The sequence below is a fragment of the Methylobacterium pseudosasicola genome (assembly GCF_900114535.1).
GTDB classification, from domain to species: Bacteria; Pseudomonadota; Alphaproteobacteria; order Rhizobiales; family Beijerinckiaceae; genus Methylobacterium; species Methylobacterium pseudosasicola.
In genome coordinates, this window is sequence record NZ_FOTK01000026.1 from 1 (window position 1) to 93477 (window position 93477).

General features: G+C 65.9%; 88 protein-coding genes and 2 pseudogenes. 47 read left to right on the top strand and 43 right to left on the bottom strand.

The genetic code is table 11. The features are described 5' to 3' along the window. Window positions 1–503: YciE/YciF ferroxidase family protein (locus BM228_RS21970; protein WP_092043963.1), on the top strand; the 503-nt coding region annotated here is incomplete at its 5' end. A gap of 710 nt (window positions 504–1213) precedes the next feature. Here BM228_RS21970 and BM228_RS35480 read toward each other — a convergent pair. From BM228_RS35480 to BM228_RS21995, 5 genes and pseudogenes are all read right to left on the bottom strand, one after another. After that, window positions 1214–2173: pseudogene (locus BM228_RS35480) on the bottom strand (amidohydrolase family protein). 44 nt (window positions 2174–2217) lie between these two features. Further along, window positions 2218–3117, bottom strand: a complete 900-nt coding sequence (locus BM228_RS21980; RefSeq protein ID WP_092043964.1) for an NAD(P)-dependent oxidoreductase — start codon at window positions 3115–3117, stop codon at window positions 2218–2220. Between the two features lie 59 nt (window positions 3118–3176). After that, complete coding sequence (locus tag BM228_RS21985) at window positions 3177–6365, bottom strand: FAD-binding and (Fe-S)-binding domain-containing protein (protein ID WP_092044077.1); 3189 nt, start codon at window positions 6363–6365, stop codon at window positions 3177–3179. A gap of 92 nt (window positions 6366–6457) precedes the next feature. Then, window positions 6458–7834, bottom strand: a complete 1377-nt coding sequence (locus BM228_RS21990; protein ID WP_092043966.1) for an MFS transporter — start codon at window positions 7832–7834, stop codon at window positions 6458–6460. A gap of 222 nt (window positions 7835–8056) precedes the next feature. After that, window positions 8057–8677 (bottom strand): RraA family protein, encoded by a 621-nt coding sequence (locus BM228_RS21995; protein ID WP_092043967.1) that lies wholly within the window; start codon window positions 8675–8677, stop codon window positions 8057–8059. A 179-nt stretch (window positions 8678–8856) separates the two neighbouring features. Here BM228_RS21995 and BM228_RS22000 point away from each other — a divergent pair, with 179 nt between their 5' ends. Continuing rightward, entirely contained in the window at window positions 8857–9597 is a 741-nt protein-coding gene (locus BM228_RS22000) for a GntR family transcriptional regulator (protein WP_092043969.1), read from the top strand. A gap of 45 nt (window positions 9598–9642) precedes the next feature. Here BM228_RS22000 and BM228_RS22005 read toward each other — a convergent pair whose 3' ends face one another. Together BM228_RS22005 and BM228_RS22010 are read right to left on the bottom strand one after the other, a co-directional pair. Continuing rightward, entirely contained in the window at window positions 9643–10548 is a 906-nt protein-coding gene (locus tag BM228_RS22005) for an amino acid ABC transporter substrate-binding protein (RefSeq protein WP_092043970.1), read from the bottom strand. A gap of 47 nt (window positions 10549–10595) precedes the next feature. Next, complete coding sequence (locus tag BM228_RS22010; protein WP_092043972.1) at window positions 10596–11804, bottom strand: aminotransferase class I/II-fold pyridoxal phosphate-dependent enzyme; 1209 nt, start codon at window positions 11802–11804, stop codon at window positions 10596–10598. Window positions 11805–12037: 233 nt separating this feature from the next. Here BM228_RS22010 and BM228_RS22015 point away from each other — a divergent pair, with 233 nt between their 5' ends. Further along, entirely contained in the window at window positions 12038–12940 is a 903-nt protein-coding gene (locus tag BM228_RS22015; RefSeq protein ID WP_092043973.1) for a LysR family transcriptional regulator, read from the top strand. A gap of 68 nt (window positions 12941–13008) precedes the next feature. Here BM228_RS22015 and BM228_RS22020 read toward each other — a convergent pair whose 3' ends face one another. From BM228_RS22020 to BM228_RS22035, 4 genes are all read right to left on the bottom strand, one after another. Beyond that, window positions 13009–13551 carry a four-carbon acid sugar kinase family protein gene (locus BM228_RS22020; RefSeq protein ID WP_244537254.1) on the bottom strand — a complete coding sequence of 181 codons (543 nt, stop codon included), beginning with the start codon at window positions 13549–13551 and terminating at the stop codon, window positions 13009–13011. 107 nt (window positions 13552–13658) lie between these two features. Next, window positions 13659–13964 (bottom strand): putative quinol monooxygenase, encoded by a 306-nt coding sequence (locus tag BM228_RS22025; RefSeq protein WP_092043975.1) that lies wholly within the window; start codon window positions 13962–13964, stop codon window positions 13659–13661. After that, entirely contained in the window at window positions 13961–15079 is a 1119-nt protein-coding gene (locus BM228_RS22030) for an isocitrate/isopropylmalate dehydrogenase family protein (RefSeq protein ID WP_092043976.1), read from the bottom strand. The genes BM228_RS22025 and BM228_RS22030 overlap by 4 nt, the downstream gene beginning before the upstream one ends. A 106-nt stretch (window positions 15080–15185) precedes the next feature. After that, complete coding sequence (locus BM228_RS22035; RefSeq protein ID WP_092044079.1) at window positions 15186–16481, bottom strand: MFS transporter; 1296 nt, start codon at window positions 16479–16481, stop codon at window positions 15186–15188. 448 nt (window positions 16482–16929) lie between these two features. On the opposite strand from BM228_RS22035, the gene BM228_RS22040 reads away from it, so the two are divergent. After that, window positions 16930–17739, top strand: a complete 810-nt coding sequence (locus tag BM228_RS22040; RefSeq protein WP_092044081.1) for an FCD domain-containing protein — start codon at window positions 16930–16932, stop codon at window positions 17737–17739. Window positions 17740–18046: 307 nt separating this feature from the next. Continuing rightward, window positions 18047–18994 (top strand): LysR family transcriptional regulator, encoded by a 948-nt coding sequence (locus BM228_RS22045; RefSeq protein WP_092043978.1) that lies wholly within the window; start codon window positions 18047–18049, stop codon window positions 18992–18994. Window positions 18995–19000: 6 nt separating this feature from the next. Here the strand turns inward: BM228_RS22045 and BM228_RS22050 are convergent, their stop codons facing one another. Next, a complete protein-coding gene (locus tag BM228_RS22050) occupies window positions 19001–20287 on the bottom strand; it encodes an MFS transporter (protein ID WP_092043979.1) in 1287 nt (428 codons plus the stop codon). 696 nt (window positions 20288–20983) lie between these two features. On the opposite strand from BM228_RS22050, the gene BM228_RS22055 reads away from it, so the two are divergent. The 10 genes from BM228_RS22055 (at window position 20984) to BM228_RS22100 (ending at window position 31278) form a co-directional block, all read left to right on the top strand. Continuing rightward, complete coding sequence (locus tag BM228_RS22055) at window positions 20984–22351, top strand: MFS family transporter (RefSeq protein WP_244537255.1); 1368 nt, start codon at window positions 20984–20986, stop codon at window positions 22349–22351. Window positions 22352–22483: 132 nt separating this feature from the next. Continuing rightward, window positions 22484–23011: a thiamine pyrophosphate-binding protein gene (locus BM228_RS22060; protein WP_092043981.1), complete on the top strand. Its 528-nt coding sequence runs from the start codon at window positions 22484–22486 to the stop codon at window positions 23009–23011. Continuing rightward, a complete protein-coding gene (locus tag BM228_RS22065; protein ID WP_092043982.1) occupies window positions 22999–23595 on the top strand; it encodes a thiamine pyrophosphate-dependent enzyme in 597 nt (198 codons plus the stop codon). The genes BM228_RS22060 and BM228_RS22065 overlap by 13 nt, the downstream gene beginning before the upstream one ends. A gap of 18 nt (window positions 23596–23613) precedes the next feature. Next, a complete protein-coding gene (locus tag BM228_RS22070; RefSeq protein WP_092043984.1) occupies window positions 23614–25098 on the top strand; it encodes an aldehyde dehydrogenase in 1485 nt (494 codons plus the stop codon). Between the two features lie 40 nt (window positions 25099–25138). Continuing rightward, window positions 25139–26305: an acyl-CoA dehydrogenase family protein gene (locus tag BM228_RS22075; protein WP_208612081.1), complete on the top strand. Its 1167-nt coding sequence runs from the start codon at window positions 25139–25141 to the stop codon at window positions 26303–26305. A 14-nt stretch (window positions 26306–26319) separates the two neighbouring features. After that, window positions 26320–27435: a CaiB/BaiF CoA transferase family protein gene (locus BM228_RS22080; RefSeq protein ID WP_092043987.1), complete on the top strand. Its 1116-nt coding sequence runs from the start codon at window positions 26320–26322 to the stop codon at window positions 27433–27435. Further along, the gene (locus BM228_RS22085; protein ID WP_092043988.1) at window positions 27432–28310 is read left to right on the top strand and encodes an HTD2 family dehydratase; all 879 of its coding nucleotides are present in this window, start codon (window positions 27432–27434) and stop codon (window positions 28308–28310) included. Before BM228_RS22080 ends, BM228_RS22085 begins: the two co-directional genes overlap by 4 nt. Next, the gene (locus BM228_RS22090) at window positions 28307–29026 is read left to right on the top strand and encodes an alpha/beta fold hydrolase (protein WP_092043989.1); all 720 of its coding nucleotides are present in this window, start codon (window positions 28307–28309) and stop codon (window positions 29024–29026) included. Before BM228_RS22085 ends, BM228_RS22090 begins: the two co-directional genes overlap by 4 nt. 540 nt (window positions 29027–29566) lie before the next feature. After that, entirely contained in the window at window positions 29567–29995 is a 429-nt protein-coding gene (locus BM228_RS22095) for a LexA family protein (RefSeq protein WP_092043990.1), read from the top strand. Continuing rightward, complete coding sequence (locus BM228_RS22100; protein ID WP_092043992.1) at window positions 29992–31278, top strand: Y-family DNA polymerase; 1287 nt, start codon at window positions 29992–29994, stop codon at window positions 31276–31278. The genes BM228_RS22095 and BM228_RS22100 overlap by 4 nt, the downstream gene beginning before the upstream one ends. Before the next feature lie 327 nt (window positions 31279–31605). On the opposite strand, the gene BM228_RS22105 is transcribed toward BM228_RS22100, so the two are convergent. Next, entirely contained in the window at window positions 31606–31851 is a 246-nt protein-coding gene (locus tag BM228_RS22105; protein ID WP_092043993.1) for a hypothetical protein, read from the bottom strand. 157 nt (window positions 31852–32008) lie between these two features. Next, a complete protein-coding gene (add, locus tag BM228_RS22110) occupies window positions 32009–33007 on the bottom strand; it encodes an adenosine deaminase (protein WP_092043995.1) in 999 nt (332 codons plus the stop codon). An 85-nt stretch (window positions 33008–33092) separates the two neighbouring features. Between add and BM228_RS22115 the strand changes: the two genes are divergently transcribed. The 3 genes from BM228_RS22115 to BM228_RS22125 all read left to right on the top strand — a co-directional run bounded on the left by BM228_RS22115 (window position 33093) and on the right by BM228_RS22125 (window position 35313). Further along, a complete protein-coding gene (locus BM228_RS22115; protein ID WP_092043996.1) occupies window positions 33093–33641 on the top strand; it encodes a non-canonical purine NTP pyrophosphatase in 549 nt (182 codons plus the stop codon). Further along, entirely contained in the window at window positions 33642–34457 is an 816-nt protein-coding gene (locus tag BM228_RS22120) for an SIR2 family NAD-dependent protein deacylase (RefSeq protein ID WP_092043998.1), read from the top strand. It abuts the gene before it with no gap. Window positions 34458–34794: 337 nt separating this feature from the next. Then, window positions 34795–35313, top strand: a complete 519-nt coding sequence (locus tag BM228_RS22125) for a recombinase family protein (protein WP_092043999.1) — start codon at window positions 34795–34797, stop codon at window positions 35311–35313. A gap of 546 nt (window positions 35314–35859) precedes the next feature. On the opposite strand, the gene BM228_RS22130 is transcribed toward BM228_RS22125, so the two are convergent. The 3 genes from BM228_RS22130 to BM228_RS22140 form a co-directional block, all read right to left on the bottom strand. Then, window positions 35860–39009 (bottom strand): SIR2 family NAD-dependent protein deacylase, encoded by a 3150-nt coding sequence (locus BM228_RS22130; RefSeq protein WP_092044001.1) that lies wholly within the window; start codon window positions 39007–39009, stop codon window positions 35860–35862. Window positions 39010–39233: 224 nt separating this feature from the next. After that, a complete protein-coding gene (locus BM228_RS22135; RefSeq protein ID WP_092044002.1) occupies window positions 39234–40034 on the bottom strand; it encodes a metallophosphoesterase in 801 nt (266 codons plus the stop codon). Beyond that, window positions 40031–40585 carry a metallophosphoesterase family protein gene (locus BM228_RS22140; RefSeq protein ID WP_092044004.1) on the bottom strand — a complete coding sequence of 185 codons (555 nt, stop codon included), beginning with the start codon at window positions 40583–40585 and terminating at the stop codon, window positions 40031–40033. Before BM228_RS22140 ends, BM228_RS22135 begins: the two co-directional genes overlap by 4 nt. A gap of 267 nt (window positions 40586–40852) precedes the next feature. Here BM228_RS22140 and BM228_RS22145 point away from each other — a divergent pair, with 267 nt between their 5' ends. The 3 genes from BM228_RS22145 to BM228_RS22155 all read left to right on the top strand — a co-directional run bounded on the left by BM228_RS22145 (window position 40853) and on the right by BM228_RS22155 (window position 43255). After that, on the top strand, window positions 40853–41257 hold the full coding sequence (locus BM228_RS22145) for a DNA-binding protein (protein WP_092044005.1): 405 nt from the start codon (window positions 40853–40855) through the stop codon (window positions 41255–41257). A 147-nt stretch (window positions 41258–41404) separates the two neighbouring features. Further along, window positions 41405–42154 carry a DUF5131 family protein gene (locus BM228_RS22150; protein WP_092044006.1) on the top strand — a complete coding sequence of 250 codons (750 nt, stop codon included), beginning with the start codon at window positions 41405–41407 and terminating at the stop codon, window positions 42152–42154. Window positions 42155–42163: 9 nt separating this feature from the next. Continuing rightward, entirely contained in the window at window positions 42164–43255 is a 1092-nt protein-coding gene (locus tag BM228_RS22155) for a three-Cys-motif partner protein TcmP (RefSeq protein WP_092044008.1), read from the top strand. A gap of 193 nt (window positions 43256–43448) precedes the next feature. On the opposite strand, the gene BM228_RS22160 is transcribed toward BM228_RS22155, so the two are convergent. After that, the gene (locus BM228_RS22160; RefSeq protein WP_092044009.1) at window positions 43449–43685 is read right to left on the bottom strand and encodes a hypothetical protein; all 237 of its coding nucleotides are present in this window, start codon (window positions 43683–43685) and stop codon (window positions 43449–43451) included. A gap of 322 nt (window positions 43686–44007) precedes the next feature. Here BM228_RS22160 and BM228_RS33955 point away from each other — a divergent pair, with 322 nt between their 5' ends. Next, window positions 44008–44856 carry a hypothetical protein gene (locus tag BM228_RS33955; RefSeq protein ID WP_139234151.1) on the top strand — a complete coding sequence of 283 codons (849 nt, stop codon included), beginning with the start codon at window positions 44008–44010 and terminating at the stop codon, window positions 44854–44856. 742 nt (window positions 44857–45598) lie between these two features. On the opposite strand, the gene BM228_RS22165 is transcribed toward BM228_RS33955, so the two are convergent. Genes BM228_RS22165 through BM228_RS22180 form a run of 4 tightly spaced genes read right to left on the bottom strand, consistent with a single transcriptional unit; the run spans window position 45599 to window position 48594 of the window. Beyond that, the gene (locus BM228_RS22165; RefSeq protein ID WP_244537256.1) at window positions 45599–45937 is read right to left on the bottom strand and encodes a hypothetical protein; all 339 of its coding nucleotides are present in this window, start codon (window positions 45935–45937) and stop codon (window positions 45599–45601) included. Continuing rightward, entirely contained in the window at window positions 45937–46302 is a 366-nt protein-coding gene (locus BM228_RS22170) for a hypothetical protein (protein WP_092044011.1), read from the bottom strand. The genes BM228_RS22165 and BM228_RS22170 overlap by 1 nt, the downstream gene beginning before the upstream one ends. Continuing rightward, complete coding sequence (locus tag BM228_RS22175) at window positions 46277–46867, bottom strand: hypothetical protein (RefSeq protein WP_139234152.1); 591 nt, start codon at window positions 46865–46867, stop codon at window positions 46277–46279. Before BM228_RS22175 ends, BM228_RS22170 begins: the two co-directional genes overlap by 26 nt. 23 nt (window positions 46868–46890) lie before the next feature. Continuing rightward, the gene (locus BM228_RS22180) at window positions 46891–48594 is read right to left on the bottom strand and encodes an AAA family ATPase (protein ID WP_092044014.1); all 1704 of its coding nucleotides are present in this window, start codon (window positions 48592–48594) and stop codon (window positions 46891–46893) included. Between the two features lie 415 nt (window positions 48595–49009). On the opposite strand from BM228_RS22180, the gene BM228_RS22185 reads away from it, so the two are divergent. From BM228_RS22185 to BM228_RS22215, 7 genes are read left to right on the top strand one after another with little or no spacing between them, the layout of a single operon-like run. Further along, the gene (locus tag BM228_RS22185; protein WP_092044015.1) at window positions 49010–49423 is read left to right on the top strand and encodes an FtsB/FtsL family cell division protein; all 414 of its coding nucleotides are present in this window, start codon (window positions 49010–49012) and stop codon (window positions 49421–49423) included. 3 nt (window positions 49424–49426) lie between these two features. Next, complete coding sequence (locus tag BM228_RS22190; RefSeq protein ID WP_092044017.1) at window positions 49427–49873, top strand: hypothetical protein; 447 nt, start codon at window positions 49427–49429, stop codon at window positions 49871–49873. A 2-nt stretch (window positions 49874–49875) separates the two neighbouring features. Next, the gene (locus BM228_RS22195) at window positions 49876–50463 is read left to right on the top strand and encodes a hypothetical protein (protein ID WP_092044018.1); all 588 of its coding nucleotides are present in this window, start codon (window positions 49876–49878) and stop codon (window positions 50461–50463) included. Continuing rightward, window positions 50460–50900 (top strand): hypothetical protein, encoded by a 441-nt coding sequence (locus BM228_RS22200; RefSeq protein ID WP_092044020.1) that lies wholly within the window; start codon window positions 50460–50462, stop codon window positions 50898–50900. Before BM228_RS22195 ends, BM228_RS22200 begins: the two co-directional genes overlap by 4 nt. After that, the gene (locus tag BM228_RS22205; RefSeq protein WP_092044022.1) at window positions 50897–51139 is read left to right on the top strand and encodes a hypothetical protein; all 243 of its coding nucleotides are present in this window, start codon (window positions 50897–50899) and stop codon (window positions 51137–51139) included. The genes BM228_RS22200 and BM228_RS22205 overlap by 4 nt, the downstream gene beginning before the upstream one ends. Then, the gene (locus tag BM228_RS22210; RefSeq protein WP_139234153.1) at window positions 51136–51366 is read left to right on the top strand and encodes a hypothetical protein; all 231 of its coding nucleotides are present in this window, start codon (window positions 51136–51138) and stop codon (window positions 51364–51366) included. Before BM228_RS22205 ends, BM228_RS22210 begins: the two co-directional genes overlap by 4 nt. A 2-nt stretch (window positions 51367–51368) precedes the next feature. Beyond that, complete coding sequence (locus tag BM228_RS22215) at window positions 51369–51848, top strand: Thoeris anti-defense Tad2 family protein (RefSeq protein WP_092044026.1); 480 nt, start codon at window positions 51369–51371, stop codon at window positions 51846–51848. A gap of 23 nt (window positions 51849–51871) precedes the next feature. Here BM228_RS22215 and BM228_RS22220 read toward each other — a convergent pair whose 3' ends face one another. Both BM228_RS22220 and BM228_RS22225 read right to left on the bottom strand, forming a co-directional pair. Next, entirely contained in the window at window positions 51872–52102 is a 231-nt protein-coding gene (locus BM228_RS22220; RefSeq protein ID WP_092044027.1) for a hypothetical protein, read from the bottom strand. Further along, the gene (locus BM228_RS22225) at window positions 52103–52447 is read right to left on the bottom strand and encodes a DUF433 domain-containing protein (RefSeq protein WP_092044029.1); all 345 of its coding nucleotides are present in this window, start codon (window positions 52445–52447) and stop codon (window positions 52103–52105) included. 92 nt (window positions 52448–52539) lie between these two features. Here BM228_RS22225 and BM228_RS22230 point away from each other — a divergent pair, with 92 nt between their 5' ends. After that, complete coding sequence (locus tag BM228_RS22230) at window positions 52540–53133, top strand: hypothetical protein (RefSeq protein WP_139234154.1); 594 nt, start codon at window positions 52540–52542, stop codon at window positions 53131–53133. A 215-nt stretch (window positions 53134–53348) separates the two neighbouring features. Beyond that, window positions 53349–53732 carry a hypothetical protein gene (locus tag BM228_RS22235; RefSeq protein WP_139234155.1) on the top strand — a complete coding sequence of 128 codons (384 nt, stop codon included), beginning with the start codon at window positions 53349–53351 and terminating at the stop codon, window positions 53730–53732. 52 nt (window positions 53733–53784) lie between these two features. On the opposite strand, the gene BM228_RS22240 is transcribed toward BM228_RS22235, so the two are convergent. From BM228_RS22240 to BM228_RS22270, 7 genes are all read right to left on the bottom strand, one after another. Beyond that, complete coding sequence (locus BM228_RS22240) at window positions 53785–55569, bottom strand: TniQ family protein (RefSeq protein ID WP_167367789.1); 1785 nt, start codon at window positions 55567–55569, stop codon at window positions 53785–53787. 179 nt (window positions 55570–55748) lie between these two features. Continuing rightward, complete coding sequence (locus BM228_RS22245; protein ID WP_092044035.1) at window positions 55749–56807, bottom strand: ATP-binding protein; 1059 nt, start codon at window positions 56805–56807, stop codon at window positions 55749–55751. Continuing rightward, on the bottom strand, window positions 56804–59059 hold the full coding sequence (locus BM228_RS22250) for a hypothetical protein (RefSeq protein WP_092044036.1): 2256 nt from the start codon (window positions 59057–59059) through the stop codon (window positions 56804–56806). The genes BM228_RS22245 and BM228_RS22250 overlap by 4 nt, the downstream gene beginning before the upstream one ends. A 95-nt stretch (window positions 59060–59154) precedes the next feature. Next, a complete protein-coding gene (locus BM228_RS22255) occupies window positions 59155–59871 on the bottom strand; it encodes a hypothetical protein (protein WP_092044038.1) in 717 nt (238 codons plus the stop codon). Between the two features lie 423 nt (window positions 59872–60294). Next, window positions 60295–60525 carry a hypothetical protein gene (locus BM228_RS22260; RefSeq protein WP_092044039.1) on the bottom strand — a complete coding sequence of 77 codons (231 nt, stop codon included), beginning with the start codon at window positions 60523–60525 and terminating at the stop codon, window positions 60295–60297. Continuing rightward, on the bottom strand, window positions 60518–62518 hold the full coding sequence (locus BM228_RS22265) for an AAA family ATPase (RefSeq protein ID WP_092044040.1): 2001 nt from the start codon (window positions 62516–62518) through the stop codon (window positions 60518–60520). Before BM228_RS22265 ends, BM228_RS22260 begins: the two co-directional genes overlap by 8 nt. A 139-nt stretch (window positions 62519–62657) precedes the next feature. Beyond that, on the bottom strand, window positions 62658–62945 hold the full coding sequence (locus tag BM228_RS22270; RefSeq protein WP_092044042.1) for a hypothetical protein: 288 nt from the start codon (window positions 62943–62945) through the stop codon (window positions 62658–62660). A 453-nt stretch (window positions 62946–63398) separates the two neighbouring features. Between BM228_RS22270 and BM228_RS22275 the strand changes: the two genes are divergently transcribed. After that, a complete protein-coding gene (locus BM228_RS22275) occupies window positions 63399–64559 on the top strand; it encodes a DNA-binding protein (RefSeq protein ID WP_167367790.1) in 1161 nt (386 codons plus the stop codon). A 292-nt stretch (window positions 64560–64851) separates the two neighbouring features. Here the strand turns inward: BM228_RS22275 and BM228_RS22280 are convergent, their stop codons facing one another. The 3 genes from BM228_RS22280 to BM228_RS22290 are packed head-to-tail and all read right to left on the bottom strand — an operon-like array spanning window position 64852 to window position 66685. Continuing rightward, entirely contained in the window at window positions 64852–65649 is a 798-nt protein-coding gene (locus BM228_RS22280; protein ID WP_244537257.1) for an ImmA/IrrE family metallo-endopeptidase, read from the bottom strand. After that, window positions 65646–66044 (bottom strand): hypothetical protein, encoded by a 399-nt coding sequence (locus tag BM228_RS22285; RefSeq protein WP_139234156.1) that lies wholly within the window; start codon window positions 66042–66044, stop codon window positions 65646–65648. Before BM228_RS22285 ends, BM228_RS22280 begins: the two co-directional genes overlap by 4 nt. 14 nt (window positions 66045–66058) lie before the next feature. Then, window positions 66059–66685 (bottom strand): RNA polymerase sigma factor, encoded by a 627-nt coding sequence (locus BM228_RS22290; RefSeq protein ID WP_208612079.1) that lies wholly within the window; start codon window positions 66683–66685, stop codon window positions 66059–66061. A 174-nt stretch (window positions 66686–66859) separates the two neighbouring features. Here BM228_RS22290 and BM228_RS22295 point away from each other — a divergent pair, with 174 nt between their 5' ends. The 3 genes from BM228_RS22295 (at window position 66860) to BM228_RS22305 (ending at window position 69847) form a co-directional block, all read left to right on the top strand. Then, on the top strand, window positions 66860–67828 hold the full coding sequence (locus tag BM228_RS22295) for a nucleotidyltransferase-like protein (protein WP_092044048.1): 969 nt from the start codon (window positions 66860–66862) through the stop codon (window positions 67826–67828). 1 nt (window position 67829) lies between these two features. Beyond that, entirely contained in the window at window positions 67830–68441 is a 612-nt protein-coding gene (locus BM228_RS22300; RefSeq protein WP_092044050.1) for a Cap15 family cyclic dinucleotide receptor domain-containing protein, read from the top strand. Between the two features lie 161 nt (window positions 68442–68602). Next, on the top strand, window positions 68603–69847 hold the full coding sequence (locus BM228_RS22305; protein ID WP_244537258.1) for a DUF2235 domain-containing protein: 1245 nt from the start codon (window positions 68603–68605) through the stop codon (window positions 69845–69847). A 237-nt stretch (window positions 69848–70084) separates the two neighbouring features. On the opposite strand, the gene BM228_RS22310 is transcribed toward BM228_RS22305, so the two are convergent. Continuing rightward, window positions 70085–71371 carry a Y-family DNA polymerase gene (locus BM228_RS22310; RefSeq protein WP_092044053.1) on the bottom strand — a complete coding sequence of 429 codons (1287 nt, stop codon included), beginning with the start codon at window positions 71369–71371 and terminating at the stop codon, window positions 70085–70087. After that, complete coding sequence (locus BM228_RS22315) at window positions 71368–71796, bottom strand: LexA family protein (RefSeq protein WP_092044055.1); 429 nt, start codon at window positions 71794–71796, stop codon at window positions 71368–71370. The genes BM228_RS22310 and BM228_RS22315 overlap by 4 nt, the downstream gene beginning before the upstream one ends. Window positions 71797–72208: 412 nt before the next feature. Here BM228_RS22315 and BM228_RS22320 point away from each other — a divergent pair, with 412 nt between their 5' ends. From BM228_RS22320 to BM228_RS22340, 5 genes are all read left to right on the top strand, one after another. Next, window positions 72209–74452: an ATP-binding protein gene (locus tag BM228_RS22320; RefSeq protein ID WP_092044057.1), complete on the top strand. Its 2244-nt coding sequence runs from the start codon at window positions 72209–72211 to the stop codon at window positions 74450–74452. A gap of 1 nt (window position 74453) precedes the next feature. After that, on the top strand, window positions 74454–74915 hold the full coding sequence (locus tag BM228_RS22325; protein ID WP_092044059.1) for a response regulator: 462 nt from the start codon (window positions 74454–74456) through the stop codon (window positions 74913–74915). Beyond that, window positions 74912–76639: a hybrid sensor histidine kinase/response regulator gene (locus BM228_RS22330; protein WP_092044061.1), complete on the top strand. Its 1728-nt coding sequence runs from the start codon at window positions 74912–74914 to the stop codon at window positions 76637–76639. Before BM228_RS22325 ends, BM228_RS22330 begins: the two co-directional genes overlap by 4 nt. 561 nt (window positions 76640–77200) lie before the next feature. Further along, complete coding sequence (locus tag BM228_RS22335; protein WP_092044063.1) at window positions 77201–77716, top strand: hypothetical protein; 516 nt, start codon at window positions 77201–77203, stop codon at window positions 77714–77716. A gap of 196 nt (window positions 77717–77912) precedes the next feature. Beyond that, window positions 77913–80738 (top strand): PAS domain S-box protein, encoded by a 2826-nt coding sequence (locus BM228_RS22340; protein ID WP_208612080.1) that lies wholly within the window; start codon window positions 77913–77915, stop codon window positions 80736–80738. A 92-nt stretch (window positions 80739–80830) separates the two neighbouring features. Here the strand turns inward: BM228_RS22340 and BM228_RS22345 are convergent, their stop codons facing one another. Continuing rightward, complete coding sequence (locus BM228_RS22345; RefSeq protein ID WP_092044088.1) at window positions 80831–81877, bottom strand: sensor histidine kinase; 1047 nt, start codon at window positions 81875–81877, stop codon at window positions 80831–80833. 35 nt (window positions 81878–81912) lie between these two features. Between BM228_RS22345 and BM228_RS22350 the strand changes: the two are divergent. Then, window positions 81913–82748, top strand: a pseudogene (locus BM228_RS22350) (ABC transporter substrate-binding protein). 420 nt (window positions 82749–83168) lie between these two features. Here BM228_RS22350 and BM228_RS22355 read toward each other — a convergent pair. The 4 genes from BM228_RS22355 to BM228_RS22370 all read right to left on the bottom strand — a co-directional run bounded on the left by BM228_RS22355 (window position 83169) and on the right by BM228_RS22370 (window position 88841). Continuing rightward, a complete protein-coding gene (locus BM228_RS22355) occupies window positions 83169–84995 on the bottom strand; it encodes a cation:proton antiporter (RefSeq protein ID WP_092044067.1) in 1827 nt (608 codons plus the stop codon). A 109-nt stretch (window positions 84996–85104) separates the two neighbouring features. After that, window positions 85105–87096, bottom strand: a complete 1992-nt coding sequence (locus BM228_RS22360; RefSeq protein ID WP_244537259.1) for a hybrid sensor histidine kinase/response regulator — start codon at window positions 87094–87096, stop codon at window positions 85105–85107. Window positions 87097–87212: 116 nt separating this feature from the next. After that, complete coding sequence (locus tag BM228_RS22365) at window positions 87213–87782, bottom strand: CsbD family protein (RefSeq protein WP_092044068.1); 570 nt, start codon at window positions 87780–87782, stop codon at window positions 87213–87215. A gap of 108 nt (window positions 87783–87890) precedes the next feature. Next, a complete protein-coding gene (locus tag BM228_RS22370) occupies window positions 87891–88841 on the bottom strand; it encodes a PhnA-like protein (RefSeq protein ID WP_244537260.1) in 951 nt (316 codons plus the stop codon). 290 nt (window positions 88842–89131) lie between these two features. Between BM228_RS22370 and BM228_RS22375 the strand changes: the two genes are divergently transcribed. The 5 genes from BM228_RS22375 to BM228_RS22395 all read left to right on the top strand — a co-directional run bounded on the left by BM228_RS22375 (window position 89132) and on the right by BM228_RS22395 (window position 91761). Next, a complete protein-coding gene (locus tag BM228_RS22375) occupies window positions 89132–89341 on the top strand; it encodes a hypothetical protein (RefSeq protein WP_139234159.1) in 210 nt (69 codons plus the stop codon). A gap of 185 nt (window positions 89342–89526) precedes the next feature. Then, window positions 89527–90783, top strand: coding sequence for an alpha/beta hydrolase (locus BM228_RS22380; protein WP_244537261.1), 1257 nt, complete (start codon window positions 89527–89529; stop codon window positions 90781–90783). A 60-nt stretch (window positions 90784–90843) separates the two neighbouring features. Further along, window positions 90844–91257, top strand: coding sequence for a DUF1236 domain-containing protein (locus tag BM228_RS22385; protein WP_092044073.1), 414 nt, complete (start codon window positions 90844–90846; stop codon window positions 91255–91257). A 13-nt stretch (window positions 91258–91270) separates the two neighbouring features. Continuing rightward, window positions 91271–91525, top strand: a complete 255-nt coding sequence (locus BM228_RS22390) for a 3',5'-cyclic-nucleotide phosphodiesterase (RefSeq protein WP_244537262.1) — start codon at window positions 91271–91273, stop codon at window positions 91523–91525. Next, window positions 91525–91761 carry a hypothetical protein gene (locus tag BM228_RS22395; protein ID WP_244537263.1) on the top strand — a complete coding sequence of 79 codons (237 nt, stop codon included), beginning with the start codon at window positions 91525–91527 and terminating at the stop codon, window positions 91759–91761. The genes BM228_RS22390 and BM228_RS22395 overlap by 1 nt, the downstream gene beginning before the upstream one ends. A 232-nt stretch (window positions 91762–91993) precedes the next feature. Here BM228_RS22395 and BM228_RS22400 read toward each other — a convergent pair whose 3' ends face one another. Both BM228_RS22400 and BM228_RS22405 read right to left on the bottom strand, forming a co-directional pair. After that, on the bottom strand, window positions 91994–92224 hold the full coding sequence (locus tag BM228_RS22400) for a hypothetical protein (RefSeq protein WP_092044074.1): 231 nt from the start codon (window positions 92222–92224) through the stop codon (window positions 91994–91996). Between the two features lie 34 nt (window positions 92225–92258). Further along, window positions 92259–92555: a hypothetical protein gene (locus BM228_RS22405; protein ID WP_092044076.1), complete on the bottom strand. Its 297-nt coding sequence runs from the start codon at window positions 92553–92555 to the stop codon at window positions 92259–92261. 637 nt (window positions 92556–93192) lie between these two features. On the opposite strand from BM228_RS22405, the gene BM228_RS22410 reads away from it, so the two are divergent. Then, window positions 93193–93477 (top strand): transposase (locus BM228_RS22410; RefSeq protein ID WP_139234160.1); only part of this gene is annotated, 285 nt, incomplete at its 3' end.

Below are 93477 nucleotides of genomic sequence, written 5' to 3' on the forward strand. Positions count from 1 at the left end.
AGCTCAAACAGATGCTGGAGGCGGGATCCAAGCAGAACATCGTTCAGCAGAAGCGGTTGGACGAAGTATTTGATCTAATCGGCATCAGGCCCGATCCCAAAAAAGATCCAGCCATGCAGGGCATCTGCGATCTCAACGAAGCAGAAATAGCCAAGCACAGGAACGCCGTCGACCGCGATCTCATCAACATTGAGTACGGTCAAGTTGCGGCGCATTTCTACATCGCCCGGTATGGGACGCTACGTAGTGCTGCGCACGCGCTCGGGCACGCCAAAGCCGCCAAGCTTTTAGATCGTACGCTTGTCGAGACCCGCGCGATCGATCGGGCCTTCACACAGCTCTACGATCATCTACTGACACGCCGCACCTCGACCCGCTATCCGGACGAGACCGCGCTCGCCACCACGGCGTACATGCACCCCCGCCTTACGGTTGGGCTAGCGCTGGGCGGTATGTTGGTCGCGGTCGCGCTCTCGGAAGCCGGGCGATCCAAGCGACGCTGACGGGTGGACGCAGCATGGCTCTTATGTGGGGCCTGCTGCCGTCTGCTTCAGGGGACGGGCGAATATATTTCGAATGGCCGGGTTGGGTCGGTAGGAGGCCGTCCGCTTTTGCAGCGGGTGTGCTCCGAAGCGGTCATTCTGCTTTCGGCCAGCTCCGGTCGCGTTGGCGGGCGCCTCTGAACGGCTGGGTTGGGTGGAAAGCTGTATGTCCGCTTTCTGCTGCCGAAATCATGAAGCGGACGTCTTGCGCTCGGCGTGTCATTATTGCTATCAGCATAATATTTGATAATTATGGCCTCATAAGAAAAGACATTTCTAAATTAAACAGCAATTGTCCTGGAATATTGTGCTCAGACAAAAGCCATAGCGTGCAAATCTCAGCTATCTGATCGAGGCGATTGGCTGACGATTTTTATAAGACAAGCTTGCTTTGGCTGAGATTGGGCGCGTCGCCAACGGTTCTTCGAGCGTCGCCCCGAACCTGAATGCTCGGCCAATCCTCGGCGCGCAAGCTCACTGCAGACGGCGCAAATGTCGTTGATGGGGTCCGAACTGGGGCGGCCGGACCGGATCTTTATTACCGACGCGCTCATGAACTCGTCATCCAGGACGGCCAACACCGTGCGTTCGTCCACCGTGAGTGGACGCTCGACGCCCTCTCCATCGACAAGTTGATCCATGGTAACGCGTGGCATCGCTGGCATGCCCAGCTACGTCACCGACGGGAAGTCGTACAACTCGGCTGGGTTCTGAATGAGGATGCGCCTTCGCACGCCCTCATCCGGCGCCCAGACTCTAAGAAGATCGAACAGTTGCGCGTCGTCGGGTTTGGTCGTCTCGGTCGCATGGGGCCAGTCGCTGCCCCAGACCATCCGCTCCGGCGCAATCCGCACCAATTCCCGCGCGACGGCGGATGCATCGGGGTAGTCCGGTCCGCCCTGTCGGGTGTTCAGGTAGGGGCCGGACAGCTTGATCCACGTTTTGCCGCGACCAAGGAGGCAGGACAGCGTGGCGAAGCTCGGATCCTCGACGCCGCCGGGTTGGGCCACGCGGCCCATGTGATCGAATGCGATCCGTACGGGAAGCCGCGCAAGGAGAGACTCGGCCTCCACCATCGCGCGGCCCGGCATATGGAACTAGATATGCCAGCCGAACGGCTTGATGCGCGCGGCGAGCGGCTCCGCCATATCGAGGGATGTGGCCCCAGCCTGGACGAGATTGAAGCGGATGCCTCGGATCCCGAGGCCGTGCAGGCGCTGTAGTTCCGCATCGGTGACAGCGGTGTCGACGACGGCGACGCCACGCGCACCGGCGCCCATCTCGGCCATGCCTGCCAGCGTGACCTGGTTGTTCGTACCGTAAGCCGAGGGCGTGACGACGACGTTCCGCTGAAGTCCCAACCGGCGTTGAATTTTCCGGTAGTCGTCGGGGAATGCATCCGGGTGGAGTACGGGAGCCCCTGGAACCGTGGCTACCCGCTTGTCGAAGTAGTGCATGTGACAGTCGGTGACACCGGCAATCACCGGGGTACGCGGGGGCTCGGAGCCAGCCGAGTACGGGTAGCTGTCGGCGGCCGAGGCTTCTTGTGGGAGTGCCGCGCTGAGCGCGAGACCGGTCCCGAACATAAGCAGGTTACGGCGGCCTGCATCGACCCTGAAGGATTGGGACATAATCGGGTACCTTGACTTCGATTAATTGCGGATGGGCTGAGCGGCTACCGGGCGGCGACGCTTGCCTGGATCGCATCAATCGCTGCCCGGAAGTCCGGCGGCTCGATGCCGTTGAGCTTCTCCTTCAGCCCCAGGCTGTCCTTCCAGCGCAGGCGGGCCACGACGGCGCGCGCCATCACCGGATCGACGCCGGCATCCGCCACGGCTTCGGCGGACATCTCCAGCTCCTCGGCACGGCGTTTGGCGTGGATCACGCCGGACGGAATCAGTGCCTCGACGGTGTCCATCCAGGGTCGCGCCAGCGTTTTGCAGGCCGATGCCAGCACGATCTCGTCGACCCCATAGTGCCGCGCGGCGAGCAGCATCTCGTCGGTCAGCGCCTCAATGCCCTTGATCAGGACCGAGCGCAGGATCTTGATACCCGACGCCGTGCCTAGCTTCTCGCCGACGAAGCTCAGGTTCATGCCGAAGGGGTTGAGGAGATCACGAACGCGCTCACCGGCCGCGCCGCTGACGAGGATGGGCATGGCGTAGCCGTTCTTCGGCGTACCCTCGATGGAGCCATCGCCCAAGACAGCGCCGCTGCCGGCTAGCTGCTCTGCGACGCCGGCCTTGATCTTGGGCGTCGCCGAAGCGAAGTCGATGAAGGTGTGCCGGTCACTGAGGCAGCCGACGAAGGCCGTGGCGCTGTCGAGGGAGGCCGAGCCCGGCGTGACGCTGACGATCAGGTCGGCCGCATCCGCCAGTTCCTGGTTCGAGCGCACAAGGGCAACACCGGCGGTCTGCGCCCGCTGCTGGATCAGGTCGGCATAGGGGCCGTCGTAGGCATATTTGTCGTAGGCCGTAACATACTGCAGGCCGGCGTCACGGAGACCGCGTCCCAGGGTGCTTCCGATCTCGCCGTAGCCAACGAGCCCGAGCCGAAACTGGTGTTGCGTCGTCATAACTCTCTCCTCCCGTTCCACAATGCTTTGTTGCTTCGGGTCTGCTTTTGCGCGGTTCTTCAGGCAGCCGCGCGTTCAGAGACGCCGACCTTTGTCACGACGTCGAGCAGTGCCTCTACCGGATGAGCCAACCTGACGCCGTCGATCAGCTTGACCTGCGACCGGCAGGAATACCCGTCGGCCAGCAAGCTGCCGGAGGTGCCGGCGCGGCCGACATGGCTGGCCCAGCTGAGCCCGTAGATGTGCTCCGACATCGCCCGGTGCTCGCTCTCGTGGCCGTAGGTCCCGGCCATGCCGCAACAGCCCGACGGCAGGATGGTGAGACGGTGGCCCAGACGAGCGAACACCGCTTGCCAGTCGCGCAGGCCGGCGGTCGCGGTGGTCCGCTCGGTGCAATGGGGCAGCAGCTGGAACTCGGTCGGCATGCCCGTTGACGGCCGTCGCTCAAGGTGCCGGGCCAGCCATTCCTGAACGAGCTGGACCCGCGGCGCCCGGTCGACGCCGAGCGTACCGACATACTCGGCCCGGTAGGTCAGGGTCATCGACGGATCGAGGCCGACGAGGTCGACCCCGGTCTCGGCCAGGGACCGCAGCATCGCGGCGTTGCGACGGGCCTGGCGCTCGAAGGCACCCAGGAAGCCGTGGACGTGCAAGGGTTTGCCGTTGGGCAGGAAGGGGGCCAGCCACGGCCGGAAGCCGAGCCGGCCCAGCAGGTCGAGCAGCGCGAGGACCAACGGCGCCTCGTAGTGGGTTGTGAACGCGTCCTGGACCACCACCACGCTGCGCGCGCGCTCCTCGGGTGGCAGCCCACGGAGGGCTTCCGGGCCCGCCACCTCGACTCCCCTGCGCCGGGTCTCCGCGACCAAGTCGAGACCGGACAAGGCCGGCATGGCGGTCAGGCCGAACGCGTGCGCCAGTCGCGCCCCGGCGCGCGAGCCGGTGAGAGCGTTGGCGAGACGGGGGGAGCGGGCGGCGAGCGGGAGGAGCCGTTCGATCAGTCCGACGACGTGGTCGCGCGGGCGACGCAGGTAGCGGCCGTGATAGAGTTCGAGGAACTTCGCCCGGAAGGTCGGCACGTCGACCTTGATCGGGCATTGGCCGACGCAGGACTTGCACGCCAGGCAGCCGTCCATTGCCTCCTTGACGGCGTGCGAGAAGTCCGGCTCTCGCGACAGGCTGGCCCGTAGCCTGGGCGTGAACGCGAGCCAGCCGCGGCTGCGCCGCTGACGCAGGCTCTCGTCGAGAGGGTCGACCCCCTCGGCGGCCAGCCGCCGCAGCCACTCGCGCATCAGCTGCGCCCGGCCCTTCGGGGAGTGTCGCCGCTCGCGCGTGCCCTTCCAGGACGGACACATCGCGTCGTCCGGGTCGTAGTTGTAGCAAGCTCCGTTGCCGTTGCAGTGCAGCGCCTCGTCGAACCCCGCCCGCACCGCGGCCGGGATGGTCCGGTCGAACCCGCCCTTGGTCGGCACTCCGTCGACGGTGAGAAGTTTTGCGCCTTCCGGGGCTGCGATCTTGCCGGGATTGAACTGGTTGCGCGGGTCGAAGGCGAGCTTGATCCGTTGCAGGGCGGGGTAGAGCGGCCCGAACACCTGCGGCGAGAACTCGGAGCGCACGCCCTTGCCATGCTCGCCCCAGAGCACCCCTCCGTATTTCCGGGTCAGGGCGACGACCTCCTCGGTGATCTCCCGGACCAGCGCCTCGGCCCCCTCCGCCTTCATGTCGATGGCGGGCCGCACGTGCAGCACACCGGCATCGACGTGACCGAACATGCCGTAGACGAGACCGCGCCGGTCGAGGGCGGCGCGGAACTCGGCGATGTAATCGGCGAGGTTCTCGGGCGGGACGGCGGTGTCCTCGACAAATGGGATCGGCCGCGCGTCGCCCTGCATGTTGCCGAGCAGGCCGACCGCCTTCTTGCGCATGCCCCAGATCCGGGTGACCGCGTCGGTCGCCTCCGGCGGAGCTACCCGCACGCCGTCTCCCTCGGCCTCGTCGCCGTCCTCGGCGAGACGCTGGCTGCCCTGGGCGCCGGCTCCGAAGGCGCGAGCCGCATCCTCCCGAACTGACACCGGATCGGCCGCGGCCTCGCGCGCCACGGTGAAGCCGCGGCGGCCCCCGGTCCGGCCGTCACGGGCCAGCCTGTCGGTGACGGCGGCGAGCCGCGCGTCGAGGTCCGCCCCGGTATCGGCCAACAGCTCAACCAGGTTGACGCCCTCGGCCGGGCCCTCGGGATCGTCGGGGAAGTAGGCGCTGACCTCGGGCCAGACGATGTCGCCGCGGGCGAGCGCAAAGACCCACGAGTCCACGGTCTCGATGGAGGCCGCGCCAAGGTCGACAAGCGCGCGGGCATCCCGGAGAGCCGCGTCGAAGCTGTCGTAGCGGACGTTGATGAGGGCGGCGTGGCGCGGGATCGGCAGCACGGACAGCTCGGCCTCGGCGATCAGGCCGAGGGTGCCTTCCGAGCCGCACAGCACCGCGTTGAGGTCGAACAGACCCCCATCGTCGCGCACGTGGGCGAGGTCGTAGCCGGTAAGGCAGCGATTGAGCTTGGGGAACCGTTCCGCGATCAGGGCCGCCTCGGTCGTAACGACTTCGTCGACGACCCGATGGATCTCGCCGACGCGGTCCGTCCGGGCTGCCGCAGCGGCGAGGTCGTTCGCCGCGAGGGGCGCCGAGGTCCAAACGGTCCCGTCGCTCAGAACCATCGTCAGGGCGCGCACGTGGTCCCGGGTCTTGCCGTAGATGCAGGAGCCCTGGCCACAGGCGTCGGTGGAAATCATTCCGCCGATGGTGGCGCGGTTGGAGGTCGAGAGTTCCGGCGCGAAGAATAACCCGTACGGCTTCAGTGCCGCGTTGAGCTGGTCCTTCACCACGCCCGGCTCGACGCGCACGGTGCGCCGCCCCGGGTCGATCTCCAGGATGCGGTTCATGTGCCGGGAGACGTCGACCAGGAGGCCGCCCGAGAGCGACTGGCCGTTGGTGCCCGTGCCGCCGCCGCGCGGCGAGATCTGGATTGTGGCAAAGCGCGGCTCGTCGAGGAGCTTGCCGATGCGTACCAGGTCGTCGCGGTTCCGGGGGAAGGCGATGGCAATCGGTTGAATCTGATAGATCGAGTTGTCGGTGGACAGCACGGTCCGGTCGGCGGCGCCGGCAGATAGGTCGCCCGCGAAGCCGCGGACCCGCAGCTCGGCGAGGAAGGCAGCGTAGAGGGGCGCTGGGGCCGGCAGGTCGGTCAGGGCGGGGATCATGGCGTGCTCGTGAAGGCGCATGCCGGGAGAGGCGGGCCGGGGGCGGCTCCGCCGCAAGGACGGCGGCGGTGCCTGTCTGCGCAGGCCGGCGCCTAGGGGTTCGTGGCCTGGGCGTCGCGTTCGACCGGCTCGATGACCAGCAGCATCACCGCCAGCGCCAGGAGCGACGACGCGCCGAGGAACAGGAAGACGGCATCCCAGCTGTAGGCATCGAGGAGCAGCCCAGTCACGAAGGGAAACAGCGCGCCTCCGGCCTGGCCGCCGGTGTTCACCACCGACACGGCCAGCGGATAGGCGTCCTTCGTCGTCAGACCGGCCGGGTAGACCGTGAAGGAGGAGTAGCCCACGTTCAGCAGGAAACCGGTGAGGAACAGCAGAAATGCGAGCGTCACCGGCTCGTTCGGCGCGTGGACGAGCGCGTACATCATGAAGACGGTCGAGACCGTGCTGATCAGGATGGTTGGCTTGCGCCGCTTGCCGACGATCCGATCGGAGAACAGGCCACCCATGATGTTGCCGAGCACACCGCCGATGAACGGGGCGGAGGCGACGAACCCAACGCTCATCAGCGAGAAATGCTTGACGTTAGTCAGGTAGGTCGGCAGCCAGGCGAGGATGACGTTGATGATGCCGGTCATCATCAGGTAGCCGATGGCCAGTCCCCAGATATTGCCGGACGCGAACGTCTCCTTCGCGGTGGCGATGGGCCGAACCGACCGACCCCGGATGATGCGGTCGAGGCGGGCGAAGCTCCGCGCTCCGGTCGAAGCCGGCGCCGTCGATGGCGTGCGGTTGGCGGGTGCGGACGGGAGGCCACTGCCGATATGGGCCGCCTCCGCCGGGGACACGAAGCGGCTGCGGGCCGGCTCGTCGACCACCAGGAAATACCAGAGCACGGCGAAGACCAACCCCGGCAGCGCGCAGATGAAGAAGACGTACTCCCAGCCGAGGGTGGCGATGATCAGCGCGCCGAGCGGCGGAACGATGACGGGACCGAACTTGGCGGCCGCGAGGAACAAGCCGACCGCGGTGCCCTTCTCCTGGGCGGGGAACCACCGGTTCATGGTCGAGAGCATGGTGACCGGCAGGGGCGCCTCGGCAAAGCCAAGGGCGAGCCGGTTGAGCTTCATCGCCAGCGCCGAGCCGGTCGTCCCCAGAAGTCCCGTGAACAGCGAGGTCAGGACCATGAAGATCGGGAAGACGATCCGCGTGCCGAGGCGCTTCACCAATAGGCCCGCAGGAATCTGCATGACCGAGTAGCCCACGAAGAACAGGCTGACGACTGCGCCCGCCTCCGTGTTGGTCATCGCGAACTCCTTCTTCACGAAGGGGAGCACAATGCCGATGTTGGCCCGGTCGGCCGCCGCCAAGGTGTAGACGATGAAGATGAGCCCCATGACGACCCAGCGATATCGGGTCATCCGCTCCGTCACGGGAATCGCTCCCGCAATGGCTGCGCCTCTGGCCATGTCCGCTTCCTCCGATAGGTCGCCTCGCATCGTTCGAGCACTTTGAATGTGCTTCAGATACTTCGGACAGGAACGTTTAGTCGCTGCGAGGCGATAGAAAAATCGAGTTTTATCTTGTTGAATTGTCGACCAAGCCAGTTTGCGGCAATCGGTCCGGAATATCGCCGAACACTACCAATGTCGGCACGCGATAGGCCTGAGCCCTGCCGCTTGTAAGCAGCTTCACTTGGCGTAGGCGCCTTTGTAGGTGCCGTCGCGAACGCTCTGCAGGATTGCCTCTTCCTTGGCCTCCTGCTGCCTCACGGCGCGGATAAGTTCCTCTGCGAGGGCGGGCGGGAATGCCACGACGCCATCCTCGTCGCCCACCACGATATCCCCCGGCTGGACGATCATCCCGCCGATCGAGACGGGCACGCCCATCTGACCGGGGCCGTTCTTGTAGGGGCCGCGGTGGATCGCTGCGCGGGCAAAGACCGGGAAATTCGAGCGTGACAGGGTGCCCGCGTCACGGATCGCACCATCGATAACCAGACCCGCCGCGCCCCGCCTTTCCGCGATTTCGGCCATGATCTCGCCGACCAGGGCTCGGCTCGTGTCGCCGCCCCCGTCGATCACCAAGACATCACCGGGTCGGAACGCATCGAGGGCCAGGTGGATCGCACGGTTGTCGCCCGCCGCGGTTCTGACGGTGAAGGCCGGACCAACCATGGTGCCGCCCTTGTGAAACGAGCGCAGGCCTATGGCACCAGGCAACCGCTCCAAGTTGTCGCTGATGACGGCCGTCGCCACGCCCGCAAACATCTGCGCCGGGTTACCCCCGGCTGCACGCTCTCCGCCTTGCATTAGCGCCTCCCGCTGATTCCAGATGCGTACAATAAAAGTACATTTCTGGCAAGCTATCAAGCCGTGTCGGCTCAAAGTTCGCAATCAATGTACATTTTTAGTACATTTTGCGGGCTTGGCTTGCCGACGGCTTCGGTCGTTCGCTAAGCTCGCGCTGCGGAGTAGAGGATCGATCAGCCATGGCTGAGGGACAGGACCGCGCATACGACGCGCTACGTCTTAGGGTTGTCAGCGGTCACTACGCGCCGGGCTTCCATCTCCGCGAAGAGCCTCTCGCGAAGGAATTCATGCTCAGTCGGACGCCGATCCGGGCGGCCCTGCGCAGGCTCGTCGAGGATGGCCTGGCGACGACGGATGCCGGGCAAGGCATCCGCGTGGCCGAGTGGGGCGACGCCGATGTCGAGGAGACTTTCCGACTACGGATCCTCCTCGAAGCCCACGCGACCGAGCTGGCCGTGGCACGCGGCGGAAATCCGCTGGTGGAGCAACTGGAGGACAGCAATCGAAGGATGGCGGCTGCGATCGCCGCCGGTGGAGATTCGGCCGTCACCACGATCCAGGCCATCAACCGTGACTTCCATCGCACGCTCTTGGCTTTCGCCGGTTCTCCTCGGCTCCGCCTGATCCTGGAGCCGATGATCGACATGCCCGTAGTGATCCGGTCCTTCTACCTCTACACGCCGGCAGAACTCCTTCAGAGCCTTCATCACCATGAGGACATCGTCATTGCGGCACGCCTGCAGGATGCGGATTTGGGGCGACGGGCGATGCAGCTTCACCTCACCATGTCGCAGGTCCGCGTCCAGATGCATCGCGCGGCGTGGCGACAGCGTGCGAGGGAGGAAGGGGTGCTCGGACACACCGAAGTGCGTTCCGGACCGATGGGCCGGCGAACGGTGACGGCGATCGACGCGACATGACCGTCGTCGCGTCGATGCCGATGCGTTAGCGTCGGCTTGCCCCCCTCATTTGACGTAGGAGGCTGGGTCCGGGTTGTCGGTCGGGTGAGCGTAGGCGTGCTTCAGTTCCGGCGACATCGGAACGTTGTAGTTGATTCCGCGCGGCGGTGTCGGCGACAGGAACCACTTGTCGTAGAGGGCGGTGATCTCGGGGCTTCGGTAGAGGTCGGCGGTAGCCCGGTCGACCAGCGCCTTGAAGGCTGGGTCGCCCTTGCGCAGCATGATCCCGTAGGGCTCCGGCTCGGAGAACGCCTCCTGGCTGATCCGATACGCCCCAGGCTCCTTCGCCTGGGCGATGGCGATGCTCAATTGCACATCGTCCAGCACGAAAGCCGCTGCGCGGCCGTTTTCCAGAAGTAGAAACCCCTCGGCCACGTCCTTGGCCGACAAGATGTTGAGGCCGAGCTTGCGCTCGGTGTTGGCCTTGTTGAGCATGAGGAGGTTGGTCGAACCCGCGACCGCCGAGACCGTCCTGCCCTTCAGATCGTCGATGTTGACGAGGCCCTGCGCGGTCTTGGAGGCGAAACGGGCAGCGGACAGGAAATGTGTGTTGGTGAACGCCACCTGCCTCTGGCGATCCACGTTGTTGGTAGTCGCGCTGCATTCCAGGTCGATCGTCCCGTTGGTCATCAGCGGGATCCGGGTCGCCGAGATCACTGGGGCCATCTCGACCTTGAGGTCCGGCAGCGTCAACTCGCGTTTCACCGCGTCCGCGATCTTTAGGCAGATGTCGACCGCGAAGCCCACATAGTTCTGCTTGTCGTCGATGTAGCTGAACGGCGTCGCCGCATCTCGAACGCCGAGGACGATCCGATTGCTGTCCTTGATCTTCTTCAGGGTGCCGTCGATTGGGTCTGCCGTCGCTGGCGCGATCAGTATGGCGAGTACGAGCGTGGTCGTGAGCAGGCGCAAGGTAACCTCCCTCTCATGAAGCGTAACGGTGGGCGGGCTCGGATCCGTCAATCGAGCGTAGCGACGACACGAGCGATCGCCGCGCAGCCGGTCTCGATGGTTTCCAGCGAGGTGGCGAAGGACACGCGAAGATAGGGACTGAGGCCGTAGGATGTGCCGTCCATGACCGAGACGCCGCCCTCGCGCAGCAGAAGCTGCGACAGGTCGAGATCGCTTTCGATCCAAGTTCCATCCGGGGTACGGCGACCGATTAGGCCGGCGACGTTCGGATAAGCGTAGAAGGCCCCCTCTGGGCGCCGGCAGGCGATGCCCGGAATGGCGTCGAGCAGCGAGACGGCGCGGTCACGACGGGTCTGGTAGGCCCTCCGCGCCTCGACCACGAAAGTCTGATCCCCTGAAAGGGCAGACAGCGCCGCCGCCTGGCTGATCGAGGACGGACAGGTCGTGCTCTGCGAGAGGAGGCTGGTCATCGCCTGGGCGAGCACGCGCGGGCCGGCGGCGTAGCCGATCCGCCAGCCGGTCATCGCATAGGCTTTGGACACCCCGTTGATTGTCAGCGTCCGCTCAAGCAGCGCCGGAACGGCTCGCCCAAACGAGATCGCGCGCTCGCCGTCGTAGATGAAATGCTCGTAGATCTCATCGGTCATCACCAGCACTTGCGGGTGGCGCGCAAGGACCTCGCCCAGGGCCGTCAGCTCCGCGATGCTGTAGACTGCACCTGACGGGTTGTTGGGCGAGTTGAGGACGAGCCATTTGGTCCGGGACGTAATCGCGGCCTCAATCTGTGAGGGCAGCAGCTTGAACCCGGCCTCTTCGGTGCAAGCTACCACTACCGGTACGCCATCACTAAGAGTCGCAAGATCTGGATAGGAGACCCAGTACGGCGCCGGGACGATCACTTCATCGCCGGGGTTTAGCGTCGCCGCGAGGGCGGTCTGAATCAGCTGCTTGGCACCGCTGCCGATCACTATGTCATCCGGAGTATAACTCAAGCCGTTCTCGCGCATGAGTTTGTTCGCCGCCGCCTGCCGTAGGGATTTGGTCCCATTCGAAGCTGTGTAATGCGTATCACCGGCGCGCATGGCCGCCTGTGCCGCGTCCATAATTGATCGCGGGGTGACGAAGTCCGGCTCTCCGACCGTCAAGTCGATGATCCTGCGTCCCTCGGCACGCAGCTTCGTGACGAGGGCCTTGGCCGCGATGCTGGGCGAGGGTCGAACGCTCGCGGGTCGATGCGCGATGGAGATGGAAGTCATGAGCGATCTTCTGTTTGCGTCCGATGGTGACCGACGCGTCCCGGATCGACTCCGGCGTAAGTTCATCCCATCCCGGAGTCTTGGAGCAAAGCGACTTAATCTACGTGATCAGCATCGCTAAAAGGACTGAGTGTGCCGCTTCCCGCCGTTGTGTCGCGACGTGCGAATGACGTCGTCGTGTCCCGAAGCTCTCCCGACGCCGTGGTGGCGAAAAACGTTTGGTTTGGAACGCGATGACGACCCTCAAGCAGCTCGAAGCCTTCCGTTGGATTGCCATCCTCGGCAGCTTCGAGAAGGCGGCGGAACGATTGAACGCGACACAATCGGCTATCTCGAAGCGGATCCAGGAGCTTGAAGCGTCGCTCGGGACGCAGGTTTTCGACCGAAGCCGTCGTGGCACTCAGTTGACGGTGAAGGGAGAAGCGATCCTTGCACTCGCCGACGAAATGTTGGCGCTGCGGGATCGAGTCGTCGCTATCGGCGCGAGCCAAGCCGCCGCCATCCGGCAACTCCGCTTCGGTGTGACGGAATTGACGGCGCTGACATGGTTACCGGCTTTCGTGGCTGAAGTCCGCGCGACCTACCCGAGCATCGTCCTAGAACCCGTTGTGGAGCAGAGCGTGGACCTCCTCGTTCGCCTTCAGAACGGGTCGCTCGATTTCATTGTGGTGCCCAACAGCGTGTGGCAGCCAGGCTTTCAGAGCACTCCGCTGGCGACCGTTCAGAACGCCTGGATGTGCAGTCCCAGCCTTATCCACGACCGCGGGGTGGTGCCGCTCGCAAACCTAGCCGAGTTCAACATCCTGACGCAGGGCAAGCGGTCCGGATCGGGTCTAGTGATGACCAAGTGGCTCGAAGAGCGGGGCGTCCGGCTGCCTCCCTTCGTGATGAGCGACAGCCTCATCGCCCAGGTCGGCCTGACGATCTCCGAACTCGGCATCAGCTACCTGCCGATCCACTGCTTCGACGGTCTGATCGAGAGGGGGACTCTCCGGATCGTCGAGACCGATCCGCCGCTGCCCCCCGTCACTTACGTGGCGCTGTTCCGTGCCAACGAGACAGCCAATGTCGTCAGTGCCATATCGAGCATTGCGCGCTCGACCTGCGATTTCACCCGCCCTATCCGATGGGCGTGATCAGCGGCGTGACCGCTCTGGATGGCCAGCAAAAAGGCGGCATGGGTGAGTGTCCCGGCGTCGGTCGGTCACCGTTTGTCCGGTTTGCCGAAGCCCTCGCGGCGCAATCGATCGAAGCTCTCGCGGATCGCCGGGGCCCCTCTCCCCACGATCGAACGGTCTGTCAGACCGACCTTTCGCCGCGTCTGCGAGGCCATGACGCGGACGAGGTTGGAGTCCGTCATGGGGGTGAGAGGATGGTGATGCATCCCGGACTCCGCGAGCGGCACGTCACCCACGAAGAGGTTGCCCTTGTAGATGGTCCTGCCATTGGTCGGGAAAGCGGGGCATACGATGCTGAAGTCGCTCCCGACCGCATCGAGGAGAGCGTCGGCGACGGGACCGATGTTCCCGGCTGGCGTGGAATCGAACGTCGAGCAGTATTTGAAGTAGACTTGGCGGACGCCCTGGGACCGCAGCCATTCGAGCGCACCGAGCGACATCGAGACCGCCTCTTCGGCTGGGTTCGTCCTCGACTTCAGGGCAATCACGACGGCATCGACGTCCGGGGCGATGGGCCTCTGCGGGACTCCGATCGTCTGGATCGTCCGCATGCCGGCCTTCACCAGCATGCTCGCGACGTCGGTCCCCCGGTGAAATCGTCCGCGATGACGCCAAGAAGTATGGCCACGGTCATCTCCAGATATGGGCCCCCCGGCGGAATGGCCCTCTCGCTGCGTCAGGCGCCCTCGGACAGCCGGCCGTAGGTGACCACGCTCTTGCTTGCGATCCACGGACCGACGGTCTCGTCGAAGGTCCGAAAGTGGTCGGAGGCTAGGTGGTCCTGAAAATCCGACGCACTGCAGTAGACCTCGTACAGGAAGATCTCGTGGTCGCTGGACGCACACACGTCGAAGACCTTGCAGCCCGGCTCTCGCGCACGGGATAGGCGCGCGTTCTCAATGACGGCATCCCGAAAGGAGGTTTGATGCCCGTCCTTGATGACGAACGTCACCACGACGACGTGGTCTGCCGGCCGGGTCATCGGCCGACCTTCCGCATCGCCGACGGTAGGGCGGCGATGGTCGCCCGGGTCATCTCGGCGCAGTTTGCCCCGCCGCCGAACTCCATCGGCGTCGCCACCCCCGACGACAGCGTTTCCTCGATGGCGCCTTCGATCAGGCGAGCCCGGGTCTCCAGCTCGGGTGCCCCGTGCTTCTCGGCCAGCCAATCCAGCATCATGGCGGCCGACAGGAACATCGCGCAGGGATTGGCCTTGCCCTGGCCGGCGATGTCCGGTGCGGTCCCGTGCGCCGGCTGGAACAGCGCGTGCGTGTCGCCCACATCGGCCGAGGGGGCCATGCCCATGCCGCCGACAAGTCCGGCCGCTAGGTCGGACAGGATGTCCCCGAACATGTTCTCGGTGACCATCACGTCCAGCGTCCAGGGCTTCTTGACCATGTTGAGCGCCATGGCGTCGACATAGGCGTGATCGGCCTCGACGTCCTTGTGCTTCGCCGCGACGTCGTCGAAGACCTTCCGGAAGAAGGCCATGGACGTGAAGACGTTCGCTTTGTCGACGCAAGTGACTCGCCCGGTCCCCCGACGCGCGCGGCGCCGCTCCGCCAGTCCGAAGGCGTACTCGCTGGCTCGCGCGGTCCCCTTTCGGGTGATTTGCATCGTGTCGTAGGCCTCGCTGTCGTCGACGATCTTGCCCCGACCGCGCGCGTAGAAAAGACCCTCCGTCTGCTCACGCACCAGCACGAAATCGATGCCTTGGGCGCGCTCGTCGGCGAGAATCCTGGGCAGGCCGGGGAACCAGCGGATCGGCCTGACGCCCGCATAGAGGTCGAACTCCATGCGCAGGTCGAGCTGGGGAATGATCTCCGTCCCGTCCGGGAAGCGCACGTCAGGCCAGCCCATGGATCCGAAAAGGATCGCGTCCGCGCTCCGACATGCCTCGACCGTGGTCGCCGGCAGCGCGTCGCCGCTTTCGAGGTAGTACTGCGCACCGGCGTTGTGCGTCGCCGTGCGAAGGGGCGGACCGCCCGATACGGATTCGGTGGCCGTCATAAGTTCGAGGCAGGCCGCCATGACTTCGCGGCCGATGCCGTCCCCGGGCAGCACGGCGATCGTCAGGTCGTTCGTATTGCGGGTCATGTCAGCCTCTTCGGTTCGGTCTAGATGCTGGATAGGGGATGGAGCCTGTCAGGGGACCGCGGTCGCTGACCGACCCCGCGCGGGTCCGAGTTCAGGGTCATTGCCGTCAGCCTACGGCCACGGCCGCTCGCGTGGACCTGGCCCTCAGAATGGAGACGAGGACGATGCAGCCGATTGCTTCGAGGACGATTAGGGGGAGTAGGGCCAGTGTGTAGCTGCCGCTGGCCTGAAGGATGAGGCCGATCAACGAGGAGCCAAGGAAGCCGGCTAGGTTGCCGATGGCGTTGATCTGCGCGAGGCCGGCCGGCGCCGCAGCTGGCCCCATCATCTCGGTCGATAGCGCCCAGAAAGGCGCCTTGAAGGCGTAGGTGCCGATTAGGGTGAAGCTAAGGAGGACGACGGTCGGCGCCAGCGTCGTGACGAACAGGCAGGAACCGAGCGCCACCGCCGACAGACCGAGGGGGAGGGCGGTGGACCAGACCCGTTCCTTGACCTGATCGGAGCGGCGGCCCCAGTACAACATGGCGATCGAGGCGAAGAAGAAGGGCACGGAATTGATGAGCCCCGTCTGCATCGTCGTCAGCCCGAACGATTTCAGTATCTGCGGCTGCCAAAGCGACAGGCCGTTGCTGGCCGCCGAACTCCCGGCGTAGATCAAGGCGAGCAAAAGGACCTGCGGGTGGAGCATGATGCGCCACGTCCGTTGCGAAGCGACCGGCTTGGCCTGCCGTTGCTCAGAGGCGATGGTCGACTCAAGCCATTCCCGCTCGTTCTGGCTCAGCCACCGGGCATCCTTGGGACGGTCGGGCAGCAGGAAATATGTAGCCAGGCCCAAAAGGATGGAGGGGGTCCCCTCAATCAGGAAAAGCCACTGCCATCCATGCAGGCCCAGCCAGCCATCGATTTGCAGAATCGCCGCCGAGACTGGCGATCCAACGAAACTTGAGAGCGGGACCGCGACATAGAACATGCTGACCACGCGGCCCCTCCAAGCGGCCGGGAACCACCACGTGAGATAAAGCAGTACGCCAGGAAAGAATCCTGCTTCGGCCGCGCCCAGCAGGAGGCGGTTGGCGTAGAACGACCAGGGCCCAACTATGAACGCCGTGGCGGCCGATACGAGACCCCATGAGATCATGATCCGCGCGAGCCAGCGCCGAGCGCCGAAACGGTTCATGGCGAGGTTACTAGGAACCTCGAAAAGGAAGTAACCGAGAAAGAACAACCCTCCGCCAAAGCCTATGATGGCGGGCCCTAGATGTATGTCTCTATCGATCTGGAGGGCCGCAAATCCAAGGTTCACACGATCGATAAAAGAAAAAAGATAGCAAATCATGAGGAAAGGTATTAGGCGATAGCCAACCTTCCTCAACGTCGAGGCGCCATCATCTTTCTCAGCCACGGCCATCTCCCAGATATTCTAGATCATTTTGAGGCCGCGCTTTCCGCAGTTCTTCTTAGATTGTTCTAAATGCTAAGTTATGTGCAGATTTACTATCAAAATCCACAAGTATTATGCAGATTAATAATACTAATATTGTTGCCAATGAGACTTAGAGAGGCATTTTTACATTTAAAATTGGCTTTCTCGGCCTACTGCAGCCTCGGTCGCCGATCGCGTCGGTAAGCCATTTGCACCAGGTATCATGTCACTATAATGCTGTCTACCTATCATACCAAAGTGTGGGTGACGGTGGTTGGGCTGGCTGGTGGGATGCGGTCGCGGCGGCCGTGATGTGGAGGTAAGTGGAGAGCTCGACTGGGCGCTGATGCGTGGGCACTCGCCTCGCGTGACGCACTCGTCGGGCACGACGTGGTATGACGGCTCAATAGGTGTCATCGAGCAGGTCATGAGCATCCAGGCGTCCGTTAAGCCCGTGAAGCGGAAAAAGCTTTACGAGGATGTGGTCGACCAGCTTGAGGGGATGATGAAGTCCGGCGCGCTGGCGCCGGGCGACCAGCTTCCGCCAGAGCGGGAGCTGATGGAGGCGTTCGGGGTCGGGCGCACCTCGATCCGCGAGGCGCTCTTCGCGCTGGAGAGGAACGGCCTCGTCAGTATCCGCAACGGCGAGCGGGCCTACGTGACAGTCCCGTCGGCAAGCGCCTTGATCGACGAGATCTCGGTGGGGGCCCGGTACTTGTTGTCTCGCGAAGAGGGGATGAGGGAGTTCCAGAGGGCCCGCATCATTCTGGAGTGTAGCTTGGTCCGCTACGCGGCGAGCCATTCCACGCCGGTCGACATCAAGCGGATGGAAGCTGCGCTAGCCCGGAATGAGGCGGCCACCGATGCCCAGACGTTTTCCGAGACTGACCTCGCGTTCCATCTGGAGATCACGAGGGTCGCACGCAACGAGATCTTCAATGCACTCCACCAGGCATCTGCGCTTTGGCTCGAAGAGCAGCGATCTGTTTCATTGAAGACTTCAGGCGCGTCCGCGTCCGCGTTGGCCTTTCACAGGCGGATATTGGATGCGATCAAGCAGAGGGATCCTGACACGGCGGAGGCCGCCATGCTGGAGCATCTGACCGCCGTGGCAGGATTCTACTGGACCGAAGTCGGCGCCGAGGGAGATAGCGTCAGGAACGAAACTCCCGACCCCGGCCGAACGGCAAGAGCTCAGAGCAAGGTTCGTCGACCCGGACGACTCTCTCCTGCCTAATCGGGGCCGTCGCCGCGCGACGGGGCGCCAGAACGGATGATCGGCGCGCCGCGAGCTGTTTGAGGCGAGGTGCCTAGGATCGCGCTCGACGTCCGTTAAATGGCCATCGAGGGATCTGCTGAACCGCCACGGGTCCTTCCTCTGCAGCGTCCGGACCCTGGTCCCCGGGGCGGGCCCTGGCCCTCGCCGTGTCCCGTCTCAAAGTCGCAGCGGTGCGTCCCCTCGCTTCCCCTGCGCTACCGTGCGAGCATGACACACAGGAACTTAGCGGTGGGCTGGCACGGTTCGGCCACCGATCGGGCGCGACATGGACATCTCGCAACTTCGCACGCTGGTACACGTCGCGGAACTCGGAAGCGTCAGCAAGGCCGCCGATCGCCTCAACATCGCGCAGCCCGCCCTGAGCCGACACATCCGGCTGCTCGAAGAGGAACTTGGGACCGCCCTTTTCGACCGGCATGGGCGCGGCATGGTCATTACGGACACTGGCCGCGAAGTCTTAGCCCATGCGGTCCGGATCATCGCCCAGATGGACGCCATCCGCGACACGGTCGCCACGGGTCGCACCTCCTTCCGCGGCTCCCTCTCGATCGGTACGACGCCGACCGTAGCGGAGATCGTCACGGGGCCCCTCGTCACGCGACTGCGCGAGATGCACCCCCATTTGGCCCTCCGGCTGGGCAGCGCCTACAGCGGTCACCTGCTCGATTGGCTACAGCGCGGCCAGGTCGACGTCGCGGTATCTTACAATCCGACGCACAAACACGCGCTTCGCATCATCCCGATCATGCTGGAAACCTTGCTGCTGGTCTCTAATGGAAGAGGTGAAGGAACGGAAGAAGTCCCGTTTTCCCGATTGGCGGACCTGGAACTCGTCCTGCCGAGTCCCGGGCACATGCTTCGCGACATCGTCGAGGAATGCGCCAGGCGCGTCGGGGTCCGCATCCGGGTCGTCGTCGAGGCCGATTCATTCCAAACCCTCATCAACCTCGTACGCGACGGGGTCGGCGCGACGGTGCTGCCGCTGGCGCCCATCTACTCGCTGGTCGAGGCCGGCCATCTGTCAGCGACCCGTCTTGCTGATCCGACGCCGACGCGAGAGCTCGTCGTGGCGTTCGCCGCGGACAGGCCCGTCAGCCCAGCCGCTCGGTTCGCCGGCAGGACCATCGTGGAGATCGCGCTCGATCTCGCGCGGCGGGGGATCTGGGTGGGCCAAGTCCTCGATTCGGCCGGTGAACTCGAACCGGAGAAGTAGACGGCGTCACCCATGGTCGTCGAGTGCCATGCCCCTCGTCTCGGGGAACGCGAAGGACAGCGAGAAGAAGAGGACATATGCCGCCCCGGCAAAGACGGTGATCGCGTTCCCGAGGGACGTGACCGCCGCGAGGGCGCCGACCATCGTGGGAAAGAGCGCGCCGACGCCCCGCCCGAAATTATAGCAAAAGCCCTGGCCGGAACCTCGCAGGCGGGTGGGATAGAGTTCGGACAGGAACGGTCCGATGCCCGAGAAGAATCCGGTCGAGAAGAAGCCGAGCGGGAAACCGAGCGCCCAGATAGCGCCCGCCGGCAGAGGAGCCTGGAGGTAGGCGAGAAGGGTGATGACGGCGCCGGCGGAGAACGTGACGAAGAGCTTCCGCCGCCCCAGGACGTCGGCGAGCCACGCCCCCGTAAGGTACCCGGCGAAGCTGCCCAGGATGAGTGTCGCCAGGTAGCCGGTAGAGCCGACGAGGGTGAGATGGCGTTCGGTGGTGAGGTAGCGCGGCACCCACGTGCTCATCGCGTAGTAGCTGCCCTGGGCCCCTGCCATCATCACTGACGCGAGGAGGGTGGTGCGCAGGTAGGATCCGCGGAAGATCTCCGTGATGGCCGGGCGGTCACCCGCAGCCGCCTGCCTCCGCCGAGACGCTCTCGATAGCGCGGGCTCCTCAACGTGACGGCGCAGGAAGAAGACAAGGATGGCCGGCAGAGCGCCGGCCGCGAACATCCAGCGCCATGCTTCCTCCGGCGGGAGCAGCGAGAACAGCACGGCCTGCAGCAGAACGGCTATGCCCCAGCCGATCGCCCAGCCCGATTGCACCGTACCGACCGCACGGCCCCGGTGCTCCGGCCGGACCATCTCGGCCATCAGGATCGAGCCCGCGGCCCATTCGCCGCCGAAGCCGATCCCCAGCAGTGTCCGCGCCACGAGCAGCTGATCGAAGTCTTGCGCAAAGGCGCAGAGCAGACTGAAAGCGGAGAACCAGGCGATGGTGATCTGGAGCGTCGGCACCCGGCCGATACGGTCGCACATGTACCCCGCAGCCCAACCACCGACCGCGGAGGCGAGGAGCGTGCTGGTCGCCGCAAGGCCCGCCTTCGAGGGATCAACGTGCCAAAGGTTGACGAGCGTGCCGAGGACGAGAGGATAGATCATGAAATCCATCCCGTCCAAGGTCCATCCGGCGGCGCATCCCCAGAAGGTCCGCCGCTCCGAAAGGCTCATCGCGCCGTAGAATCCGAGCGGCGAGCTATCCGGGACGCCCGACGCTCGGATGGCATTGTCGGTCATGTCGTTTTCCTCCCGACGAGTAACATCGTCTAGAGCCCGGGATTCTTGAGTTCCTTCGGGCGACATAGTCTTCGGTCGGCGACGACGCTGCCTATCGAACGCTTGAGCCTTTAGACATCTCGATGCCGTGTCAATTCGAGGTTTCCGATACCAGATAGAGCCTTTTGTATGGCTGGACACGAGGGCATGCCGGCTTCTCTATGGGGGGCCCTGATCCCGGCCCCATCTCAGATGGTGCGGGAACGCCCGCTTGAGGTCAGCTGCCGCGGCCTTGCGGTCGGCGAGCGCCTCGTGGCCATTGGACCCGCTGAACAACATTCCCTCGAAGGGCGGCCGAACAGAGAGCACCGGCCTGTTCAGGCTTATCGGCCACCCTTCCAAGTTCGACCGCCCACCTCAACCATATAAAGAGGTTGTATAACTGGTAGGCCGAGCTATGCCTCGATCTTTTAAATGCGGCTGTGTAAGTTCCCGCGGTGGAAAGCGTAAAGACTGTAAGTATCAGGACTCATATTTAGATACAATTGTTGTAGTTCGGCTGTATTGTTGCGGCATATGTTTTTTTGACGAATCGCCAAGTCTTTTTAAGTAATATACTTGAATTTTAACCCCGCGAATTCACTCGATGCAAGCGCGCAATAAGACGCGGCGAGCGACTTCTAGAGACAAAACAACATAATCATCAGGGAGGGAACGTTGGCGAACGCTTTAAAGCCAGGCATCGATGCCGATGTGCGCGACACCGCACCGGCAGCGCGACGCAAGGTCGTCGCCTCGATCGCCGGTGCGTGTGCGGGCAACTTGGTCGAGTGGTACGACTTCTTCGTCTATGCCTACACGTCGATCTATTTCGCTGCCGCGTTCTTCCCAGCGGGTGACCAGACGACACAGCTCTTGGCGACGGCCGGCGTGTTCGCCGTCGGCTTCTTCATGAGGCCGCTCGGCGGCTGGTTGTTCGGCTACATCGCCGACACCCGCGGCCGGAAGATCTCAATGATCATCTCGGTCGCGATGATGTGCGCCGGATCGCTGCTGATCGCCTGCCTGCCGACTTACGGCACGATCGGCTTCCTCGCGCCAGCCCTGCTCGTGCTCGCCCGCCTGGTCCAGGGCCTTTCCGTCGGGGCAGAGTACGGCACCGGAGCCACGTACCTCGCGGAGGTCGCGGGACCTGGCCGGCGCGCGTTCTACGGATCCTTCCAGTACTTCACCATCATCGCAGGCCAGTTGCTCGCGCTGTTGACGGTGACCCTCCTCCAGCACGCGATGCCGGTCGAGGACCTTAAGGCCTGGGGCTGGCGCGTCCCGTTCGTGATCGGGGCGTTCGGCGCCATCGTGGTCTCGGTCCTGCGCCGGTCGATGCACGAGACGGCCACGCCCAAGACCATGCGAGACAAGGAAGCCGGCTCGATCAAGGGGCTGATGCGGCACAAACGGGCGGTCGTGCTCGTCCTGGCCATCACCATGGGCGGTTCGCTCTATTTCTATACCTTCACGACATACATGCAGAAATTCTTAGTCCTGTCGGCTGGCTTCAGCGCGACGACCGTCAGCTTCATCATGACCTCGGCGCTGGTTTGCTACATGGTCGCCCAGCCGGTCTTCGGCCTGCTGTCCGACCGAATCGGGATCAAGCGCAGCATGCTACTGTACTCGGCGTGCGCGGTGTCGCTCGTCGTGCCGATCCTGTTCGCCATCCAAGCGACCAAGTCCCCGTTGACCGCCTTCGGCCTCGTCCTGTCCGGCCTGCTCATCGGGTCGTTCTACACGCCGATCGCCGGGCTGGTGAAAGCCGAGCTCTTCCCGGCAGAGGTAAGAGCGCTCGGCGTCGGCCTACCCTACGCGATCGCCAACGCCATCTTCGGCGGCACTGCCGAGTACGTCGCGCTCTTTCTGCGCAGCGAGAACGTCGAGACGTACTTCTTCTTCTACGTCGCCCTCATCAACGGCGCGGTGCTTCTCGCCTCGATCGCGCTGCCACACCTGGACCGGCACGGTTACCTTGAGGGCGACGGGGCAATCGAGAGCAACGCGGGATTCCGAGCTTCCCGCGCCCTCGCCTGACACGGCCGCCGAGCTAGATCAAAATGGCATCACTCATTTAGAAAATGAGTATTGGGCCGTCCCCCGGCAATCACGTAAAACAAATCTCAATTCTCTCACTCGCATCGGAGGCCAAAAGTGGCAGCTGAAGAAATGGACAACGACGAGTCGCAAGGGTGGAAGAGTGACGTCTTCCGCGTGCTTAAGCAGCACGGCATCAAGCATATCGCCTACGTACCCGACGCAGGCCACTCGGTGGCGCTTCGCCTTGCCGAGGCGGACGATGAGATCCAGTCCGTCGTGCTGACCACCGAGGAGGAGGGCATCGGCTATCTCGCCGGTGCGTGGCTCGGTGGAGAAAAGGGTGCGCTGCTCCTGCAGTCGAGCGGCGTCGGCAATTGCATCAACACCCTGGCGCTTCAGGTTATGGCTCGCTTCCCGCTCCTGATGCTCGTGACCATGCGGGGCGACTGGGCGGAGTTCAACGCCTGGCAGAACCCGATGGGACAGGCGACCGAAGCCTCGCTCAAGCTGATGGGCGTGATGACGTGGCGGGCCGACAAGCCTGAGGACGTCGCGCCTCTCGTCCATGGGGCCGCCACCATGGCCTTCAACGGCGACGCTGCCTGCGCGGTGCTGCTCGGACAACGCCTGATCGGAGAGAAGCAATGGGTGAAGTGAACGCGGGCGGCGCCCTCGATCGCCGCGAGGTCGTCAAGCGGCTGCTGGATGGCCGTAAGGACCTGCTGGTCGTCACTGGCCTGGGCTCGCCCTCTTACGACGTGATGGCGGCGGGCGACCACGACAACAACTACTACCTCTGGGCGGCGATGGGCTCGGCGGCGATGGTCGGCCTCGGCTTGGCCAAGTCTCAGCCCGGGAAGTCGGTGCTGGTCGTCACCGGGGACGGCGAGATGCTGATGGGGCTCGGGGCCCTGGCCACGATCGCCGTCCAGGCCCCGTCAAACCTGACCGTCGCGGTGCTCGACAACGGGCATTTCGGCGAGACCGGCATGCAGCTCAGCCACGCCGGGCGCGGGCTCAGCCTCGACCAGGTCGCCAGGAGCTGCGGCTTTCCCTGGACGGCCGAGATCCGCGAGATGGCGCAGGTAGAAGACCTCCGCGCGCGGATCGGTTCGCGGGAGGGCCCGAAGCTGGCGACCATCAAGATCCGGGCCGAGAACGCCCCTCGGGTGCTGCCCCCGCGGGACGGCGTCCACGTCAAGAACCGCTTCCGCATGGCGCTGGGTCACGCGCCGATCTGACCCGACGGGAGAGGGACGATGGACCTTCAGCGGTTCGAGAACGTGGTGGCGGGCCGGACGTGCGTGAGCACGACCGGACGTTGGCTGCCCACGGCCAACCCGTTCGACGGACAGGCCTGGGCGGAGGTCCCGCGCTGCGGCGAGGACGACGCCGTCAGCGCCATAGTGGCCGCGCACGCGGCCTTCGAATCCGGTCCGTGGCCGAAGATGTCCGCCACGGACCGCGGCAAGCTCCTGCACCGGCTCGGCGACCTGGTCGCCCGCGACGCGGAACGGCTCGCCGCCCTGGAGGTGCGAGATAACGGCAAGCTCTATGCGGAGATGCTCGGACAGCTCCGCTACATCCCGGAGTGGTTCCGATACTACGGCGGCCTCGCGGACAAGGTCGAGGGGCGCGTCCTGCCGCTCGATAAGCCGCATCTCCTCACCTACACCAAGCGCGAGCCGCTGGGCGTGATCGTCTGCATCACCCCGTGGAACTCGCCGTTGATGCTGCTGACGTGGAAACTGGCCCCAGCGCTGGCCGCGGGAAACACGGTGGTCGTCAAGCCGTCCGAGTTCACGTCGTGCTCGACCCTGGCCTTGATGGAACTGGTTAAGGAGGCGGGCTTCCCCGATGGGGTCGTCAACACGGTGACAGGCTACGGCGCCGAGGTCGGCCCGGCGCTGTGCGGTCACCCGCTCGTGGCCAAGGTCGCCTTCACTGGGGGCGATGCGACCGGCTCGGCCGTCTACGCAGCGGCCGCGAAGGGCATCAAGCACGTCACGCTGGAGCTGGGCGGCAAGTCCGCGAACATCGTCTTCGCCGACGCCAACCTCGACCACGCTGTGAAGGGCGCGATTTCCGGCATCTTCGCGGCTTCCGGCCAGACCTGCATCGCGGGCTCGCGGCTCCTAGTCCAGCGCCCGATCTATGAGCAGGTCTCGCGCCGCCTCGTCGAGTTCGCCGGACGGGCCAAGCTCGGCAACCCGATGGAAAGCACGACCCAGGTCGGTCCAATCACCACCGAGGCTCAGCGCGAGAAGGTGCTGTCGTACATCGACATCGCCCGCGGCGAGGGGGCCCGCTGCCTCCTCGGCGGCGGTCGACCCTCGGCCCCCGGACTGGCCGGCGGCTGGTTCGTCGAGCCAACGATCTTCGGCGACGTGTCGAATGATATGCGCATCGCGCAGGAGGAGGTCTTCGGCCCGGTCCTCTCGATTATCCCGTTCGAGGACGAGGACGAAGCCGTCGCGATCGCCAACGACAGCCTTTATGGGCTGGCCGCCGGCGTCTGGACCACCGACATCCGCCGGGCCGTGACGATGGCCGACAGGGTCCGGTCCGGGACGGTCTGGGTGAACACCTACCGGGCGGTCAGCTTCATGGCCCCCTTCGGCGGCTACAAGATGAGCGGCATCGGCCGCGAGAACGGCCTAGCGGCGATCGAGGAGTACCTCCAGACGAAGAGCGTTTGGATCAACCTCGCCGAGGATGTGCCGGACCCCTTCGTGATGCGCTGAGCCGCCCCCGGCGCACGGTATTGAAAGATCCAGGGAGAGAATCGTGCAGACGATCGATCACGGCAGCCACGCCGACATTCGCGACGCGGTGCGGGCGCTCTGCGCCGAGTTCCCGGCCGAGTACCACCGCAAGGTCGACGAGGAGCGCGCCTATCCGGAGAAGTTCGTCGACGCCCTGACAAAGGCCGGCTGGATGGCGGCGTTGATTCCCGAGGAGTACGGCGGCTCCGGCCTCGGGCTCACCGAGGCCTCCGTCATCATGGAGGAGATCAACCGCGCGGGCGGCAACTCGGGTGCCTGCCACGGCCAGATGTACAACATGGGCACGCTGCTTCGCCACGGCTCTGAGGAGCAACGGAAGAGGTACCTGCCCAAGATCGCGGAGGGGAAGCTGCGCCTCCAGTCGATGGGCGTGACCGAGCCCACCGCTGGCACTGACACCACCAGCATCAAGACCGTGGCCGTCAGGAAGGGCGACCGCTACGTCATCAACGGCCAAAAGGTCTGGATCTCGCGGGTCCAGCACTCCGACCTGATGATCCTCTTGGCCCGCACGACGCCGATCGACCAGGTCGCCAAGAAGTCCGAGGGCCTATCGATCTTCCTCGTTGACCTGCACGAGGCCCAGAAGAAGGGCATGAGCGTCAAGCCCATCGTCAACATGGTCAATCACGAGACCAACGAGCTGTTCTTCGACGACTTGGAGATCCCGGTTGAGAACCTGATCGGCGAGGAAGGCAAGGGCTTCAAGTACATCCTTACCGGGCTCAACGCCGAGCGAACGCTGATCGCGGCCGAATGCATCGGCGACGGCTACTGGTTCATCGATAAGGTCACCGCCTACACGAAGGACCGCAAGGTTTTCGGCCGGCCGATCGGCCAGAACCAAGGCGTGCAGTTCCCGATCGCCGAGAGCTTCATCGAGGTCGAGGCGGCCAACCTGATGCGCTACGAGGCCTGTCGGCTCTACGACGCGCACCAGCCCTGCGGGGCCCAGGCGAACATGGCCAAGTACCTCGCCGCTAAGGCGAGCTGGGAGGCGGCCAACGCCTGCATCCAGTTCCACGGGGGCTTCGGCTTCGCGGCGGAATACGACGTGGAGCGCAAGTTCCGCGAGACACGCCTTTACCAGGTCGCGCCAATCTCGACGAACCTGATCCTCAGCTACGTCGCCGAGCACATGCTCGGCCTGCCGAAGTCCTACTGAGGGAGGCGAGGCGGATGAGCGCGCGTCTTCCCCTCGATGGGCTCGTGGTCGTCGCGATCGAGCAGGCGGTCGCCGCGCCGTTCTGTACCGCGCGGCTGGCCGACGCCGGCGCCCGCGTCGTCAAGGTCGAGCGGCCGGAGGGCGACTTCGCCCGCGGCTACGACGACGTCGTGGCCGGGGGGCAGTCGAGCTACTTCGTCTGGCTCAATCGCGGCAAGGAATCGGAGGTCCTCGACCTTGCGACCGCGGAGGGGAGGAGCGCGCTGCGTGGGCTAATCGCCGGCGCCGACGTGCTGGTGCAGAACCTCAAGCCCGGAGCGCTTGACCGGATGGGGCTTGGCGTCGAGACCCTGTGCCGCGAGTACCCGCGGCTGATCGCGTGCTCCATCAGCGGGTACGGCGAGGTCGGGCCGCTCGCGAGCCGCAAAGCCTACGACCTGTTGATCCAGGCCGAATCCGGCCTCTCGTCGATCACCGGCGGACCCGAAGCGCCGGCCCGGGTCGGCATCTCGATCGTCGACATCGCCACGGGGGCGACGGCACAAGCGGCAATCCTGGAGGCTCTTATCGGGCGCGGCATCACGGGGCGGGGGGCCGACATCCGGGTTTCGATGTTCGACGTCATGGCCGACTGGCTCGCGGTGCCGCTGCTGCACCAGGAGGGAGGCCGGGCGCCAAAGCGGGTGGGGCTGGCCCATCCCTCGATCGCCCCCTACGGCGTGTTCGCCACGCGGGACGGCAAGCCGATGCTGATCTCGATCCAGAGCGACCGTGAGTGGCTGAAGTTCTGCGCCGTCTTCCTCCGCGACGCGGCCGCCGGGAAGGACGCGCGCTTCGCGACCAACGTGGCCCGCACCCGCAACCGTGCCGAGACCGACGAACTTGTCGCTCGCGTTTTCGCCGATCTCGACGAGGTCGAGGCGACGGCGCGTCTGACGGAGGCCGACACGGCCTTCGCGTCGGTCAACGACATGGCGGCCCTGGCAGGCCATCCACATCTGCGCCGGATCACGGTGGAAACGCCCGCCGGCCCGGTCGCCATTCCGGCGCCTGCGCCGATCGTGCGGGGCGAGGAGAGGCGCTACGGGCCGGTTCCGGGCTTGGGTTCGTCCGGAAGGAGCACGCCGTGACCGCCGACCTCGACGGAACCGTAGACCTCCGTGCCTGGATCGGCCGCGAGGAAATCCGGTCCGACGTCGTCAGTCCCGACCTCGCGGCACGCTATCACGCCACGCTCGACCTTCCCGGCGCACCTCCGCAGGAGGGGGCCCCGGCACCGCGGCTCATCTACCATTGCATGACCCCGCAGACCGTCCCGACGGGGATGCTTGCGAGTGACGGACATCCGCAGCGCGGCGGCTTCCTGCCGCCGGTACCGCTGCCTCGCCGGATGTGGGCGGGGAGTTCAATCCGCTTCCATCGCGACATCCGCGTCGGGGACACGGTGGATCGTGTGTCCCGCATTGCGGATGTTACGACCAAGGAGGGGCGCACCGGTCCGCTCTGCTTCGTGACCGTCGATCACCTCCTGTCGGTCGCCGGCGCGGCTGTCGTCAGCGAACGGCAAAACATCGTATTTCGCGGGCCGGAGAGTGGCACGCTCGGCAAACCTCCGGTCCCCGCGGCGGGCGGGGATAGACGCAGGATAATCGTCCCGAGCACCCCGTTGCTGTTCCGGTATTCCGCAATCCTGTTCTTCGCGCACCGCATCCACTACGATAGAACCTATGCCACCGAGGTCGAGGGCTACCCCGGCCTGGTGGTGCACGGTCCCCTCCAGGCGGCCCTTCTGATCCATTTCGCCACGGAGGCGCGGGGTGTGGCCCCGGATCGGTTCACGTTCCGAAGCGGATCGCCGTTATTCGACGACAGCGCCTTCGTCCTCAACGCGACCGACGAGGGGGAAAGCATGCGTCTCTGGACCGCCCGCGAGCGCGGTCCGGCCGCGATGACGGCCGAGGCCAGCTGGGACAAGACGGGCACAGTGGAACGGGGAAGCGCGTGACGCCGCTCGTCCTGCTGCCGGGGCTCCTGAACGATGGCGACCTATGGCGCGACCAGGTCGCGGCGCTCTCCGACGTGGCCGCGTGCCAGATCGCCGACATCACGCAGGGCGAAACCCTAGCCGACCTAGCCGACGCGATTCTCGAATCGGCGCCGTCGCGATTCGCGCTCGCGGGATTCTCGCTGGGCGGCTACGTCGCTCAGGAAGTCCTGCGGCAGGCGCCGGAACGCATCACGCGTCTCGCGCTCCTCGACACGTCCATCCGGCCCGATGACCCCGCCCGGGCGAGCGCTCGTCGGGCGCTCGACAAGGCTGCCCGGGCCCCCGGCCGGTTCCACGGCTTCGGCGACAAGCTCCTGGCGACCTACCTGGACCCGTCACATCTCGACGACGCTGCGATTGTCTCTCGGATCCGCGGCATGACGGAGCGGCTCGGTCCGGAGGTGTTCGTGCGCCAGAACAACGTAGAGCGCCGAGACGGCAGGGAGGTGTTGCGGAGGTTGTCCTGCCCGCTCCTCATCGTGTGCGGCGAGAACGATTTCCTGACCCCGCCTGAGATCCATCGGGAGATGGCGGACCTTGTCCCGGGGGCCAGGCTCGTGATCATCCCGCGTTGCGGGCACATGACCCCGATCGAGGATCCCCATGCCGTATCGATGGCCCTGAGGCGCTGGCTACTCGACGAGACATCACATTCCATTCTGCCCCAAGGCTGAGATGGGAGCACGGGTCACGTACCGCGCCCAAAGCCGATTTTCTTCACCGAAAATCTAGCAAAGCCTAGTCTAGCTGAAACTAGCCCGTTCTCTTCCGGCTTTGAGACCAAGGAAGTAGACCTTGGTGCGGCTGAGGCGTTCACCTCATGACCCTTTGCCGACCTAACGCATTTCCACTCCGTGCGTCAGCTCTGTGGCCTCAAGCAGACGCTCCGCGGGTGGCCACAACGTCAGGAGGTTGTGACACATCAGTGGGCCGATCCCGCGGCCGGAGCAACCCGGCCCCCGCTTGCGTGGGCGTGTCACCGTAACAGCGCGGTTCGCGGCCAGGTAGGCGGGTTCGACGTCCGCACGAGGCCGAGGCGGTCGAGCGAACGGTGTTCGAAACCGGCCGATCAGCTCGCACAGTGAAAGTTGTCCACAGCTATCCACATCCGAGGCTCGTCGGCGCAGACAATTTTTTGACGGCAACGCTCGGACGCTTGGCGGAAACCCGGGCCGCATGTTCCACTTTCGTTCCGCAGGATTCGGAGCGAGCGCATGCAGGTCCTCAACGTCACAATCGGACTGCCCACGCCCGTCCCCATCCTTGCCAAGGCGGTCCGGGCCGGTTTCCCAAGCCCGGCCGACGACTTCATCGAGGACGAAATCGACCTGCAGCGGCTGCTTATCGCCAACCGCCCGGCGACTTTCCTGGTGCGGGTGGCCGGCGACAGCATGGTGCTGGCGAAGCTGTTCGACGGTGACATCGCCGTGGTCGACCGCTCGCTCAAGCCGCGTAACGGCGACGTGGTGGTGGTCGACGTTGACGGCGAGCGCAGCTTCAAGGTCTGGCGCCGCCAGGGGCCGCGCGTCAGCCTACACTTCGCCAACCCGCGCTTTCCCGAATTCCAGCTCGCCCCCGACGCGGTGATCGAGGTTTGGGGCGTAGTCTCCGGCTCGGTGAACCCGAGGCGCCGGAGCGAATGAGTGCCCGGGCCTACGCGCTTTCGGACGGCAACAGCTTCTACTGCAGCTGCGAGCGGGTCTTCGACGCCCGGCTGGCGAGGGTGCCTGTGATCGTCCTGTCGAACAACGACGGCTGCGCGATCGCGCGGACCGCCGAGGCCAAGGCGCTCGGGATCGGCATGGGCGCCCCCTGGTTCAAAATCCGGGCCCTGTGCAAGGCCCAAGGCGTGCGGGTCTACTCCTCGAACTATGCCCTCTATGGCGACATGTCGGCCCGGGTGAACGCGATGTATCGGGACTTCTCCCCCCGCATCGAGGTCTACTCGATCGACGAGAGCTTTCTGGACATCTCGGATGTGCGCGAGCGGGACCGCGCGACGCTCGCCCGCGACATGCGCGAGACGGTGCGGGCCTGGACGGGGATCCCGACCTGCGTCGGGATTGGCCCAACCAAGACGCTGGCCAAGCTCGCCAATCACGTCGCGAAGAAGAACCCGGATCTCGGCGGGGTCTGCGACCTGACCGACCCGGTCGCCTACGACCACTGGATGGCTCGGATCCCGCCCGAGGACATCTGGGGCGTCGGCCCGGCGAGCGCTCGCAAGCTGGGGGCATTCGGGTGCGAGAGCGCCGCCGACGTGCGCGACCTCGATACCCGCCTCGTGCGCAAGGCGATGACGGTGGTCGGCGAGCGTCTGGTGCAGGAGCTGCGCGGGGTGGCCTGCCTCGACCTGGAGGAGGTTGCCGCGACCCGAAAGGGTTGCGCCGTCACCCGCAGCTTCTCCGACCGAGTCGAGGATCTCACGACGATGAAGCAGGCGGTCGCCGCCCACGCGACCCGGCTTGGGGAGAAGCTCCGCCGGGAAGGGCTAGGGACCGACCACGTGACGGTCTTCTTCCATACCTCCGAGCACGACCGGGCCCAGCCGCAGCGGTCGGTCTCGACGGTGGTGATCCTGCCCGAGGCGTCGAACGACAGCCTGGTGCTGGTGAAGGCCGCCCTGCACGGCGTCCAGAAGACCTGGCGGGGCGGTTTCCGCTACTCCAAGGCCGGCGTGGTCACGACCGACCTCCTGCCGCTGCATGCCTCGCAAAGGGCGATGCCCGGCCTCGGCCAGATCGATCGCGAGCAGGGGGCTGCGCTCATGGCGGCATTGGATGCCTGCAACCGGCGCTTCGGGCGCGGGGCGGTCGTCCCAGCCGCCGCAGGGTTTGCGTCGTCGCGGGGATGGTCGACCAAATTCGAGATGCGCTCGCCGCGCTACACGACCAGGCTTGAGGAGATCCCGGTCGTGGCGGCCTGACGGACCAGCCGTGCATCCGTGGTTCGGGCCTCAGGTATCTAGGACCGCCCGCACCTTCTCGGCGAGTTGGTCGATCCGGAAGGGTTTGGGCGGCAGGCTCGGGCCGGGCTCGATCACGTAGTTAGAAACACCGCGTTGCGGGTGTCGCCGGGGGGTAGAGCACCTTCATGCCGGGATAGATCACCCGAGCCAAGTCTGCGAGCTGCCCCCCGTCATTTCGGGCGTGACGATGTCGGTAGACATGAGGTCGAAGGTTCGCCCCGCCTACATCATGCGCAGGGCGTCGTCGCCCCCCTGATGCGTGGAAGACGTCGCACCCCATCCGACCTAGCAGTCGTAGACGGCCGAGCAGGGGCGAACGTCCAACGTGTGCAGGGTCCCGATCGAGCGTCCGACCTCCGGCGCGGAGACGTAAACGGCGTTGGTTCCCAGGGCGCTCTTGTTGAGGTCGCTCCGGCGCGCCTGGGCGATAGCCTCGACCACCGTCGCCGCCCGAATAATTTGCGCCTCCAGGGTGGGGCCGACGGTCCCGCCCGGCCGCCGATGCACGGCGCGATAGAGATAATCCGGCATGCTTGCCCCGTTCGCCCGTCGACGGTCCAAGTCTGGTAAACCGGGCACTTGGTAATCATGCATGTACAACCGGTTTTCAACAAGTCGTTCGCAATATCGAATTAGGTACGCGATCGCCTGCCCGAACGGCTTGTTCATAATTTGGTACAATTTCACATCAATGGCAAGCCGGCTCAATTCCGCCGCCCTCGGCAATGGCAATCTTCTCATGAAGCCGCTTTTTTGTCTCTTGATCGCAGAAAGACATATCTGCAGCCTCGGAAGAAATACGCTTCAAACCCTCCATGTCTAGAGAACACGCGGCAGCTGCTAGTGCATATTCATTCGTCGGTGAAGATGAAAAGAATGCCGGGTCATCTGACCCCAAGGCGGTCAAACATCCGCCATCCCTGAGGCGACGAATAGGATGCTCTTCCAAATTGCGATACAGGTTCAAGGCCAGATTGCTTGAAATACAGATTTCTAAACCGATGCGGTTTCGCGCGAGATATGAGACGACAGATTTATCTTCTACTGCGCGAACCCCATGACCAACACGATGAAGTCCGAGAACTTCGACGGCTTCGACAATAGTAGATGCTGGCATGTGCTCACCTGCGTGCGCTGTGAGCCGCAGACCGGCGTCTTTTGCCACCCTAAAGGCCGGCGCAAAAACATTGATGTCATATTGTCGCTCGTCGCCGGTGAGACCAAATCCCGCGATATACGGATGCTGATTTTCCGCAACAAGTCTGGCTGCTTCCATCGCAGCATCAGGCCCGGAATGCCTCACGCAGGTGACGATCAACCGACTTTCAATACCAAAGTCGGATCGGCTTCTCTCCCATGCAGAATTCAGGGCGGAGATTTGATCATGAAAGGGAACCCCCTGTCTCATTAGATCGGGCGGAGAAAGCATGAGCTCCACATAGATTGCACCGAGCTCAGCCGATTCCTTCAAATATCCATAGGCTACTTCTTCCAGCGTGGCCGCGTCTTGCACCAAGCTTGCGACACGGTCGTAAGTTTTTAAGAAGCTCGAAAAGTCATGCCATTTGAAAGCTCCACCTTCATCTAACAACCCTTCATCAAACTCCCGACCAGCTTGCCGAGCTAACTGCCGCGCCCTGGCAGGGCGGACAGTGCCTCTAAGGTGGACGTGCAGGTCGATGTACATCTTGCTACATCTGTGCTTCGAGTGTCTTGGGACCCGCCATACCTAGAATTCTGATTGACGCAACGCTAGCGATCGGAAGCCAATCATGCGAGTGAGGTTTCTTTCCGGAAACGATCATAAGATCAAAGAGGCTACGAAAATACTAGGATCTGTTGGAGTTACAGTTGTTCCGATTTCAATAAAGCTCAATGAGCTTCAAACAAATGATATTGACACAATTGTCTCCGATAAAGCAGCAAAAGCATTTCACAAGATCGGTCACCCGCTTTTTGTCGAGCAAACCGGCCTATTTATAGAGCGGCTAAATGGTTTTCCAGGCGGACTTACCCAAGTATTTTGGGACACTATCGGTCCAGATCGCGTCACGGAAATATTCGGACAGGGAACCGACACAGGGGTCATGGCCCGTACATTCATCGGATACTGTGATGGACGATCAATATACAAATTTCAAGGAGAAATACGAGGAAATATTGCATCAAGCCCCAGGGGAAACAGAGATTTCCAGTGGGATTGTATTTTTGTACCGGAAGGCAGCTCGGAAACTTTCGCCGAAATGGGAGATCGTAAAAACGATATCTCGATGCGGCGGTTAGCTCTCACTAAGCTTTCCGTCCACCTGGGAGGGAAATAGATGCTCGACGGTCTCGCGCGCGCCATCCATACAAAACGAGCGGTGCTCTTTGTGGGCGCCGGGGTTTCGATGAGCCTTGGTCTTCCATCGTGGGGACAGCTCATGAACAAGATTGCAGAGGAGTTGGACTACGATCCCAACATCATGATGGGTCCAGGCGTTAATTATCTAACGATTGCTGAATTTTACAAACTCGAAAAAGGTAAGATTGGCGGGCTAAGAAGTTGGATGGATCGAGAATGGAGCGTGGACGACGCAAAGCTGCAGGCCTCTAAAGTCCACAACCAAATTGTTGAACTAGATTTCCCATTCATTTATACAACAAATTACGACAGGAATATTGAGAATATATTCAAGCTTAAGGGTATGAAACACCATAAAATTGCAAACGCGAAAGATATTACACTAGCTAACCCCGATATTGCGCACATAGTAAAGTTTCATGGCGACTTCGATGATGATCTCTCTATGGTTTTGACCGAGTCTGATTATTTTGAGCGACTTAATTTTGAAACACCATTAGATATTAAATTCCGGTCAGATATTCTCGGGAGGTCGGTCTTATTTGTCGGCTATAGCCTCACAGACCTCAACATGCGCCTCCTCTTATACAAGATGCAGAAGATGTGGAAATTATCTGGATATGAAGGAGACCGGCCTCCTTCGTATATGTTTATGACGAGGCCTGATCCAGTACAGCAACGTGTGCTTCGTAGTTGGGGCGTCGAAACGATCACCATGGATGTCGATAACGTTGAAGATGCGCTCCCGAATTTTTTCGAGACTTTGATCGCCTCTGTCGCTGCACTGAAATGAGACGTTATCTAAACAATTCCGGGTAGCCAATTTCCCCATCGGGTCGACCTCCGCAGCAGCGAGAGGCCGTCCCGGGGGGCAGGTAGCGGTGGATGATCGGTCACTCTCGCTTGCCGGGTTGGCAGCGCCTGATTACTCGTTTGACATGGTTCTCCCAATGACACGAAAATTCTGGATCCTGACGGCTTCCCGATAAGCCTCGTACCGCCGTAGCCCAGCCCGGCCTGCAATTGAAGATTGATCCGTACGGCCTCGGTCGATCAATGACGGATCACGGATCGCGGCGCTGCTCACGACCATGCACGAAAACTCAACCGACACGGATCACCGTGACCGGATGCCGGTCGCCTATAGCTACATCCGCATGTCACGCCCCGAGCAGCTCCGCGGCGATAGCCTGCGGCGGCAGTTGGAGGCCGCGCGGAAGTGGGCGGTCGGTCGTGGGATCGAGCTCGACGAGGGCCTGCGCGACATCGGCGTATCTGCATACCGGGGCAAGAACCGCACGGAAGGCGCGCTCGGTGCCTTCCTCTCCATGGTCGAGGACGGCCGGGTGGCGCGCGGCTCCTACCTCGTCATGGAGAGCCTGGACCGGCTCTCCCGCGAGGCGGTCGTCGAAGCGCTGCCCCGCTTCATGGACATCGTGAACGCCGGCGTCACGATCGTCACGCTGATCGACGGGCAGGAGTACAGCAAGGCGCGGTTGATCGATCAGGGTCAGCCCGGCGAGGGCACGGTCGATCGGCTCGGCCCAATCGGCGGAGGGGACCTCGACGACCAGTGCGATGCCCCGGGACGCCCGCAGCCGACGGAGGCCGGCCTTGCCGAGGCCCTCCAGCAGGGCGGCGAGCGGTAGCGTCTCGCAAGCGGGCCTCAGGCCTGCCCTGCGATGCGCGAGAAGAGGATTATTGGCGTCGTCGGCGGGGAAGCGATCGGCGTCGAGGTCGTCGACTGGGGACGCGGTGCACTCGACGCGGATGCGCTTGGTCTTATCGCGCCTAGAGTGGTCGCGTGAGATCTGGTCTGTATTGGCCATGGCCGTCTGCCTCCATCGCGAGGCAGCCGGGCACGCTCGCGGCGCCGGTCAGGCCTCGGTGGTTTTCGGATCGAAGCGAGAGGTGCGACGGTCGCCGGCCGTGCCGGACGCCATCGCGGATCGGCGCGAACGCCGAAGGTCAGCCCATTTTCGCGGGGCGAGGAGGAAGGTCATCGCGGGTGCCTCGATTGGGACCGCCCGAGCGTCAGCTACGAGGGCGATGAACCCCGATGCATAACCGGGGCGGGAGCGTCATTTCGACGTCGACGAACAGATAAGGAACCGGGTGATTCGGCGTCAATGGCCTCCGTACGGTTCCACGGCCTTATCCCCAGATCCGTCGCGATCGGGAGGCCCGACGCCGGATCAAGCGGCGGTATCGAGCTTGACCCGGCCCGGGCGCATGTCGACCGCGACAGGCCCCGAGCGGGTGAAGCGCAGGCAGAAGTTCATCTCCGCACCGACCTCCAGGGCTTGCCAGTCGTCGGGGCCGGCGTGATCCTGCCGGCCGTAGATGTCGCGGGGATAAGCCGATGACTTGATGAACAAATAAGCTAGGTCGCGCTTCACGACGATGCCGCTGTAGCGCCCGAGCCGCTTCGAAACGAGGGACTCGTTCCTGGGGGTCGAGACTTTCCAATCGTCCGGCGCGCGCCTGTCGACTTCCGCGAAGAGATCGACGGCCTCGGCCACCGCGCCGGTCATGAACAGGAACTGGGCGTGGAGATGCCGCGCGTCGAAATTCTGGTCGCCGGTGCTGTAGCTGCGGGAGAGGTGCCCCTTGACGACGTTCCCGTCGGCGGCCGTTCCCAGGAGGAGCTTCGCCATCTCCAAGTGCAGGAGCTTGTCGTCGGGCGCGCGTTCGAGCGCCTTGGTGAAGGTGGCTACCGCCTTGTCCTCCTGCCCGCGCGCGCCGTAGGCCCTCGCGAGCCGGATCGCCACGCCCGCGCCCTTGGCACCGAGGGAGAAGGCGCGCTCCAGGGCGCGCAACGCCTTGTCCGGGCGCTCAAGGACGTCGTGGAGCCGCGCCTCAACCTGCTCCACGGCGGCATCGTCCACTGACACCTGCCGGGCGCGGGCGAGAAGGTCCTCCGCCGACTTGACCTTGGTCGCGAAGAAGGCGAGCTCGCGCTCGGTGCCGCGCTCGGTGCCGCGCTCGTCGAGCGCCTCGCCGAGGGTCGCGATCTCGTCGATGACCAGCTTGCACCGGCTCGTCAGCGCGATCGGGTCCTTCGAGGAACGCACCTCGTCCAGACGTTCATGGGCCTGCTTGCGGAACTGCTCCACAAGAACCGGCGAGCGCTCGGCGTTGGCGCGCCGGCGTGCGATCTCGGCCTGGGTATGGATGATCGAGTTGGACCTCGGCGCGAGGTCGCGCGCCTTGCGCGCCAGGTCCTCGGCCTCGGGCAGGGAGCCGTGGCGATGGTGGGCCTCAAAGATCGCCCAGTGCTGCAGGATGTGGGCGTGGGCCGGCACGGCGGCCACCGCCGCGCGGTAGACGGCCCGCCCGGCCTCGACGTCCGAGAGGTCCTCGCTGAGCTTCCGCCCGCGCACGATGTCCTGCAGGACTTGGTCGTCCGTCGAGTATCCGGGATCGAGCCCGTTGATGATCCGGATGAGCTGGGCCGACTTTTCGTCGTCCGTGGCGCAGGCGCGACGGAACACGAATTGGGCCACGCGTGAGTGGCGTGCGCGGTACTGGTAGTCGCCGGTGTATGGATCGCGCATCGTCAGCACGACGTTCTCCAGCGGTCCGAAGAAATCGCGCTCGTAATCCTCGAAGCGGATGCCCGAGATGCGCGAGATCGTGCCGGCCCGGACGGGGACAACGAACTGGTTCATCGTGGCGATGTCGAGGTAGAGGCGCTGGGCCTGCTCGGGCACGATGCGCTGATACTCCTCGAATACGATGTCCTCGAAGTGCTTGCCCTGGGTGGCCTCGTGGAGCGCAACGAGAAGCTGTCGCTCGGCGCGCTGCTGGAAGGCCTCCACCTGTTCCGCGCGGCTGTGTCCGGAGAGAAGGCCGAGGGAGCCGTGGCGCTGCAGGAGGTCGAGGAGGCTCTCGATCTCGCCGGTCGACAGGTTGGCGACGCGCAGCTCGTGCGGGGAGAACCGCTTGAGCACGTCGCAATAGACGTTCCAGTCGGTGTCCCGCTCGGCTCCCACGACTGTCAGCGGAACCCGCTGCCCCTTGGCGAGCTTCAGCGCCGCGGCGACCCGCTCCGCGTGCAGCGCGATGCGGTCGACGAAGAGGAAGATGCGGCGGCCCGTGAGTTCGTGGAGCTCGATCAGGCGTTCCCCCGACAGGGCGCCCGCGGGTTCGAACCAGAGCGCCAACGCGTCCAGCTGGGTGGCTGCGTCCCACGCGGCGCGCTTCAGCGCGATCGACTTGCCCGCCCCGCCGGGGCCGCGCAGCACGAACAGGCGCACCTCGCGGGACGCGGGGGGCTCCTCCATGACCGCCTTGAACACGAGGTCGTCGGTCAGCCGGCGCTTGGCGTCGAGACGCTGGACGATGGCGCCCCAACCGGTGTCGAAGCCCTCGTAGAAGCGCCGGGGATCCTGGTGGGGATGGGGCAGGTCCTGGTAGAGGTAGGTGAAGTCCCGCTCCAGCGCCGCCTTGAGCCTGGGGGACTCCATGTGGGTGACCTTGTAGAGGCGCCGGACTGGCAACTCCTTCACGTCCGCGGCCACAGATAGCGTCCTGAAAAGTGGCTCCACCGCCCGGTCCAATCCGCGGACGAATTCGCCGAACTTCGCGTCGATGACGCCGACGTTCATGCTCTCCCAGTAGGCCACTTCCTGTTCGGAGAGCTTCGGGACGACGATGTAATACCGGGGACGGCCGCCAAGTTCGGCGAAGCGGTAGATCAGCTTGCGGATGTGCGCGTCGGCGATGCGGTAGCCGCAGAAAACGATGGGGCTCTCGCGGGCCCGATCCTCCAGGCGGGCGAAGAGGCGGGTCCGGTTCCTGGAGTACCGGTCGTAATGCTCGTGGGACAGGATCGGCGGCAGGTCCGGGTCGTGCAGCTGCTCAAGGCATCCGTGCAGCTTCAGGAACTCGACCGGGTTGAGGACGGATTGCATCCGCTCCTCGACGGGCTCGGTGTCGCGCACAAAGGTCACCGGGACCTGCAGCTTCGCGGGCGTCGCGGCGTAGGCCCGCTCGACGAGGAGGTCGTAGTTCGTCGTCGCAATAGTACGCCACCGGAAGGTCGGGAGCAGCTTGTGGGCCTCGGACGGCTCGTATCCGGCCAGCAGGCCGCGGACGTGCTCGAAAACCACTCCGTTGCCGTGCGCCTTGATGGCCATCTCGGCGACGGACATGAGATCGTAGCCGTCCATCTCCGAGCCGAGGAATTTCTTAGCCAGGTCGGCGCGGAGGGCCTCGCCCGACGGGGCGCCGGCCTCCATCGAGGCGCCGGCGCCCAGGAAGAGGATGACGCGCTGCTGCTTCATCGACTCGACCAGGGTCGCCGGGATGGCGACGGTCTTGCGGGAGGTCCTACCGGCCATCGTGCGTCGCCCGGCGCGCCTGCTGGGTATCGCCGGTTGCGCGCCTCCAAGCTTCGCCGGCTCACCCGTGAGGATGGGCGAACAGCGGCACGGAATGCAAGGGATCGGCGCGAGCCGGGTTCCACGGCCGCACGGGACGACCGTCGCGCGGCCTTTGGGCCGCGGCCTCGTCGAGGGATGCGCGCCGATTGCGGATGCAGGGCGATCGCGCGCCCCGATCGCACCTACACGAAGATGACCCGGGTGGGATCGAAGCCACTCTCCTCCTCGACGTGGCCGCGTGGGTTGCAGACGACCCGGGTCGGCCCGACGCGGTAATCGGCGGGGCTGTGGACGTGGCCGTGGACCCAGATGTCCGGCCCCCTCGCGTGGACCAGGTCGCGCAGGTCGGAGGCGTAACACCAGCGCAGGTCGCCGTTCGGGTCGGGCAGGCTCTCGGGGAGCGGCGCGTGGTGGGTCACGACGACCGTCGGGCCCGGATGCGGCTCCGCGAGGACGCGATCGATGAACGCGCGGGTGCGCCGGTGCATCGCCAGTACCTCGCCGGGCTCGATCCTGTGCCGCGAGCTCGGGCCGGTGCGGATCCGGCGGTAATCGACCATGCCGAAGTGCCCTTGGGCGGAGCGCATCGCCTGCGTCAGGGTCGTGGAGCCGAGGCGGAAATCGGTCCACAGCGTGCCGCCGGCGAAGCGGGTCCCGCCGATCATGACGACGTCGTCCATCAGCAGGTGGATGCCGTGGCGGGCGGCAAGGTCGCGCCCCCGGGCGATCTGGTCGTGGATCGGGTAGCGGTCCTCGCCCCGGTCCCACCAGAAGTCGTGGTTGCCGGGGACGTAGACGACCGGCGCGCCGGGCAGCCGCTCGGCGAGCCAATCGAGGGCGCGGGTCAGGGGCGTATGGACGTCGCCGGCGATCACGGCCACGTCGAACCCGCCCGGCGGCGCATGCGCGGCCGGGTCCCAGGCGTTCTCGGGCCACTCCTGGTGCAGGTCGCTGAAGATCCAGAGGCGGGGTCCATCGGTCATGGCCGCCCTCCGTCGCGGGCCGCGTTCTCGGCGAGGCGGACGCGGATCTCGTCGAGGGTGATCGGGCGGAAGCCGAAGCAGTCGACGCCGACGTCGGTGCTCGCGGCCGTGCCCGGCAGGGTGCCGTGCGAGTGGCCATACAGGTGGATGTCGCCGCGGTGCTGCCGCGGCCACACCCGGTGTGCGTAGTGCGAGCACCACACGCCCTGGCCCGTCCCGTCAATGAGCGGAACGACGACGCGGGCGACGTCGACGATCCCGTCCCAGGGCAGGCGCACGGCGCTCTTGTCGTGGTTGCCCCTGACGAGGAAGCGGCGCCGGCCGTTCAGCCGCGAGAAGACCCCGCGGGCGAGGTCCTCGGGGCATCGGTAACTGAAGTCGCCGAGGTGCCAGACCGTGTCGTCTGGGCCGACGGCGGCGTTCCAATTCGCGATCAGGGCCACGTCGTGCTCCTCGATCGAGGCGAAGGGCCGGTTCAGGCCGAGCCGCGGTGAGAGCACAGATCGGTGGTGCCAGTGCGTGTCGGCGACGAAGTGGATCTTGGGGGGCATGCTGGCCTCGCGCGGGTGCGGAGGCACGGGCCGGGAAAGCCTGGACGCTCCGGGGGATCAGGGGGATTGGAGGGGGCCGTGGCGTTTCATATGGGCCTCGTTCGGAGGGGCGGACCGCGTGGGCGGGCGCGCCCGGGCGTTATGGAGCGCGACTCGTAAGGAAACGGGAAACGGGATGCGCCACCCGCCTCCGGATACCCGCCCGTAATTGGGCCGTTAGCCTTGCTCGCGCGAGACCGCGGCGGTTGTCCACGGGGTTTTTGGGCGATGCCGGATCGTTGGGAGGTGGTGCGGACGGCAGACAGGCTGCACGAGGCGGGGGTGCGGGTCTCAGTTCGCAACGTGATCCCGGAGCTGAGGAACGGCGGGTCGCACCGGGCGGTGGGGGCGCTGCTGCGGGAGTGGAAGGCTCAGCGGAACTATAGGCCGAGGCTGGAGCCGAAGGGTCTGCCGGAGCGGGTGCAGGCCTCGTTGGCGAACGCGGTGAGCGAAATGTGGCTGGCGGCGCGGGCGGAGGCTGCGGCGGAGTTGGTGGCGGAGCGAGATCGGCTGGAGGTCGACCGGCGGGCGGCCCTGGAGATCATGGACGAGGCGCTGGCGCGGCTCGACGTGGCCGAGGCGGAGACGGCGCGGCTGCGGGAGCGGCTGGCGCGCCACGAGGAGCATGATTGACCCGCTTGGCCCCGGACGCCGACAGGCAGGCTCGGTCGACGATTGCCACACTCAGGGGGAAATACGCCTGGTCCGGCTGATGTAAAGCCTAGGCTTCGGACAAGCTGGCCGTTGCGACGGCCGTCGTTGTGTTCTAAATTTGTTCCAATGGCTCAAAGCTCGGCGATAGAGTGGACTGAGGCGACTTGGAACCCCGTGACGGGTTGTACCAAGATCAGCTCCGGCTGCGACAACTGCTATGCGGCCCGGTTCTCGGAGCGTTTCCGCGGGGTTCCGGACCATCCGTTCGAGAGCGGTTTCGATCTGACGCTACGTCCCCGGCGCCTGGAGCAACCACTTCAGTGGCGGCGTCCGCGGATGATCTTCGTCAATTCGATGAGCGACCTCTTTCACAAGGATGTCCCGACGTCGTTCGTCGATCGCGTCTTCGATACGATGGAGCGCGCGGACTGGCACGAGTTCCAGATACTGACGAAGCGCAGTTCGCTCATGCGGGATTACGTCAACGCCCGCTACGTCTCTCGTCCGGTGCCGCCGCACATCTGGCTCGGGGTGTCGGTCGAGGACGGGACCAAGAAGTCCAGAGTCGCCCACCTACGGAATACCAATGCCTCCGTGAGGTTCCTGTCCGTCGAGCCCTTGATTGGGCCGATCGGGACTTTAGATCTCAGCGGCTTGCATTGGGTCATTGTCGGGGGCGAGAGCGGTCCCGGCGCACGACCGATGGAGAAGGTGTGGGTCGTCGACCTGCAAGTGCAGTGCGCGAAGGCAGACGTGCCCTTCTTCTTCAAGCAATGGGGCGGCCGATCGCCGAAAACGGGCGGGCGGCTGCTCGACGGACGCGAGCACAACGGGTGGCCGAGGAACGCGCGCGCGGCGATGTCCGCCGCCGTGTAGGGGCGACGGATGAAGCCGCAGCGGGTGACGTGGGCGCTTGAGGACCACACCAGGGCCAAGCACGAGATCCTGCGCCGATACCTCCAGGCCTGGTTCCCGATCCTGGCGCTCGGGGGGTTCCCCCGGATGGTGTTCATCGACGGCTTCGCAGGCCCGGGCATCTACGACGACGGCAGCGACGGTTCGCCCCTGATCGCGCTGAAGGCGTTCCTCGACCAGCAAACGCCCATCCGCGCCGAGTGCCATTTCCACTTCATCGAGAAGGACGAGGCCCGGGCGGACCGGCTGCGCGAATGCGTGGCGGCGTTGTTCGCGGCGCGGGCGCGCCCGCACAACCTCCATGTCCGCATCCATTCCGGCGAGGCTTTTGAGCAAGTCTACGCGACGGCGCTGCGCGACCATCCCCGGAACGCGCCGGTCTTCGCCCTGGTGGACCCGTTCGGCTGGAACGGCATCCCGATGACGGCCATGCGCGACCTGATGAACCGGGCCAGCGGGGAGGTCCTGGTCAACTTCATGTTCGAGGAGATCAACCGCTTCCTCACGCACCGCGACCAGCCGGACAACTTCGACGCGCTGTTCGGCTGCGCGGACTGGCGCAGGGTCGCCTCTCTGCCGCCCGCGCAGCGCAAGGCCGGCATCCGCGACCTCTATGCCGCCCAGCTGGTATCGGTGGCCGGGGCGCGCTTCGTCAGGCACTTCGAGATGCGCAACGGACGGGAGCGCACCGACTATTACCTGTTCTTCGCGACGAAGAACCAGAAGGGCCTTAAGAAGATGAAGGAGGCCATGTGGTCGGTCGACCAGCGGGGCGGGGTGGCCTTCTCTGACGCGACCGACCCGGGCCAACAGGTGCTGTTCGACGGCAGCGATCTCTCCCAGCTCGAAGGTATCCTCGCCCGCCGCTTCGCGGGGGCGGCGGCCGACGTGGACGAGATCGAGCGCTTCGTGGTCGAGGAGACCGCTTTCCGGGAGACCCACTACAAGGGGATCTTGAAGGGGATGGAGGCACGGGTCCCGGCGGCTATTCAGGTCGAGGCCTGTCGCGAGGGCCGCAGGCGGGGGACCTATCCGGCGGGGACGCGCGTCCGGTTCGCCTGAACGAGGGGCTGCGCTCCAGGTGGCGGCCCTCTCCGTGCCTTTGATGCCGAGTTATCGCTGGCACTCTTTGTACCCATCTATGCGCGAGCGATTATACCGGCAAAATCGAGCAATTATGACTTATGCGCGACAAACGCAATCAGCGTCACTGGCCCCAGGCCAACGACGCTGATTATAGCACTGATATCACAGATTAATAGTTTATATTAGAAGTTTCCAAGATTTTAGCGCCTGGCTCGCTTGTATTAACCGCCGGAGGATCACGCGGCACCACGATCCAAACGATGATCACAGCGGCGGAGACCGCAATCATCGACCGAGCGCTGATACGCACCGTCCCGTCACGCAAATTGAGGAAGATGTCGATCGTCGGGCGCACCAGCAACTCCTCGGCGAGCTGATACGTTTCACGGACAATGGTCTTGAACATTGGTGCCTCGCTTCGAAGAAATTCGACACCCAAGAGATGCATTAATCCGCACTTCGTAACACGAGGAGATATATGGTTTAATAGGGCCGCCTTGCTCTCGTGGGCATAGAGATGGATGCCGCTCCCAACGTGGCGACCTTTCACAGGAGTGCGACTTGGGTCGCGCCGGGAGTTGTGTGGTTTTATAAGGCTTACTGACAAACATGCGGGCAGCCAAACTAATCATGGCGCTCCGGGTCGGCTTCAACGGGAGAGGAATTTGAGCAAGGGTCCAAAGCGCGAGCGCGGAATTCTCGTCAAACCCGAAATAGTAAGAGATGTGATGACCAAGCTTGGCCTGCACCAAACAGCCCTCGCGAATGCATGCGGATTTGATCCAAGTATTATACGGAAAATGCTCTGGAAACATAAAGATAACAATAGGATCGATATAGGAACTTTAAATACATTCATTAGAAAAGTCAAAGAAATATCGATAGAGTCAACCATACTGGAAGAAGGATTTAAGCCCTTGATATTAATTCGAGAAGACTTAAGATATATCGAGGCAACTCACAATAATCAGGCAACATCTACGCAATCTTCGGTTGCTCGTGTAAGCACGTCTAATTCGTCCGAATTGGCATTCTTGATTACTCCTAAGGAAGGTCCGGGTCTCAACGATCGCCCAAATCCTATGAATATTCGAAAGATTTATGATGGGGATGCATATCAGTTTTGCGGACATTTTAAGATCAAGGTTTTGACGGACTGCGAAGTAACTAAAGTATGGATGAGAGTCTCTAAAGAAGGTCTTGATGCCCCCTCTACTTCTTCTGGAAGGAGTTCTGGTCAGCTGTGGCTAGAAGAATTGGGAAGAGGCGGCACTATTAGACTTGGGCTTCGGCATCTGAATTTTGATAAGAAAAGCAATTTAATTGCAACCGAGAAGCTTGCAAAAGGCGATATTAAAGATTTTTATATTTCTGATAAATGCGTTGGATATACAGACTCAAAGGATCCAGAGGCCAACCATATATCGTACTGGATGACGAACGTCGAACAAACTATAGAAATATCATACAAAACTGATGGCGCAAGATATACGGAGTGCCACGTATTCTATTTCCAAGACGGGTATTTCCCGTATGGAAGTATAAGGCTTTTGAGATCTTACCGCGAGATCGATTAAGTTAGGCTGCCAAACTTAGTCAGTTTCACTTTGGGGATCTAGTAGTGATCTGATCCGTATTTATGCTGTCTACGCCAAACCCCCAAGCTGGACATTTTTGTCTCGGTGAAGAAGGTTCGGATAAGGGATGCGTCGATCGCAAGCCGCGTTACCGGTGCCCCCGCCGATCTCTGGGCAACCTCGAACGCGTTTCGCTGATGTATCACAACGCTAGGATGCTGTGGCCGCCGGGCGAACCATCCTGTCTTAACGGCAGCTGTCGGGCTTCAAGCGGCCATTCAAGTGGTTTCGCCCCAAGGTCCGATGTTGGCGCAAATCAGAAGGGTCGCCTTGTTTGAACCTGCTAACTGATGGGCTTGTCTTGCAGTCCACGCCTACGTCGCGTCTCTGGAGCGCTGCCTTCTGCGCTCGCGTGCTCGCTAGAAACTCTACGACCAAACGTGTGTCTACCACTTCGTTTCGGCCAGCGTGTCGCTTGCAATCCTGCGTAACGCTCCGGAACTCGGGACGCTGATTGGCAATCGGCATAGACGCTTCACGTCCTGGCCGTCATGGACAGGTACGATGTATTCTCTATTCCCGCCGTGAAGCCTGCCTGACACCTGGTAACGCGCGTCCAGCAATATGCAGGTTGCTATAACCAGCAGATAGACCGCGTCACAACATTACCAACCCGGGAAGTATAGCACTCGGTATACGGGGGGGCGCACAGGTGGCTCACACCGTACGCGCATGGGGCACGTCAGTCCGCGGGGCAAGGTAGCCGGCCCTTCCAGCGCCGGAACAGCACGTTGTCATGCAGCATGGCGCCGCTCGGGAACACGAGCAAGTCGGTATCGTATGGGACAACGTTGCCTCCGTTCGCGTAGCACCTCGCCGACGTCACGCGGCCGTGGCTGAGCCGGACCGCCCGGCAACCGAGCCCGTCGATGCCGAGACCGCCGTTCTCCATGACGACGATCGGCAGGACCTGCTCCCCGTTCGTGGGGCAGAACACCCCGGCCTGCGGCAGGAGCCACGTCGTGTCGGCGGCCGCCGGGACGGCGAGGGCGGCCAGGGCGATGGAGAGGACGGTACGCATCACGGGAATCCCGAACGAGGGGCGAGGCACCAGGCGGTGCCGTCGGCTTCGAGCCAGACGGCGGCCGCGCTGCTGATGGGGGTGCCGTCAGCGAGCCGGAATCCCGGCGCGCTGAGGCGGTAGTGGAAGCGGAAGGCCCCGGGCGGGCGGGGCACGCCGACGAGGGGGAGGCCTCGGGCCACGGCGTGGACGTCCCGGGATCCGGTCCGCAGGCACCGCAGGCGGGAGGCCTCCGAGGCCCGGAACGTCACGCCGGCCAGCGCGATCGCCGGGACGTGCCCGACGACCCGGCCGTCGACCCGCAGGCTCCAGGCGCGGCGGGTCAGGTTCCGGTAGGCCTTAACGCCGGCTCTTGCGGTCGGCATGGGCGTCGCACAGCGTCCGGATCCACCCGCCGGGCCTCACGGATCCGGGCGCGCCGCAGTGCTCGCACACGGCCCCGGACAGCCACTCCGCGGCCGCGATTGTCTCCATCATCCACGGCGGGGTGCTGCCCCGGACGTACCAGCGCAGGGTCCCAAACTTCTGCTTGACCTGGCATGTCCGGGATCCCGCCGGGACGCCCGCCTCCAGGATCGACTCCGCCGCGGCGGCGAGCATCCAGTGCCAGCCCGCCGGCGTCTCCAGGGTGTCGGTGAATACCGTCGGGTATTCCCGGTGCAGGTCGAGGTAGCTCTCGGCCGGGATTTCGCGGGGCTGCTGGCTGCCCTGCCAGCGCAGGGCGATCATGCGGCTCGTGAGCTCGGCGACGTGGGCCCTTTCCGGGGCCCCTCCGGCGCCGACGCGGGGCCGCGACAGCCGGGGGATGTCCCACCGGACCTGGGGGCCGGCCCCGCTCCTGTCGATCGTGGCGACCGTGATGCCGGCGGCGCCGTCGCCAAGGGTCTGCGTCAGGTAGGGCATCGCCTGCGCGGTGATCACGCTGTCCATGTCGCTCTCCATCGCTCCAGGGGTCACTGCCGGGGACCGGCTTCGCGGGCATCGAGGACGGCCTGGACGAGGCGGCGCAGGGCGCGCAGGCTGCCCCCGCCCCAGTTCGCCTCTAGGGCCTCCCATTCCCACCACTCGAACGGGGGCACCCAGGCCTCGTCGAGGCCTCGGTCGGCCCGGACGTCGGCCAGGATGGAGGTCGCCAGCGGGCGCAGGTGCTCCGGCCCGGGGTCTGGCATCCGCAAGATGAGGCACCGGTCGAGGAGCGGGCGCGGGACGGTGTCCAGGCTATTCGCCGTGAGGATCCATTGGACGTGACTGATGTCCACGTCCGCCTGCAGATAGATGTCCTTGTATCGCGCGGCGGTCTCCACGCCGAGCTGGTTGATCAGGGCGTCGGCCGCGTTGCCGTTTTGCCTGGACGTGGCCATCTTATCGACCTCGTCCATGACGATGAGCGGGTTCGCGACCTTCGTCCGGATCAGCTCGCGCACGGGGGCGGAGAATCCCCCGCTCGACCAGCCCCGGGCCACGCCGGCCACGGTCATGGCGTCCATGGCGCCGCCCATGCTGTAGAGCGCCGGGCTGAGGTCGAGGACCTCGCCGTAGCGGCGGGCCAGGCGCGTCTTCCCGCAGCCGGGCTCCCCGACGAGGAGGAGCGGCGGATTCCTGACGACGTCCTGTCCGGCGAGCGGCCGGAGCAGCCGGTCAACGATGGCGTGCCCGTGGGGGCAGTCGGCGAGCAGCTCGGCCCGCACCGCCGCCAGGTCCGCCGGCGGCGTCACCAGCGGCAGCGCCACTCTCACGATCGCCGCGGCCTGCTTGACCGCGTCGTTCTCGCCCTTGCCGGCCTTCTGGACGTGCGAGACGTCCCTGACGACGACCACGCTCGGGACGCTGGGCAGCTCGGGGACCGGGTCGCTGTAGGTCTTGCCGTCCTCCGGCGCCGCGGCCTTTGGCTCCGGCAGCGGGTTGATCCCGGCCCGGTCCTCGCGCACCAGGCGGTCGAGCTCGGCGAGGTCGTCGACGGGTGGCTCCGGCGGGGCCGGGGGCTCGTCGAGAACGCCCTGGACGAGCGAGAGGACGTGCGTGAACCCCCTGATGATCGGTCCGCTAGACTCGACCTGCACGTGCCTGGACTCGGGCAGGTAGACGCCCACGTCCACGTTCTCCTCGTCGAACCCGTCGAGCTGACCGGCCGTGGCGAGGTAGTCGATCGCCGACCGGGCGAGGCCCCACGTCACAACGTCGACGTAGCCTGAGTGCGGCCTGTTCACGAAGTATTGGACGCACAGCATCGCGCAGCGGCGGTTCGCTTCGGCGCTGCCGATCGCCGCGAGCCAGCAGGCGCAGCGGTTGCCGAGGTCCTCCAGGACGCGCGCCGTCTCAGACAGGACCGGGCGCTTGCCGCCGCCTTCGGACATGACGTCGACGACGGCGTGGCACTCGTCCATCAGGAATCGGATCGCCCCGGCCGTAGGCGTGGCGAGCACGCCCTGCACCCCCAGGGCGACCTTCGGCGGCAGCTTGTGGGGGGAGGCCTCGTCCGCGAGCGGCCCCAGGACGGCCTTGGCGTCGGCGTAGACGTCGCCGCCGACCATCTCGGCCCCGGACAGGACCTCCAGCGTCGACGGGATGGGATGCTCGTCGCTCGGCCAGCGCGCCTTCTCGAACAGGTGGCGATGCTGGCGCACGGACGCCTTGACGTTCTCGAATACCTTGGACATGGGGGGATGCTCATTGAAACGGACGCGCAGGGGCGCCGAGCCGGGAGGCTCAGGCGGCGGAGGGGGCGCGTTTCGGTTTCAGGAGCGTGCTCATGGCGAGGATACTGTCAGGTCAGGAATCCGGCCGCAACGGCCGACTGAAGACTTGGTTGAGAAATCCCTGGGCGGAAGGGGGCGCGATTATTGGGTGATCGGGAAGGCGATCCGTCACCGAAAAATAGCATGCCCCGCCCGGGCTCTCTCTGTGCGTTGGTCTAGCGCACCTCGACGCGGAGATAGCCTGGGCGCGAGGCTTCTGCAGTGGATCGAGGGCGCCTGAGACGTCCGGACGTGTCGGAACACTGCATAGTGTTGCGCGGCCGCCTCTGTGCGAATCCGGCGATGGTGCAACCCTGTGGGGCAGGAGGGTTGCCCCATGCACATCGACATCAGCGACGTGGCGCGCGTCATGGCCGCGCTGTCCCCGGACGAGCGGGCCTCGCTCGACGCTCGGGTCGACAAGCTCAAGCGCGACGAGGCCTTCCTCAAGGAACAGGCGATCGCCGAGCTTCGGGCCATGTCCGACAACGAGGTGATCGTCCGCGCCCTGAACGCGGGCAAGAGCGCCGCGAGGGTCCTGTACGACAACCCGACCATGATCGAGATCGACGAGGTCCTTCGTGTGCTGCGCGAGGCCGGCTTCTCGCGCGAGGAGCCCAAGCAGAACATCGAGTTCATCTACCCCGGTGGGAAGCACATCGAGATCTACGGCAGCAAGGAGGCACTGGAGAGCGTGAGGGATGACCTCTGCGGCGCCTTCCCCGGCATGAAATACAGCAAGGGAGCCTGAGCCATGGAAATCGAGCAAGTCGCCGAGATGGCGCGCGCGTTCGCCGCGCTGCCCCAGTCCCACCGGGACTTCTTCGACGGATTGGTCGCCGACGAGCGGGCCAAGGACGCCAAGGACAAGCGGATCGCCAAGCTGCGGACGATGCGTGACTTCCAGGCGCTGGACTTCATCCTGAAGGATGCCCGCCGCGGCATGACGATCTTCGACCTGGACGTGCACGCGGTCGCCAGGGGGCTGGTGGAAGCCGGCTTCACGCGCGAGCAGCCGCTCGCCGCTCCCGCATTCCAGGATGGCGTCACGTACGCCAAGGGCGACCGCGTCCAGGTCCGCGGGGTCGTCTACGAGTGCCTCAACGACGGCGTGACGGCCTTCTTCCACGTCTTCCGCGGCAGGGACGGCCGGGGCGTGGAGAGCACCCGGATCACGTCGCCCGAATGGAAGGTCGTCTGACGATGGCCGACACCCTCATGGACATGGTCAGGGCCGAGCGCGCCACCCTGGAGGCGGACCGGGTCGGCACGGTCGACGAGCGCCTGAGCCGGGTTAACGCCCGTTTCCGGGTCGCCTGCACGGGCGTGACGGCCAACGTCCACGCTCTCGGCCGCATCCTCCGGCTGCGCGAGCTGGAGATCCACGTGACCACGATGGACGCGCCGGTCGGCTGGCCGGCAACCTGGGTCGAGTGGGAGCTGGCCTGCATCCTGTCCCAGGCCCTGGGGCACGGCCCGCACACCAGCGCGTACGTGACGCCGAAGTTCACCGGATCCCTGGAGGCCGCCCGCTCCTTCGTCGCCGGCACGCTCCCCGGGTTCTGGGTCTCGTCGGGCCTGTGCGCCCTGACGGGCCACGCGTCGATCGGCGCCGACTACAACGGCCCCGACGGCGAGCGCCTGCACCGCGAGTGGCCCACCGACCGGACGCCCTGCGACTGGAGCGAGGACCTGCCCCCCGGGGACGGCCCGCACATCGAGGCCATGGCGATCCTGGCCTGCGCCGTCCGGGCGCTCGCCCACAAGCTGCAGCTGGAGGCCTCGGCGTGAGTAAGCTCCACTACGTCCGGGTCCGCCGGGCCCGCGGGCTGGCCATGCCGCTGCCGACCAAGCCGAAGGCGCGCCCGCTCGGGCCGAAGGTGCTCTGCTACTGGCGGGACGTCCCGATCCGCATGCGGGCCGATGTCGAGAAGGCCGGGACCTGGGACGAGTTCCTTGACACGATGGCGGCCGAGCAGGGGCACGCCCTGTCGCTCGACACCTTCCCCCCGCTTCATGATCGGGCAGGGCATCGATGCCGTCATGAAGCTGGTGCCCGAGCACGAGCGGCACGCCGTGCGACGGGATTTCTGGCGCGCGTCCGCGTAGCCATGGACCGCAAGAGCGTGGGCGATCGCCGCAAGTGGGACGCCCTTGCCGACATCGAGCGCGCCCGCATCGCCGGGCCACCTTCCTTCTTCAGCTGGCTCTTTGGGAGGGCAGCATGACGATCGAGCCCACCGAGTTCGACATGGTCGCCCTGGCGCGCCGGGGCCTGCAGGCGCTGCTCGACGACGCGGCCGCCGAGGTGGGGCTGGCGCGCCGGCACGAGCTCTGGGACCGCCGGACGGGGCAGCTGACGCCCGAGTCTGAGGAGGCCAAGGCCACGGCGTTCGCCGCCTGGGTCGAGGCCGGCAAGCGGCTGCAGCGCTTCGACATGCTGCATCCGGAGCCCGTCGAGGCATGAGCCGCCCTGCCGATCCTGTGCCACAGCCCGTGGCACAAATGCCGGCCGCGGCTCGGGAGGCCGTCGCCCGCTACCTGCCGGGCGAGCCCGTCGAGCCGGCGTTCGCCCGCATGCTGGCCGCCTACGCGCGCTGCGAGCGGGGCTGCCTCGATCGGATCGAGGGCAACCCGGAGTGCCGGGATCTCTGCAGGCGGGCCGGACGCGCCCTCAACGGGAAGGAGGACTGACCATGCGCGGTACCATCTGCCACAAGGACGGCCTGTTCTTCACCTTCTCGAACGTCAGCGACATGGTCTCGTCGCCCGTGCTGCCGCGTGCCGAGTTCGAGGCCTACTACCTCTACCAGGCCCGCCTTGAAGCCGAGGGGGAGCTCGCCCCCCGGATCGAGCGTGCCATCGCGCAGGGCTCCTCAAGCCGCGATGGCGAGACCGCCTACGACGTCGTCCGCGGCAACGCCGAGCGAGTCAGCCTCAAAAAGATCTTGGAGCGGGCAGACCACCTCGGCGGGATGGACTTCGCGACCGCGCTTGGCCTGCTGAAGGCCGCGGTTCGCGTCCGCCGATTAGGGTGGGAGCGTCACGTCGTCAGCGAGGACCGTGGAAACGGCGTGCCGGTCCTTTCCCTCAAGCCTTCGATCTGGGACGGCATCGATCCCTATCACCCCTGCTCGGACGACGTGCTCGCCACCGACTGGGAGGTCGTGCAGTGACCCGCCCCGCCCCCTCGGCCGCCCTACTCGCCAAGCTCGCCCGGCGGTTCGGGTACGCCCCCGGGCACGCCGCCTGGGTCGCCCGGCAGACGGATCGCCAGGTCCTGTGCGAGGGTCTCCATGACGGCGGTGGGGATCTCCGACCCGTCCAGGGTGTCCAGCAGCACCGGGAATCCGCTTCCGCCGAAAGTCAGCTGCACGTTCAGCCAGCCGGGTTCGCGCCGGCTCGGGTCGATGTCGAGGACGTAGCGCACTCAGCTCTCCTCGCCCGGCAAGCTAGCCCGGATCGCGGCCCAGCGCCTAACGGCATCGACAGCCCCGGGCGGCAACGTCGGGTAATCCTCGTGGATGTCCCGATCGGAGTGGCCGGCGCGGAGGTAGGCGAGGATCGTCTCGGCGGGAACCCTGGTCCCGGCCACGCAGGGATCGCCGCTCATGACAGCGGGGTCGCTGACGACTGTGGGCCGGACGGCCTCGGCCGCGGGCAGCCCCAGGAACTCGCGGGCCCACCTGTCGATGGGATCGTCCGGATCCCGGACGGGGCGCTCCAGGCCGGCGAGGACGCGGATCGACTCAGGGGGATACTCGTCGTCGGGCATGCCCCGGATTCTCGGGCCGCCCCGCCCAGGAAGCAAGCCCGCGTGAATACGGGGTACCCGGTCGTGTGCTCGTTCGGGTGAGGGAGGGGACGATGGCGAGACGAGAGGACATCCAGAAGCGGCTCGGCGAGATCGAGGCTGCGCTGCGGGACGTCGAAGCCGAGAAGCGGCGGCACCAGCTCACATTGAGCATGGTCAACACGGCGCTCGGCATCGCCACCAGGGCTGCGCATGGCGTGCTCCACCGCGAGCTGCAGAGACTGATGGACGAGCGGAGCCACCTGCAGCGCGAGCTCACAAACCTGGGCAAGCCGAAGCCGCCCGTAGGGTTCGAGCTCATCGACGCCGAAGAGGCGCAGGAAGAGGAGGGCCATCTCTACCTCGTGCTGACCGAGCGCGACACGGACGGCGAGGTCGAGGGCCACACTGATCTCCACCGCATTGATCCGATTTCTACTCGCTCTGCGTCGATCTGGTACGACATCAATGTTCCGGGGCTGAGAGGACCAAAGTTCCGTTCTCTCTCAGACAGGATGCGGCAAGCGGCTCAGTCGCTTTGTGGCTCGCCACCGTCGATGGGACATTCACCGCGGCGGCTGGACCGCCGCGGGAACGGCATCCGATGCGGTACGACCATGAGAACTTACAGAACCAGCATCGAGCGGCATCCCTGCTCGATGCTTTAAAAGACAAGCTCACTGGCGCCGACGACAAACCGGAAGTCGCCGCTGTCATGCGGTCCCCGAGGTGGTCAGCCCATTGGCGCCTATGCAACGTCTCTGGCGTACACGTCTACAGGACACCCCGAGGCTGGTGCGCGGACCTGGCGTTCCGAGACTTGCCGGCCGGCGTGCCCACGTTGATCGGGAATTCCCAGCCATTCGGGACACGGGAGGAGGCGTTGGACAACGCCGTCCTCAAGCTGTTCATCTGTGCCGAGACCGAGAAGGCATGGATGGCCGACTTTCACGCCAACATGCGGTGGTTCGCCTTCGACGGGATCATGGTGCCGGTCGACCCGGATTACCTCCCGGGCAGGGGAGCCGAGCTGGCGCGGGAGGGCTACACCCGCGATCACGCCCTCGGGAGGCTGGCGTACCTCAGGCACATCGTTTCGGGCGACGAACCCGTGACTGAAGAAGCCTTCGCGGCGGCGAACGACGAGATCCGACAGCGTCTTGCCATAGTCTGCGAGATCGCGATGTCGCTCGGTCTTACGGAATTCACGCTCGCAGACGGTCTTTGGTCCGAATACATGCCGACGGTACCAGGACCGATGCAGTGACAACGGTGTCCCGCGCCCGACCTGCACCGAACGGCCATCTTGTTGAGAACGATCAGGCGGGGATGACCTTCCGCGTTCTGGATCGTGGTGAGCCTTCGTGGTGCCTCGTGGGCCTGATTGTGCCTCGAAGCGGACAACCGACCAGGGCAGCATCGAGAGCCTGTGTCCGTTCGTAGATGGGCGTCGTGGTCACTGTCTCGTCAAAGGCGATGACACAGCCAGCGGCGGCCAAGCGCCTACGCACTACGCGTGGGTCGAGGAAGCGGGCCTGACAGATGTCGGTGATGCTTTGGTACCTCGCCGTAAACGCCTCGAAGCTCTCGCGGGTGACCACGGCCAGCTTCCTCCGGGTCGTCGGGCAGAATTCCTTGACGACAGCCATTTGCCCAAGTCGGATCAGGGCCTCCACCACCTCACGCCTGAGACCCGGCAAGGTCCGATAGATCTCGCGCTTGGTCAGGTTGTGGCGGGAGGGGCCGCTCCCCTGTAGCACCCGCGTCACCTCGTCGGCATCGACGAGCAGGTGCTCGTAGCGCCGGCTACCGTGCAGGTATCCCTTCCAGGTCAGCCTGCCGTCGAGGACCAAGCCCACCAAGTCCCCGATGTTGGTCGACGCAATGAAGCATGCGCGACCGAGGTTCACCTGACGACGGGTAGGTGCCCCGACCGGGACCGCTCCCTCGAACAGGCGGTCCATGAACGCGTCGAGATCGCCACGGGCCATGCGGTGCCGGGCCTTGTTGATCTCGCGGGAGCCGAACAGGGTACGCACATGTCCCCGGGCGACCAGTTCCAGGAGGTGCTTCTTCGGCACGCCCAAGGCCTTCACGACGTCGTCGACCTTGAGCCCGGCACCGAACTCCCGCAACCGCTCCTCGAATTCGTCGACACGGATCGTGAGGCGAGGTTGGCCCGGGTCCCCCGCGGTGGGGGCGATACCGGTTCGTGCGAAGATCGCCTTCAAGGTCGAGGGCGACGTCTTGGACGCGGCCGCCGCGGAGGCGGACGTGTGAATCCGTCGCTCAATAAGTACCTCCCCCAGTACATTGCTGCCGGATGGGAGGGGCACGTTGTCGATGGCGTGTCGCCGGACGATGTCGCGGAGCCGCTGGAAGCCTTGGTCGTCCAGGTCGCGTTCGACGACCGCCAGGATGTGCCCGTAGGCATTCGTGAGCCCGACCGATCCGGCGGCATGACCCCGGACGACCAACCGGTCGAGAAACCTCTCGATGGAAGCCTCACCGGCGGCCGCGATTCGGAAGCCGGCAAGGGAGGCGGTCGCCATCTCCTGGTCGTCGAGATCGCGAATGCGGACACGACGCGGACCGAGGGTTTGGACGCCCAGCGACTCGCATGTCGCGATGGCGGCATGCAGGGGCACGCCGTCGAGCCAGTTCGTCGGCTCGCGCACGCCATCCAGACGTCGTGCGACCCATTCCTCGAATTCGCCAGGCACCGCCTCGACGGCATCCGTCCGAAGGCTCGATAAACGCGGCAGGACTTCTCCCGCGACTATCGCGGAGAAGTCCACGACGGCTTGCCCCTTGGTCCGGGAGCTCTCCATCAGCCGAACCCCGTGCACGTGGCACGTGCGAACCTGGTCGACGATCCAATCCCGGCGCAGCCACGCCCGGGCGGCAAGCGGCACGTCGGGCGGGGCGCCAACCAGGTCATCGGCGATGCAGTGCGGGCAGAACCGGAAGAAGTTCAGGTGAGCCCCGCGCCAAGCCAGCCTTTCGTCACCCCTGCCGGTGAGAATGGCATTGCGTTCTCGTCGTGGGGTGGACAGCCTCAGGTTCACGGCCTGTGCCTTGGTCAAGCCGCCGAGGATGACCACGATCCGTACGGCATCGTCCGTGCCATTGTAGACTTCGCGCGCCGTGGTCCCTTACGCCGCCATGAGGTGTGCCAAGGTAACGCCGTTGAGGGCCGCCAGACGAGAGGCGTAACCCGATGCCGGCTCGCGAAACCTGGGCGGAAACTTCCAGTCCAATGCCCCGGGCAGAAGGCCTGTGTTCATTCTCGCTCGTCCCCCGGCACCCCGAGATAAGACCCGGCCGGCAAGCCACTCCAATCGTCGACGATGAATGGGTTGTAGAGCTTGACCTTGGCCGCCCTGGTCTGGTTCGTCCAGGCTTGTGCGAAGTGTTCCCGGGTGAGTTCGGTCGTGCCGAGGTCGGCATCGAGTGCCAGGTGGATGGCCTCCACTACACCCTCGCAGACACGAGCGTAGCGATTTCGGCACGAATGCGCCAAACGCTCGGGCGTGTCCGTATCCGACATGTTCCCGATATTCATGCCGACGGCCGCGGTCAGCTTTCGAAGGATGCGGACGACGAGCATGCGCTCCTTGTCCATGTCCAGATCGGGGAAATCCACCCAGCGGTATCGCCGTTCGAATTGCTCGTCATCGAAGGGTAGCTTGATGATCCTCGGCAGTCCCGAAAGAACGAAGGCAATTGGCCACGTCGGTGAGTTCGAAATCCCCTTGATGGCGTTGGCCAGTTCCTCATTCTCCCCTTCCTTTCCCTTGTCCTTCACGATGTGCTGTGTCTCGTCGATGTGAACGAGGGAAACGCCCCGTCTCATCAGGGCGTCCGTCACGTGGTTCCATGCATCACCGCGTCCCGTCTTGCCCACGGGATGACCTGCGGCGGTCATAATGTTTTCCGCGATGATGCGGGGGAGAACGTAGCCCTTCAGAGAAATCGAGACGTAGCGCTTCCTGATCCCGTAGGACGTCTGCTCCGGCTGGAGAGCCGGATGCTGACGCAACAGCCGTTCAACGGCCTCCGTCTTTCCTGCCCCGCTTGGTCCCGTCAGAAAGAAGACATTCGCGTGCTTTCTACGCTGAAGCTTCCTCGTCAGGTACTTCCGCATGAATGTCGCGAAAGCCTCGCTCAAGACCTTGTCACGCCCACACTCGACGTACACCTCCTCCAAGGCATCAAGACGCCGCATGATTTCCTGATCCCGCGCGGGCATCTTGGCGCGCATGGCTTCGAAAGCTGCGTTCGGGTCGTTGATGAGCGGCAGGGCATTTTCAAAACCGGCGCCAGTGCGTCTGCCGTTCATTCGTCGTCCTCACCATACATGTTGATCGAGTCGTCGCTCGTCGCCGTGGTGCCTAGGGAGGTGCCGCGCGCGGGCCGCCGCGCACGGGCTGGCTTGGCCAGCGAGACACCGATGCTCCCGGACCCTACGTCGCTTCCGATGGGCCGGCCCGACGGGGCGGCCTTCTCCGCGCGTCTAAGGGCACCACCCCGTTCAACCAACTTGACCAAGGCGTTGAGTTGCGCCTCCGAGACGACGTGCGACGGCACTCCGGCACGCTTGCGGGCCTCCTCGGCGTCGCGCATCAGGTCGAGGTGGGCAGTGAGCCGGAACGGGTTGCCGGCGAGCTTTTCCTGCTTCTCGTAGCGTCGCATGTCCCGGTTATTCTTGAGCCAATCGGCGAGACCGATGCCTTCGAGGTCAGGGGCATCGAAGCGCAGGTAGGCTGCCTCGCAGGGGAAAAGGTGCCGGAGATCGGGCGGAACCCTCACGAGAATGGCGCCCATGTCGCATGGGTCCGTGACGATGGTGATCCGGCGCTCGCCGAGGTAGCCCCGCATCTTCCCCATCAGGTCGTGGGTGTAGACTGCATTGAGGTAGGTGACGCCGTCGACGCCCACTACCCGGTTCGGCACGGCTAGCCCGAAGGCCAGGAGCCTTTTGTCGGCATCCGGCGCGGGGTTCAGTTCTGGCCAATGCCTGTTGTCGGCACGGTTGAACTGCCACGCCTTGTAGGGCCTTTCGCCGCCGAGACCCTCGTGGGTCTTATGATGGTATTCATCCACGATGAAGCGGACGAGCCGCATGTAGACATCCTCCATGAGGATGCTGGCCATATCCTCCGATTGGTATTCACCCCTCTCGACGACGTTCGAGAAGGACTGCCCGGTGTAGATGCGGCAGAAGCGCTTGAACGTCCGGAAGAACGACTCGATGGTTCCTCGCGTGCGGGGGTCCTTGCCCGGCAGGCGGTGCTCGACCTGCAGCTTACCGAGGGCTGTGCGGAAATCTCCCTGGAAGGCAGGGCCCTCGTCGGTCGCCACCTCGGAGGGCCTTGCCATCATGGGCCATTCGCTCGTGCACCGGGCGAGCTTGGCCACCGGGTTCTTGTCCACCACGATGCTCTGCAGCGCCGACTTCGAACCGGCGGCGGATGGCGGGAATGGGGTTACGTGAAGGCCGACGATGCACTTGGTGGCGACGTCGATGGCGACCGTGACGGTACACCGGACCGACACGCGGTTCTTCTGCAACACACGGGCGGCCGCCCTTGCCTGCGGAGTAACGCCAGGCCTGACATGACGATGCTTGAGGATGGCGAACAGGTCGAATTCCCAATCGTCCATCTCGACGCGTTCCATGCGCCCGAGCTTCGTCAGGCCGTCGAGCGTCACCATTCCCTTGCCGACCGGATTGTACTTCAACTCGGCCTTCTTCGGTCCGAGATGGGCAAGGTCGATGAGGATGGTCGGCAGCTTCCTGATGCGCCTGCGGATGGCAGACGCGCCGACGGAGACGTGGCACTCAGGCGGAAGCCGGCGGTTCAGGAGCATCAATTCGGCCTCGACCCGCGTGAAGACGTCGGTCGGCTTGATCCTGTTTCCCGAGGCGAACTTACGGACCTCGCCCTCGACGATTGCGAGTGCCCTCGGGTCCAGTTGCCTACGGTTGCCGCAGTTGGCGTACTGGGGGCGGAACACGCCGGGTTGACCGTCGCCGCGCTCGAAAAGGTCGAGCCATTCCAGCAGGGTGGTCGCACCCGGATAGTCATATGACTTCCGTGGGAAGCCCGCCCTCTTGCGACCTGGTGGCCGGGAGGCGTCGAAGGTGCCGATGTACCACCTGTGGATCAGTTCGCGCTCGCTGGCGATGAAGGCGGCAAGCCCCTCAGGGGTCTTGTTGGGCCGCTCCATATACCCAGCCGCGCCGATCCGGGCCTGATTGAACCTGACGCACCATTCGACCTTCCAAGCGACCGTTCGAAGTTGCTCGTCATCGAGGTCTGAAAGGTCGGACAAGTCGGTGCCCGCCGCCCGGTCTCTCAGCAACTGAAAGGCGTGCGAGTAGTATCCCTCCTCGATGCGGATCTTCTTGTCGGAGTGAAGACGGACATACTCGCTATCAGTCAACGGCCTAATTGAAGTATCGACGAGGGCATTGTCGATGACAAGACGCAGTAGGTTCGCCTGTCCCTGTCGTCCGCTTGGCCGATAGTGGACGCCGTCGATGGTGATGCGGTCGTTGTGGCCGAACTTGTAGCGCTCTGCAGGCATCGTTCTTGTACTCCCGGCGCCCGAGACACGGGTGGGAAGGTGAGGGTCAGCGTCACCTTCCCACCCGGAACTATCGGTCCGATTAAGGGTGATGGTTATCGTTCCCGGACGCGGCCCGAGAGCCTGTTCCCAAGCGGCAGGTCGAGTTCGAGCAACTTCCCGGGCGGGTTGACGAGGACGCCTGATTGCAGAAGCGCTACCGCTGCCCGCACTCCGCGTTGGCCCAGGCCGGTCGCGGTGGCGACCTCGCGCAGCGTCGTCACCTGACCGAGCCCTGGGAGGGCCGTTCGAATGGCCCTCCTGCCGGCGTGATCATGGTCTCGACCGCACTCGATGATCTCGCGACCGTTCATCACCTGGAACGGGTCGAGGGTCTCGTAGGTGACGGCACGGTAATCGTCCGCAAGCCGGTTGCCGTGCTGGGCACAGATCGTCTTGATGACATGAACTGTGTCGTCCCGTTGAAGAGCTTCGTCGGTCTGCCTGACGGCGACGACCTCACGCACCCCATCCATCCACTCGACATGGATGTCGATGGTGTAGTGATGACCTCCATCGGGCAGGTGGTACGCCACCGTCCGTTGTTCGCGGATGAGAGACACTCCTGGGAGCGAGATCAGCACGGTCAGGACTGCGCGCTCGGGCTCGCTTTCGTAGCCGTGCTCGAACCCGCGGAACGGGTCGCCGATGGAGCCGACCGAGGCACCTCCCCACTTGGCTGTGGGACGGCGGTCTGGATCGGTATCGGACCAATCGAAGTCGATGAGCCCGGTGGCCGCTTGCGCGACGTACCCGGTCTCTCCCTTTGGCAAGGGTCAGCCTGTCACCCTTTGGGGGCGATGCGCGATGGAGTCAGCACCTCGGCGCGACGGGCCTGGATACGCGATGCGAGGATGGCGTGGCGTGAAGGCATGACGAAATTCCCGGAAGACGAGGCTGAGGTCACGCCGGTTGTTCGGACGTGCCTTCGGATGCTCACGAAGGCGCGCATCTCTCGCGGAGGTGCGCGCAGTTCCGGTCGTCGAGTTCGACTATCTTTCAGACCCAGTCCGACCGGATGAAGCGTATTCGTATGCGTACGCAGCGCATGATCGTGCTCCTCCGGTGATGGCCGGGTGCGGGCCGTGGGTTGACAGAATGGGTGGGAGGTACCTTTTACCGTGGCGACCCTGCCAAGGTCTTAACGAAACCCTGGCCGCGTGGGGATTCGGACGGTTCCCGCGCCATTTCGAGACTTATCCAACGGGTGTTCGCAAGACGTGCCCGGGCAAGGTCCGATCCGGAAAGGTGACGACGTTGCCGTCCCACCGGCGAAGGGCCCGTTCGGCGACGAGTTCGAGGCCGGTCTCGACCTCGACGGAGACGGCGCCGACCAGGTCGGCGAAGTCGTCCGGGGGCAGGAGGCGGCCGAGGCGTACGAGGTCGACGATGATCTGCGCGAGGCGATGGTCGGCATCCTCAGGCATGGGGAGCTCCGTCGGCGTGCGGGACGTATGTCGGGACGACCTCGGTCGGGGTGGTCGCGATGATGTGGCGAACCTCCTCGCCGGAGAGGACGCGGGCCTGGAGGAGCCGCCGGGCGACCCCCTCGATGCGCCGTCCGTTCTCGCGGACAGCGTACAGGGCGCGGACGTGGAGGCGGCGCAGTTCCCTCTCGACCGCGTCCTGGAGTTGCCGGTCGAGCTTGAGCAAATCGCCGATCTCGGCATGGTCGCCGCGGTACAGCAACGGGCCGGCGAGGCCCCAGGATGCGATCTTGCTGGCGACGAGGTTCGTGGCCATGGCGAGATCCGAGTGGCGTGCGCCGCCGGCCCCCGAGGTGGCGCCGCCGAGGATCTCGTCGATGGCGCGTCCTGCCAGGGTGGAGACCACAAGGTCGTCGACCTGGGACGCGGTCATTGATTGCGCGTTCCGCAACCGCGAACTGGTCCGACCGGAGAAGTCGCCGCGCTCGACGATGGTCACGCAGGCGAGGTCACCGACCGCGAGAACCTCGGTCATGACGGCATGCGCGGCCTCGTGGTAGGCGGTGGCCCGGACCAGTTCCGGGGACCGGTCGTCCTGCGGGGCGACCACGCGGACGAGGTCGGCGACGGTCATCGACCGGTCCTCGGCGCGGGCGATGGCGCGGGCGGTCTTCGCCCACCCCGCGATCTCGGCGCCGGTCGAACCGGCCCCGAGGACGCCGAACGCTCCGAGGTCCGCCTCGGGCAGGTCGTCTCCGAGGTGCTGCCGCAGGATGCCCACGACGGCTTCGGCGTTCGGAAGGTCGATGTGGATAATCCGATTCAGACGGCCCGGCCGGACGAGCGCCGGGTCCAACCTTCCGGGGTGGTTCGTGGCACCGACCACGATGATGTTCGCGCTGTTCGAGGTGGCCCCATCCAGAGCCAGCAGTAGCGAGGTGACCACGGGGGTCCAGAAGTCCCGGTAGCGGGCGTCGACGGTCTCGCGGTTCGGGACCGCGTCAAGTTCATCCAGCAACAGCACGCAAGGTCCGTTGGCATTCGCCTCGCTGAACGTGTTGTCGATGGCCTTGATCACGTCGTTGAGGTAGCCGCCACCGCTGGTGAACCAGGCTGATACGCTGGACACTACCAGAGGTAATCCCAATGTGGCAGCGAGCGATACCGCGAATTGGCTCTTGCCCGTACCGGGCGGCCCGCCGAGCACAATGTTACGGTCTGGAATGCTCGCCCAGGGCCGTCGGCCGGCGCGCCACTCCTCCACCGCGGCCGCCAGGGTCAGACCCCAGCCCTTGGCCTCGCCATAGCCGTGAGAGTCCCTCAGGTGCCGCCCGGTCGAGGTGGGCCCGGACGAGCGCCGTGCCGCCTGCAGGGCCGCGAGCCGCCTCACGGCATCCCGGGCCTTGCCGCCCTTGCGGATGCAAGAGCACACGTCGAGGAACGACAGGCCGTCGACGGACCCGAGGCCCCGTGCGGCCTGGCCGGTGACGAGATGGATGATGCCGCGCACGGTCTTTTGGGAAGGTGCGCCGAGCCGCACGCAAATGTCCGCCGTCGCGGTCAACGTGGCGGGAAGGTATCGCTCCGGGGCCTGCGAGATACCGCACACGTTTAAGCCCTGCCCCAGGAGTGTTGCGACCATGTCCGAGCCGCTGGTTGTCTTGTGGGTGCTGCGCTGCGAGCCGTCACGCCTGAAGGTTTCGACGATATCGGCCACCTTGCCGAGGGCGTCGTGAACGAAGGCGATCATCTCGGGGTGGGCGACCTCGACGACCAGGGCGATGCCATTCTGCTTGCCGATGGCCCGACGCTGGCGGGGCGTCAGGGCCTCGCGCAGCATCGCGGCGGCCATCAGGCGCGGGACCCCGTTATTTTCGAGGAGGGATTCCCGCGCGTCATCACGGTCGAACTGACCGGAAACCTCGTCGAGTGCGGCGGAGACGTCGGGGTCCCGCGGGGGGGCGTGCTTGAGGGTCCTGGAATTCTTGGACATGGCGGCCTCCGTGACGGGGCCGCCGGGCGCGCATGGTCGCGCCGGTCAGGCCCTCGGGGCTGATCGGGAAAGGGTGGCGTGCGGGCGGCCGGCGGCCGCGGATATCGGTTTGGCCGGTCGGGTCATGGTCCTGCTCACGTCAGCGGTCCTCGCCGGTCTCGAACGCGTCGGCGTCGTGACGGCGGGCGGTGGAGGTGACGCGCACCCCGGGCCGCGGCGGCGCGAGGCGCTCGGCGAGGTGGCGGGCCTGGGCTTCGGCCTCCTCGTGGGCGACACGACCCAGGGTCACGAGCGTGGCGCGGACGGCCCGGTCGAGGGCGGGCTCGCCGTAGGTCTCGCGGACGCCGGCGAGGCGCCGGAAGACGAGCCCGACTTGGGCGTCGGGCTCGGGCGGCAGCAGGGATTCAGGTGGCGAATGGTGGTTCATGGCGGCCTCGGTCGCGGGCCGCCGAACGCGCGCGCGTCGGTCAGGCCCGTTCGGGAAGGGGGATGCGGTCGCTGCCGTGGGGCAGGCAGGCCATCCGTATGAGGCGGGCGGGGATGAACATCGAACCAGCGTGCTCGCGAAGTTGCAGTCCAGGGATTAGGTGGCGGCGAACGGGGCCGTCAACAGCTCTCGAAAGTATTTCGTGGTTAACGCGGGGTTGAGGGCGGTATCCCCGGTGGATCCCGGGGAAAGCCTGGGCGGCGTGGTATTCCGCCCGGGGGAAGGCCCCGGGGTGGTTTTGGTTCGCGACTCCGAGGGTACGCGTAACGGGTAACGCTACGCATGATGCGTACGCCCTTGGGGCGTCCCGGGGTCCGGCGGCCGGCGGCGCCGAAATCGACCGTTTCTTCACCGCGCCCGGTAAGGATGTCCCCGGGGCGGGGATTTCCAGCGATGGTGACACCGAACGACGTCAGGGCCGCGGCGGAGCGGATAAGGGCGCGGGAGGCGCCTCCGGGGGGCGTGAAGGCCCGGGTCTCGGTCCGGACGGTGCGCAGGGAACTCGGTCGGGGTTCGTTCGGCGACATCGCCCGGGAACTGGACACGTGGCGCAGGGCGGCGAACTACGATCCCGTCGTCGAACGGGCGAACCTGCCGGAGGCGTTCGGGAACAGGCTGACGACGCTGGGCAAGGAGTTGCTGGAGATGGCCCGGTCCGAGGCGGCCCGGGAGCGGCTGGCGGAGTTCACGGCGGCGGAGGAGGCCCGGGCGCAGGGCCGCGACATCCTCGACGAGGCCCTCGACCGCGTCGACGCGCTGGAGGCGGAGGTCGCCGCGCTGAGAACCGAGGTCGGCCGGCTGCGCGCGGCCCCGGGGACGGCGGGCGCCGCGACGCCTCCCGGTCCGGCGGGGCCGGCGGTCGAAGGGCCGCGGAACCCCGGGGCCGAGGCGATGCGCGGGATGGTCGACGCGCTCCGGGGCAAGAGCCTGGCGAGGGACGCGGACGAGTTCTGGGTGGCGGTGCGGACGGCGGTGGAGGCGGCGATGGGCAGGCGCGGCAGCGTGTCGGCGCACGACCTGCACGACGCCCTGCCGACGGCGCTGAAGGAGCGCGGCAAACGGATCGGGCTGCCGCTGACGACGCCCTTGCTGCGCTACCACCTGCTGCGCGAGGCCGCGGCGGGCAAGGGCATCGTCGAGGCGGGTGGCGGACGCTTCGCCCTGGCCGGCCCGCCGGTGCCGGCACCCGCCCCGGCGCCCGAGCCTGACCCCGTTGTCCCGCCGGCGATGTCGGGCCGGAAGTTTTGGATACTGTTCCTGGCGACGGTCCACGACGTGCTGACGGCCAATAAGGAAGCGATGTCGGCGGGGGACATCATCGCCGCGATGCCCCCGGGCTGGGTGGAGGCCACGAGGCGGTACGGCACCGCCGATGCCGACCGGCCGGTCCGGCCCGGCGAACTCAGGTACAAGCTGCGCGAGCGCATCGAGCGGTTCGAGCGTGACCGGTACCCCGGCGAGGCGCTGCCGCTAGTGGAACTGCCCGACGGGCGGTTCGAGGCGACGGGCCCATGGCCTGGCAGAGGGTCCGAACGTCCGGACGAGGCCGCCTGAGGCCGGGCAACATGGGCGAGGGAGCGCAGGTGATACACCGGCCTTTCCCTAAGTTGGTATATTCTTGCATCGAGGATCGGACCAACGCCCACGTAATGCGGCGGATGGCATGACATCGGATGAGATCCGTGACCGCTTCGGTTAAACCCCGACGCCGCCGAACCGGTCGGAGCTTGCGGGCTTCTTTCTTGTGGTCCGTGACACCGAGGGAGCCGACCCCACGGGGTGGGAGGTCACGGCTCGATCCAGGCGCGGTTCGAGGGAGCCGGGCTGGCAGTTCCATATCGGGTCTTCAGAGGGAATTGCGTGACGTGTCCTCATCGCTTGTCATCTTGGGATCGATCAGATGCAGCACGGTCATCACCTCGCTTTTCGGCAGAGCGTAGGACTGCTCCAACAATTCGTAATGTCTGGCTTCGCCGCGGTCGAACCAGGCATCGGCCCCGATCCGACGCGGGAATCCTTCTTCCGGGCCTGACCCGAACTGCAACGCGATGGCGCAACTCTCGGGATCGAGCTCGTCCCTCGGGAACCATCGAGAGGGAATGCTCGGCGAGGCCTGGAACCACCTCCTGCCCTTGGGGCCATGGCATACCATCATCAACGGGTAGCGGTCGGACGCGACGATCTTAATGAGCGTCGCGGTCAGGCTGGCGTCGAACGCGGCCGCCACTTCACGGACGGCCTTCAGCGTTGGCTTCTGCACGCTTCGAAGGATAGGGTCGAGCAGGTAGCGTGGCAGCAGCAAGTCGGACGCATAGTCGTTCGCGACACGCTCCGGGTCCGTCGTTTGCCGCCGGGAGGCCCCGATGTCCTCGGAACGACAGATCAAGCATCTTCCGCGATGGTGGTGCCAATGACCGAGCTCGTGCGCCACCGAGAAACGTTGTCGCCGCGGCGTTACCCGGTTGTCGACCGTGATGATGGCCCGGTCTTCCCGTCCGACTATGCGAGCTTCGCAGGAATGGAGTTCCCGATACCGGACCTTGGCGCCGAGCATCCATGCGATAGCCTCGACGTCGATCTCATCGGGTCGTTCGACCCCGAACCGTTGCAGGAGTCGCTCGGACAGGGTCAGTCGGCGTGTCACCGTTCGCTCCGGTCCTCGTCGTCCCAAGCTTCCAGTTCGGCGAGATCCTCCTCGATCCCGGGCCGGTCGGCCTCGTAGTCCGCGCCGCCGTTGCGGGCGGCCATCGTCAGTTTCTGATCGAGTATCCGGTCCTGCGCGCGGGCGGCCCTTAATGCCGTCGCCCCGCGCGCCACGTCCAATGACACAACAGCCGGGCGCGCGCGGTCGATGGCGATATGCACCTTGGCCTCCGCCATTCTGGATTTGCCGGCCCTGATCCGAGCGGTGGCGACCTCCTGCCTCAACGCGTCGATCCTTCCCGCATCCATTCCCGCGAGGATGACGTCATCTGGTGAGGAAAGGATCTCGGCCAGGACTAGATCGTCGAGGAGCGCAAGCTTGTCCTTGTCGTTCATCGCATCATCCCCGCTCATACCGGCACCCCGTTCGGGAAGGCGGCGAACAGCCGTCGGGACAAACGCTTCCTGACAGCCGCCAGTCCCTTCGTATCCTTGCCCAACAAGTCTTCGAGATCCTTACCGCGCATTCCGTCGAACAATCCCTCGACGAGGAGTTGCAGCTCGTCGTCGTTGTCAATGCAGGCCATCGCCTTTGCCAGGGCTTCCGAATGGTAGCGCTTCGAAAGCGCGGCCTCCTCGGGCGAGGGAGCCTCGAAGATCGGGTCCGGCACGCCGTTCGCGCCGTAGCCCTCGACGTGGACGACCTCGAAGCCCCCTTTCTCCCGCGCCTTCTTGCGGGACCTGTAACCGTCCGAGGCGATGCTTTTCATGATGCCGGCGAGGAACTCGACCATACCCGTACCTACCCGGCAGGAGCGTGTCCCGAAGGCTCGGGCATAGGCCTCCTGGCGAAGGTCCTCAGGCTGCATCGCGCACCTCGGCGCGAAATAGCGGGAAACGGCCTCAATCCGCGCCACCTCGGCGGGAGAGAGGTCCTCGACGGCGGCGATGATCTCATCCGGGGCGTAGCGGGGTACGTCCACCCCGTCGTCGACCCGCGCTCCCGGTCCCATTAGCCCCCCTTGGGCCTTCCTCATCCTATGCGCGGCGCCGGGGATACTCGGACGCGAAAAATCTTGCGTCCGAATCCGCCCAAGGGTCCGCAGACTTGAGCATGGCAGCTTCCCCAGTCGGTGCCAATCGCGGCGCCTGCGGCACGGGAGGCGATGAAACCGCGGTATCGGCCGCGAGCGGCCCAGGAGGATGAGTAAATGTTCGACACCAGGCAGATCGTCGAGGCCGCCATCGCCAAGGAGCGTACGCGGTCGTCCTGGAACGACCGTCTCTGGCACTGGGAGCGGCCCGCCAGCGACAGTGAGGAGACCAAGATCCAACGGGCAGCCGATGCGGCGAGGCTGCTCGTCACCGGCAACGCCACCCTGTGCGCGGAGAGCGTGCAGATCCGGCCCCAGGGAAGCTACTACAACAACACGAACGTCCGCCTCGAAGCCGACATGGACCTGAGGGTCCAGCTTCCCGGCATCATCACCGTCTATGCAGACGGAGTAAGCCCCCTGCTCGCTGACGGCGTCCTCGGCTATAGCTCTACGGGTCGGGCGGCGAGCGAGATCGCCAGGTCCGTGAGGGACGCGCTGGCCTCGGACTGCCGACGCCGGTTCGGTGCTGCGAACGTCAGCGTGGGCAAGAAGGCCGTCACCGTCGATGGACTGAGCGGTAGCCGGGCCGACGTCGATCTGGTTCCGGCCTTCCACCTGCATCACGTCATGGCTGACGGCCTCGGCGGATACCTTCGTCACGAGGGCGTCGTCATCGTCTCGGCCGACGGCAGCCAAACCTTCAATTTCCCCGAGCAGCACCACGCGAACGGCAAGGCGAAGCGCAGCCGCACGCAGCACCGTTTCAAGAAGAACGTCCGGATGCTCAAGCGGTTGAACTACGAACTCTTCGACCAAGGTGCGATACCGAAACGTATTCCCTCGTTCTTGGTCGAATGCCTCGTCTACGTGGTGGAGGATTGGCATTTCCTCGTCCAAGAGGACCGTTATGACCGCCTGGTGCGTATCCTCAGGCGCCTCCGGGTGCGGCTCGGCGATGCGACTTGGGTGGAAACGGCCACCGAGGTGAACGAGATCAAGTACCTGTTCCGCTCGTCCCAGGCATGGAACCTCGCGGACGCGCGCAATTTCGTGGACGCCGCCCTGGTCCGTCTGGGAGGCTGAGATGTGGGCCCTCCTGACACGTGCCCGACAGGTTCAGATCCTCGTCGCGCTAACCGTTCTGGTCATCCTGGGTCTGCAGGGCATCAGCGAGTGGTGGACGGGCCAAGCCCTGTCCCTGCCCAAGTCCGTCTCGACGGTGACGTTCATCGTCGGCGTGGTCTTCTCCCTCGTCGCCAACTGGACATGGCGCACCGTGTGGCGCTGGCTGCCCTTCCTGAACAAGGTCTTCTTCCCGGACCTCAACGGCACCTGGACGGGCACCCTCCAGACGACTTGGAAGGACCCGACCACCGGGCTGACACCCGGACCGATACCATCCAAGGTCACGATCAGGCAGGGCCTCTTCGACATCAGCATAAGGCAGGTGACGGGGGAATCGACCTCCCATTCCAACAGGGTCATCGCCGAAGCCGATCCTAACGCCGACCGCTACCGATTGTGGTACAGCTACGACAACAGGCCAAAGGCCGAATTCCACCACCGTTCGACCCAGCACGAAGGCGTCGCGTGGCTGGAAATCAGCTTGGCGGATGCCCCGGATACCCTGATCGGACAATACTACACCGCCCGCCGAACGAATGGCGACATGACGTTGTCGCGCGCCAATCCGTGATGATCAGTTATTCTCTGTCGTCGGACGGCGGCAGCCTCGACCCATGTTGCAATTTGAATGTTTTGCGCTTGTTTTGTTCCTCAAGCTCGATCCGTCGGTGAATCATGAGAAAAGTCTTTCGATGGGTTGCACGTATCCTGCTTTGGTCAGGCGCGGCAGCCGTGCTCGTCGCGCTGATTGTCGCCGTTGTCATCATCAGCCGCCCCTCGGAGAAGAACGGGACCCAACCCACCTTCGCGGGAGCGGATCTGCAACAGAAGCGTCTTGTCGTGTTCCTCGACGGCACTTGGAACAGCGTCGACAGCAACACGAATGTCTGGCGTATGCGTGCCCTCACGGCGCCCAAGGGCGACGATGGGCGCCCGCAACTCGTCTACTACGGTGTCGGCGTCAACGGGTTTCTCGGTGGCGTGTTCGGCCAGGGGCTGGATGAGAACATCCGCCTGGCCTACGAGTGGTTGATCGAGAACTACAACGATGGGGACGAGATCTTCATCTTCGGTTTCAGCCGCGGGGCGTTCACCGCTCGAAGCCTGGCAGGACTCGTGGCAATCGACGGGATACTGAAGCCGGGTTCGCCAATCGGCACGTCGGAGCTCTTCAAGCGCTACAAGAAGGGCGACGAGGAAAGTATCTGGCAGTTGAGGGAAGCGGATAAGTCCGGGGGTGCCGGCAAGCTCACGACGCAGGAGCGGTGGCTTCTCAAGTATTCACAACCGGCGAACGTGAAGATGATAGGCGTTTGGGACACCGTCGGCTCCCTGGGCTTGTCGACCGGGAAAATCCCCGGGTTCAGCCGCTCGTCGTTCGACTACCTGCAGACTGGCCTGCGCATCCACATCCTGAACGGCTACCACGCCTTGGCGATTGACGAGCATCGGGAGGACTTCGCGCCCACGCTGTGGGACGTGCATCGGTCGAACGACGAGAAGGCGGTGTTCGCCACACCGCGCACCCTCTCCAGCGTTGAGCAAAGGTGGTTCGTCGGGGCCCACGCCAACGTCGGCGGCGGTTACGAAACTGACCTCCTGGCGCAAGCGCCCCTGCGCTGGATTTTGAGGAAGGCGCAATCGCACGGCCTGAAGTTCAGGTCCGAAGTCGAGCTCGATGGCGACGCGCTCACGGCCCGGACAATCGACTCCTACGGTCTGTTCGGACGCGGGTTGTACAAGTTGGTTTCGCCCCCGCTCTACCGCGTCATCGGGCAGGACCCGGACGTGCGCCCGGACGGCAGGCACATCAACGTCAACGAGACCATCGATGAGACCGTCTTCGACCGCTGGCGTGCCGATCCTGGGTATCGCCCGAGGAACCTGGCCGAATGGGCCGAGCGTAAGACGGCCGATCCCGCAGAGCTCCGGACATCGGTTCGGGCTGACGATCCGAATGTCGCCGTCCCGGAGTGAGGGATCTTCCCGGGAACATGCGCGCCATCATCCAGGAATTCCGCCTTGGCGGTGGGAGGACAACGGCGCCTCGCCGCCATCCACGGTGGGCTAGAAGCGGCTGCATCTCCCCGGCTTGCCGTCCCCCCCCCCCCCCCCCCCCCCCCCCCGAGGTTTTCTCATCGGCCCCGGCCGAGCCTGCTGCTGCTAGGCGGCCGCCTGGAAACGCCATGAACGGCCTCCCTTCGCTCGGAAGTCTCACGCCGCCATCACCACCGGTACCTCGTCGACCCTGGTGGTGTAGCGGGGCGAGCGCATGTCGAACTTGGTCGACCAGTCGCGCTTGGGGGCGAACCCGGCGCTGCCCGGGACGACGGCTCCCCGCCCGAACCTGCGATTGCAGGCATCGAGGGCGCCCATCAGCGCCGCCCCATGCTCCCGGTCGAGTTGCCCCAACCCCGGGAAGGCCCGCTGCGAGGCCGCCAGGGGCACGAGGTCCGTGGTGACGACCCCGGCTTTGGAATAGCGGTAGCCCTCCCTCCAGGTCTTCCGGACGCCGTGCAGGCACGCCTTCACGAGCACCAGGGTATCGTTCGACGCCTCCGGCAGGGTGACAACCGACGAGACCGACCGCTGCGGCCGGTTGCGGTCGTGCTCCGAGGTATGGAAGAACACGGTCACGTGGTCGGTACCGAGTCCCCCCGCGCGCAATTTCTCGCCCAGCCGGGCGGCGTGGGTCGCGACTGCCTGCTCCATGGTGGCGAGGTCCTCAACGCGTTCGGAGAAGCTGCGGGTCACCGCGCACCCCTTCCGAGTCGGGGCGACCTCCTCCAGGTCGAGGCAGGCCATGCCGCGCAGTTCCTGCACCAGCCGCTCGCCCACCACCGTCATGGCCTTACGCACCGCCCGGGTGTCGAGGTCGCGCACGTCGGCGACGCTCTCGCAGCCCAGGGCCTCCAGCTTGCGGGCGTTGGCCGGTCCGACGCCCCAGATGTCCTCGGGCGGGATGCGGGCCATCCAGTGGTCGTACTGGACCGGGTCGGTCAGGTCGCACACCCCGCCGAGCTCGGGCACCTTCTTGGCGACGTGGTTGGCTAGCTTGGCCAGCGTCTTGGTGGCCCCGATGCCGACGCAGGTCGGGATGCCCGTCCACGCCCGCACCGTCTCCCGCATGTCACGGCACAGGGTCACGCGGTCGGCTTCGCGAACGTCCGAGAGGTCCAAAAAGCTCTCGTCGATGGAGTAGATCTCGATGCGCGGGGAGAAGCCCCGGTAGACCGAGTTCACCCGGGCCGACATGTCGCCGTACAGGGCGTAGTTCGAGGAGTAGACCCGCACCCCCTGGGTCCGGCACATGTCGCGGATCTTGAAGAACGGCTCGCCCATGCGGATGCCGAGCGCCTTGGCCTCGGGCGTCCGGGCAATCGCGCAGCCGTCGTTGTTCGACAGCACGATCACGGGCACCCGGGCCAGGCGGGCGTCGAACACCCTCTCGCACGAGCAGTAGAAGCTGTTGCCGTCGGAGAGGGCGTAGGCCCGGCTCATTCCGCGCGGCGCCTCGGGTTGATCGACCCCGAGACCACGCCCCAGACCTCGACAACCGCGTCCGGTGCGAGGCGGAACTCGGGGAAGCGCGGGTTGGCGAAGGACAGGATCACCCGCGGGCCCTGGCGCCGCCAGACCTTGAACGAGCGCTCTCCGTCGATGTCGACGACCACCACGTCGCCGTTGCGCGGGGTCAGCGACCGGTCCACCACCGCTAGGTCGCCGTCGTGCAGCCGGGCCAGGAGCATGCTGTCGCCCGCCACCCGGACGAGGAAGGTCGCCGGCCGGTTCGCGATCAGCAGCCGTTGGAGGTCGATCTCGTCCTCGACGAAGTCGTCCGCCGGGCTGGGGAAGCCCGCCCGGACTGCCCTGGCGAGGATGGGGACCGGGGTCGGCAGCCCGACCGTGACACCCAGGACCTGCATGCGCGCGCTCCACGAATCCGCAAAGAACAAAAGTGGAACATGTTCCGGTGGTTCCGCCAACCCGTCACGCTTGCGAACTCAGATGGCTGTGGACGGATGGGGATAAGCCTAGCTTCGGCTTGACTTCGATGCGGAGGCCGCCCTGGGGCGTGCCTTGTCGGACGCGCGCCGTTTCACTGGGGTTCCGAACTCCAGCCCCGATGCTAAGGTGCCGCCACGACCTTCTCCGATGCGCCCGGTATTCCCATAGCTCCCCATGCATGCGACGCCCGGCCACCTCGTGGTGAACCCACCCCGGACGATAGTTGCAAGCCAAGCCCGCCGGCCCAACGTCGAAACCTGACAGGCCCCCCGCGATTGAGGGGCAGTCGACGGACCGATCAGAACCGGAACTGGATCAAGCTTGAATCGAATGACCCAGGCGGCCCGTATCGACCTCACGGCCTGTGACCGCGAGCCGATCCACATCGCGGGCAGCGTGCAGCCGCATGGCTTCCTGCTTGTCCTCGAACCGCCGTCCCTGACCGTCGTGCAGGCCAGCGCCAACGCCCCGGTCGAGGCGGCAGTGGGCACGTCGCTGGATGCGGCATTCCCGCACCTCGCCGCCATCGTCCGACGCCATCTCGACGAACCCGGGCCGCAGACGGGCGCGTCCTACCTCCGCACCGTGACGCTCACGTCCGATGCCGCCCGCCTGACCTACGAGGTCGCGGCGCACTGGGTCGACGGCCTCGTGGTGCTGGAACTGGAGGAGGTCGACGCCGCGGCGACGGATCTCGGCCTCGACGTGCTCACGCCGCGGCTGCGCTCCTTCGTCGAGCGCCTGCACGCCGCCCACGACATCGAGGAACTCTGCCACCTCGTCGCGCAGGACATCCGCGCCGTCACCGGCCTCGACCGGGCGCTGGTCTACCGCTTCGACCGGGATTGGCACGGCACGGTGCTGGCCGAGGACGGCAACGGCGCGCTGCCAAGCTACCTCGACCTGCGCTTCCCCGCCTCCGACATCCCGGCGCAGGCGCGCGAGCTCTACCGCCGCAACCGCATGCGCATCATCCCGGACGCGGGCTACGCCCCCGTGCCGATCCTGCCGGCGGCGACGCCCTCGGGGAAGCCCCTGGACCTCAGCCAGTCCGTCCTGCGGTCCGTCTCGCCGGTCCATGTCGAGTACATGCGCAACATGGGCACGATGGCGTCCATGTCGGTGTCGATCCTGATCGACGGCGCGCTCTGGGGCCTGATCTCCTGCCACAACGCCCAGCCGAGGCGCGTGCCGCTGCACGCCCGCAACGCCTGCGACGTGCTCGCCCAGATCTTCGCCCTGCAGCTCTCGGCCCGCGAGCGCGGCGCCCAGGCCGAGCAACGGCTGGCGCTCGGGCAGGTGCAGGCCCGGCTCCTTGGGTTCATGGCAGAGGAGGACAGCTTCGTCGACGGCCTGCTCAAGCACCCCGACGACGTCCTGGCACTGGTGAACGCCTCCGGCGCGGCCGTCGTCACCGCCGACCGGTGCCGGCTGATGGGCGCGACGCCGGAAGAGCATGACGTGCGCGCGATGTACGACTGGCTGTCGGCCCGCGGCGACACCGACGACGTGTTCGTGTCCGAGGCCCTGTCCGAGACCATCCCGGGGGCGGCGGCCTACGCCGACCGTGCGAGCGGGCTACTCGCGATCTCGATCTCGAAGAAGTACGCGAGCTACATCCTCTGGTTCAGGCCGGAGGTGGTCCGGACGGTCAAGTGGGGCGGCAACCCGGTCAAGCCGGCCGTCCCGGACCCCGAGGGTGGCCCGGACCGACTGCACCCCCGGAAGTCGTTCGAGATCTGGAAGGAGACGGTGCAGGGCCGCTCGTTGCCGTGGTCGGTGACCGAGGTCGAGGCGGCCGGGGACCTTCGCACCTCGGTGCTCGGCATCGTGCTGCGCCGGGCGGAGGAACTCGCGGCGATGAGCGAGGAGCTTCAGCGCTCGAACAAGGAGCTGGAGGCGTTCTCGTACTCGGTGAGCCACGACCTGCGCGCGCCGTTCCGGCACATCGTCGGCTACTCGAACCTGCTCAAGACCCGGGAGGGCGCCAACCTCTCGGACAAGGGCAGGCACTATGTCGAGACCATCATCGAGGCGGCTGCGTCGGCCGGCACGCTGGTCGACAACCTGTTGACCTTCTCGCAGATGGGCCGGCACGCGCTGAACAAGGTCTCAGGGGAGATGGGTCCCCTGGTCGACGAGGTGCGTCGCAAGGTCGAGCCGGACATCGCGCCCGGTCGGACCGTGCGCTGGGAGATCGGCCCCCTCGGCCGGGTGCATGCCGACCCGTTCATGCTGCGGCTGGTGATCGAGAACCTGCTATCCAACGCCGTGAAGTATACCCGCGACAGCCCCGAGGCGGTCGTCGAGGTCGGGAGGCTGCCGCCGAAGGACGGCGAGGCCGTCTTCTTCGTACGCGACAACGGCGTCGGCTTCGACATGGCCTACGTCGACAAGCTGTTCGGCGTGTTCCAGCGCCTGCACCGGGTCGAGGAGTTCGAGGGTACCGGCATCGGTTTGGCCAACGTCCGCCGAATCGTCGAGCGCCACGGCGGCCGGACCTGGGCCGAGGGACGGCTCGGCGAGGGCGCCACCTTCACCTTCACCCTGCCACTCCGGGAGGACGCACGCTGACATGGCCGGACTGAAGCCGATCCTCCTCGTCGAGGACAACCCGAACGATATCGAGTTGACGCTGGCGGCGCTCGAATCGAGCGAGATCGCCAACGAGATCGTCATCTGCCGCGACGGCGCCGAGGCGCTCGATTTCCTTCAGAGGAAAGGTCCGCACGAGGGCCGGGAGAAGCAGGACCCGGCCGTGGTGTTGCTCGACCTGAAGCTGCCGAAGGTCGACGGCCTGGAGGTGCTGGCCAGGGTCAAGGGCGATCCGGCCACGCGCGGCATCCCCGTGGTGATGCTCACCTCGTCGCGTGAGGAGACCGACGTGGTCCGTTCGTACGACCTCGGGGTGAACGCCTTCGTGGTGAAGCCGGGCGCCTTCGACCAGTTTTTCGCCGCCATCCGGGAGTTGGGCGTGTTCTGGACGACCGTGAACGAGGCACCCCCGCACAGGAGAAGCCCGCCATCCAACGGGTGATCGACCACTCCGCCGGCCCGTTGCGCATCCTCCACCTGGAGGACAGCGACCTCGACGCGGAACTCATCGAGGCGGAACTGGACAACCTCGGCCGTCCGTTCGTGATCGAGCGGGTAATGACGCGCGGGGAGTTCGAGGCCACCGCCGTTCCCGGCCGTCATGACGTGATCCTGGCGGACTACGTCCTGCCGACCTTCGACGGCGTCAGCGCCCTCGGCATCGCGCGGGAGCAATGCCCCGACATCCCGTTCATCTTCTGCTCCGGCACGCTTGGCGAGGACGTGGCGGTCGAGGCGCTGAAGAACGGCGCGACCGACTACGTCGGCAAGCAGCGTCTCGACCGCATGACCCGCACCATCGTCCGGGCGTTGTCCGAGGCGCGGGCGAAATCCGAAAGGGCGGCGGCAGAAGCGGCCCTGCAGGCGCTCAACGAGACGCTTGAGACCCGCATCGCCGAGCGGACCCGCGAGCTCGCCGAGACCAATGCCGAGCTCAAGCATCAGATCGTCGAGCGGGAGCGGGCCGAGGAAGCCCTGCGCCTGAACCAGCGCCTGGAGGCCGTCGGGCAATTGACCTCCGGCGTCGCGCACGACTTCAACAACCTGCTCACGGTCATCGCCGGGAACATCGAGTTCCTTGAACGCGCGGTCTCCGACGACCGCTCGAAGCGTCGCTTGGCGATGATGAGGGGGGCGGCCGAGCGCGGCGCCCGTCTCACGGCGCAGCTCCTGGCCTTTTCGCGTCGCCAGCGACTGGAGCCAACCCCGGTCGGCTTGAACGACACGGTCGCCTCGATGCGCGACCTTCTGCAAAGCTCCATCGGCGGCGCGGTCCGAATCGAGACCATCCTCCAAAATGACCTCTGGCCGGCGTTAGTCGACGCGACGCAGATCGAGCTCGTGATCCTCAACCTCGCCATCAACGCCCGCGACGCGATGGCGGTGGGAGGTCGCCTCACCATCGAGACCGCCAACGTGTCCGTCACCGGTGCCCCGACCCGTCCGGAGCAACCGCAGCCGGGCGAGTATGCCATGATCTCGGTGAGCGATACCGGGACCGGCATGCCGCCGGATGTCCTTGAGCGGGTCTTCGAGCCGTTCTTCACGACCAAGGAAGTGGGTAAGGGGTCGGGTCTCGGCCTCGCCCAGGTCTACGGGTTCGTGAAGCAGTCCGGTGGCGGCATCCGCATAGACACCGTCCCCGGCGAGGGTACGTCGATCAAGGTCTACCTACCCCGGGTCGTCGGCGTGGGAACGGCATCGACCGAGGGGGCGACGCCCGTCGATTGCGCCCGTATTCACCCGCCGGGGAGCCGCCCGAAGCTCCTCGTCGTCGACGACGACGCGGACGTCCGGGAAGTGACCGTGACCCGGCTCTCCGCGGACGGGTACGACGTCCGCGAGGCGGCCTCCGGTCTCCAGGCGCTGGCCGCCCTGGAGGCGGACCCCTGCGTCGACCTGGTGGTACTAGACTTCGCCATGCCGGGCATGAACGGCGCCGAGGCAGCGGTCGAGATCCGCCGGCGCTGGCCGGGGGTGCCGGTCTTGTTCGTGACCGGGTTCGCGGAAACGACGGCCCTGACACAGGCCGGTGCGGACGGAGCCGACGCCGTCGTCCTGAAGCCGTTCCGGGCCGGCGAACTCGAACGCAAGGTCGCCGCCGCCGTCGCCACCCGCGTCCAGCCGGGGCTCAAGCTCGTCTCCGACCGCACGCGGGGCGGCTGACCGGCGAAGAACCCGGTCCGCCCCAATCCGCTGGATCGGCGCACGGAGGTTGGCGAACCGACCTATCGTGGCATGCATCGCCCGAGAACGGCGAAAGCAAGCGAGCCGTCACCGCCGAGGGGCGCCGGCCAACTCCGCGATTCGCGAATGCCGGCCCGTACCGACCCTGCGTGGATCGACGAGGCCCGGAGGCATGCGTATCGCGGTGCGCTACGCGTGACGCTTCTTCGCGTGCGCCTGCGGGCGTCCAAGGCCTGGACGACGGCGCACGGGAGCAATGACGCGTCCGTATGCGTTCGTTGGACGCCACAAAGAGCGAGGGATGGATGCCCGATGAACCCGACTTGCCGGATGGCGTACCGCCGGCGACCCCGGACATTGGGCTGCCGACACCGACTGGGCCGGATCTCCCGCCACCGCCTGACTTGCCTCCGCGGCCCGAGGACAGGTCGAAGCCCGAGACCGCCATCAGGAGCGATTGACGCCATTTTCCGGGTCGAGTCGTCACGACCCGGTGCCCAATCCCGGCGTTGTCACATCGAACCACACTTGGAGATATGCATGCGCACCACCGCCATCATGCTCGCAACGTCCATCACCGCTTGGCCCGCCATGGCCCAAGCTCCGAAAGAGGAAGCTGTGGCCATCGGGCCATGGAAGGTCGAGGCGGTCTCGAAGGGCCAGAAGTTCGAGCGCTGCACGATGACCCGCACCACGGACGATGGCGTGGAAGTCGAGTTCGCCCGCGACGCGGAAGGCCTCGACCTGACGATGAGTTCGCCGAAGTGGAAGCTCGGGCGCGGCAAGAGCTACCCGGTCGAGTTGACCGCCGGGTCGTCGATGCTGCAGGCGACCGTGGCGGCGTCCGGCAACGCGGTCTCGCTTCCGGTCAAGGACGAGAAATTCCTGAAGTCGCTCAAGCTGGCCGATGCCCTGGACGTAAAGGGCGAGGGAGCGACCATCAAGGTGGCGCTCGACAAGAGCGCTGCCGGCCTCGACCGTTTGGAGGCTTGCTACGCGAAGAACGGCTCGGCGACCGAGACGAACCCGTTCGTCGCACCGAGCCGCAAGCCGTAGCGTCGAGCGACCGCGGGGGCGGGACGGCGGCCGCGTGCGTTGTCCCTGGGTGATGCGAGGCGCCCTGGCCGACCGGGCGGGCTTTCTCGATGCGAAGGAAGATACCGGTTTGCCCGAACGTGATCTGAGCCGATTGTCGAGGGAAGATCTTGAAGCCGAGGTGAGGCGACTGCGCCGCAGGGCCGAGGCTACGTCCATGGACACGGCCCGGCAGAATGCGGTGTTCGACAGCGCGCTCGACTTCGCGATGGTCGTCACGGACCGCGAGGGCATCATCACCGCCTGGAACAGCGGCGCCGAGCACGTCATGGGTTGGACGGCGGACGAGATGCACGGGCGGGATGCCGCGCGCTTCTTCACGCCGGAGGACCGCACCGCGGGTCGGGTCGCTTACGAGATGGAGACCGCCCTCCGACACGGGCGCGCCCAGGACGAGCGCTGGCACCTCAGGAAGGGTGAGAAGCGATTCTGGGCATCGGGTGAGATGATGCCCCTGCGCGGCGAGGACGGCGGGCACCTCGGATTCGTGAAGATCATGCGGGACCGGACGGACGAGCACTTGGCGGGGGCTGCGCTGCGCCGGGTGGAATGTCATCGGGCCGCCCTCCTGGACCTCAGCGACGAACTGGCCGAGCACGATGACGACACGGGCAGCCTGATCGACGTCGCGAGCCGGATCCTCGGTCGCTCGCTCGGCGTGGAGTTGGTCGGCTACGGCATGGTGGATCCCGACGCCGAAACCATCACGGTCGAGCGCGACTGGACGACCGGTCCCGCACGGACGTTGGCCGGGACGCTCAGGTTCCGGGACTTCGGAACGTACGTGGACGACCTCAAGCGCGGGGAGACGGTCGTCGTCTCCGATGCCCGTGCCGATGCGCGCACGGCCGCTTTCGCGGAGGCGTTGAAGGAGCGATGCGCAAGGGCGTTCGTGAACGCCCCGGTATTCGAGCATGGGCGCTTCGTCGCCCTGCTGTACGTCAGCACCTGCCACGCGCGGCAATGGAGCGAGGATGAGCTCGCCTTCATCCGCGAGGTGGCGGTGCGCACCCGTGCGGCCACCGCCCGGCGGCAGGCCGAGACCGCCCTGCGGGCGAGCGAGACCGAACTGCGTCTCGTCACCGACGCCGTGCCGTTCCTCATCTCGTTCGTGGACCTGACGCTGACCTACCGGTTCGCGAATGCGGCCTACCGGGATTGGTTCGGGCTCCAGCCCGAGGACGTCGTCGGTCGGACCATTCCCGAGATCGCCGGGGCGGAAGGTTATGCCCTCAGGCGCGCCGCCATCGACCGTGCGCTCGCCGGGGAAGCGGTGCAGATGGATCTGGTCTGGCCGCGGCCGGACGGGCGGCGTCGCATCGCCGACATCCGGTACCTGCCCAGACGGGCGGCCAACGGTCGAACGGACGGCTTCTACATCCTCGTGCAGGATGTCACGGCCCTGCGGGACGCGGCGACGGTTCTTGCCGAACGTGCCGACACGCTGGCGCGTGAGGTGGCCCTTCGCACAGCTGAGCGCGACGAGGTATGGCGGTACGCCGGCGACCTGCTGTCCGTGCTGGACTTCGATGGCCGCCTGACGACCTGCAACCCGGCGTGGACTGCCGCGCTGGGCTGGTCCCAGGCCGAACTGGTCGGACGCTCGGTGTTCGACCTGATCCACCCCGACGACCGTGAGCGTTCCGCCGTGGGGCTAGCCGGGCTCGCGCGGGGCGAGGCGGTCAGCGGTTTCGAGAATCGCTACCGGCGCAAGGATGGCGAGTACCGTTGGCTGTCGTGGAACGCGGTGCCAGGCGACGGGCGGATCTTCGCCACGACCCGCGACGTGACCGAGGCGAAGGAGCACGCCCTAGCCTTCGAGGCCACCGCCGAGGCGCTGCGGCAATCACAGAAGATGGAAGCGGTCGGGCAATTGACCGGCGGCGTCGCGCACGACTTCAACAACCTGCTGACCATCATCCGCTCCTCGGTCGACTTCCTGCGCCGGCCAGACCTCGCCGAGGAGCGGCGCAAGCGGTACATGGACGCCGTTTCCGACACGGTGGACCGCGCAGCCAAGCTCACAGGGCAATTGCTCGCGTTCGCCAGACGGCAGGCGCTGAAGCCGGAGGTGCTCGACGTCGGCGAGCGCGTGCGCGCCGTGGCCGACATGCTCGACACCGTGACGGGCGCCCGGGTGCGGGTGGTGACGGAAGTTCCGGACCACCCATGCTTCGTCCTGGCCGACCTCAGCCAGTTCGAGACCGCCGTCGTCAACATGGCGGTGAACGCCCGCGACGCCATGGACGGCGCCGGCACGCTGACCCTGAGGGTGGGGTGTAGTGGCCCGATGCCACCGATCCGCGGGCATGGCGGCGGTCCCGGACCCTTCGCGCGGGTCTCGCTCAGCGACACGGGCACGGGTATCGCCGAGGCTGACCTCGCACGGATCTTCGAGCCGTTCTTCACCACCAAGGAAGTAGGCCGGGGCACCGGTCTGGGCCTCAGCCAGGTGTTCGGGTTCGCGAAGCAATCGGGCGGCGACGTCGACGTTCACAGCGTCGTCGGCGAGGGGACCACCTTCACGCTCTACCTGCCGGAAGTGGAGGCGAAACCCGGGCGAGACGTCGACCAGGATGAGGAGGGTCCGGCTCCCGACGGGCGGGGCCTGCGCGTGCTCGTCGTCGAGGACAACGTCGAGGTCGGTCGGTTCGCGACGCAGATCCTGGAGGATCTCGGCTACCGTACCGAATGGACGGCAAACGCAGAGGAGGCACTGGAGCGGCTCCGCCCGGACGGTAACGCTTTCCAGGTCGTCTTCTCGGACGTGGTGATGCCGGGCATGGGTGGCATCGCGCTGGCAGAGGAGCTTCGCCGCCGGCTGCCGTGGATGCCGGTGGTGCTGGCCTCGGGCTACAGCCACGTCCTGGCACAGGATGGCGCCCACGGGTTCGAACTTCTCCACAAACCGTACTCGGCCGACCAACTGTCCCGCGTCCTGCGGCGCGTGACACACGGTGGACGTGCCGGGCGATACGGCTGAACGGGCTTGATCGTGGACATATCCTTCGCGTCGGCGGCGTAAGTCGACGCTGTCCGTGCTGCTCCATCGGACATTACCTGGGTGAAACGCCCTTAGACGGTCACTATCGGGAACTTCAAACGGACCTCGGTTCCAGGTCCACCGGACCATGCGAGTTCCCCGCCGAGTTGTTGTGCGAGACCCTGCGCGATCCGGAACCCAAGGCTTCGGCTCGACGCGGGGTCGAACCCCTCCGGAATACCCTTGCCGTTGTCGGTCACCGTCAGGGAAAGGTTTGAGGCGTCGACCTGCTCCAGGCGCACGACGATGGTACCCCGCGCGTCGTCACCGAAGGCATGCTTGAGGGCGTTCGTGATGATCTCGACGACGAGGAGCGAGAGAGTCGTCAAGCGAGTGAGGTCGAGCGTGACGACTGGCGCCTCGACGAGACAGACCACGTTCCGCGCGCCCGTCGCGTCGAGCATGTCGGAACAGAGCTCCTGCAGGTACTGCCCGACCGGCATGGCGATGCGCGACGGGTCGTAGAGCCTACGGTGGAGCCGCGAGATGGTCTCCAGTCTCGCTCGCGCGTCGTCGATTACGGCGAGCGCCTCGGATGGGTCCGCCACGACCTTCTTCCTCTGGAAGGTGAGCAGGGCCGCCACGAACTGCATGTTGTTGGCGACGCGGTGCTGCAGTTCCTGGAACATGGTCCGCTGCTGCTCGTACAACCCGGCGTTGACGGCGCGCTCGCGCCGCAGGCGTTCGCCCGCGACGTGCATGAAATGGATCAGTGCGATGTCGACCGCGACGATGAAGGCGTAGAACGCGAGGGCGATGCCGGTCTGGGGGTTCAGGGCGAAGCTGTTTGCCGGTGCCAGGAAGAAGTACCAGGCGCAGAGACCCGACAGGATCGCGCTGCTGATGCCGGGCCGCAGGCCGAACAGGAAGGTCGTGACCACGACGACGGGAAAGAAGGTGAGGTAGGGGAAGCCCGGTGGCAGGACTGGTTCCAGCCAGAACCTCAGCGCCAGGGCCGACGCGACCCCGGCGAGCGCCGCGACGTCACCGAGCCAGGGATGCGCCCGCAGCCGGAGAATGACCTCCGCGACGGGACTGGTTTCTACGGCGTCCGATGGGGTGGTTGGGGGAGTCGACATGAAGGCCACGGTAGAATGGCGGGCTCGAAACGTCGATGACGCTACCTAACGAAAGAACTTGGCGGTGGCCACCGCGGAAATGGTTGCAGATTGTCTCCCGTACGGAGGGAACGGTTGAGACCCTGTACCTGCAGGGGGTAGGACCGGATCGTCGGCGTTTCCGGCTATGCCATCCGTCCGCCGCAGGGGCGTCGCGAGAAGCCCCGGGTGTCGACCTCCACCCGTGCCGACATCCCCAAGATCCTGGCAATCGCGCCGGACTTGGTCCTGGCCTTCTCGGACTTGCATCTCGGCATCGTCGCCGACCTCGCCCGGGCCGGCGACGCGGTCCATCTCTTCGATCAACGAAACGTGGCCCGGCATCCTCGCCATGCTCCGGACGGTGAGCGTCCTCGTGGATGCGAGGGACCGCGCCGAGGCACTGGTCCGCGGCCACGAGGAACGGCTGGAAGCGGTCGCAGGACAATCGCGCCGACGTCCGCGGCCCCGGGTGTACACCGAGGAATGGGACGAGCCGCTGATCACCGGCATGAGGTGGATGTCCGTGCTGGTGCGCATCGCGTGCAGTGACGACGTGTTCCCCGAACCCGCCCGGCAGCCAGCCGCCAAGTACCGCATCGTCACGCCGGAGGCGGTGTTAGCCTGCCGGCCGGAGGTCATCCTGGCATCCTAGTGCGGGAAGAAGATGGTGCCGTCCCGCATCGCGTCGCGGCCCGGCTGGTTGTCGATGCCGGCGGTTGAGGAGGGACGAATCGTCGAGATCAAGTCGCCACTCATCCTGCAGCCGGGGCCGGTGGCACTTACTGATGGCCTCGACGCCATTCTACGTGTCCTTACCGCCCCGATAAATCGTCCAACTGCGCCGATCTGAGTCGACGGTCATGCGTAAGGAATGGGACATGCCATGGGGTCTGTGGCCGACCGGCGAGAAGGTCCCGACCGATGCAGCGCTGGGCCGGTAGGTCGGGGCGGACGCCTACGTTTCGTCGCAGCGCGAGGCCGTGGATGCCTGTCCCAAGGTCGCCACGGGTTCGTCGCCGGGAAAAGGGTCGCCCTCGTTGGTGCGCGTAGTCTGACGGTCCGAGGTCGTACTCAGCCGAGTACGGCGTTCACCGTCGCGGCGGCCGGATGCCCGGCAGGCGGATGAGGACGAACGTCGCGACGGCCGATATGACGGAGACGGTCGCGACCCATAGATGGAGCGTGGTTGGACATCGTGGGGGCTCACGGGGAAGGCCATTGGGCCCGGGAACGAACCGGCTTGGTCCGAACGTCGTTCGGTGGCGTGTCGTCAGGCGTATACCGGTGCCGGTTCTTTCCCGACGTCGATGGTAGGGACGTTCGGCGGGGAAAGGGTGAGCATGCGGTCCCCCTCGCCGGGGGCGGCACGTTCGTTGTCGGGCGACAGGAATTCGACCGATCCGTCTGTCCGGATGGTCAGCAGGGCGACCACCTCGGACTGCGTCTCCGCGTTCGCAAGGATGACCTCGAACCGCCAACCGGCCTCGTGCCGCCCGGCGAGGGCATCGAAGTCGGCCTTGCCGTCGCCGAACACCTTGCCGCGGGCGTCCCGGCTCACGCCCGTGTCCTCGCGCAGGAGGTGGTCAGCCGACGGCGCGAGTTGGTAGACCCGTTCGCGGCCGATCTCCGGGGCCAGCCTCGTGCACACCAGAGCGTTGTAAAGCTCGTCCCGGGTCGCCGCGAGCAGGTGGTCCGGGGGATGGTCGGCCAAGCCTTCCTCGGCCTGCCTCGACAGGAGCTCGGCCTGCAAGGTCGGTACCCCAGCGTCCCGGGCGGCCTGGAGCGCGCCGGGGTAGGTGTCCACCAGCACGACCGGTACGCCCGCGCGATGCAGCGCGATGACCATGTCGCTCGCCCATGGCGACGCCCCGACGACGGCGAGCCGTTGGGTCTCGGTCGCGGTGGACAAGCCCAGCCGTCGGGCCAGCGGACCTAGCGAGAAGCCATGGAGGATCACCGTGGCCACGATGACCGCGAACACGGTGGGCTGGATCAGGTCGCCGCCGGCGTAGCCCGCGTCGCTCAAACGGGGGCCGGCCAGGCCGGCGACCGCGGCCGCGACGATCCCGCGGGGACCGATCCAGCCCACGAACAGGCGCTCCCCCCGCGTCAGGTCGCTGCCCAGCGTCGCCAGCCAGATCGCGGCCGGGCGGACCGCGAGGAGGATGGTGGCCGTGAGGCCGAGGATGGGAAGGGACAACTTGCCGAGGACGCCGAGGTCGAGGTCGGCGGTGAGCACGACGAACAGGCACGACACCAGGAGGACGACGAGCGCCTCCTTGAACCGACGCAATTCCCCGAGGCCCGGCAGGTGTCGGTTGGCCAGGGCGATGCCGAACACGGTGGCGCCGATCAGCCCGGCCTCGTGCATGAGAAGGTTCGGGACGACGTAGGCGATGAGTGCGAGCGCAAGAAGCACCGGAGTCTTGAGGGGTTCCGGGACGAGGTCGCGGCGGAACCCCCAGGCAACCGCGAAGGCGAAGCTGACACCGAGGCCGCTCGCCACGAGCACGCCCTCGGCGAGGTGGAGCGCCAGGGCGACCGCCGGGGTCTCGTCCGCGCCGTGCGGCACGCCGACGAGGATCTCGATGACGACCGCCGTGAGGATGGCTCCCACCGGGTCGTTGACGATGGCCTCCCACTTCAGGAACGCCGCCGAACGTCGCTCAAGGCGCGCGTGGCGCAACAGGGGCAGGATCACCGTCGGGCCCGTCACGACGAGGATGGCGCCGAACACCGAGGCGGGTCCCCACATCATCCCGCCGATGAGATGGGCGGCGAAGGTGCCCAGGACGAAGTTGACCGGCAGCGCGAAGGCGGTGAGGCGGAGCACGCCCTCGCCAGAGGCCCTAAGTTCGCGGAAGTCGAGGGCGAGGCCACCCTCGAACACCACGATGGCGACCGCCAGTCCTATCAGCGGACGCAGGTTCTCCCCGAAGTCGCGCGTCGGGTGCAGCAGGCCGAGGATGGGGCCTACCAGGAACCCCAGCGCGAGCAGCAGCACGATGGCGGGAATGCGTAGGCGCGCGGCCAGCACCTGTGCGGCGATGCCGCCGCCCACGATGCAGAGGACGGCCGTGGCCAGACCATGTTCCATTCATTCCCCCTCGGGGTAAACCTAGCGTCGCGACTGTCCGACACTTCCCCGGGGCAGAAAATGCCCTTCCACCGGTGAAGCCTCGATCCACCGCCCTGACGCGTTGAGCCTATGGGATTTCGGGCAAGGCCCCCTGAGGGGCCTTCTGGCTGGCATCCGACTGGCGGTTGTCCAGCTTGCGCAACTCCGTGGCGATGTCCTGCAGGCTCGTGTCCCCCTTGCGCAGGACACGGTCGGCCTCGGCAAGCCGGTCGCGCTCGGCCCTGGTCACGTCACGCGCGCTCAGCACCACGACGGGCACCTCGGCGCATCCCGGCAGACCGCGCAGGCGGTCGAGGAACGAGAACCCGTCCATCACCGGCATGGTCAGGTCGAGCAGCACGAGGCGGGGTACCCCGTGCCGGACCTGGTCGAGGGCCTCGTAGCCGTTCCCGGCCTCGCAGACGCTCCAGCCGTCGCGCTCCAACACCGTACGGAGGCGATGGCGCATGTCAGCGTCGTCATCGACCACGAGCACGTCGCCGTCGGCCGCCCTGAATTGCTCCAGGATCGTGCGGAGCCGCGTCCAGTCCACGGGCTTGGCCACCGCTTCGACCGCACCGAGGGAGGCGCTCAGGGCCGCGTCGGCGACGAAGCTGACCATCACCACCGGGATGCCGGCGGTCGCGGGGTCCGCCTTCAGGGCGGCGAGAACGGACCAGCCGTCCATCTCGGGCATCATCACGTCGAGCAGGATGGCCCTCGGCTTCAACGACCGTGCGAGGTCGAGACCGGTACGTCCGTCGGCGGCCGTACGTACGGCGAAGCGCTGGCGTTCGAGGAAGCGCGTCATCAATTCGCGCTGGTTGGCCTCGTCGTCGATGACGAGCACGAGGTCCTCGGTGCCCGACAGGTTCTCGGGAACCGCCGTCGGGACCTCCTCCGCAATCGGTTCGGGAGCCACGGCAGGTATCCGCAGGGTGAAGGCCGTGCCCCGGCCTTCGACGCTGACCACCGTGATGTCGCCGCCCAGCAGTTGCGCGAAGGCCCGGCTCAGCGCCAACCCGAGGCCCGTCCCGCCGAACTTGCGCGTGGTGGTCTCGTCGGCCTGGGTGAACCGCTCGAACAGCCGTTCGACCTGTTCCGGGGTCATGCCGATGCCGGTGTCCGCCACGGTGAACCGCAGCCAATCGCCGCCCTCGTCAACCTCGCGAACGACCCGCAGGGTGATGGTGCCGGACTCGGTGAACTTCGCGGCGTTCGAGAGCAGATTGAACAGGCACTGGCGCAGCTTCACCGCGTCCGTCCGGGCCTCGCCGACATCCCCCGCGACGTCCAGCGCCAGTACGTTGCCCTTCTTGGCGACCAGGGCGTCCACGGTGCCGGCGGCGTCGGTAGCGAACGCGGCGACGTCGATATCCTCGGGGTACAGGTCCATCTTCTCGGCCTCGACCTTGGATAGGTCGAGCACGTCGTTGATCAGCCCGAGCAGGTGCTTGGCGTTCGACTTGATCTTGCCGAGGTCCTTCAGGAGGCTGTCCTGGCCGAGTTCCTCCGCTTCCTCCTCCAGCATCTCGGAGTAGCCGATGACCGCGGACAGGGGCGTGCGGAGCTCGTGGCTCATGTTGGCGAGGAACCGGCTCTTGGCTCGGCTGTGCTCCTCCGCGGCCTCCTTGGCGGCCTCCGCCCTTGCATTGGCCTCCTTGAGTTCCGCCTGGCTGCCGACGAGGACCCGGTTCGCGGCGTCAAGGCTTCGGAGCGTCGCCTCGTTGCGCACGACGGAACGGCGAAGGGCGTCGCAGATCCAGACCATGATCGCGCCCACCGCCGCGTATTGGCACAGCAGGGACAGGTCGACGCCGCTCAGGCTCCCGTCCCGCGTGTAGAACCAGGTCGCGATCCCGGTCGAGAGAACGAGGGTCAGCAGACCGGTGCCCCGGCCGAAGGCGAGGCTCACGGCGAGGAGTACGGGTATGTACAGGAGGAAGGGAGCGACGTAGGCCGGCGCCAGGAAGCGCACGAACGTCATCAGGGCGATCAGCAGTAGCGTCAGGCCGTAACAGACGCCCGACGAAGGTCTTTGGCGGGCGAAGCCGACGACGAGGGTGTACAGGCTGGTCATCGCGCAGGAGTGTCACGAGGTCCGCGGTTTGGGAAGCGACGCGGATGCGGTTGCCGTCGTTGCGAATGCTTCCGTCGACGGCCCTCGCTCGAAGGGTGCGAGGGCCGTCGACCGGACTAGCGACGACCGTGGATCACGAGCGCGAGCAGGTAGCCGATGGCGCCGGCCATCACCGCCAAACCCAGCGGGGACTCCTTCGCGTACCGCGTGACGGTGTCGGCGCCCTGGCGGTAGGCGCGCTCGGCATCGGGGTAGCTCTCGCGACCCTGCCGCAGGGCGCCGCGGGCGAGGTCGCCGGCCTGGTCGGCCACGTCCCTGACCGCGTCCTTAGCCTGCCCGTAAAGGTTCTCGACGGAGCCGCCGATCTCGTTGGCCCTGCCACGCGCCTGGGTCTCCCGGTCGCCGGTCAGGTCGCCGACGGCACCCTGCACCTTGCCCCCGAGCTCACGCGCGGCGCCGGAGACCCTGTCGCCGTCGATGCCGCCGCGGCCGGCCGCGTCGCCCACCGCGTCGGAGGCGTCGCGGACTGCGTCCTTGGCCTTGCCGTACAGGTTCTCGGCGGCGCCCTTGGCCTCGTCGAGCTTGCCCTCGGCCTGGGTCGAGCGGTCGCCCGTCAGCTCCCCGGCCTTGCCCTCGACCTTGCCGCCGAACTCCTTGGCGGCGCCGGTGATGCGGTTCTCATCCATGGCTACACTCCCAGGTTCACGGTTGCCGTTCCGCCCCGCGGCCATCTGGGCCGCGGGGCTTGGTTCCCATCCGGGTCAACGCCCTTGTCGACCCGGTGGTCCCGGTGCTCAGACCCGGCGCTGGGCGACCGGGGCGACGACGGCACGATCCGCCAGAGGACCCTTGGCCCCGCCACGACCGGCGAGGAAGGCGGCGATGGCACCGAGGATCAGCGCCAGGGCGCCGTAGAGCGCGCCCTGCGAGGCGACGCGGGCGGTGGCGTCGGCGGCCTGCTTGGCCTGCTCCTTGGCCTTGGCGACCGTGTCCTTGTACTGCTGGGTGTACTGCTGGACCTGGGTGCGAGCCTGCTCCACCGGCTCGTTCTGGGCCTTGGCCAGCGCCTGCGCGGCCTTCTCCTGCGCGTCGGCCTGCTGGGCCGCGTCGCCGGTCACCGCGGCGCGCACAGCCGTGACGGCGGCATCCTTGAGCGCCTGCGGGTCGTTGCCGGTGTTGGCGCGGACCTGGCCCTCGATGTTCGAGAACGGGTTGTCCATGCCGGGCAGCGACGGGGCGGCGGCCTGCGCCGCCGTCTTCACCGAGCCGCCGACCAGGCTGCCCGCGCCGCCGAGGGTGCTGGTCACAGCATTGAACGCGCCGCTGGCGACGCCACCGACCACGGACGACAACAGGTAGACGATCACGAGGGTGGAGACCGCCCAGGACACCAGGCCATGAAGGCCGCCGGTGAGGAGGACGGGCTTGCCCGCCAGGCGACCTGCAAGCCACCCGCCGGCTGCGGAGGCGAGGATGCCGGAGACGACGAACCAGATGCCAGCCCCGGACGAGAGCGAGCCGGCGGTCGGGGTGCCGTTGCCGGCCGGGTCGACCGTGGACAGGCCGATGCCGAGCCCGACCATGTTGAGGATGACCTGGGCCACGAGCGCGATCACGGCACCGGCGAAGATCGCCCCCCAGGCAACCTTGTGGACCGCGATGGTGCGCAAGTCGTCCGCGAAATAGGTTCCGGCCGCGTAGGGCTGGTCCAGGTCGGTGCGTGTCGTGTCGGGGGCCAGGGCCATCGTGCGGTCCAGTGCTGTCTTCTATAGGCATGGACGCGTCCCGGTCAGGACGCATCGCCTCTTCAAGCCCCTCCGCCGCGCGATGTTCCGCGGATTAACATCGTGCTGCCCGGTGGACATGCATTCCGCCTACCCGGGAGGCATCGCCCGGAACGTTATGTGCCGCGTCCCCTGGCGTGCCACGTCCTCGCTCGAATGAAGTATGACTGTCGAAGTCAACATGAGGGACCGGAACCCTGGATAAGCTTGACCGTTGTCGCCGTATAATGACCTCGCCCAGGACGGATGCCGTGAAGACAATCATCGTCGCTCTCGTCGCCTCCACCTTCGCGTCGATCCTGCCGGTCGCGGCTTCCGAGACGGCTCCGCCGCTGCGTCGGGGCGACGATGTCGTTGCCCTCCCGTCCGAGGGGAAGGATGCGAAGGCTCCTGCGGCCTCAGTTGAGACACCTCCGGCCAAAAAGGTCCGGGTTGTCCTCGCCTCACCCTACGGCAATTGACTTACGCCTGCTCGACACATTGCCGTTCGGACGCGTTGCGCCGACATCGAGCCCGCCTAGTGCCGCAATCGCGCCGTAGCACGTCCCCGCCTTGACGGTTCGTGAACCGTTGCCCGTCACGGCAGTGCAGGGAAGTCGGCCGGGTGGTACGGGTGTCGTCAACGAACAGTCTAAGACTGCGTACGGTGTTGGTCGCCTCGCTGATGCTGCCGCTGCCGGCCTGTTCCGGGCGTCCGACCGGCGTGTTGCTGCCCATCGCCCAGACCGAGCAGCTTCCGGGTACGTCCCGCGTCGACATGCTGGTTGCCACGACCCGCAAGTCCGCCACCGACCGAGGCGTGCTGTTCTCCGGCGAGCGTGGCGACGCCGTGACCTACACGGACCTCGCCGTTTCCATCCCGCCGGACGCCACCCGCCAGCCCGGATCGGTGCAGTGGCCGAAGTCCCTGCCGGGCAACCCCGCCACCGACTTCGTCGCCCTGCGCGCCGAGCCGGTCGAGCGGACCAAGGTCGCAGCCTGGACCGGCCGCAAGGCCCGGCGCGGGACGAAGCGCCACGTCCTGGTGTTCGTGCACGGCTTCAACAACAAGTTCGAGGACGCCGTCTTCCGCTTCGCGCAGATCGTGCACGATTCCGGCGCCGAGGTCGCCCCCGTGCTTTTCACCTGGCCCTCGAAGGGGTCGGTACTGGCGTACGGCTACGACCGGGAGAGCACCAACTTCTCCCGCAACGGCCTTGAGACCTTGCTGCGCGACCTCGCCAAGGACCCGAACGTCGGCGAGGTTACGGTGCTCGCGCACTCCATGGGCAACTGGCTGACCCTTGAGAGCCTGCGGCAGATGGCGATCCGCGACCGGCGCGTCGCCCCGAAGATCCGCAATGTCATCCTGGCGGCGCCCGACGTGGACATGGACCTCGCCCGCTCCGCGTTCCGCGACATGGGTCCGGACCGGCCGCGCCTGACCCTGATGGTCTCGGGCGACGACCAAGCCCTCGCCGTATCCCGCCTGGTCTGGGGGGACAGCATCCGCCTTGGGGCCATCGACCCGACGGTCGAACCGTACAAGTCGGAGTTGGAGCGCCAGAACATCGGCGTGCTGAACCTGTCGACCGTGAAGGGCGACGATCCGCTCAATCACGGCAAGTTCGCCTCGGGAGAGGTCGTGGCCCTACTTGGCAAGCGCCTCGCCGACGGCCAACCGATCTCGGACGGGCAGATGGGCATCGGCGACCGGCTGGTGAGCACGGCGGCCGGCGCCGCCTCCACGGTCGCGACCGGCGCGGCGCTCGCCGTGGCGGCCCCGGTCGCCATCGTCGACCCGCAGACCCGGGAGACGTACGGGGAGCACCTGTCGAACGTCGGCTCCGGCCTTCGCGACACGGTCGGGTCGACGGTGGACCTCGCCGGCGCGCCCGTGCGCGCCGTGACCGGTGGCCGTTGAACCCGATCTTGCGTAGCCGAGGACGACGCCGGGGAGCCGGGTACGACGGGGAGGATCGATATGGCACTTAAGGTAGGGATGGTCGTCGTGATGGCGACGGTGGCGCTGACGGGGTCGGTACGTGCCCAGGGGCTGGAACGCGGCGCGCAGGAAGGGGCCAACCGTGGCGGGATGATCGCCGGTCCGCTAGGTGCCGTCGTAGGGGGTGCCGTCGGCGCGGCGGTCGGCACGGCCAACGGTATCCTCGGCATCGACCGACGCGAACGCTTCCGCATCTATGCCACGGGCGAGCGGCGCCCGTCGTTCTCGTTCCGCGGCCCCGTGCGGATTGGGACGGTGCTGCCTGAGGACGGCGTGGTCTACTACGACGTGCCGCCCGAGTTCGCGCTTCCGAACTACAATTACACCGTCGTCAACGACCACCCGGTGCTCGTCGAACCACGCACGCGACGTGTCGTCGAGGTCATCGACTAGGTCCCTGATCCCCATGGACAAAGGTTACATGCTCAGAACATTCGCCTTGATGGCCTGCATCACGCTCGTGTCTGCCGCGCCAGGCATCTCAGCCGAGGAAGGCAGGGAGGAACTCAAGCGGTACTGCACCGGTGACGCGACCACGTTATGCGGTGACGTCGACCCCGCCAGCAAGGAGATGAAGACTTGCTTCGAGAAGCATCGCAAGGAGCTGTCGGAGAACTGCCGCCGGGCCATCGACGCCTACCAAGCGAAGGGCGGCAAGTGATGGGCGTGCGGGCCCTCCTCACTGCGACCATGCTCGTCGCGACCTTTTCCTGCGCGACCGCGCAGGAACAGCCGATCACGAGCCCGCAGGACGCCCAATGCCGCGACGAGGCGCGGGACAAGGTGTTCACCGCGCCGAACCCGAAGGGATTGATGCCGTTCGCTTTGGGCGCGGAAATCTACCATGCCTGCATGAGGCGCCTAGGCGCCGAGGAAAGGGAGCCGCCGCGCGAGTAGGCGCAGCGGTCACGGTCACCGACCGTCGATGGGTCCCGGCGGCTGCGGTGCTGGTACGTCGACCTGCGGATCGCCTTCAGGGGCCGAGGGTCCGGGCGGCGGATCGCCGATGGGCGGGGCCGGATCGTCGCCGGGGCGGGGCGTGTCGGACATGCGCTCGTCTCCTCCTGCCGGCGGTACGTGGGCGTGCCGGACGGAGAGGTAACGCGGTACGCGCCGTCGCGGTCCCGGCTTACGGGACGACCGGCGTCTCCTCGAAATGCACGTGCGTGATCACGCGGCGCATTTCAGCAACCAACGCCTCGACCTCCGTGGTGGGAATGCCCGGCTTCAGGTCGAAGGCGAAGGGCTTCATCGTGTCGGCCGGTCCGGCTCCGGGCAACGCCTGCTGCTCCAGCATGATGTACGGGTTGCCGTTCTCGTACTCCTTCACGCGGATGCACAGTTCGACGAGCTGGGTCATGGTCGGCTCCTTGCGGTGGGTCGAGGGTTCGAGGTTAGGCGGCCAGCGCCCATGGACGGACCGAGGTTGCGACCCGGGTGCCACGGCGTTCGACGGCGACCGCCAAGCATAGGGCTGCACGGGCCGCCTCGATGAGCGAAGGGCTGCGCGCGGCCTCGGCGAGGACAAGACTATTGGCGACGTCGAGCCAAGCATGGCGCGACCGCACCACCGGCAGGCGCGCCTCCTCGACGGCACGACGTGCCTCCGCGACGGAGGCGAGACTGTCCGGAAAGCCGGCGAGGCCGACGGTCGAGACGGGGGTCGAGAACGGAAGATTTCGGTCGGGCATCGACGGATCCTCTATGGCGTATGACGCTAGAAGGCCCGCCAATTGTGGTGTTGGCGAAGTGGGACGGTGGTCGCAATCGGGCGGCGGAACGGCCTTTTCAGCCATGCGATCAAGGCGCGGGCACGTGCATCGGCTGACACGTCGGTCGAGGCGCTCGGCAAGCCTGGGCGCAGCGACGGCAAGGGTGGCGGAAGTGAGGGGTATCCGATGCCGAATCCTCCCACGACGGGACAGACGGTCAACCATGGGTCGCGTGCGGGGGCGGCCTGAGCCGCGCGTATTTCGCCGTGCTCGGTGAAGGCCTGCGGACGGCGTTCTACGTCACGGCTGGATGCGAGCGTAAGTGGCGTGGGGGAATGTGGTCATCATATCGGGCTGAGCACGACATATCGCCCCCTGCCGTCTTTCCCGAGGCAAGCACGGGAACCTCGATCTAGCTGGATTTCGAGGTGAGCCGTCCGACAACTTTGGTATCCCTCGGCGGCTTCGCCTTCGAGACGACCTTCCTGCCGGGGCCGACGCCCGGGATCTTGGGTGCCAACTTATGACTGACGGGTTTGACCAGGGACTTCTTCGATGGCTTTGTCCCTAGAGGCTGTTATGGACCTGGGTCGGGCTGATGCTCAGATGAGCGGGGATGAGCGCGACCCGCAAGCCGTATCCGTCCGATGTTTCCGATGAGGAGTGGGCGCTGGTTGCGCCCTACCTGACGCTGCTGCGTGAGGATGCCGGTCAGCGTGAGCATGCGTTGCGCGAGGTGTTCAACGGCCTGCGCTACGTGGTCAGGAGCGGCTGCCCGTGGCGGCTGATGCCCCACGACCTGCCGCCCTGGTTTGCCGTGTATCAGCAGGCCCAGCGCTGGCTGGCGGCCGGCTGTTTCGAGCAGCTGGCCGAGGACCTGCGTGCGGTGCTGCGCATGGCG

Excerpts from the sequence above, each read along its gene's own strand:
- BM228_RS21980 (WP_092043964.1), bottom strand. The coding sequence starts at position 3,117 with ATGACGACGCAACACCAGTTTCGGCTCGGGCTCGTTGGCTACGGCGAG.
- BM228_RS21985 (WP_092044077.1), bottom strand. The coding sequence starts at position 6,365 with ATGATCCCCGCCCTGACCGACCTGCCGGCCCCAGCGCCCCTCTACGCT.
- BM228_RS21990 (WP_092043966.1), bottom strand. The coding sequence starts at position 7,834 with ATGGCCAGAGGCGCAGCCATTGCGGGAGCGATTCCCGTGACGGAGCGG.
- BM228_RS21995 (WP_092043967.1), bottom strand. The coding sequence starts at position 8,677 with ATGCAAGGCGGAGAGCGTGCAGCCGGGGGTAACCCGGCGCAGATGTTT.
- BM228_RS22000 (WP_092043969.1), top strand. The coding sequence starts at position 8,857 with ATGGCTGAGGGACAGGACCGCGCATACGACGCGCTACGTCTTAGGGTT.
- BM228_RS22010 (WP_092043972.1), bottom strand. The coding sequence starts at position 11,804 with ATGACTTCCATCTCCATCGCGCATCGACCCGCGAGCGTTCGACCCTCG.
- BM228_RS22015 (WP_092043973.1), top strand. The coding sequence starts at position 12,038 with ATGACGACCCTCAAGCAGCTCGAAGCCTTCCGTTGGATTGCCATCCTC.
- BM228_RS22020 (WP_244537254.1), bottom strand. The coding sequence starts at position 13,551 with ATGCTGGTGAAGGCCGGCATGCGGACGATCCAGACGATCGGAGTCCCG.
- BM228_RS22025 (WP_092043975.1), bottom strand. The coding sequence starts at position 13,964 with ATGACCCGGCCGGCAGACCACGTCGTCGTGGTGACGTTCGTCATCAAG.
- BM228_RS22030 (WP_092043976.1), bottom strand. The coding sequence starts at position 15,079 with ATGACCCGCAATACGAACGACCTGACGATCGCCGTGCTGCCCGGGGAC.
- BM228_RS22040 (WP_092044081.1), top strand. The coding sequence starts at position 16,930 with ATGAGCATCCAGGCGTCCGTTAAGCCCGTGAAGCGGAAAAAGCTTTAC.
- BM228_RS22045 (WP_092043978.1), top strand. The coding sequence starts at position 18,047 with ATGGACATCTCGCAACTTCGCACGCTGGTACACGTCGCGGAACTCGGA.
- BM228_RS22050 (WP_092043979.1), bottom strand. The coding sequence starts at position 20,287 with ATGACCGACAATGCCATCCGAGCGTCGGGCGTCCCGGATAGCTCGCCG.
- BM228_RS22060 (WP_092043981.1), top strand. The coding sequence starts at position 22,484 with ATGGACAACGACGAGTCGCAAGGGTGGAAGAGTGACGTCTTCCGCGTG.
- BM228_RS22065 (WP_092043982.1), top strand. The coding sequence starts at position 22,999 with ATGGGTGAAGTGAACGCGGGCGGCGCCCTCGATCGCCGCGAGGTCGTC.
- BM228_RS22070 (WP_092043984.1), top strand. The coding sequence starts at position 23,614 with ATGGACCTTCAGCGGTTCGAGAACGTGGTGGCGGGCCGGACGTGCGTG.
- BM228_RS22080 (WP_092043987.1), top strand. The coding sequence starts at position 26,320 with ATGAGCGCGCGTCTTCCCCTCGATGGGCTCGTGGTCGTCGCGATCGAG.
- BM228_RS22095 (WP_092043990.1), top strand. The coding sequence starts at position 29,567 with ATGCAGGTCCTCAACGTCACAATCGGACTGCCCACGCCCGTCCCCATC.
- BM228_RS22100 (WP_092043992.1), top strand. The coding sequence starts at position 29,992 with ATGAGTGCCCGGGCCTACGCGCTTTCGGACGGCAACAGCTTCTACTGC.
- BM228_RS22105 (WP_092043993.1), bottom strand. The coding sequence starts at position 31,851 with ATGCCGGATTATCTCTATCGCGCCGTGCATCGGCGGCCGGGCGGGACC.
- add (WP_092043995.1), bottom strand. The coding sequence starts at position 33,007 with ATGTACATCGACCTGCACGTCCACCTTAGAGGCACTGTCCGCCCTGCC.
- BM228_RS22115 (WP_092043996.1), top strand. The coding sequence starts at position 33,093 with ATGCGAGTGAGGTTTCTTTCCGGAAACGATCATAAGATCAAAGAGGCT.
- BM228_RS22120 (WP_092043998.1), top strand. The coding sequence starts at position 33,642 with ATGCTCGACGGTCTCGCGCGCGCCATCCATACAAAACGAGCGGTGCTC.
- BM228_RS22125 (WP_092043999.1), top strand. The coding sequence starts at position 34,795 with ATGCCGGTCGCCTATAGCTACATCCGCATGTCACGCCCCGAGCAGCTC.
- BM228_RS22130 (WP_092044001.1), bottom strand. The coding sequence starts at position 39,009 with ATGGCCGGTAGGACCTCCCGCAAGACCGTCGCCATCCCGGCGACCCTG.
- BM228_RS22135 (WP_092044002.1), bottom strand. The coding sequence starts at position 40,034 with ATGACCGATGGACCCCGCCTCTGGATCTTCAGCGACCTGCACCAGGAG.
- BM228_RS22140 (WP_092044004.1), bottom strand. The coding sequence starts at position 40,585 with ATGCCCCCCAAGATCCACTTCGTCGCCGACACGCACTGGCACCACCGA.
- BM228_RS22145 (WP_092044005.1), top strand. The coding sequence starts at position 40,853 with ATGCCGGATCGTTGGGAGGTGGTGCGGACGGCAGACAGGCTGCACGAG.
- BM228_RS22150 (WP_092044006.1), top strand. The coding sequence starts at position 41,405 with ATGGCTCAAAGCTCGGCGATAGAGTGGACTGAGGCGACTTGGAACCCC.
- BM228_RS22155 (WP_092044008.1), top strand. The coding sequence starts at position 42,164 with ATGAAGCCGCAGCGGGTGACGTGGGCGCTTGAGGACCACACCAGGGCC.
- BM228_RS22160 (WP_092044009.1), bottom strand. The coding sequence starts at position 43,685 with ATGTTCAAGACCATTGTCCGTGAAACGTATCAGCTCGCCGAGGAGTTG.
- BM228_RS33955 (WP_139234151.1), top strand. The coding sequence starts at position 44,008 with ATGACCAAGCTTGGCCTGCACCAAACAGCCCTCGCGAATGCATGCGGA.
- BM228_RS22165 (WP_244537256.1), bottom strand. The coding sequence starts at position 45,937 with ATGCGTACCGTCCTCTCCATCGCCCTGGCCGCCCTCGCCGTCCCGGCG.
- BM228_RS22170 (WP_092044011.1), bottom strand. The coding sequence starts at position 46,302 with ATGCCGACCGCAAGAGCCGGCGTTAAGGCCTACCGGAACCTGACCCGC.
- BM228_RS22175 (WP_139234152.1), bottom strand. The coding sequence starts at position 46,867 with ATGGACAGCGTGATCACCGCGCAGGCGATGCCCTACCTGACGCAGACC.
- BM228_RS22180 (WP_092044014.1), bottom strand. The coding sequence starts at position 48,594 with ATGTCCAAGGTATTCGAGAACGTCAAGGCGTCCGTGCGCCAGCATCGC.
- BM228_RS22185 (WP_092044015.1), top strand. The coding sequence starts at position 49,010 with ATGCACATCGACATCAGCGACGTGGCGCGCGTCATGGCCGCGCTGTCC.
- BM228_RS22190 (WP_092044017.1), top strand. The coding sequence starts at position 49,427 with ATGGAAATCGAGCAAGTCGCCGAGATGGCGCGCGCGTTCGCCGCGCTG.
- BM228_RS22195 (WP_092044018.1), top strand. The coding sequence starts at position 49,876 with ATGGCCGACACCCTCATGGACATGGTCAGGGCCGAGCGCGCCACCCTG.
- BM228_RS22205 (WP_092044022.1), top strand. The coding sequence starts at position 50,897 with ATGACGATCGAGCCCACCGAGTTCGACATGGTCGCCCTGGCGCGCCGG.
- BM228_RS22210 (WP_139234153.1), top strand. The coding sequence starts at position 51,136 with ATGAGCCGCCCTGCCGATCCTGTGCCACAGCCCGTGGCACAAATGCCG.
- BM228_RS22215 (WP_092044026.1), top strand. The coding sequence starts at position 51,369 with ATGCGCGGTACCATCTGCCACAAGGACGGCCTGTTCTTCACCTTCTCG.
- BM228_RS22225 (WP_092044029.1), bottom strand. The coding sequence starts at position 52,447 with ATGCCCGACGACGAGTATCCCCCTGAGTCGATCCGCGTCCTCGCCGGC.
- BM228_RS22230 (WP_139234154.1), top strand. The coding sequence starts at position 52,540 with ATGGCGAGACGAGAGGACATCCAGAAGCGGCTCGGCGAGATCGAGGCT.
- BM228_RS22245 (WP_092044035.1), bottom strand. The coding sequence starts at position 56,807 with ATGAACGGCAGACGCACTGGCGCCGGTTTTGAAAATGCCCTGCCGCTC.
- BM228_RS22250 (WP_092044036.1), bottom strand. The coding sequence starts at position 59,059 with ATGCCTGCAGAGCGCTACAAGTTCGGCCACAACGACCGCATCACCATC.
- BM228_RS22260 (WP_092044039.1), bottom strand. The coding sequence starts at position 60,525 with ATGCCTGAGGATGCCGACCATCGCCTCGCGCAGATCATCGTCGACCTC.
- BM228_RS22265 (WP_092044040.1), bottom strand. The coding sequence starts at position 62,518 with ATGTCCAAGAATTCCAGGACCCTCAAGCACGCCCCCCCGCGGGACCCC.
- BM228_RS22270 (WP_092044042.1), bottom strand. The coding sequence starts at position 62,945 with ATGAACCACCATTCGCCACCTGAATCCCTGCTGCCGCCCGAGCCCGAC.
- BM228_RS22275 (WP_167367790.1), top strand. The coding sequence starts at position 63,399 with ATGGTGACACCGAACGACGTCAGGGCCGCGGCGGAGCGGATAAGGGCG.
- BM228_RS22285 (WP_139234156.1), bottom strand. The coding sequence starts at position 66,044 with ATGAACGACAAGGACAAGCTTGCGCTCCTCGACGATCTAGTCCTGGCC.
- BM228_RS22290 (WP_208612079.1), bottom strand. The coding sequence starts at position 66,685 with ATGAGGAAGGCCCAAGGGGGGCTAATGGGACCGGGAGCGCGGGTCGAC.
- BM228_RS22295 (WP_092044048.1), top strand. The coding sequence starts at position 66,860 with ATGTTCGACACCAGGCAGATCGTCGAGGCCGCCATCGCCAAGGAGCGT.
- BM228_RS22300 (WP_092044050.1), top strand. The coding sequence starts at position 67,830 with ATGTGGGCCCTCCTGACACGTGCCCGACAGGTTCAGATCCTCGTCGCG.
- BM228_RS22310 (WP_092044053.1), bottom strand. The coding sequence starts at position 71,371 with ATGAGCCGGGCCTACGCCCTCTCCGACGGCAACAGCTTCTACTGCTCG.
- BM228_RS22315 (WP_092044055.1), bottom strand. The coding sequence starts at position 71,796 with ATGCAGGTCCTGGGTGTCACGGTCGGGCTGCCGACCCCGGTCCCCATC.
- BM228_RS22320 (WP_092044057.1), top strand. The coding sequence starts at position 72,209 with ATGACCCAGGCGGCCCGTATCGACCTCACGGCCTGTGACCGCGAGCCG.
- BM228_RS22325 (WP_092044059.1), top strand. The coding sequence starts at position 74,454 with ATGGCCGGACTGAAGCCGATCCTCCTCGTCGAGGACAACCCGAACGAT.
- BM228_RS22335 (WP_092044063.1), top strand. The coding sequence starts at position 77,201 with ATGCGCACCACCGCCATCATGCTCGCAACGTCCATCACCGCTTGGCCC.
- BM228_RS22340 (WP_208612080.1), top strand. The coding sequence starts at position 77,913 with ATGGACACGGCCCGGCAGAATGCGGTGTTCGACAGCGCGCTCGACTTC.
- BM228_RS22345 (WP_092044088.1), bottom strand. The coding sequence starts at position 81,877 with ATGTCGACTCCCCCAACCACCCCATCGGACGCCGTAGAAACCAGTCCC.
- BM228_RS22355 (WP_092044067.1), bottom strand. The coding sequence starts at position 84,995 with ATGGAACATGGTCTGGCCACGGCCGTCCTCTGCATCGTGGGCGGCGGC.
- BM228_RS22360 (WP_244537259.1), bottom strand. The coding sequence starts at position 87,096 with ATGACCAGCCTGTACACCCTCGTCGTCGGCTTCGCCCGCCAAAGACCT.
- BM228_RS22365 (WP_092044068.1), bottom strand. The coding sequence starts at position 87,782 with ATGGATGAGAACCGCATCACCGGCGCCGCCAAGGAGTTCGGCGGCAAG.
- BM228_RS22370 (WP_244537260.1), bottom strand. The coding sequence starts at position 88,841 with ATGGCCCTGGCCCCCGACACGACACGCACCGACCTGGACCAGCCCTAC.
- BM228_RS22385 (WP_092044073.1), top strand. The coding sequence starts at position 90,844 with ATGGCACTTAAGGTAGGGATGGTCGTCGTGATGGCGACGGTGGCGCTG.
- BM228_RS22390 (WP_244537262.1), top strand. The coding sequence starts at position 91,271 with ATGGACAAAGGTTACATGCTCAGAACATTCGCCTTGATGGCCTGCATC.
- BM228_RS22395 (WP_244537263.1), top strand. The coding sequence starts at position 91,525 with ATGGGCGTGCGGGCCCTCCTCACTGCGACCATGCTCGTCGCGACCTTT.
- BM228_RS22400 (WP_092044074.1), bottom strand. The coding sequence starts at position 92,224 with ATGACCCAGCTCGTCGAACTGTGCATCCGCGTGAAGGAGTACGAGAAC.
- BM228_RS22405 (WP_092044076.1), bottom strand. The coding sequence starts at position 92,555 with ATGCCCGACCGAAATCTTCCGTTCTCGACCCCCGTCTCGACCGTCGGC.